The organism is Streptomyces sp. NBC_01016 (assembly GCF_026341035.1).
GTDB lineage: Bacteria > Actinomycetota > Actinomycetes > Streptomycetales > Streptomycetaceae > Streptomyces.
The window spans coordinates 2453752-2569094 of the sequence record NZ_JAPEOQ010000002.1; the positions used below are offsets into that span (position 1 = coordinate 2453752).

The following is a 115343-nucleotide window of genomic DNA, read 5'->3' on the forward strand; positions in this document are numbered from 1 at the left end:
GGACAGCCGGGGCTCGCGTTCGGCGTCGTCGTCTTCATCGTCTCCTGGCAGTTCGTGCCGTTCCACTCGCTGATCTACCAGGGCGGGGTGCAGCAGATCCCCAAGTCCCTCTACGAGGCAGCCCAGTTGGACGGCGCGGGGCGCATCCGGCAGTTCTTCAGCATCACGCTGCCCCAGCTGAAATACACCATCATCACCTCGTCGACACTGATGGTGGTCGGCTCGCTGACCTTCTTCGACCTGATCTACGTCCTGACCGAGGGCGGGCCCGGGGATGCCACTCGCGTCCTCGCGCTCGACATGTACAAGCGGGGATTCCAGGCCAACCTGATGGGCCCGGCCAGCGCCATCGCAGTCATCCTCGTCCTGCTCGGCCTCGTCCTCGCCCTGCTGCTGCGCCGGCTCGGCGGCCGGGACGCCAGTGAGAGCCAGCTTGAGGGGGCCTGACATGACCGCCACACTGACCAAGGCACAACCGCGGAAGGACGACCACCGCGAACGCCGACGCGGCCGCCCCCGGGCGACCGCCCAGCGGCGCAACTGGGCGGGCGGCCTGGCCGGATGGTGCTGGCTCGTCGTCGTCATCATCCCTCTGTACTGGACCCTGATCACCAGCCTCAAGGACCAGAGCACCTACTACAGCGGCAACGCGCTGCTGCCGTCGGGCGACTCCACCTTCGACAACTACCGGTTGGTCATCGAATCCGACTTCCTCCACTACTTCCTCAACAGCGTCGTGGTCGCCGTCGGAGCGGTGGTTCCGGCGATCACGTTCTCCTTCATGGCCGCCTACGCGATCGTGCGCGGCTGGCGGATGCGGTTCCTGCGGATGGTGAACGGCCTCTTCCTCATGGGCCTCGCCATCCCACTGCAGGCCACGATCATCCCGATCTACCTGATCATCATCAAGCTGCACCTCTACGACAGCCTTTTGGCACTCATTCTCCCCTCCATCGCCTTCGCCATCCCGCTCTCCGTGCTGGTGCTGTCCAACTTCATCCGCGACGTGCCCGAGGAGCTCTTCGACTCGATGCGGGTTGACGGAGCCACCGAGTGGTCCACGCTGTGGCGCCTCGCGGCGCCGCTCACCCGCCCCGCCCTCATCACCGTGACCATCTACAACGCCCTGACGATCTGGAACGGATTCCTGCTGCCGCTGATCCTCACCCAGAGCCCGTCCCAGCGGACCCTGCCGCTCGCCGTGTGGACCCTGCAGGGCCAGTTCCAGGTCAACGTCCCCGCGATCCTCGCCGCGGTCATCCTCACGACCCTGCCGATCCTGATCCTGTACGCGTTCGGCCGCCGGCAACTGCTCAGCGGGCTGACGGCCGGGATCGGCAAGTGACGTGATCCACCTGTTGTCCACCGTGACGTCCGCGGGCGGGGGCGGCCGGGACGGTCGAGGGGTATCCAGTGTCCCGATCTCGTGGTCGCGACCTCGCTCATCGGGAGCAGCCGCATGACGGCGAACTTGCTGGACACGGCGAGGCGGGTCGGTCGCAGAAATACGATTCGGCGCCCGCCCCGCCGTGTCCCGGTTACGGTGGGCGGGTGAACGGACCGGATCCCGCGCCCGATCGTGACGTACCCGCTCAGCCCGGGGTCCTGTTGCCTCTGTTGAGCGCCGACAGCGAGGCCGTCGCCTTCTTCGCGGGAGTCGCGGATCTCGACGCGACGGACCCGACGGCTCATGAGCTCGAGGAAGGTGTCCGGCTCGCGTCCGGGGCGCGGCTGGAGCAGTTTGCGCGGGCCGGCTCGGGTGACGCGTTCTGTTTCGTCGGCGAGGGTGGGGAGGAACGACCCGTCGTGTACATCAGCCTCGACGGGGAGGCGGAACTCATCGCTCTCGGGCTGCCGGAGCTGGTGAGGCTGTGCCTTGTGGTCCCGTGGTGGCGGGACGCTCCTGGACGCAGCACCGAAGAGCTGTGGGCGCTCATCGGTGAGTACCTGGACGACATGCCCGACCTCGATAGGCGACGGGACCGCGCGGCCCGGGCGCTCGGCCTCGACCCGGTCGCGCTCCCCAACCAGGCGGAAGTTCTGAACCGGCTTCTCTTGGACCTCCCCCGGGAACCGATCGCGGACAGCTGCCTCGTTGTTGATGACCAGGGCGTTCCGCTCGACCCCCTGTTCTGCCACGCTCGGGACCGCACCTGACGCCTGCACGCCGCGCGCCGGTAGCGCGCGGCACCAGTCGTCACACCGGCTCTCTCCTCAGCCATGAGCCCCCCAGGGGCGGAGGTTGCGTGCAGAAGGAAGGAAAGAATGCCACAGAGGCCGATGTGAACTACATCAATTCGCGTGAATCTTTGGGGAGTTGAGCCGGAATAGCCTCTTCCTGCCGCCGAGATCCTGTCTTCAGCCCCGACGTTCGCGCGAAGTGAGGGCGGACCAGGGGCCTCCGGACGGATCGCGGGAGAGGTCGCTGTGGGCGAGCGGCGTGCAGTGTCGCAGGCCGTGTGGTGGCCCGGTCGGACGGGCACTAAAGCCAATGCCGTGACTCTGTTGGTGATCTTGCCGGGGTCAGCTGGGGGCGGTGCAGAGGGCGCGGAAGTGGCTGGGTGCCCGCCGGGGACGGGTCGGTTCGGTGATCCAGTCGGCGATGCGGGTGACGTTGCAGGCCAGTGCAGTCAGGACGTGCCCGATGTGCGTTTTCGGCAGGCCTCGGTAGCGGGTTCGGCGCAGGCCGTAGGCGCGGACGTTCTGGGAGAGGGTGGCTTCGATGCCGGCGCGGATCGCGTACTGGCGCTGCCAGTCCTCGGTGCGCTGGTCGAGACGGTTGTGCTGCTGGATCTCATGCAGTTCGCGGGTGGGTAGCAGCGCGAGTGAACGCGGGCCACTGACTGCGGCGGTGCACTGTGGGCGCACGGGGCAGGCCACACAAGTGGCCTTGTCGAACTTGACCTGGATGTAGCCGTGTCCGCTGATGCGCAGGGGCCGCCACTCGCGGCTGAGGTTGCCCTGGGGGCAGGTGGCCCGGCGATCCTCCCAGTCGATCGTGAAGGCGGCTTTGTCGAACCCGGTCCCGCTTTTGGCCTGGTGACTGTGGTCGGGTGCGACCGGGCCGAGCAGGGTGATGCCGTGCACCCGCCGGGCGCGTTCGATCTGCACGGGGCTGACATAGGCGGCGTCGACCGCGTGCTCGGTGGGAGTCAGGTCGATCGCGGCGAGGTCGTCGTGGATCTGGGCGGTGAGCTCGCCGTCCTGGACCGGGGCGATCGTGGTGGCCACGTGCACGACCACCTCCGGCAGGTCTGACGTGCATGTTTCGGTGAAATGGGTGCGGTAGCCGGACCAGGCAGTGTCCCGTTTGACGCAGTAGTGCGCATCGGTGTCGTAGGGGGAATCGAACCGCAGCAACGCGGGTGGCAGCGCGTGGCCGTCGCGCCAGCGCAGATGCCCGCGGGCATCCCAGTAATAGTGGTGCACCCAGACCCGACGCAGGATCTCCACCTGAGTCAGCGTCCGGAGCCCGGGCGGGGAGCCAGCCGCCCACGCGGCGGCCAGAATCTTCTGCCCGTCCCGGCCGAAGGTCTCGGCCAGAGCGGTGACTCCGGCCTTCCCGCCGGGGACCCTGCCGATCTCCACCTTGCGCCCGTAGCGCTTGTCCCACTCCGGCTCGACCAGCGGCAGCAGCCAGTCGGGGTCCGCCTGAGCGAGCTGTTCCAGGGCAGCTCGCAGACTCTCGCCGATCAGCTCCAGCCGGCTGAGGGTGCGTACCGCCGCGAGCACATGGGTCGCGTCGGTGCGCTGCCGTCCGCGGGATTTGAGCAGTCCGGCCTCGGTCAGCCGGTGCAGCATCACCTGCAGCAGCCGGTCCGCGGCGTCGGCCTCGGCCAGCCGGGCCCGGAACTCGCACAGCACTGAATGGTCGAAGCCGGGATCGTCCAGTTCCAGGCCCAACGCGTATTTCCAGTCGATCCTGGTGCGGACGGCGTTCGCGGCCGCACGGTCGGACAGGTTCTCCGTGAACTGCAGCACCGACACCAGCGCCAACTGCCCCGGCGACAAGCCCGGACGGCCGTCCTTGGGGAACAGGTCCGCGAACTCCTCGTCCTCGAACACCACATCCAGCCGATCCCGAATCAGCATCGCCGGCGTGCCCTTCGGGCACGCCGCCCACGCCGTCAACACCGTTCGCGTTGGGATCTGTTGGTAACTCCTGGCCCGCAAGGACATCTCCGGCCCTCTCCCCGGAACCACCCCGCCTCATCCCAGCAAACCGCCGAACAGATGGCCTGTCAGCACCCCCGGCAAGATCACCAACAGAGTCATGCCGTTGCTTTACTGGCCCAGCGCGGCGCGAAGGTGGTCCTCTCCAGCAAGACACCCGACGGTGTCCTTCAGCAGATCTGGGCCCATCTGCTGGTCCACCACGCACTGCGGGAACTGATGCTGGAGACCGCGGCGTTCAGAGCGTCTTGACGGTGCCACCGTCGATGACGTAATCGGCGCCGGTGATGTTGCCTGCGATGTCGGAGAGAAGGAACGTGATCAGGGCCGCCACTTCTTCGGGTTCGGTGATGCGACCGGTGGTGATGTTGAAGGCTTCCGGGATCTGCTGAAGGAATGCGGCGTGCTCCGCCCCGGCTCCGGCCGCTACCTTGCCGCCGAATCCTTCCGGGTCCTCCCATATGGCGGTGCGAACCACGCCGGGAGAGACGGTATTCACACGCACCCCCTGGGGCCCGAACTCCTCGGACAGGGACTTCCCGAGCGCGGCGAGGCCCGCCTTGGCAGCGCTGTAGGCGACCGGGCCGGCGGCAGGCAGACGGGAGTTGATGGACGCGACATTGACGATCGCCCCACGGCGCTCGATCAGGCTCGGCAGAGCCGCGCGGGCGGCGCGGACGGCACTGAGCAGATTGAGGTCGATAACGCGGGTCCACTGGGAGTCGTCGGTGTCGAGGAAGCCGACGGGCTCCACGTCGTCTCCGGCTCCGACGTTGTTCACCAGCAGGTCGATGCCTCCCAGTTCAGTGAGGGCGCTGTCGATGAGGCTAGTGACGCCTTCGGCGGTACTCAGGTCGGCCGACACCGTGTAGGCGCCGGTTTCCTTCAACTCGGGGCGGTGTTGGGTGTCGCCCGCATGAGCTGAAGACAGGGGAGACGTAGCTTCGAGCGGTCGCCGTCGGGTGTGAGGCCAGTGACAGAGTCGTGACACAAGTCAGGGCAACGGGTAAGTAATGCCACTGGTCGTACAGGGCAGTCAGACCAATCGGAACCAGCATGTATGACGACATGCGCGAGATATGGAGAATGCGCCGATGACGAACACTGGAACCCGTAGAGGCCTGATGGCACTGATCGTCGTGGCGGCCGCCACGACGGGCATCGCCGTGACGGCGATGGGGACCGCCTCCGCGTCCGGCACGCCGAGGTTCCTGTCCCCGTCCCAACTGCCGCCGCACCCCTCGTCGCCCTGGTACGCGAGTCCGGTCACGGCCGGGCAGCCGGATCCGCTGCCGATGTGCGTGGGCGAGGCGCTTCCGTCGATCTCCGTGCACCGCGCGTACCACACGGACCTCGATGCCACCGCACTACAGGTGACCGTGGTGGAGCGCAACGCGCAGCGCGCCAAGGACTTCGCGGCGTTGCTGCGCGAGGACCTGGCCGGGTGCGCCGGTTCGTTGATGAAGCAGGACCCCGAGGTGAGCGCGACGCAGAAGTACTACGGCCGGCTCCCCGTCGAGGAAGGCGCCTTCGTGTACGGCGTGCACACCACGACCACGTGGGGCGCCTCAGACATCAACCTGTTCTCGGTGGGCCGGGACGGCAACATCGTGACGGTGGTCCGCTGGGGCCAGATGGGCTCCTACCGCGACGCCAAGGTGGCCGACTTCAAGAAGACGACGGTGACGGCGGTGAACAAGCTGCGCTGAACCCTGTATTGCCGCGACGGGTGATTACTGATCTCTTCGGGGCGTTGTCGGAGGGGGCGACGGGTTGTGATCCGTGCGGTAGGCCGGTGGTATGCGGTACGCGCAGGGCGGTGGGTTGACCGCCGAGCGGCGACAAGCTCGCGAGCGCATCCGTTTCGAGTCTGGTGAGCGGTTCGTGCAGGGCGAGAAGAACGCGTGATTGCGAAGGATCTGCGGGTCAGTGGGCGGTCGGTGGAGCGCTGGCGGCGTGTCTGGCGGGTGGGCGGTATGGAGGCGCTGGCGTCATCGGGGCCGGCGAAGGTGCCGAAGCTGTCCGATGAACGGTTCGCGGATCGCGTGCCGCAGCACCAGCAACTCAGCATCCACCTGTCGAATACGAAGCCGTCAGGACCGCACCAGCTCTCTCGGCCGCCGTCCGTTGTGGATGGCTTCTTACTGCAACCGCTTCGACAACGTGACGGGATGGACGCCGAGCTCGACCGCGGTCTGCGTGGCCTGCTTGCTGGCGCGACCAACGCGATGGCATGCACCCGGAACTCCGGAGGACAGGGACGAGGCATGACTGCCAGCCTTCCGTGAAGGGCCGTCAGTTAGCCACCAGAACTGGAACCCAGGACGTGGGGCAGGTCAACCCGTCACCCAAGCCTGCATCGGCCCCCGACCTGAAGTTCACGCCCTGTCTGGGCACTTACCTACGGCCACAAAAAGATCCACATGCTCCGGATTATGGAAGGTATGCTCCGCAGCTGGGAGCTGCTTGCATACCTGCCCTTTTACCTTCTGGAGCTGTGAACGATCCGTCTCCGCGCTTCCCCCGTAGTAGACACGAATGTCCTGGGCGGGATAGCCCATGGCCAGGACGGCCTTGTAGGCCTTGGCGAAGTCGTCCCCCACCAGGGAGGGCGTGTGCGGGGCCGGTGCCCGCTCTCCCCACTTCTTCGGACAGGGTTCGCCGGTGAGGACCACTCCGAAGTCCACGGAGCTGGGGGCCTTTCCGGGCCTTTTGAAGCAGACCTTCCATAGTCGGGGTTCGGTTTGGTCGGTCGCGCGGTCGAGGTTGGTCGCGTCCTCGACGCTGTAGCCCTTGTCGTCCGCGACTGCGACGCGTATCTGCGAGACCAGGCTGTTCTTGCTGCCTCCGTGGAGCTCGGAGCGGGGCGCGCCGACTTCGAACTGTCCTTGGGGGCTCCGGTTGTGCAACCGGTGACCGCCAGAGCGAGAGCTGCGACTCCGACGAGCGACCTGACCAGAGGCCTTTTCATGAATACGTCTCCCTGGGCGGAAGCGGGGCCAGGGCCGGCCCCGCCTTCGCGATGGTAGGGGCCACGCGTACGCGCCCTGCCAGTAGCCGTAGTCCCAGACGTGGTAGCTCGCCGCACAGCATGTGCAGCAGATAACCCTCGATGGTGCCTTCGTAGAGGTCGTCTTCCTGGCCACGGCTGATCACGGTCAGGACGGACCAGTGCTACGGATCGGCCTGGGGGACGAGGAAGCCAGGGATCAAGAATGCCCAGACCGAAGGGTCTTCGGCCTGGGCATTCCGCGTTTACTGGAGGGTAGGTGACCCTCCCGAGAGCTACTTCACGTCGACGTAGTCTGCCGCGGAGGCGATCGGCGTCACGAGGCCGTAGTAGTCGCTGTTCGGGAGAGGCGTGCGCCACATGATCGGGAAGGTGTTTCCGGTCTCGAACTTCCCGAGGCGGAGCTGACAATGGCCCCCCGGTACGCGGGCCACACGGACATGACCGTCAGGTCACGGGAATGGTTGCCTTTCGATCACGCGGCGGCCAGGACGAGCGCGGGGCCCACGCCTTCTCCCGGCCCCAAAGCGTTCCAGCTTCCTGGCCCTTGCGGCGCGAGAACGGGGCACGCAAGCATGTCGTCATGACACCGGCTGATGCCTGGGCAGATATCGAAGCCTGGCTGCGGCCCAACGCGCCGGCCACCTTCGCTTCACTTCCCGAAGCCGCAAGCGAGCACGCACTGCAGGACCTGGAAGCGCACATCGGCGGCGCGCTTCCGGCCGAACTCGAAGGCGCGCTGCTGCGCCGTGACGGCGCTGGTGAATTCGTGCTCCCGGGCTTCCATCGGTTCAGCAGTGTCGACGTCATCCGCCGCGAATATGTGGCGTGGCGGGTGGCAGACGAACGCCGCATTCAACAGTTGAGGGACAAGCACCCGCAAAACCCGGGCCAGTACCCGCGCCCACTGCCTGGCGACCACCCCCTGTGGCATCCGTGCTGGATTTCTGTCTGCCACGACGAGAGCGGAAACCTCCTCTTCGTCACCCACGCAGAAGGCGAAGAGGCGGGCAGGGTGGGCGTGTTCGAGCACGGCGACGGTGCCTCTTTCCCGAGAGGCCCGGCCTTCGACAGCCTCACCCGCCTCCTGGAGGCCACCGCACAGGCCCTGCGCTCTTCCAGCTTTCCGATCTGGGGCGAGTGGAAGCCCTACGTGGACGACCAGGGCTTCCTGGAATGGCAGGAAGCCTGAGCCAGCAGATCGGGCAGAGGGTCACACGTGTGTGGGCCCCATGGCACGTCCGGTTTCGGGTACGTCGGTGGGTACGGGGGCATGACAGAGACGGCGGATGTCAGCGGCGGTCCCTCCGTCCCGCCGCTGAAGACGCCATGGCTCTCGTTCGTGACCTGCGGCGGCTGCCCGTTGCCCTTGCGGTATGCAGGGCGGTGTCGGCCAGCACCGTACTGCCGCTGCCTGCCGACGATCTGCCCGCCCTTCAGTGCCTCAGAGTGACTTGAGTACCTTCTCGACGATCCGGTCCGCGGCCAGGCCGTACCGGTCGTGCAAGGTCGGGAGCGCGCCCGCGTCGATGAACTCGTCCGGGAGGGCGATCGGCAGGACGGGCTTGCCGAGGCCGGTGCGGACGGCGGCGGAGGCGACGGTCTCGAAGAGGCCGCCGACGACCGTGTGGTTCTCCAGCGTCACCGCGAGTCGGTCACCGGCTAGTTCGCGCAGCACGGTCTCCTCGTCGAACGGCTTGAGCGTCGGGCTGTGCACGACGGCCACGTCGACGTTGTGCGCGGCGAGCTTCTCGGCCGCCTGGAGCGCGCGCATGGTCATCAGGCCGCTGGAGACGAAGACGACGTCGCGGCCGTCGCGGACCACCTTGGCCTTGCCGAGTTCGAAGCTGTAGTCGTACTCGTCCAGGACGAGGGGCACCTTGCCGCGCAGGAGGCGCAGGTAGGTGGGGCCGTCGTGGGCGGCGAGCTGCGGGACGGCCTGCTCGAGGTCGAGGGCGTCGCAGGGGTCGACGATGGTGAGGTTCGGCATGCCGCGGAAGATCGCGACGTCCTCGGTGGCCTGGTGGCTGGGGCCGTAGCCGGTGGTCAGGCCGGGCAGGCCGCCGACGATGTTGACGTTGAGGTTCGGCTCGGCGATGTCGAGGCAGATGAAGTCGTACGCGCGGCGGGCCGCGAACACCGAGTACGTCGACGCGAACGGGACGAGGCCCGTCTCCGCCATGCCGGCCGCCGCGCCGAATAGCAACTGCTCGGCCATGCCCATCTGGAAGAACCGGTCGGGGTGAGCCTGCGCGAAGACATGCATGTCGGTGTACTTGCCGAGGTCGGCGGTGAGACCGACGATCCGCCGGTCCTGCTCGGCCGCGGCGGCCAGGGCCTTGCCGAAGGGGGCCGGGGAGGTGCGCTGGCCGGGGTCGGCGAAGGAGGCGATCATCGCCGAGGTGGTGAGGCGCTTGGGCTGGGCTGCGGTGGTGGTCGTCATGGTCAGGCTTCCGTTCCGTTGGTGGCCGCGGCGTCGTGACCGGCCGTCAGCTGCTGTCGGCAGATCTCCCATTCGTGCTCCTCGATCCGCATGAAGTGGGCCTTCTCGCGGTTCTCCAGGAGCGGGACCCCGCGGCCGATGCGGGTGTCGCACAGGATCACGGAGGGCCGGCCTTCGGCGGCGGCCTGTTCGGCGGCCGCGTCCAGGGCGCGCAGCAGGGCCTCGACGTCGTTGCCGTCGACGCGCTGGGTGAACCAGCCGCAGGCCTGCCACTTCTGTTCGGCCGGCTCGATGGAGAGCACGGTGTTGGTGGCGCCGTCGGCCTGCAGGGCGTTCATGTCGACCAGGGCGGTGAGGTGGCCGAGCTTGTGGTGGTGGGCGCCCATGGCCGCCTCCCACGTGGAGCCCTCGTCGAGTTCGTCGTCGGAGAGGAAGTTGAACACCCGGGCGGGGTTGCTCTGGTGGCGCAGGCCGAGGGCGATACCGACGGCGACGGTCAGGCCGTGTCCGAGCGAGCCGCCGGAGATCTCCATGCCGGGCGTGTACGAGGCCATGCCGGACATCGGCAGGCGGGAGTCGTCGGTGCCGTACATGGCGAGTTCGTCGATGGGGATGGTGCCGACCTCGGCGAGCGCGGCGTAGAGGCCGATCGCGTAATGACCGGTGGAGAGCAGGAAGCGGTCGCGGCCGGACCACTCGGGGTCCTCGGGGTGCAGCCGCAGCTGGTCGGTGTAGACGGCGGCGAGCGTGTCGGCGGCGCCGAGAGCCTGGCCGACGTACCCCTGGCCCTGTCCTTCGCCCATGGTCAGGACGTGGTGGCGCATGCGGTACGCGGCCTCGCCGACATGGGCGACGCGCTCGGTGAGGGTACGGGCCGTGTCGCGGGCCCCGGTCACGGTTGTGGCAGTCATCGGACCTTCTCGGGGATGGGGGTGGCGGATGAATCGGCAGAAGTGGCAGGGGAGCTGTCGTCGAGGCCGGTCCTGGCCGGGGCGGTTTCCGGGGCGCCGATCGCGGCGGCCGTGGAGGCGACGCCGAGGAGGCAGAACAGGGCGGCGGGGCCCTCCCAGCCGACCCAGCCGTACAGGGCGGTGGCGGCGAAGGGCAGCAGGCCGGCGACGAGCGAGGCCAGGTTGTAGCCGAGCGAGATGCCGGAGGAGCGGACCTCGCGGGGGAACTGCTCGGAGAACCAGGAGGATTCGACGGCGAAGATCGGGTCGTGGCTGAGTACCAGGGCAAGCACGACGGCGGTCACGATCAGTGCGGTGACACCGGTGTTGACCAGGAGGAACAGCGGGAAACCGAACGCGATGGTGAAGACGGCGCCGATGAGGAAGACCGGCTTGCGGCCGATGCGGTCGGACAGGGCGCCGAAGAAGAGGTGGCTGCCGAGGCCGACGGCGGAGCCGATGACCGTTCCGAGAAGTACGTCGTTGCTGGTGCCGAGCTCGGCGAGACCGACGTAGGAGAGGACGAAGCTGGTGGCGACGTAGTAGCCGCCGGTCTCGGCGAGCCGCAGCGCGGTGATGCGCAGGATGAGCCGCCAGTCGCGGCGCAGCACGTCGAGCGCGGGCGTCTTGCGGATCTCACCGCGCTGCTTCATCTCGGTGAACTCCGGGGGCTCCTCGATCCGCAGCCGGATGAAGAGCCCGACGGCCACCATCACGATGGACAGCAGGAACGGCGCGCGCCACACCCAGTTCCCGGTGAACAGCTGCTCGCTGACCAGGAAGGTGCCGTTGGCCAGGAGGAGCCCCGCGGGGATGCCGATCTGCGGGACGGCCCCGAACCAGCCGCGGCGGCGCGGCGGCGCGTGTTCGACGGCCATCAGGACGGCGCCGCCCCACTCGGCCCCGAAGCCGATGCCCTGGAGGATGCGCAGCAGGATCAGCAACAGCGGGGCGGCGACGCCGACTTGCGCGTAGGTGGGCAGCGCGCCGACGAGGACGGTGGCCACTCCCATCAGGAGCAGCGAGGCGTTGAGGACGGTCTTGCGCCCGATGCGGTCGCCGAAGTGGCCGGCGAGATAGCCGCCGAGGGGCCGGAAGAAGAAGCCGACGGCGAGGGTGGCGAAGGAGGCGAGGACACCGACGAGCTTGTTGTCGGTGTGGAAGAAGGCGGTGCCGAAGTAGGCGGCGGAGGCTGTTCCGTAGATGAAGAAGTCGTAGCTCTCCACCGCCGATCCGACCATGGAGGCGAGGGAGACTTTGGCGGGGTTGTCGCGGTGGGACGCGTCGGCGGCATTGCTGACGGCACTCATCGGCGGCTCCTTGTTCTGCCCGGAGTACGGTCCGGGGTTCGGCCCGAAGGGAGAGGCGGAGGGCTCTCCGGCCCGGCGCTCAGGGGTGGCGCCGGTGCCCTGACGGGCGATCAGGGGGTCTGCTGGTACGTCTCGATGACGCGGGAGTCGTCGCGGGCGGCGAGTCCGCGCTCGGCGGCGGCCAGGTACCGGTCGCGGGAGAGGTCGAGGAGTGGGGTGTCGGCGCCGGCGGAGCGGGCCGCCTCGGCCACCAGGCCGCTGTCCTTCACGAAGATCGAGACGGTGCTCGTGACTTCGGTGTCGGTGCCCTCGAGCATCCGTGGCCCGCGGTCGGAGAGCATGAACGATCCGGCGGCACCGGTCTCGATCAGGCCGAGGACCTTGCCCCGGTCGAGGCCGAGGGTGCCGGCGAGGTTGAGCGCCTCGGCGGCGGCGACGATGTGGACCGAGCACAGGTGCTGGTTGACCACCTTGATGGCCTGACCCTCACCGAGCCGGTCACCGACCGGGCGCACGGTGCCGCAGACGTCCAGCACCGGGGTCACGGTGACCACGTCCGCGGTGTCACCGGCGGCGAAGATGGTCAACTCGCCGGTACGGGCACGGGCGACGCCGCCGGTCACGGGGGCGTCGACGACCTGTGCGCCGGCCTTGGCGAGCCGACCGCCCTCGGAGCGCACCGCGTCCGGTCCGACCGTACTCATGATCACCCAGTGGCGTCCGGCCTGGTCGGGGCGGGCGTCGAGTGTGGTGTCCACGAGGGCGGCCAGCTGGTCGGGCGTGGCGACCATGACGATGGTGACGGGAGTTTCCGGAGCCTGGTCGACCGAGGTGACGGCTCCGGCGAGCCCGGCGGCGCGAGCGCGTTCGCCCGCGTTCGGCGCGGGGTCGACACCGGTGACGTGGTGTCCGGCGGCGGCGATGCGCGCGGCCATGGGCAGACCGATGGCGCCGATACCGACGAAGGTGACGGCTGAGGGGGTTATGGGGCTCATGGGGGTCTCCAGCGGCCGTGGCCGTTTCACTGATCCGAAGCGGTGCAGGGGCGGACGGCCTCGTGGGCCGAGGCGTCGGTGAACGAGGACCAGACCTCGAAGTGGCGGCGCATGGCGGCGCGCGCGCCCTCGGCGTCGCGCCCGTCTATGGCCTCGACGATTCCGTAGTGCACGGTGTCGATGACCAGGCTGCGGCCGGGCGGCAGCGGGACCTGCCCGGCGCGCTCGCGCCGCTCGACGAGTTCACTGCGGAGCGCGTGGCTGAGGGCGTCGTGCAGCATGCTGAACACCGGGTTGCCGACGATGTCGCACAGGCGGCGGTGGAAGTCGAGGTCGGCCTCGAGCGCGGCGCCGTGTTCCCCGGTGGTGGTGGCCCGAACCATCTCGTCCACGAGTGCGCGCAGGGCGTCGACGTCGTCCGCGGTGGCGCGACGGGCCGCAGCCTCGGCCAGCGCGGTCTCCAGGATCTCGCGCGCGTCGCGGAACTGCGGCTGGCTGAGGTGCCCGAGCTGGCCCGCCAGGTCGAAGTAGAGCTGGAGGAATCCGGTGCCGGGCGCCGTGAGGTAGGAGCCGCGGCCCTGGGTGCGGTCCAGGAAGCCGAGGTGCTCCAGGATCGACAGCTGCTCGCGCAGCGCCCCACGGCTGATCTCCAGGCTGTCCACGAGCGCGCGCTCGGTGGGCAGTCGCAGCCGTCCTCCGTCGCCGTCCGGGGTGCTCTGCTCCGAGAGCGCACCCACCAACTGGGCCAGGTCCATGGCCATCGAAGCCTCCTCACACCGGCGGCCCTCAGGGTCACCGAACAGATTGGTTTAACCAATGCGGCGAGGCTATGACCTGGCAAACCGCGAGGTCAACACTTTGGTTAAACCAATTTCGCGATCTGTTGGCGCACCCGCCGACCGCACGTCACCCGCGGACTCAGTGGATGTGCGCGCCGCCGTTGACGTCGTAGGTCACGCCCGTCAGGTAGCCCGACTCGGGCTGGGCCAGGAACGTGATCACGTCGGCCACGTCCTCGACCTCCCCGATCCGGCGCACCGGGACATCGGCGATCATGGCGGCCTTGCGCTCGTCGTCGAGCTTGCCCTGGGTGATGTCGGTGTCGATGAGGCCGGGCGCGACGCAGTTCGCCGTGACGCCGGCGGGGCCCAGTTCACGGGCGAGGGCGCGGGCGAAGCCGAGGAGGCCGGCCTTCGCCGCGGAGTAGGCCACGCCGCCGAACACGCCACCTCCGCGCTCCGCAGAGACGGACGACAGGAAGACGATGCGTCCGAAGCCGCGCTCCGCCATCCCGGCCGCCACTCGCCGTGTGACCAGGAAGCTGCCGCGCACGTTCACGTCGAAGATCCGGTCCCATTCGGCGGGGGTGACGTCCAGGAAGCGGACCGGCGAGGTGATCCCCGTGGAATTGTGGGACGCGTTCCCCGAGGGGCGCCTCGTGGACCTGCGCACGGGATCGCCCGAGGAGGATGGAGGCGACGACGGCGCGCGGTGGGGACCCGGGCGGACGGTTCGGGCCGCCGTGATCGCGGTGCTCCTCCTGGGCGCGAACACCACGCAGCCGGGGGCAGTGGCGTGACTGAGGCTCACCGGGGCGCGGATCTCCGGGCACCTCAATCTAGCCGGAGCGCAGATCGCTCACGCCCTGTGGCTCGAGGAGTGCTGGTTCGACGAACTGGTGGACCTTCTGGGGGCGTCGACACAGACACTCGTCATCACCAGGAGCCGGATACCCGGCATCGAAGCCGAGTCGGCCCGCGTCGCGGCCAACCTCGACCCGCCCAGCAAACGTACTTCCCCCTGTGGGACAAGCCCCTTGTACAGAACATGCCTCCTTCCAGGCCCAGACCGCCGGCGGCCACCGCCTGTCCTCCGGGCGCAATGACCCGAGCTCCACTGAGGAGCACGCCGCCGGTCAGCCGTGCATCGCTCAGCGACAGAGCAGTGCTCAGATGGCTGAAGTGCGAGGGACCAAAACTCTCCAACACGGAGTGCCGCAGTCCGACTGGGGCACTGGCTCTCGCCATCGTGGGGAGTCCGCCCGTCGCCAGCGGCGACGAGTCTTCGTCCGGGGTGCGGGCTGTGGAGAGTCACTGGCCGAGCTCCTCGCACCCACTCGCGGGAACGCCCATGTTCGCGAAAATGCCCCGTGCCTGCTGTCTCATCAGTTCTGCGGCAGTGTGGTCGGTTTTCCGGTGAGCGCGGGCGAGTGACAAGAGCGTGCGGGCTTCGCCTGGGCGGTGGCCGGTCTCGCGATGGATGGTCAGGGCCTCCCGGCCCAACTCGGCCGCTGTGGCGTGGGCTTGCTCGGATACTGTTACGTCGCACAGGGCGGAGAGAGCAGCGCGTCGGGGTCGCGCAGCGTCCGCCCGCCGTCCTGTGTCAGGAGGACATGTGCAACGTGGCGAAGTCTGGTGGGTGGAGTTCGACGAGCGGCGGCCGGTCGTGCTGCTGTCGGGAGACGACGTGTCCGGGATCCGGGTGATGCAGGTCGTCGCTCGGGCGGGTGTCGACATCACCGGTCTGGGCGTCGAAGTGGCAGTAGGCGCCGTGGAAGGACTGCCCTTTGAAGGCGTGCTTCGGTTCGCGTTCCCGCGTCCGGGCTTTACCCCATGCACGTGGCTGACCACTGTGTCCCGGGACGACCTGATCGAGCGGGCAGGCGCCCTGTCTTCCGCGAAAATCAGCGAGATTGAGAACGCCCTCCGTCTCGGTGAGCGGGCGAAGGAGTGGGCCCCGGCGACGGCCGCAAAGCTCAGCGAGATGAGGAACGCCCTCCGTCTCGGTGGACTCGGGTAGGCAGAGAAGGAAACGGACGCCCGCGACGGCGTGGTCGGTCTCGTCCAGATGATCGACGCTGCCAGCTGCCTCCTCGGCGCCCTTCACGATCGAGATCACGAACCACCGCTGGAGTACTAGAGACCTTCCGCAACGACTCGCAGGTCGTCGATCAGTTCGCCGCAGTCGCTCCCGGCGGACAACGCAGCATCCCCTGGAGCCAGTTGTGCCAGGGCCGCACCGGCGTGCACGAGTTCGCCCAGGACCGAAGGGCTGACAGCCCGCCAGGAAATGCCTTATCGGGTGTTACGGGACCCTTTCGAACGGGAAGATGTCCGATGATCAACTGACCGGGTGACTCCAGCGCGCGCCGACCAGGACCATCGGCGGTACGAGTGCGCGGAGCAGGTGGTCACCGCACCACCCTTCTCCTCCGCTCCCGAAAGGGCCCCATGAACCGTCACCTCGGCACCGCCGCCCGCGCCGCGACCGCCCTCCTCCTGACGTCCGCCTTCGCCATGCTGGCCGCGCCCGCCGCCCACGCCGATCCGACGCTTATGACCTGCACGGGCACCGGGCAGCAGACGTACAACCCCGGCATCACCCTCACCACCCGGGAAACCGTGGTCACCAACACCTCCGACCTCACCAGCTGCACAGGCGGCCCGGTCAGCTCCGGGCACCACCGGTTCGGGCCCTTCACGACCACGGCGAGCTGCCTCTACACCCCGCCCGCCGGCCCCGACGCCTTCGACCTCACCTGGAACGACCAGACGACCAGCCACTACGAGGGCACCTACACGGTGCTCACCACCGGCGGCCAGCTCATCGTCACCAGCACCGGCACCATCACCTCCGGCCGTTTCGCGGGGAAGGCCCTCCAGGAAGTCGTGACGTACACCGCGCCCAACCTCCTCCAGTGCGCCACCCCCGAAGGCGTCACCAAGGTCTCTGGGCCCATCACCATCGTCATCGCGGGATGAACTCGTGATGACGGCCCGTTGCGCAGGAGGGTCCGATGACCACTTGCCCTCGCCTTTGACCGGCGTGCTGCAGCGCAGGGTCGGTCCGCAGCAGTAGCAGCGCGGATCGGTGGTGTTCAGGGCGGGGAACGCCGTGGTGAACACGTCCTGGGTGGCGCGTTCGTGGACGATCCACGCGGTGTGCCAGTCGTGCAGGGCCTGGATGACGTGCGGTTGCACGTAGTGGCTCCCTTCCGCCCGCGGCCGCGGGGCCGCTTCGGTCGGCGGCCGTGAAGAGGGGGCGGACCTACACAGCGCGGTCCACCGCTGCTTTCAATATCAGGACCGCCGCACTTGGTGCGAGACGCAAACCGAGCTGCGGCCGATGCTGCGATCCGTGACTGGCTCGTGTTCATGCGGTGGGATCCGGTACGTAGCTGGGATTTTCGCCGGGCGAAGTGTCGGGGAAGACGTTGCTGAGCAGTTCGCCGCGTACGGTTCGACGCGCTCGCGTAGCCCACGTGAAGGAGGTCGTCGAAGCCCGCGCCGGTGTGGACATCGAAGAACGCCTTGGCAATCGCAGCGCGGCGAACGCATGGGTTCGGCCGGGTAGACGAGACGAAACAGCACGAGCGGCCATCCTGCCGCAGCACCGCCGAGGCCCCTGAGCTGCACGGATGTGACCGCAGTGCGGAGGGGGAAGCTGGTGGGGCTGGTGTCCGGACCTGGATCTTTTCCGGGCGCGGCGATGATCTCCGTTTCGTGAGGCGAGAAGAAGTACGGGTGCTCATGTGCCGCACATTTGATGACGTTCCTGAGCTGTGCGGACGAGAGTCTCGGTAGGCGTAGAGCCGACTGCTTACCCGGCCACGTGCCCGGCGAGTGGGCAAAGGGAGGCCGGGGAAACCACCGCAACGGCCGCCCTTCCCGGATGGCCCGTTCGGCCCAATCGGGCAGAGCGCGGGCCTCTGGGGCAGCTGACAAGGGGCTCAGGCCATCCGTCCGCCCTTGATCAGCACCGCCTCCTGGCCATAGGCGTGCTCGCCGGGAGTAATGGTGGCGTCGATATCCAGACTTGCGGTCTTCGCTGGTGCGGCCGCACTCCTGTTCACGGGGCTCACGGCCCCCATGGCTGTCGCGCACGACGCGCCGTTCGCGCCGAACCACCTGCCCGACGGATACGTGCGCCCGCCGTCCGGCATGGTCGTGAAGCGCACAGTTCCGGCAGTGCCGGTTCGTACCGGCGCTCCCGCGTCAGCGGACGGGGGTGCCCTCAGGAACATCGACGGCCCCAACGAGGTGTGCGGCACGAGCAAGCTGCAGAAGACGAGCGGAATGGGCAAGACCACGCTCGTGATGACCGTGTCGAAGGCGGTCTCGGCGGAGTTGAGCAGTGAGGTCAAGGTTGACGCGGAGGTGGTCTCGGCAAGTCTCGGCTTCAAGGTCACCGAGACCACGACCGTGGAAGACCAGACCCGCTTCGAGGTCCCCGCAGAAAAATTCGGGGTCATCGAGGCGTACCCGCTGTATGACCAGTACACCTTCAACGTCTACGACGGAGGTCGCAACCGCGGCAGCGGCTGGGCGATGAAGCCGACAGGTGTCTGTTTCAACCAGTACACCGAGTAGAGGCCTTCTGCCGCAGGCCCTGGGAGGGATTCGTGCTCAACCGTCGTTGGCAGACTGCCATCGCCGCCTTTCTCGGCCTGCTGTGCACGGCCTGCACCACAGCGGAACACGGCCAGAACCGCAGCGGCACAGCGAGCGCCACAGCGTCGGCGACACCGCTGACTCAGCTGCCCGAACTGGCCGTGTCCGACGACGCGTTCGCTGGTGTGGATGTCGAGCCTTCGCCGCCCGAACGCCGAGTCTTGGGCGAGGTGCGGATGAAAGACGGCGCCCACATGCTCCTCTACACGCAGGGCAACCGGTGCGGGGTCGTCACCTATGCCGAATCCGATTCCCGTACGCCTGAGGCGCAGCTTCTGGCGGCACCTCCCCGGTCGGCGGATCACGGCACGACGCGCCTCCCGTACGGCCCCTACCTCCTGGCCGCGGGCACCGGCTCCGGCACACCCCGGGCTCAGCTCTCCCTCGCCTGCGGGCACCGTGCCATGGTCGTCGAGTACACCTCGTCCGCCCTGGACGACGCACCCACCCCGCGCGGTGAGTCCGCGGCCCGGGTCACCGACGACACCCTGGCCGTCGTCACAGCGGACAAGTCGATTCGGGGAAGAATCCTGTCGAAGACTCCCGTGCCGCTGTAGCGGCCCAACTGCCGTGTTCCGCAACGTCATCCTGCATTGACACAGAGGTCGAGGTGCTGGGAGCAGCGCCGCCGCCCACTTCGACACAGCCCGCACGAGCTGCTAAAGCGTGTTGCACAAGGCCGAATCTTGTAGTCCTGCATCCGGCCGATCACGTGCTCCACCTCCGGCACGCTCCGTGCGGTTGCACAGCGGCCCCGCCTGCGCTTTCGGATCCGACCGACTCGCAACACAGGCAGGCCGAGCCATGCCGAAAACCTGATATCTCCCCGTGCGCGACCACTCCCACGGGAGGCTCTCCTCCTCGCGCCAGCAGCAGGGGGACCCATGACAGGCCAGCCGCCCCACCCAGACGAGGACGACCTCGTCCGCTTCCACAACGGCGACACTCTCAGCAACATCCCGATCGTCCAGTTGCCGCAGAGCGACGAACCGCCGAGTTGGCGTCGCGTGCCTCTTATCGCCGTCGCGGTACTCGGCGCTGCCGTGATCGGCGGCCTCGCCGCGGTCGGTGTCCTCACCCTGGTCGACGGAGGGCCCGCCGACTCCGGCAGACGAACCGGAGGCTGCCGCGTTGGAGTGCCGGTCGACCGGACGGGCCAGAGGGCGCCGTTGGCGACGGAGGCTCCGGTTTGTGAACCCCCGTCGAGGGCCGCGGTGTTGAGCTTCGCTGAGACGGGTGGGTGGGAGGACGAGGTGATGTACACGTGTCTCACTGAGCATCGCGGTGCGTAGTGGTGGTGAGGTCGTCGAGGGGGTTCCGGTCGGTCATCCGGTGCTGCCCCTGCTCGTGTGGGTGGGGCACTGGGGGGTGTGCAGGCTGCCGCTGGTGATGAGCCACATTGAGCAGCACGCCCCGTCGAGGGCGGGGCCGGGCGGGCGCAGGCAGTCGGTGCCGTGGGTGTAGCCGGCGGAGCGCTCGGCGAGTCGGCAGCACGGCACAGCGGCGGGGTCCTTGCGGTGAGCAGCGCGGCGGGCCTGCTCTTGCTCGGCGAGGCGCCGGCGGTGATGCGCTCGCTCGCAGGCCGCGCACCACAGGAGGACCGCGGCGACGTACAGGCAGGCGAGGGTCAGCCACCAGTGGACGGTGATGCCGAGGTAGATGCCGCCGGCGGTGAGGGTGGTGGCGGTGGTGGTGAGGTAGCGGGCGGTGCGTTGTTCGGGGGTCATGGGTAGCTCCCGGCGAGGGGGAGGTCGTGGATGTCGTCGGGGTGGGTGCCGGCTGGGATGTGCTGGTGGCAGAAGTCGGGGGTGGTTCGGGTTCGTCTTCGTTCTCCTCATCGTCCCAGTCGGGTTCGCAGTTGGGGGCGAGTTGAGCGGTCACGGGGTCTCCTGGCGCGAGTGGTTGAGGAGGGTGCACGCTGCTCGGTGGCGGGCGAGCACGGAGGCGAACGGCCAGACGAGAACGAAGCGTCTTGGCCCACTGCTGTCCAGGGGAGGGGCACAGGGGTGGGTGCTGTGGATGGGAGCGGAACTGCTCAGGTCGCCGATGAGTTGCGGGCGACTTTGCGCGTGGCGGCAGGGCCGCATGCGAGGGGGACCTGAATTGGGGCCCGGACACCCAGTCCGGGCGACCGGGCCGAGTGCTTTTTCGCGACTACGGAGTCCTTGCCGATCGCTCCAGACCTTCAGCTGTGCCGGTCGTCTCTTCGAGACTGAGTTCCGGTGTGGGGCGACGGAACCCGCGTGTGAGCCAGGTCAGATAGGCGCATCCGGCTGTGAGCCATACCAGTCCTATGGTGAGCGCGTCTGCACTGAGTTGGGTGATCAGGTAGGTGGTGACGCAGGCTCCGAGTGTCGGCACGACGACATGTCCGAGGAGCCCATGGCTCGAGTTGCGGTGGCGGACGTAGAAGACCACGACGCTTGCGTTGACCGCGGTGAATGCTGTGAAAGCGCCGAAGTTGATGAACGACGTGGCGGTCTGCAGATCGATGTTCAGGCCGGTTAGGCACATGGCCCCGGTGAGGAGGAGGCTGAGTACGGGGGTCTGCGTCCGGGGGTGCAACTTGCCGAAGATCCGCCGGGGCAGGACGCCGTCGCGGCCCATGCTGTACAGCAGGCGACTGGAACTGAGCTGCACTGCTAGGCCAGAGGCGAAGCCACCGATGATGGTTGCCATGTTCGTCCAGTCGGCGAAGGCCTGTCCGCCTACTTCGATGGACATGGTGTATCCGGCGACGTCTGGGTTCGTGAACTGTGCGCCGGGGTGCACGAGTTGCATGATGTAGGCGACGGCGGCAAACAGCAGGCCTCCGATCGCGACCACGAGGACTACGGCGCGCGGGATGGTGCGGTGAGCGTCACGCGTCTCCTCGGAGAGCGTCGTGACGGCGTCGAAGCCGAGGTAGGAATAGGCGGCGACGGCAGCGGCGGCCGACACTCCTGCCAGTCCGCTGTCCGAGTTCCACAGCGGGGCCGTGTACGAATGCGGTTCATGGCCTGCCAGGTGGATCAGGCAGTAGGCGACGAACAGCAGCACCAAGAACACCGCGAGTGCTGTCAGGAGTTTGTTGACACGGTCGGCGAGTGACACACCGATGATGTTGACCAGCGTGGTCAGTCCGGCGTTCAGAAGCATCCATGCCCAGACCGGGATGCTGGGGATCTGGACGTTGAGATATACGGATTGGACGAGCCAGGCGACCATCGGCAGGAACAGGTAGTCCAGCAGGACGAGCCAGCCGACGAGGAACCCGGCTCGGCCTCCCAAGACCTTGCGCACGTATCCGTACGCGGAGCCGGAGACGGGGAAGTGCCGGGCCATCTTGGCGTAGCTGAGAGCGGTGAGACACATAGCTGCTGTGGCAACAAGGAATGCGGTGGGGGCGGTGCCCCCGCTCGTGGAGGCGACGACGCCGAACAGCACCATCACCAGGCTGGGCGCCATGTAAGCGAGGCCGAAAGTCACCACGGAGGCCAACGACAATTTGCGGGAGAGCCCTGCGTGGTCACTACTCATGGCTGCCGCCGTCCTTTGCTCCGGTTTCGGCGACGCCGCTGCCGGCGGTCGGACGCGGCACGGTGGAGGTCAGGGGCGGGGTCGTCGGGCGCCAGGTGGATGGATCGATGTAGCCGTTGTACAGGGGGAGTTCGAGGAGGCTGTCTCCCTCTCGGAAGTGGTCCCACGGCCAGGAGTCTCCGCTCGTGCCGTAGGTTCGGGCTGCTCCGACCCGGTCGAAGTCGACGATGCCGACGAGAGTGGCGTCCTCCATACCGGCGGCCGGGATCTGGAAGTGTCCTTCCGGATCGACGAGCAGGCTCCCGCCATGGGCGGTCGGGGAGGCGCCGTTGACGCTGGCGACCCAGACCTGGTTGACGATGGCATTTGCTTGGTTGAGCGGGATCTCTTGTGTCCGGCCGGTGGTCGGGGTCTGGACCAGGTTGATCACCAACTCCGCGCCCATCCAGGCCAGATGCCGGGTGACTTCTGGATACCAGCTGTCGTAGCAGATCGACAGGCCGACCCGTCCGTGTCCAGGCATGTCGAACACGACGAACTCGCGTCCCGGGCAGAACGGCTCGTAGGGACGCCACGTGAAGACTTTCCGGTATTGGGCCGCCCGCTCCCCGTCCGGGTTGTAGACCACGGCGGTGTTGTAGACGGACCCGTCCTCCGCGCGTTCCAGGACTGTCCCGGGCACAAGCCATATGCCCAGCTCGCGAGCGAGCGATCGTAGAACGCGGTCGCGCGGGCCGTCGAGCGGCTCCGCGTACGCATCGACGGCTTCCTGCTCGGACATCGACTCCACGCCCAGCGAGCACAGGTGCAGCTCTGGATAGATGACGAGCTGGGCGGCGTTGGGGGACTTCATGCGTTTGCGCAGTCCATCGGAAAAGTCCCGGAGGGACTGCGCGGGCGTCTGGACCAGGGCGACGCGTAGGTGGCGGCTCATGAGAACTCCTGAGGTGACGGACGGGCCCTGTCGGAAGCAATAACGCCAGGGGGAGGACGCCAGCGGCCGTCTGCCGGACGGGCCGCAGCGTGACCTGCGCTACAGAACCCGATTCAACTTCACGTTGTCAACGGTGTTGGCAACAGTGGTTGTGCATCGTTGGTAGGGTCGTTCCTCGACCGAGAGGACCGAACTCCATGGCGAAGCACACCGCACCACCCACCGTGGGCACTGCCGGCAATACCGGCTCGCGTCAGCGCAGGAGCGTGCGCCGGGAAGCCGCCGTGAACGCCGCGTTCCGGCTCGCAGAACGGGAAGGAGTCGCCGGCTTGACCATGCGCCGGCTGGCGCACGAGCTCGAAGTGGATGTGTCCATCCTCTACCGGCTCTTCCGCGACAAGGACGCCCTTGTTCTCGCGCTGTGCGAGCGGACGATCGAGATCGAGCTCGATGAGATCGGTGACGTCCCCACCTCAGAAACCTGGCAGGACACTCTGCGGCGCATCGCCGACATCACCTGGGCCTACCAGAACCGGTTCCCGGCCATCACTCTGCTCAGCTTCGCCCGCACAACCGGCGGACCTGCCGAGTACCGCATGGTGGAGCTCCTGCTCTCCACATTTGAACGCGCCGGCCTCCCTGCAGCCCAGGCGGTCCTCTTCTACCGCACGTTCATTGACACGGCCCTCGGCCTCTGCGCCCACTCCGCCTCGCTCAGCACGCTTGCCCCCGAGGACCGCGAAAAGGACGACTCCGCCTGGGCCCGCGTCTATTCGCACCTGCCCGAGCGCCAGTTCCCGGTGACCGCACGGCACATCAATGACCTCACCAGTGTGAGCCAGAAGCAGATCTATACCGCTGCTGTTGAAGCCGTCCTCGCTGCTGCTGAGCGCGCTGCAAGCGAGCACGCAAGGGCCGCTCACTGAGCAGTCAGCAGTCGGAACCGACGGATGTCAGCTGCCCTTGGCGGGTCGCCTGCTTTCGCCCGTGTGGTTACCGAGGCGATGGGAGTCGGCGCCAAACCGTGACCTGACCTGGTAGTTCCCAGACTGGAAGACCGGCCCGCACGGCATCTGCGGCGATCCTTCGATGCCGCTGTCCACCGTCACCGCGCTCTCGCGGTTGGTCTCGCGCGAGCGCTGGGGCCAGGCCTTCGCGGTCACCCCCACCACACTGCTGGCCTGGCACCGCCAACTCACCGCCCGGAAGTGGACGTTCACCCCGGCAACTTCGCCCCGGGGGAACAGCGGCTGGGGCCACCGCCGGATACAGGGCGAACTCGCCCGTCTCGGCTACCCGATCGCTCCGTCCACGGTGTGGAAGATCCGCCACTCCGCCGGCATCGACCCCGCCCGGACGAGCCGGTCGAGACCGCGGCGCACCACCGCCGGATCCTCACTGCGAAGCACTGAACCTGGCGGTCGAGGTGGGCAGTACGAGGCTGATGGGGCCGCTGCACTCATGGCTCGGCAAGTACGGGCGGCCGATCGAGGAGGTCGGCTTCGCCGCGCCCGTGCGCGAAGCGGGCGAGCGGCTCGGCTACGTCCACATCGGAGAGAGCCATCGGGGCCTTCCCGGCGCCGGGACGATCGACTTCCCCGCGTTCTTCGGTGCCCTCGCCGGTATCGGCTACACCGGGCCGCTGACGTTCGAGAGCTTCGCGCCGGAGGTGGTCGGGGCGCAGCGGTAGGCGCCGAGGGGTCGCGAAGCCTCGACGGGCAAAGAGATCGCATGGTCTAGTCCAAAGCATTCTCTGGTCCAGTCCAATTCGTTGACGGGCTGCCCTGATCCTCACGAAGCTGTCCGCACTCGACTCCCCATCGAGCGCCTCGATCCCCCCGTGCAGGAGGAACAGAGTGAGACGACTTCGCGCATGTCTGGGCGCTGCCACCGCCGTCACCACCGTCGCGTTGGCCGCGAGCGCGCTGGTGGCGACCAACGCCGAGGGTGCGTCCGCCGCCCTCAGTAACCGCTGGTACGCCGCCGCTCCCTATCTGATGCCGCTCGACAACGACCCGCCGGACGCGGGCGCCATCATGGACGCCAGTGGGCTCAAAGCCTTCCAACTGGCGTTCATCCTGGCGCCCAGCGGCGGTGGCTGCTCGCCGACGTGGGACGGCACCGCGCCGGTGTCCTCCGACACGGCCGTCAAGGCGAAGATCGACGCGATCCGCGCCAAGGGCGGCGACGTGTCGGTCTCGATCGGCGGGTACGGCGGCACCAAGCTCGGCCAGGCCTGCTCCGACCCGGCGTCCACCGCGGCCGCGTACCAGCAGGTCATCACCAAGTACGGGCTGAAGGCCATCGACTTCGACCTGGAGGAGCCGGAGTACGAGAACACGGCGGCCGTCAAGAACGAGATCGGCGCCGCGAAGATCCTCCAGCAGAACAACCCCGGCCTCTACGTCTCCGTGACCACCGCCGGCACGGCCGACGGCACCGGCTGGTTCGGCAAGCAGATGCTGCTGGAGGCGAAGTCGCAGGGCTTCACGCCGAACAACTTCTCCATCATGCCGTTCGACGGCGGGTTCAACGGCGCGGCCTCGCAGACCTCCGCGCTGACCAACTTCAACTCGATCCTGCAGTCCACGTTCGGCTGGGACCAGGCCACCGCCTACGCCCACGAGGGCTTCTCCGGCATGAACGGCCGCAGCGACACAGGGGAGATCTTCACCCAGGCCGACTTCCAGACGGTCCTCGACTACGCGACCAGTCACGGCATGGACCGCTTCACCTTCTGGTCCCTCAACCGCGACCGCCAGTGCACACCGGCCGACAACGGCGGGCGCACCTCGGGCACGTGCTCCAGCGTCGCGCAGAACTCCTGGGACTTCGCGAAGTACTCGGTGAAGTTCGCGGGGGCCACACCGCCCACCACGACCCCGCCCACGTCCGGCGGCACCACGACCCCGCCGGCCACCGGCTGCAAGACGGCGTGGAGCACGTCGTCCGTATACACCGCGGGCAACGAGGTGAGCTACAACAGCCACAACTGGAAGGCCAAGTGGTGGACGCAGAACGAGAAGCCCGCCGCCACCGACGGGAACCCGTGGCAGGACGAGGGAGCCTGCTGACCCGGATCTGAAACCTGGCGACGTCCCACGGGGGGACGCCGCCAGGTTCTCGGCGACGTAACCGGGGAAGTAGGCCGGGTCGTCGGAGTTGACCGTCACCTTCACGTCCTGGTCGAGCAGGGCGCGGATCTCCTTGGCCTTCATGCCGTCCGTGGCATACGCGTTCGAGATCGGGCACACCGTCAGGCCGGGCCCGCGCTCCCGGATCGCGGCGATCAGCGCCGCGTCCTCAAGCGCGTTGACACCGTGGTCGATGCGGTCGACGCCGATCTCTTCGATGACCTGCCGGATGTGCTCGGTGGAGTTCTTCTGGTCGATGTCGCAGCGCATGGTCAGCCGGAAGCCCTCGGCACGGGCCCGCGCGAAGACGTCACGTAGTGGTCGTCGCTCTGATCTCCGTCATCGTCGGGCTCACCTCCGGGATCGGCCTTGCCGCTCTCGGACAGTCCCCGCTCGCCGCTGTCGCTTCAGGTGGGGCGGTCGTGCCGGTCGTCTTCTCCGCCGGCATGACCGCAGTCACGTAAGTGAAGCGGCAGGCTTGGCAGGCGACTTCGTGGGGTGGCTCCTTCAGGCCATCCCGGTGGTCCGGAGCGTGACCAAGCCGGGACTCCGGGGTTGAGCAGGCGATGTCCCTCATCGTCGAAACAGGGAGAACTCCCAGATGCACATCCGCTCCGCCACCGGCGCCCTCCTCCTGGCCCTGGCCGCCTCCGTCGCCTGCTCCACCCCGGCTCTGGCCGCCGACCCCGAGCCGGGCACCGGCACGGTCGTCCTGTCCGACGAGGCGTACGACAGCCTTGTCCGCGCCGATGAGGACGAGCAGGAGCTGATCCTGACGAACCCGTCCTACCGCGAGGCATGGCTCTTCTGCCTCGGCTCCACGGAACCCAGCCACGTGGAACGGAACGCATGGGGCCAGGGGTACGTGTGCATTCCGGACGGCGCGGTGCAGTAACCGCGCCGTCCGGCTGACGGACACCGTGGGGGTTCCACCTCCGGCCGACCGATGTCCACCCGGAGGTCCACCCATGGGTCCAGGTGGTCGAGGCCCCGCCGCAGCAGTCTTATGGGCATGACTACGACCGAGTGGATCACCGACATCGCTCTTCTCCTTGTCGTCTTCCGGCAGCTGCGGGAGGGCCGACTGGACTGGCGGACCTTCCTCATCCCGCTGGGGATCGTGGCCTTCGTGGCCCACCAGTACCTCGAATCCGTACCGACCGGAGGCAACGACCTGGTGCTGATCGGCACCCTGGTGGCCACGGGCGCCGCACTCGGCATCGCCGGCGGCGTCTACACCAGGGTCCGGGTCTCCGGGGAGCACGTCCTGATCAAGGCCGGCGCGGTCTCGGCGGCGCTCTGGGTGATCGGGATGGGCGCGCGCATGGGATTCCAGCTGTGGACCGAGCACGGCGGCGGCGACGACGTCGCCCGCTTCAGCATCACCCACCAGATCACCAGCGACCAGGCGTGGGTCGCCGCGTTCGTCCTCATGGCCCTCACCGAGGTCGTCACCCGGCTGGCCACCATCTTCGTACGTGGCCGCATGGTGGCCGGGCGGCCGACGCCGGAGACGCGTCCTGCCCTGAGCGCCGATCGCAGCGCCTGATCGTGGGTTATCGTCGCGCCGTGCCAGTACCTGAGAGCCGTCCGGACTCCGCGCCCGTCCCGGAGTCCGAGCACCCGGCGGTTCCCCGCAGAGATCCCAGGATGCACTGGGCCGTCACGCTCGTGGTCATCGCCAGCGGCTTCCTGACGGTCCGTCCCCTCGGCCTCAGCGGCCGGGGCCTCGCGGTCGCCGCGCTCCTCGTGCTGTGCTCGGTGGCGCTGCTGGTCCGTCATCTGCCCGAAGCCAGGTTCTCCCCGCGCGTCGTCCTCGTAGGGATGTCGCTGGGTGTCGTCGCGTCCGCCGCGTTGATCGGGGTCAGTCGCACCGGCTCCAGCTATCTGTTCGCCTACTTCCTCGTCGGCCACATCGGCTACCGCTTCCCGCTCAAGTGGTCCCTCCCGCTGGCCGCGTCCAGCAGTCTCCTGTGCGCCGCGGTGCTCTACTTCCACATCGGCCCGGGGCACCACCAGTTGGCGTGGGGCCTGGGACTCACCACGGGCCTTCCGGTGGTGGCGGGCATCCTCAGCCGGAGCAAGCAGCGCGCGCTGGAGGCGGTGATCGTCGCGGCCGAGTCCTCCGAGCGTGCCGCACAAGCCGAGGCCCGGACCGCCGTGCTGACCGAGCGCAGCCGGATCGCCCGAGACGTGCACGACGTGCTGGCGCACTCGCTGGCGGGGATCAACATGCAACTGGAGCTCGCCGACGCGCTGTTGGACACCGGCGACCTGGACAAGGTCCGCGAGGCGAACCACAAGGCGCACAGCATGGTCAAGGAGAGCCTCAAGCAGGCGCAGTGGACGGTGCACGCGCTGCGCGAGGACGCACTGCCGCTGGTCGAGACCCTGGCCGCGATGCTGGAGTCGTCCGGCCACCGGGACGCGCTCACGGTCATCGGCACTGTCCGGCCGCTCTCGGCGCGCGGCACCCAGAATCTGCTGCGGATCGCGCAGGAGGCCCTGACCAACGCCGGGCGGCACGCCCCCGGCGGAACCGTCGCGGTGCGGCTGACGTTTGCGCAGGCGTCGACGACGCTGACGGTCCGCAACGGGGCGGCCACCCGTGAAGTGACCGCGGGACTCGGCAGCGGGATGGGACTGATCGGGATGCGCGAACGGGTCGCCCTGCTGGATGGCACCCTTACAGCGGGACCGGTGCCGGAAGGACCGGACGCAGGCGGCTGGCAGGTGGAGGCAGTGATCCCGGATGAGAGTGATCCCCGATGAGTGAACAGGCCGATCAGCAGAGCCGGTTGAGAGTGATCGTCGCCGACGACCAGGCCGCCGTCCGTGAGCCTCTGGCCGCGGTCCTCGCCCTGTCCGAGGACATCGACGTGATCTTGGCCGCGGCCAACGGCACCGAGGTGCTGGCCGCGGTGGCGGCCGGGCCGGTCGACGTGGTGCTGATGGATCTGCGGATGCCTCGGATGGACGGCATCGAGGCCACCCGCAGGCTGAGCGAGGAACACCCCGGTGTGGCGGTGGTCGTGCTGACCACCTTCGCCGACGACGACTCCATCCTGGCCGCCCTGAGCGCCGGAGCCCGCGGGTACCTGACCAAGAACGCCGGGCGACAGGACATCCTCCGGGCGATCCGCGCGGCCGCCGCCGGCCAGTCCGTCCTCGACCGCGAGGTCCAGGACCGGCTCCTGGCCACGGTACGCACCACCGCACCGGCCGCCACCCAGTCGCTGCCCGCGGACCTCACCCCGCGCGAGCGCGAGGTCCTGACGCTCATCGGCCAGGGCCTGCCCAATCGCGCCATCGCCGAGAAGCTGTTCATCAGCGAGGCCACGGTCAAGACCCACATCAACAACCTGTTCGCCAAGGCCGACATCCGCGACCGCGCCGACGCCGTCCGCCGCGCCATCGCCGCGGGCCTGGCCTGAGCCTGACACGCCCGCCTCGGCGCGGCCGTCGCCGCCCAGCGCGCGTGCCAGCAGGTGCCCTCGTGTGTGTCCGGCGGCTGCCCCCTCCCAATCCGGCGGCTGACCATTGAGCGATGAATCATCAAATATCTTGCTTTCCGGCCAAATTGACGACGCCCTCTCGTCGCCCATTGCCTTCCGTCACGGCGGGACTACTTTCACCCGTGGAAGCACCATCCACGGTGAACGGAAGGGGTTCCACATGTCCGGATTCGCAGTCCACCCCCTCGGTGCGACGCAAGCCCCCACGGAACCACGCGGCGGAATCCGCGTACCCGAGGCGACGTGGCAGCTCGACGGAGGCTGGGGCTGGGTGTACTTCGCCCAGGGACACGACGCCATCCAGCAGCCGATCATCCTCTCGGACGGCTTCCACCCGGGTGAGTCCGACCGCAACGCGCTCTACCTGGGGTTCAACGACCCGAACGGCTACCCGCTGATCAACGAGCTGAACCAGCGGGGCTACGACGTCGTCATCCTCGGCTACCAGGACTGCACCGCCTCGATCTACGACAACGCCAGGACGGCGACCACCGCGATCATGCGGGCGAACGCCGAGAACCTCACCGACACGCCGCTGGTCGTCGGGGGCTTCAGCATGGGCGGGTTGATCCTTCGCTACGCGCTGCTGCGCCTCGAATTGATGAGGATGGACCACCGGGTCTCGGTCTACTTCTCCTTCGACACCCCGCACTCGGGCGCCTGGATCCCGGTCAGCCTGCAGTCCTTCGCGTACTACATCCAGCGCCTGTACTCCGGGCTGGTCGACATGGTCGACAGCCCCGCCGCCCGGCAGATGCTGTGGCGGCACAAGACGAACCTGGCCGCGGAACCCGTCGAGCACCCGGACCGCACGGAGTTCGTGGCGCAGTTGAAGCGGATGGGCGACTGGCCGATGCGCCCGATGAAGATCGGCCTGGCGAACGGCCGCGGCGACGGCCGGGGCAACGGCAACCCGGCCGGCAGCGCCGCGTTCAAAGTCACCGGCGGGCTGTACATCGGCACCGAGCTGTATCTGCAGCCCAGCGGAAATGCGGAAACCGTCGCCAAGCTCTGCACGCTCGGCGCCCCGGTCTACAAGCGCACTTCCGGCTACCCCGAGCTCGACAGCGCCGCGGGCGGCACCCTCGACTCGTTCGGTATCGCCGCCGAGACACTGAATGCCCTCGCCGGGCAGGCCGCCGAAGCGCCGTATCCGACCATCACCTTCGTGCCCAGTATCAGCGCCCTCGCCGTCGACGGCGCCGACATCGGCCAGCAGCAGGACCTCGATCTGAACATCGGCCAGCTCGACGCGGGCCGCTTCCCCTTCGACGTCTGCAAGACGTCGCCCGACAACACCGGCCACACCGAGATCACCCGCGATCTGTGCGCGTGGCTCGTCGACCAGCTCCCGGTCAAGTAGCCACCGCACCGTCTCCTCCCTGGTGCGGGCCCGTCTGCAGCTCGGTGCCGCGCCCCTTCGCCGTCAGCTGAAGGCGGGCCCAACTCATCGCGAAGCCGCCCCTTCGGAAGGGCACTTGACTGCGCTGCGGCGGCCTCGCAGCGACCGGCCCAGCCGGGTCCGCCCTGGTTCGACCGCTGTGCTGAGGCGACCGCGTCCCCGGACACCTGCCTGGCCGACGCCGAGGAGCGAGTCCCGACGGCGGTGCCCCGATCAGCGGAGGCGGCCTGCGCCGTGGTGGCCACCGGGAGCGCAATTCCTCGCGCCCAGTCAATCCCTGACGGAGCATTGACCATGCCGCGCTGTGCTGACAACGTTGTCCCGCCTGCTCGTCGGAGATCCAGTGCGGAGGTCCCACCGTGTCACTGCCCCACCCCGGTCGGCGCAAGATGCTCGGCCTGCTCGCCGCCTCCGGTGCGGGTGCCGCCCTCGCCGGGGCGATGCCCGGCACCGCGTTGGCCGCAGCTCAGCCGACGGGCGGCCTGTGGTGGCCGCGCGAGCGGATACTGCCCGGCTTCGCCGAACCCCGCGCACTGGACGTCGCGGACCTGACGACGGCGGACGCCGATGAACAACTGCTCTTCGCCACGCTGCAGGGCAACGTGAATCGCAGTCGGCCGCGGATCGCTCTGCTGCGCGAGTCCGACGAGGGGGCGACCACCTGGCTGAAGACCGCTGGCCTGTCCTTCCGCACGGCCGGCGATCCGTGGTCGCTGCTGTCGAAGTACCACTCGGAGATCAGCGGCGTCATCGTCACCGACCCGGCCCAGCCCGCGACCGTCAACCTCGCCACCACGCTGGCCGGCCTGCGCAACGCCGTGGCCGCCTCCCCCGACCAGTTGCCCAAGCTGACCGCCGCGCCGTACAACCTGAAGGTCCTGGACGACCTGCGCGACCGGTTCACCGACGAACTGTCCGCCTACCGCTGGGCGGTGGACAACCTCTGGCCGCACGCCAGCCACCGCCTGCTGGTCGGGCTCGACCCCAGCGTCGGGGCCTATCTGCGCGACTACGCGGTCGCCACCCGGGCGTTGGTGCTGTGGATCCACGCCGACCAGCCCGACTCCCGTGAGCTGGGCGCCCGGGTGATGTCCCAGATGCGGGCCGGCTCCCCCTACATGGGGTGGTTCCCCTCCGGTGTGGGCGGCGAGAGCGACGGCACCGAACTGACCTCGGAGCACGGCCTGGTGGTGCTGGCCAGCGACTGGTCACAGAACCTGACGGTCTTCGGCGGAGTGCGGGCGCCACTGGCGAGAACTCAGGTGACGCTGCCGACGCCGCGACTGGGCAACCACATCTACGTCACCTTCACCATGACGGAGGGCGACAACCTCCAGTACAACCAGCACCGCATGCGGGTGCTGTGGGACGATCCGGCGCGCGGCGCGGTGCCGATCAACTGGTCCACCACCCCGGTGCTCGCCGACGCCGCGCCCACCTTCCTGTCCTACTACCAGCGCACCGCCACCCGGCATGACTACCTGATGGCCGGGCCTTCCGGCGCGGGCTACGCGTATCCGACACCCTGGCCGGACGACACCTTCCGGGTCTTCACCAAGACCAGCGCCCGCTACATGCGCCGGACCGGGCTGGACAGCGCGGTGATCCTCAACCGCAAGTCCGGCTCGGACGTCCCGCTCACCGGTGCGAAGGCCCGCCAGTACCTCCACGACGTGCGTCCGCTCGGCCTGCTGGAGGAGTGGACCACCCGAACCGGGACCAGCGCCCTGGAGGGCAGCGTGCCGCTGTCCGTCAGCTACTTGACCGACTCCGTGGCGGACGCCCGGGACGCGATCGCGAAGGCATCCGCCGACTGGGACGGGACCAAGCCCCTGTTCCTGTCGATCGGCACCCTCGCCTGGAACCTGACCCCGGCGGACGTGGTCACGATCGCCGGCTCGCTCGACTCCCGCTACCAGGTGGTCCGCGGCGACCAGTACTTCAGGCTCGCCCGCAAGGCGCTGCACCTTCCGCCCGCCTGACCGACGAGGCCGGACAGCCCACCGGAGGCCGGGGCGGGCATCGACCGGGGAGCGGCGCCGCGGCCACCCGCAGCGGCGCCTCCCCGCTGTCGGGGTGCTGCTCGTCGCTCGCGCGGCCGCAGGCCTGGCCGCGTCCGGGTGGTGTCAGCCGGTCGGCGCCACCGCGTGTCCGGTCTGCGGGGAGATCATGCCGGCGCACAGGCCCTTGGCCGCCAAGGTCTGCGCGATGCGCGGGATCGCGGCGCGCGTGTTGGCGGGCCAGTCGTGCATGAGGATGATCTGGCCGTTGGTGAGCCGTGCGGCGGCCTGCACGATCGCGTCGGTGCCGGCGCCGTTCCAGTCCTGCGAGTCGACATCCCAAATGATCTCGGTCAGGCCGTACTTGGCCTCGACGGTCCGCACCGTCGCGTTGGTCTCGCCGTACGGAGGGCGGAACAGCCGCGGTGTGCCACCGCCCGCGTCGGCGATGGCCTGCTGGGTCCGGGAGAGCTCGGAGTCGATCTGCGCCTGGCCCAGCTGGGTCAGGTGGGGGTGGGTGTAGCTGTGGTTGCCGACCCACATGCCGGCGGCGACCTGTGTGCGTACCAGGGACGGATTGGCGGCGGCGTACTGCCCCTCGTTGAACATCGTGGCGCGCAGCCCGTTCTGCCGGAGCGTGTCGAGCAGCGCCGGCGTGCTGCTCGACGGGCCGTCGTCGAAGGTCAGACCGACGTATCCGGTGCAGGTGGCGGCCTGCGCCGAGGCGCCGGTGTCGACGGTGAGGGTGCATGCGCCAAGTGCCGCGACGACGGCCAGTTTCGCCATGAGGGAGGGGGACGACCGGTGGGGTCGCGTGGTTCCTGGTCGGGTTCTCATGCGGGTGCTCCTGCGGCCTGAGAGGGGGACAGGGACGGGGCGTGCCGACGTCGACAGGTTGGTGCCGGGCTCGTGGAGTGTCAACTGTTTCGACGTGAAGGGCGAAACTTTTGATCCACGATGTCTCTCCGCTGTGCATCAACTTCCCTGAATACAGGCTTGTTTGGCGTGCAGGTCAAGGGTAGTGCGGGGGAGTGGTCGGATTGAGACGGCATGGCGATGCGTTGTCCGGTAGGGGCGTCTGAAACTGTTTCGAACGCGGATTTTCCCGAGTCACGCCGACAACTCCCGTGCCCTGTGCATCAGTTGACGACTGTTGTGCGCGTCGTTACTGTCCACCTCCCGTCCTCCGATCCATCGATCACTACGCGGGACATCGCCCATTGGGAGCGCTCCCAGATCCGGCGTCGCGCCCGGCCACGACAACCATCGCCTGAGCATGCCCGCCATCGGCGCGGACCCCTGGCCACCCGGCGTTCCCGCTTCCCCCCTGCCCAACTCCCTCTCCTGATCAGCATCGACAGAGGAGCCGCTCATGCCCACCGTTGCTTCGTTACCCCGCCCCAGACGCCTCGCCGCCACGCTGCTGACGAGTTCCCTCCTCGTCGGCGGCCTCCTCACCACGCCCGCCGCGGCAACCGTCGTCTCCGGTGCGGCGGCGACCACGGCCGTACGCGTCAACCAGGTCGGCTATCTGCCGGACGGCCCCAAGCGCGCCACCGTGGTCACCACGGCGACGCAGCCGCTCACCTGGCAGTTGCGCGATGCGTCAGGGACGGCGGTCGCCTCCGGTGCGACCGTCCCGCGCGGGGCGGACACCCCCTCCGGGCAGTCCGTCCAAGTGGCCGACTTCTCCTCGTTCCAGGGGTCGGGATCGGGTTACGTCCTGACGGTGGACGGCAGCAGCAGCGCGCCCTTCGACCTGCGCGCGAACCTGTACGACGGCCTGCGCTCCGACGCGATGGCGTTCTTCCACCACCAACGCAGCGGCATACCCATCGACGCCTCCCTGGTGGGTTCCGCCTATGCGCGCCCGGCCGGACACCTCGGTGTCGCGCCCAACAAGGGCGACACCTCCGTCCCGTGCCAGGCAGGCGTGTGCGACTACACCCAGGACGTCAGGGGCGGCTGGTACGACGCGGGCGACCACGGCAAGTACGTGGTGAACGGCGGCATTTCGACCTGGCTGATGGTCAACTCCTTCGAGCGGGCCAAGCGCGCGGGCAAGGACGCCGCGCTCGGCGACTCCTCCCTGAAGGTCCCCGAGCGCGGCAACGGCGTACCCGACGTACTGGACGAGGCGCGCTGGGAACTGGACTTCCTGATGCGGATGCAGGTACCCGAGGGCAAGCCGTATGCGGGCATGGCGTTCCACAAGATCCACGACGCGGCCTGGACCGGCATGCCGCTGCGCCCCGACCAGGACCCCCAGCCCCGTGAGCTGCACCGTCCCTCGACGGCGGCGACCCTCAACCTCGCGGCGGCCGCGGCGCAGTGCGCCCGGGTCTACCGGGCCTACGACCCTGCGTTCGCCGACCGTTGTCTGTCAGCAGCGCGGAAGGCCTGGACGGCGGCCCGCGCCAACCCGGCGCTGTACGCGCCGGATTCGGACAGCACCGGCGGCGGCGCCTACGGCGACACCACGGTCAGCGACGAGTTCTACTGGGCGGCGGCCGAGCTGTACGCCACGACCGGCGAGAGCGGCTACCGGGACGCGGCCACCGACTCGTCCTGGCACACTTCCTCAACTGCCTTCTCCGCCTACGGATTCGGCTGGGCGGACACGGCCGCACTCGGTCGGCTCACCCTGGCCACCGTTCCCAATGGCCTGCCCGCAGCCGACCGGGACCGGATCCGGACCTCGGTCACGGCAGCCGCCGACGGTTACCTGTCGCGGATGGCCGCCCAGGGCTACGCGGTGCCCGTACCGGCGGACGGCTACTTCTGGGGCTCCAACGGCGAGGTCGCGAACGACGCGATCGTCCTCGCCGTCGCCGGAGAGTTGACCGGAAAGGAGCGCTACCGCACCGGCGCGCTGGAGACGATGGACTACCTCCTCGGCCGCAACGCCCTCGGCCAGTCCTACGTATCCGGCTACGGCGAGACGTCCTCGCAGAACCAGCATCACCGCTTCTGGGCCCACCAGTTGGACGCCTCGCTGCCCCATCCTCCGGCGGGGTCACTGGCGGGCGGGCCCAACAGCGGCCTCCAGGACCCGGTGGCGGAGGAGAAGCTGGCCGGCTGCGCGCCCGCCGCCTGCTACATCGACGACATCGGCTCGTACTCCACCAACGAGGTGGCGGTCAACTGGAACGCCCCGCTGGCCTGGCTCGCCGCCTACGCCGCCGAGCGGACCTCCACCGGTGAACACCCACCGGTGCCTGCGCGGTGACGTACAAGACCGACAGCGTGTGGAGCACCGGCTTCACCGCGACGGTCACCGCCAAGAACCGGGGCGCGCACGGCCGTGCGGCCTGGCCCGGGGCTTCACATGTTGGCGGAATGCCGACGGCCGAAACGACCGGTCCGTCGATTTTCGCCAGTCCACCCGCAAGTTTCGACACACCTCTTGACAGGTGCACCCCACTACAGCACTTTGGGAGCGCTCCCACGACTTCAAGGCTTGCACCATCTCCCCACTAGAGTCGCGGGGGAGGGAACGGCGCGCCGTGACCGGCGGGACCCCGGTCACAGGGCTTCGGTGACGCCCCGAGCGTCCCCCCTCCCGCATTTCGGAGAGAGGAACCAGCATGACGCTGGCGCCCATACCCCCCGCCCGAAGACGGGCCTCTCGGAGCATCGCCGCCCTGTTCGCCACCCTCGCCCTCGCGGCGGCCACGATCGGGCTCACGCCTTCGACGGCGTCCGCGGCCGAGCCGCCGACGCTGCATCAGCTCGCCGACGCCAAGGGCAGGTACTTCGGCTCGGCGACCGACAACGGGGAGCTGTCCGACGCCCCGTACACCCAGACCCTGGGTTCCCAGTTCGGGCCGATCACCCCCGGCAACTCCATGAAGTGGGACAGCACCGAGCGCGCCCAGGGGCAGTTCAGCTTCACGGGCGGCGACCAGGTCGTGGACTTCGCCCGGGCGCACGGCCAGAGCGTGCGCGGTCACACCCTGGTGTGGCACAGCCAACTACCCGGCTGGGTAGGGCAGTTGCCCGCCGCGCAGGTGCGCCCCGCCATGGAGAACCACATCGCCAACGTCGCCGGCCACTACCGCGGCAAGGTGTTCGCCTGGGACGTCGTCAACGAGCCCTTCAACGAGGACGGCAGCTACCGCAACTCGCCGTTCTACAACGCCATGGGCAAGGACTTCATCGCCCATGCCCTGCGCGCCGCCCGGGCCGCCGACCCCGACGCCAAGCTGTACATCAACGACTACAACGTCGAGGGGCTCGGCGCGAAGAGCGACGCCCTCTACACCCTCGCCCGCGACCTGAAGGCGGCCGGCGTGCCGCTCGACGGCGTCGGGATGCAGGCGCACCTGGCGATCCAGTACGGCTTCCCGAACCAGATGCAGCAGAACATCCAGCGCTTCGCCGACCTCGGCCTCGACGTGGCCGTCACCGAGCTCGACGTGCGGATGCAGCTGCCGAAGGACACGGCGAAGGAGGCCACCCAGGCCGACTACTACCGCCGGGTCACCGAGGCCTGCCTGGCCGTCACCCGGTGTGTCGGGATCACGGTCTGGGACTACACCGACAAGTACTCCTGGATCCCCGGCGTCTTCGACGGCGAGGGCTCGGCCCTCCCGTGGGACGGGAACCTCCAGCCCAAACCCGTCGTCATGGACGCGATCCGCAAGGCCCTCGGCGACACCGGCGCGGTCGACACCCAGGCCCCGAGCGTGCCGTCGGGGCTGCGGGTGACCGGCACCACCTCGGCCTCCGCCTCCCTGGCGTGGAACGCCGCCACCGACGACACGGGCGTCACCGGGTACGACGTCTACCGCGGCGGCACGAAGGTGGGGACGGCCTCCGGTACGTCCTTCACCGACAGCGGGCTCGCCGCCTCCACCGCGTACGCCTACACGGTGCGGGCCCGCGACGCCGCAGGGAACGTCTCGGCGCAGTCCGCCCCGGTGAGCGCCACGACGCAGCCGGCGGGCGCGGGCGGCGGCGCCCTGAAGGTCCAGTACAAGAACAACGACCAGTCCGCCGGCGACAACTCGATCAAGCCCGGGCTGCAGTTGGTCAACACCGGTGACTCGGCCGTCGCTCTCTCCGAGGTGACCGTCCGCTACTACTTCAGTGGCGAGTCCGGTGCCACGACGTACAGCACCTGGTGCGACTGGGCGGCGCCCGGCTGTGGCACGCTCACGCACCGGGTCGTCGCGATGAGCAGCCCGAAGGCCGGCGCCGACCACTACCTGGAGGTGGGCTTCGCCGCCACGGCGGGCAGCCTCGCCCCCGGGGCCTCGAGCGGCGAGGCACAACTGCGGTTCAACAAGAGCGACTGGTCGAACTTCAGCGAGGGCGACGACTACAGCCGCGGTACGAACACCGCCTTCGCGGACGCACCGAAGATCACCGTCCACCTCGACGGTCAGACGGTCTACGGCACCACCCCCTGAACCGCGGTCCGGGCGGTCGGCTCCGCCCGCCCGGACCGTTCCAGCGTGCCGCCGTGCCGGGATGGGGAGCAGCCCCGGCACGGCACCACCACCACTCCCACCCGGACCCCCTCTTGGAGGACCTGTGTCCGCACATCCCGAGGTGCCCGAAAGATTCGAAAGATCCTCGTTACTCTCCCGGCGTTCCTTCGTCGGCGTGGCCGGCGGCGCGCTCGTCGCCCTCGGCGCCGGGCAGGCGTTCGCCCGGGCCGCCGAGTCCCCGGAGGGGTCCGCCGCACAGACGGCCGCCGCCGCCGACGGCCCCTACACGGAGGCCTTCCTCACCCAGTACAACAAGATCAAGAGCCCGGACAGCGGCTACTTCAGCCCGGACGGCATCCCGTACCACTGCGCCGAGACCCTGATCGTCGAGGCCCCCGACCACGGCCACCAGACGACCTCCGAGGCGTTCAGCTTCTGGATCTGGCTGGAGGCGGCGTACGGCCGGGTCACCGGCGACTGGGCCCCGTTCAACAAGTCCTGGGAGGTCGCCGAGGCCTCGATCATCCCGCCGCACATCGACCAGCCCACCAACGACTCGTACACCCCCTCCAAGCCCGCCACCTACGCGCCCGAGCACCCGCAGGTCACCAGCTACCCGTCCGAGCTGACCTCCTCCGTCTCCGTCGGCTCCGACCCCATCGCCACCGAACTCGCCTCCGCGTACGGGACGATGGACATCTACGGCATGCACTGGCTGATGGACCTCGACAACGTCTACGGCTTCGGCAACAAGCCCGGTACGGGTGACGAGTTCGGCCCCGGCAAGATGGCGTCCTTCGTCAACAGCTACCAGCGCGGCGCGCAGGAGTCGGTCTGGGAGACCGTCCCGCAGCCCAGCACCGACCTCTTCAAGTACGGCGGCGCCAACGGCTACCTCGACCTCTTCGTCAAGGACGCCTCGTACGCGAAGCAGTGGAAGTACACCAACGCCCCCGACGCCGACGCGCGCGCCGTGCAGGCCGCGTACTGGGCGCTGACGTGGGCGACGGCGCAGGGCAAGGCGAGTCAGGTCTCCGCCTCCGTGGCCAAGGCCGCGAAGATGGGCGACTACCTGCGCTACTCGATGTTCGACAAGTACTTCAAGAAAATCGGCGACTGCACCAGCCCGACCGGCTGCCAGCCCGCCTCCGGCCGCGATGCCCAGCACTACCTGCTGTCCTGGTACTACGCGTGGGGCGGCTCCGCAGGCACCGGCGGCGGCTGGGCCTGGCGCATCGGCGACGGCATCGCCCACCAGGGCTACCAGAACCCCCTCGCCGCCTGGGCGCTGTCCACCATCCCCGCCCTCACCCCCAAGTCGCCGACGGCGAAGGGCGATTGGCAGAAGTCGCTCACCCGGCAGCTGGAGTTCCTGCGCTGGCTGCAGTCCTCCGAAGGCGGGCTCGCCGGCGGCTGCTCCAACAGCTGGGACGGCCAGTACGGCACCCCGCCGGCCGGCACACCGACCTTCTACGGCATGGCGTACGACTGGCAGCCCGTCTACCACGACCCGCCGAGCAACAACTGGTTCGGCTTCCAGGTGTGGTGCATGGAGCGCGTCGCCCAGTACTACTACGTCACCAACAACGCGACCGCGAAGGCCGTCCTCGACAAGTGGGTGGCGTGGGCCTCGAAGCAGACCACCGTCGGCTCCGACGGCAGCTACCGCTTCCCCTCCACGCTGGGCTGGACCGGCGCCCCCGACACCTGGAACGCCACGAGCCCCGGCGCCAACACCGGCCTGCACGTGTCCGTCGTCGACTACAGCGACGACGTCGGCGTGGGTGCGGCGCTGGCCATGACGCTGATCTACTACGCCGCGAAGTCCGGGGACGCCGACTCCGCCGGACTCGCCAAGTCCCTGCTCGACGCCATGGCCGAGCACGCCGACGCCAAGGGCATCGCCGTCCCCGAGACCCGCCGCGACTACGACCGCTTCGACGATCCGGTGTACTTCCCGGCGGGCTGGTCCGGCACCTCCCCGCAAGGCGTGAAGCTGGGCTCCGGCACGACCTTCATCGGGATGCGGCCGTGGCTCAAACAGGAGCCGGGCTGGTCGAAGGTGCAGACGTACCTGGACGGTGGCGCTCCGCCGGTCTTCACGTACCACCGCTTCTGGGCTCAGGCGGCGCTGGCGCTCTCCTTCGCCTCGTACGCCGAGCTCCTCGGCGACGAGGGCGGCCCCGGCGGCGGCGACACCACCGCGCCGACCGTCCCCACCGGCCTGACGGTGACGGCGACGACCGGCACCAGCGTGGCGCTGAGCTGGACGGCGTCCACCGACGACACGGGCGTCGCGGCGTACGACGTCTACCGCGACGGCACCCCGGTCGGCACCCCGACCGCGACCACCTACACCGACACCGGGCTCTCCGCCGCCACCGCCTACCACTACCGGGTCGCCGCCCGCGACGCCGCGGGCAACGCCTCCGCACTGTCCGCCGAGGTCACCGGCACCACCAAGACGGGCGGCGGTACGGGCGGGGCCAAGGTCCAGTACAAGAGCACCGACTCCAACGCCACCGACAACTCCATCCGCATGTCCCTGAAGGTCGGCAACACCGGCGGCGGCGCGCTCAGCCTCTCCACGGTGACCGTCCGCTACTACTTCACCGGCGACGGTGGCCCGTCCACGTACTCCACCTGGTGCGACTGGGCGGTGCTCGGCGCCGCCAACATCACCCACCGGGTGGTCGCCCTGAGCAGCCCGAAGACCGGCGCGGACCACTACCTGGAGGTCGGCTTCAGTGCCGGCGCGGGCAGTGTCGCCGCGGGCGGCGACTCCGGCGAGATACAACTGCGCGTGCACAAGAGCGACTGGTCGAACTTCAACGAGGCCGACGACTACAGCCGCGGTACGAACGCGGCCTTCGCGGACGCCTCCAAGATCACCGCGTACGTCGGCGGCGAGCTCGTCTGGGGGACGGCGCCGTGACGGGACGACACCCGCGTCGCGCCCTCGCCGCCACCGCCGCGGGCATCCTGCTCGCCGGGCTCGCGCTGTTCACCGGCGCGGTCCCGGCGGCGGCCGCGTCGGTCACCGACTGCACCCAGTGGGGCACCACCGAGACGCAGGGCGGCACGTACACGTACCAGCAGAACGAGTGGAACTCCTCGGCCCGCCAGTGCGCGAGCGTGGACACCGCGACCGGCGCCTGGAAGCTGACCGAGGCGAACTTCTCGCTCACCACGGCGGGGCCGCCCGCCACCTACCCGTCCAGCTACAAGGGCTGCCACTGGGGCGTGTGCACCGCGAAGAGCGGCCTGCCGATCCGGGTCAGTGAACTGGGCAGCGCCCGCTCGACGTTCGACACCACGCAGGTCGCCTCCGGCGCCTGGAACGCCTCGTACGACCTGTGGTTCAACTCCACGCCCACCACCGACGACCAGCCGGACGGCACCGAGGTGATGATCTGGATCAACCACCGCGGCGGCGTCCAGCCCATCGGCTCCCGCACGGCCACGGTCACGGCGGACGGCAGGACCTGGGACGTGTGGACCGGGCCCGGCGCCTCCGGGTGGAAGGTCATCTCGTACGTGTTGCAGGGCGGCGCCACCGCGGTGACCGATCTCAACGTGAAGCGTCTCGTCGACGACGCCACCGCGCGCGGCCAGATCAACCCCGCGCACTACCTGATCGACGCCGAGGCCGGCTTCGAGATCTGGCAGGGCGGCCAGGGTCTTGGCGTGAACTCCTTCTCGTTCGACGCAAGTAAGGGCTCGGGCGGCGGGGACACCACGCCGCCGACCGCGCCCCGCAACTTGCGTTCCACCGGGGCGAGTTCGTCGTCCGCCTCGCTGGCCTGGGACCCCGCCACGGACGACGTCGGCGTCACGTCGTACGACGTCTACCGCGGCGGCACCCGCGTCGGCTCCACCGGCGGCACGACGTACACCGACACCGGGCTGACGGCGTCCACCGCGTACAGCTACACCGTGCGCGCCCTGGACGCGGCCGGGAACGCCTCGCCACCCACCGGTCCGGTGAGCGTCACCACTGAGCCCGGCGGCGGGACCGGCACCGGCAATCTGAAGGTGCAGTACAAGACGAGCGATACGGGCCTGACGGACAACGCCATCGGGATGAACCTGAAGGTGGTCAACACCGGTAGTAGTGCGCAGAGTCTGAAGGACGTCGAGATCCGCTACTGGTTCGACGACTCGGCCTCCTCGTACACGACGTGGTGCGATTGGGCGCAGATCGGCTGCTCGAACCTGACCCACTCGGTGTCGACGAACGGCACGGCGACCGGGGCCAATCGCTACCTGAAGGTCAACGTCACCGGCGGCACACTCGCCGCGGGCGCCTCGACCGGCGACATCCAACTGCGGCTGCACCGCAGCGACTGGTCGAACCTCAACGAGGCCGACGACTACAGCCACGGCACCGCCAGTGCCTACGCGGACGCACCGAAGATCGGCGTCTACTCCGGCGGCCAACTCCTGTGGGGCACCGCGCCCTGATCCACCCCCAGACACCCGGTGGCGGGAATCCTTCCCGCTGCCTCCCGCCACCGGGCCGTACCTCCGCACACCCTTATCCGAGAGGAACACCACACAACGATGAACACCACCACGCACCTCAGACGCAAGAGCCGCTTCAGGAGGCTCGCGGCGCTGCTGCCTGCGCTCGCCATGGGAGCCGCGCTCAGCGTCGCGCTGCCTACCGCACCGGCCTCGGCGGCCGCGGCGGCCCGGGTCGACAACCCGTACGTGGGCGCCAAGCCGTACGTCAACCCGGACTGGTCCGCCAAGGCGAAGGCCGAGCCCGGCGGCTCCGTCATCGCCGACGAGCCCAGCTTCGTCTGGATGGACCGGATCGCCGCGATCACCGGCACCTCCAACGGCCGTGGCCTGCGCGCCCACCTCGACCACGCGCTGACGCAGGGCGCCACGCTCTTCCAGGTCGTCATCTACGACCTGCCGGGCCGCGACTGCTCGGCGCTCGCCTCCAACGGCGAGCTGAAGGCGGAGGAGCTCGACCGGTACAAGTCGGAGTACATCGACCCGATCGCGGCGATCCTCGCCGACCCGAAGTACGCGGCACTGCGGATCTCCGCGCTGATCGAGCCGGACTCGCTGCCCAACATGGTCACCAACGCGGGCAGCGCGGCCGGCGCCACGGACGCCTGCCGGCACGTGAAGGAAGTGGGGTCGTACGAGAAGGGCGTCGGCTACGCGCTGAACAAGCTCGGCGACATCCCCAACGTCTACAACTACATCGACGCGGGCCACCACGGCTGGCTCGGCTGGGACACCAACTTCGACCCGGCAGTCGACGAGTTCAAGAAGGCCGCCACCTCCGAGGGCGCGACGGTCGACGACGTCGCCGGCTTCATCGTCAACACCGCCAACTACGGTGCGCTGCACGAGCCGAACTTCAAGGTCACCGACTCGGTGAACGGCACCACCGTGCGCCAGTCCAAGTGGGTCGACTGGAACTACTACGTCGACGAGCTGGGCTTCGCCCAGGCGCTGCGTGAGCGCCTGGTCAGCCGCGGCGGCTTCAACTCCGGCCTCGGCATGCTCATCGACACCGCCCGCAACGGCTGGGGCGGCACCGCACGGCCCACCGGCCCCGGCCCGCAGACCTCCGCCGACGCCTACGTCGACGGCGGCAGGGTGGACCGCCGCATCCACACCGGCAACTGGTGCAACCAGCAGGGAGCCGGAGTCGGCGAACGCCCGCAGACCGCGCCCGAGCCGGGCATCGACGCGTACGTGTGGGCCAAGCCCCCGGGCGAGTCGGACGGCAACAGCCAGCCCATCGACAACGACGAGGGCAAGGGCTTCGACCGGATGTGCGACCCGACCTACGAGGGCAACGCACGCAACGGCAACAATCCGACCGGCGCCATGGCCGACGCCCCGCTGGCCGGCCGCTGGTTCTCCGCACAGTTCCAGATGCTGCTGACCAACGCCTACCCGCCGCTGAACGGCGGCGGCGACCCGGGCCCCGACACCGAGGCGCCGAGCGTCCCGGCGGGGCTGAAGACGACGGGCGCCACCTCGTCGTCGGTGTCACTGTCCTGGACCGCTTCGACGGACAACGTGGGCGTCGCGTCGTACGACGTGTACCGCAACGGGACCCTCGTCGGCTCCACCGGCGGCACGACGTACACCGACAGCGCTCTGACCGCCTCCACCACCTACCAGTACAAGGTGCGGGCGCGGGACGCCGCCGGGAACGCCTCGGCCCAGTCCGCACAGGTCGCCGGCACGACGACTTCGGGGGGTGGGTCGGGCACCGGCAATCTGAAGGTGCAGTACAAGACGAGCGATACGGGCCTGACGGACAACGCCATCGGGATGAACCTGAAGGTGGTCAACACCGGTAGTAGTGCGCAGAGTCTGAAGGACGTCGAGATCCGCTACTGGTTCGACGACTCGGCCTCCTCGTACACGACGTGGTGCGATTGGGCGCAGATCGGCTGCTCGAACCTGACCCACTCGGTGTCGACGAACGGCACGGCGACCGGGGCCAATCGCTACCTGAAGGTCAACGTCACCGGCGGCACGCTCGCCGCGGGTGCCTCGACCGGCGACATCCAGCTGCGGCTGCACCGGGCCGACTGGTCGAACCTCAACGAGGCCGACGACTACAGCCACGGCACCGCCAGTGCCTACGCGGACGCCCCGAAGATCGGCGTCTACTCCGGCGGCCAACTCCTGTGGGGCACCGCCCCGTAACTGAGTGTTTGACGCTGATTCACGGCGATAGATTGCGGTTTGATGGCCCGGCCAGATCGAGGCTGAGGGGCCGGTGAGGTGAGGGGCTGCGATGTGGCGGGAGAGGGCTGTTCCATTCCAGCACCTCCCGTCTCATCCCACCTCGCCTCGTGTCCCTGGCCTTTACCCCCTGGTCGGGCCGTTCGCCGCGCGGTACAGCGGAAACATGACCCCGCGCGACGGGTATCCCGGCGAACTGTCCGACGAATGCCGGATGTTGATCGAAGTGCTCGAGCAGCTCACCGGTCTGCTGCGGCGCCTGCTCCGCGAGGCCGAGGGCCGCCACACGGAGCCGTCGGCCTGCGTGCTGGACTCCCAGACCATCAAGGCCTCCGCCAACGTGCACCTGGCTGACCAGGGCACCGACGCCGGCAAACGCATCATCGGCCGCAAGCGCCACCTGGGCTGCGACACCTTCCGCCTGCTGTTCATCGGCCTGCCCATCCTCGTCGCGGCGCTCCAGGCCGCGGTGATCGCCACGTACTCGCTGGAAGCGAAACTGCCCGGCGTCAAGGCGGACAACCTCCGCCTCCGCGAGGGGCGTTAGTCGGCGTGTGACATGTCGAACTCGCCGTGCCGCTAACGCAGTTGGTCAACGTAGAGATTGACGGCGTCCACACAGCTGTTCAACACCAACGTGCTCTGGTTGTTCAGTGGTCGGAATAGCTGAAGTCGCCCACGGTCCAGGCTTTGACGTCTTCAATCGCGACGCGGTACATGCCGCCGGTTTCCGGGATCCCCACCGTGCCCTGCAGGATCCGGGCGACGTGGAAGTGCAGATGCGTGGGCGGTCCGTTCTTCTCCGCGGCGGTATCGAAGATGACGGAGAACTCTCCCAGGTCGGTGGAGTCCGTCAGGACCTCCGCGACACGCTGGCGCCACACTTTTTCGGGGGCCAGCCGACCGGTGATGACAGCGCCACCGGTCACGACGGTCAGGGACATCTGATTGCTCTGCCCGGTCTCCACCAGGGCGGCCATGGCAACGAGCAGCTCATCATGCTTCGACATGGGCGAGATTGTATTCGCCGACGCTCGGGCTGCTGCAACGTTGGTGCTACCGGGCGAGACGCGCGCTCACGGTCTTGCCGCCTGAGGCCGGGCGGGTGACCGCGGTGGTGCGGGCGAGGCGGTTGACCACCTTGTGCCCCGGAAGGCGGCCCGAAAACCAGGCGATGAACGCCTCGCTCCCACTCGCCGCCATCGGTCGAGGTCGATTGCCTCACTGGCGAACATCCAGAAATCTATGTCGGCCGGAGTAGACATTGGGTGGTGGTGTGGTTATGGTTTCTCTCGTAGCCGAGATCGAGCAAGCCCGGCAGGGATGAACTGCCGGGGAAGCAGTACCCGTAGTTGCAGTTCGCAGGACGGTGCGGTGGTGGAGTTTCGAAGCCAGGTTTGTTGCAGGACGGCGACGGGACTGACGACCGGACCGGGTGGCCCGCAGTGATCAGGGGCCGCCGTGAGCAGTACCGCAGTAGCAGTACCCGCAAGTGCAGTACCCAGCAGTGCAGTTGAGTGAGCAGCACCTCGGTGAAGGCGTCGGCTGCGGACGCGCGCACCGGGAAGTTCGACAGTGGGGTTCTAAGCCGGAGCAGACGCAGGACGGGCGACGGGGCTGGCTGTCGAAGAGTGGCGCTACCGCAGGCCACTGAGCAGTACGCATCACCAGCAGTAAGCAGGAGAGCAGTACCGGCAGTTGGTAAGTGTTTGATCCCAGAGGGAAGAAACGGAGGAGCCGAGCGCCATCAGGATCGCCCGGGTGGATGTCTTGAGCCCGGGTACCGCAGGACATCGATAGTGAGGTGGTCTCCGGTCAAGCAACCGCGATCCCCGCATCCCCGACATCTTCCAGGTCGGGTCGGCGGACACAGAAGGCCGGTGCAGTATCAGGGCCGGCAGATGGTGTAGTAGTTCCTTCGGGGCCCGGGTGCCGTACGGCACCCGGGCCCCTCGACGCGTTCCACACAGAGAACACAGAGAGGTGCAAGTGACAGCAGACGATTCGTTCGGGCGTCTCGACGACGACGACTACCCCGCCTACACCATGGGCCGGGCCACCGAGATACTCGGCACCACCCAGGGCTTCCTCCGCGCCATCGGCGAAGCCCGCCTCATCACCCCGCTGCGCTCAGAGGGCGGCCACCGCCGCTACTCCCGCTACCAACTGCGCATCGCCGCCCGCGCCCGCGAACTCGTCGACCAGGGCACCCCCATCGAAGCCGCCTGCCGCATCATCATCCTCGAAGACCAACTCGAAGAGGCCCAGCGCATCAACGCCGAATACCGCGCCGCAGGATCAGGCGACCAGATGGCCGGGACTTGAGAGGACCGGAACCTGCAACTCTCTGCGGGAGCTTCGCGGTTACGGCCCCCGCATGTTGCTTGGACGCGCCGCCGGGGTGCGGCGTCCCAGGGACATCGCCTGTAGAGGCTGTCGTCCGCCGGGAGTGTCCGACGCTGTGCCAGTCCAGGCACATGACAGGCTCGCGCCTGCCCCGCCGATCAGGCGGGCGCGGGGGCGCCCAGCATGACGGAAGCCCGCTGGAGCGGACTGATGCCGGGCGCGGGCGCGGCCGCGGGCAGAGTCCGGCAGGTGAAGCCGAGCCGGGCCATGGCGCGGAGGACTTCGCCCGCGCTGAAGTCCCGGCGGTCCTGGCGGGTGATGACCTGGCCGACCTGTTTGGCGGGGTAGTGGCGGCGCCCGATGATCACGGACTCACCGGTGACCGGCTCGGGCTTGATGCCCTTCATCGTTTCCAGCACCCCGCTCCTGGTCAGGTCGAACGGGAAGCGGGCGATGACACAGCGCATGAGACCTCACAAGAAGAAGGGCAATCGTGGGGAGCTGGTTCAGCGGGCTAGAGCGAGGGCGAGGCCGCCGTCGCCGAGGTCGCGCAGGCGGATCCGATCCGTGTACGCGGAGCCGTCACGGACAGCCGTGAGCTTGGCCCGGGTGACCAGACCGGTGCGTCGGCCGTCCTGGTCGCAGACGAGCAGGTGCCCGACACGGGCGCCGACCATCACGGACAGGGCGACCTCGACCGTCATGTCGTCCCAGACCCGCGGCCCGGCTTCCTCAACGGTGTGGGCAACGGTGTCGCCCAAGGTCGCGCGCACGGGGTCGCCGCTCATCGGGCGGGACTGCATCTGTACCAGCGTCAAAAGGTGCCTCCGGCAAAGGTTGGCCAGTGTTCTGATCACGAAGGTCTCTGGGCTCAGGCGGCCGCGTCGGCAGCAGCCCGCTGCGGCGCGGAGGTGCGTCGTGCCGCGGAAGCGGGGCGGCGACGGCCGCGGGAGGCGGTGCCGCGCTTGGGGCGTTCGGTGACCGGCGCGGTGATGGCGACCGGGATGCCCGAGGGGGCCTGGGCTCCGGTGATGCGGTGCAGTTCCTGCTCGCCGGAGCGGACCTGGGTGATCTGGGGGCGGATCCCGGCGTCCGACATGAGGCGGATCATGCCGCGGCGCTGATTGGGGGTGACCAGGGTGACGACGCTGCCGGACTCACCGGCACGGGCGGTGCGGCCGCCGCGGTGCAGGTAGTCCTTGTGGTCGGTCGGCGGGTCGACGTTGACGACGAGGTCGAGGTTGTCGACGTGGATGCCGCGGGCGGCGACGTTGGTGGCCACGAGCACGGTGACGTGCCCGGTCTTGAACTGCGTCAGGGTGCGGGTGCGCTGGGGCTGGGACTTCCCGCCGTGCAGCGCGGCGGCCCGTACACCGCTGTTGAGCAGGTCCTGCGTCAGCCGGTCGACGGCGTGCTTGGTGTCCAGGAACATGATCACGCGGCCGTCGCGGGCGGCGATCTCGGTGGTGGCCGTGTGCTTGTCGGCGCCGTGGACGTGCAGCACGTGGTGCTCCATCGTCGTGACCGCACCGGCCGAGGGGTCCACCGAGTGGACGACCGAGTCCGTCAGATAGCGACGCACCAGTAGATCCACATTGCGGTCCAGCGTCGCGGAGAACAGCATGCGCTGTCCCTCGGGGCGCACCTGGTCCAGGAGTGCGGTGACCTGCGGCATGAATCCCATGTCGGCCATCTGGTCGGCCTCGTCCAACACCGTGATGCCCACCTGGTTCAGGCGGCAGTCGCCACGGTCGATGAGGTCCTTGAGCCGGCCCGGGGTCGCCACGACGACCTCGGCCCCACCGCGCAGCGCGCTGGCCTGCCTGCCGATCGACATGCCGCCGACGACCGTGGTCAGGCGAAGCCTGACAGCGCGGGCGTACGGAGTGAGTGCGTCGGTCACCTGTTGGGCGAGCTCGCGGGTGGGGACCAGGATCAGCCCCAGCGGCTGGCGGGGCTCGGCGCGCTGCCCGGCGGTCCGGGAGAGCAGGGCGAGGCCGAAGGCGAGGGTCTTGCCGGAGCCGGTGCGCCCGCGGCCGAGGACGTCACGGCCCGCGAGGGAGTTCGGCAGCGTCGCGCCCTGGATCGGGAAGGGGGCGGCCACACCCTGCCTGCCGAGTTCGGCCAGCAGCGGCGCGGGCATGCCGAGTTCGGCGAAGCCGTCGACGGCGGGCAGAGCCGGGGTGACCGTCTTGGGGAGCGCGAACTCACCCTGCACGGCGGCGGGCCGACGGCCGTAGCCACCGGACCGGGCCGGCCCACCGGACCTGCTCCGGTTTCCGGCACCGGAATTGGCACCGCCACCGCCATTACGGGTGCGGGCGAATCGGTCGTTTGTACGTGTGCGGTTCATGCGGAACCTTCCTTGATGCGGTGCATATCAAGGAATTCTTCCGGCGATGAACGGCGCGGAGAATCACGAGAAATGGACCGACGGTAAAAGCGAAAGCGGATCTGGCCGGCTGGTAATCCATGCGGGCGCAGGCGCTGAAAACGAGTGACGCGAAGAGGGAATCTCACCCGGAGCGTCGACTGCAGATATGGGCGGATGTTATCCGAATCGCCCGCAGGTCGAATCACTGCGGGAAATGCCTGTAGCTGGGGCCCGCACCCCGAAGGATGCGGGCCCCAGCTACAAAGTACGCGTCAGCGTCAGGCGGGAACGATGTTCTCGGCCGTCGGGCCCTTCTGGCCCTGCGCGATGTCGAAGTTCACCTTCTGGCCTTCGAGCAGCTCGCGGAAGCCCTGGCCGGCGATGTTCGAGTAGTGGGCGAACACGTCAGCGCCGCCACCCTCCTGCTCGATGAAGCCGAAACCCTTTTCCGCGTTGAACCACTTCACGGTGCCAGTAGTCATGTCAATCTCCTTTGGGGCAGTACAACGGATATCCGCACTGTGCGGACACCGTGTCGCCGCGATGATTACCCCGCCCGGAAATGACCGGTAATACAAAAGTGCCCCCACCGCAGTATGCAGCCAGGAGCACTTGAAGTTTTCGGGAACCACAACTGCAACTGAGACGACAGTAGCACGCCATAGCGGCCCGCGGGTACGAACTAATCCCGCTCTGCTCATTGCGCTAAAAACTCTCCCTGCCCGGATCGTTAAACCCTCACTTCGCGAACACAGACATTGGTTTGTCGAGCGCAGCGTTTCGGAAGAGTGCCGGATGCCTGTTGCCGGGTTAACCGGTTTTGCCGCCACGCCAGGGCCAATGGCGTCTGGCGGCTACCGCCTCCACGCGTCGACGCGGTCGTGCGCTCCCGGCGTGAGGACGGTCGGGTGTGCGTACGAGCCGGCCATGGCGCAGATCCGGGCCCCCGGCCGGTCGGCAGGCCGTGGACGGAAGCTCACTAGACGATGCGCGCCATCATGGTCGGGGTGGCGTGCGCCGCATCCGTGCCCGGTTTGTTACCGGCGGCTCCCCGTCCTATGGGGTGGCAAAAGGGGCGCCGACACCGGTCCGTCACGGGTCGACCGGCGGAAGACGGGTAGCAAGCACCACTTGATCTGTGACGGCCGCGGCACCCCGCTCAAAGTCATCAGCACCGCCGCGACCGTCAACGACATCACCCAGACCCTCGCGCTCGTCGACGGCATCCCGCCCGTCGCAGGACGTCCAGGCCGGCCAAGGAGACGCCCGGACGCCCTACTCGGTGACAAGGGCTACGACTCGAACCCGAACCGGGCCGCACTTCGCAAGCGGAAGATCCTGCCGGTCATCTCCCGAAAAGGCTGCCTGCAGTCTCATCTGCCGGCGCCGACTCAAGAGGACCCAACCATGACCGTATTGCGGGCCCGGACTCGACCCGTGGGATCTACGGGTCGGTGGCCTTGGCGAGCACCAGAGTCGGCGGCCCATCCGGATCGGGCTGGATCTCCACCTCCGGCTGGCTTCTCACGTAGAGCTGGAGGTCGCCGATCTTGCCGAGGCCACCGTTCTTGGTTTCCAGGTAGACGAAGTCGCTGGACTCCTCGTTGGCAACGAACTCCCATTCGCCACTGAAGTCGAGGGGGTCGGTACCTCCACTCCCCGTGGCTTCGTTTGCCGAGATGTCCGTGGCGGTGAACGTCTTGTCAGGGTTGAGGAGGACCTTGCCGCCAGTTTTGTCGTTGAGGTACACGCCGGGCAGCTCGTCGGGGTCGACCTGGGCCGCGCACCCTGAGATGAGTACCGCAGAGGCGGTCAACGCGGCGACGAGCCACCGCCCGCCCATCCCCCTGATGATCACGGACTCAGCATAACGGCATCACGAACAGCCGAACCGTCCCACTGGGCACACCGAACCAGGACACCTCAACAAGATCGTGTTCCGAGCTCCATGGGGCCATGCGGAATTTTGACCCCAGTTCCGAATTTGGGTGGGTGGTGTGCGGCCTTTTGGTGGTGGCCGTTGGGGGCTGCGGTGCCCCCGTTACCGAGCGGGGGCACCGGGACCCGGGGCTGACGCTTCGTCAAGCCCGTCGTCCGGTCAACGTTCGTACGGGAGCCCACTCGTGATGCTCGATCGCGCCCAACTCGAGCGCCGGCGCCACTCCGTGCGCACCGCACCGCACCCCACTGACACCCTGCCGTCGGCAACGGTGACATCGCCATGACGGCCGACCTGTCGGGTTTGCAGACCTTCCCCGACCCCCGACCCCGCCCGCCGCTACCCCGGCACGGCGGTCGTCCCGCTCAGTACGGACCGCGGCGAGCCCCACTCCCGCAGTCGCGCCCCGACCCGGTCGTCCCGTTCATCGCGTACCGCCTCCCCGTATGCCTTCGCCAGTACGTCGTCGATCAGGACACGCCGCCCCGCGCGGGCCGACTCGACCGCTGCCTCGACCATCGCGAGGCTGAGGATGTTCTCGTGGACCTCGCCCATCGGCACCGTGCCGGTGCGCAGGGCCGCCGTGAACACCTCGAGGGCGCCCGCGATGCCGTCAGGGGTGCGGACCGGGTCCAGAGGCCGGGCGGCCGTCGGGTCGGTCGTCGGGGGCGTCTCGCCGTCCCATAGGGCTGTTCCCTTTTCGCCGGAGAGCCGCCAGCGGCCGTTCCAGGACGTCTCGTCGCCGCCCTGGCACCAGCTGCCGTGGTACGTGTAGCGCACACCGCCGGCGAATTCGAAGACAGCGCTCGCCGCCGCGTCGCCCGCGTACCAGCTCCAGGGCGGGTTGTACGACTCGCAGTAGACCGCCACCGGTTCCGCGCCGATCAGGAAGCGGGCCGTGTCGAAGGGGTGGATCGCCATGTCCACCAGGAGCGGGTACGGCATGGCGTCGCGGAAACCGCCGAAGCGGGGCGCTCGGTAGAACTCCGTGGTCACGCAGCCGAGTTGGCCGAGGCGTTCCGTCACCTCCGACCGCAGTGCGAACACCTGTGGGTTCCAGCGCCGCGACTGGCTGACCATGAACAGCTCGCCGGTCACCTCCGCGGCCGCCGCGAGGGAGAGCGCGGACGCGACCGTGGGGGCCACCGGCTTCTCGCCGAGGACAGGTAGTCCGGCCGCGAGCGCGGCGGTCGTGACGGGGTGATGGGCCGCGGGGACGGTGACGTTCACGATCGCCTGCGCACCGGTCTGTGCCGCGAGTCGCACCGCGTCCGTGCCGACCGGCAGGTCCCGGCGTCCCGTCTCGCGCGCCGCGTCCCGCGCCGCCTCCAGGTCGAGGTCGACGATGCCGACGAGCGCGGCCGTCGGCGAAGCGGCCAGCGCCCGGAGCCACGCGCGTCCCATCCCGCCGGCGCCGACCAGGAGCACGCGCAGCGGATCCTCGGGGCCGTTCGCGATGATCCGGTGGCTCATGTGGCTCATGTGGCTCATGACAGCGGCCCCTGGTAGGAGCCGCCCTTGAAGAACTCGCCGGTGTCGTAGCGGAGCAGCTCCGGGTACGCCCGCTCCACCGGGCGGTCCGTGCGCGCCCATTGCACGCCGTTCGCGATGACCTTGCGGACGTGCTTGTGGTGGTACGTCGGGAAGTCCTGGTCGCCGGGGCGGAAGTAGAAGATCTTGCCGTGGCCGCGCCGGAAGGTGCAGCCGCTGCGGAAGACCTCGCCACCGCTGAACGACGACACGAAGACCAGCTCGTCGGGGGCCGGGATGTCGAAGTACTCGCCGTACATCTCGTCCTCGGGAATCTCGATGGGGTGCGGCACCCCTTGCGCGATCGGGTGCGTCGGGTCGACGGTCCAGATCAGCTCGCGGTCGTGCTCGCTGCGCCAGCGCAGGGTGCAGCTGGTGCCCATCAGCTTGGTGAAGATCTTCGACCAGTGCCCGGAATGCAGCACGATCAGCCCCATGCCGGACAGGACGTGCCGGTGCACCCGCTCGACGACCGCGTCGCTGACGTCACCATGTGCGGCGTGCCCCCACCAGGTCAGCACGTCGGTGGCGGCGAGGACCTCCTCGGTCAGGCCGTGCTCGGGCTCGTCCAGGGTGGCGGTGCGCACGGTGCAGCCGTCGCCGAGGTTCTCGCGGATGCCGTCGGCGATGGTGGCGTGCATGCCGTCCGGGTAGATCTTCGCGACGTGCTCCTCGGTCTGCTCGTGGCGGTTCTCGCCCCAGACGGTCACACGGATCGGGGCGTTGTCCTGAGAAGAAGACTGGGATGGAGACATGTGGTGAATCACCTTTCTGGTGGGGGTGGTTGGAGCCCTGGCGCCGGGCTACTTGACCGATCCGCCGGCCACGCCCGCGGCCACGTACCGCTGCGCCGCGACCAGCAGCAGCACCGCAGGAATGCACGCGAGCGTCGCCGTCGCCATGACCGCGCTCCAGTCGTTCACGTGCGCGCCGAGGTACTGATAGAGGCCGAGCGTCACTGGGCGGACCGTCTTGGTGGTCGTCAGCGTGAGCGCGAACAGGAAGTCGCTCCAGGCGAACAGGAACGTGAACAGGCCCGCCGTGATCAGCGCGTTGCGGCTCATCGGGACGACGATCGAGAAGAAGGCACGCGTGTGCCCGGCCCCGTCCACTCGCGCCGCCTCGACGAGCGACGGTGGGATGGCGCGCATGAACGCCAGCATGATCAGGATCGCGAACGGCACGCCGTGCGAGGCGTCCGCGACGATCAGGCCGCCGACCGAGTTGAGAAGGCCGAGCTGGTTGTACGCGCTGTAGAGGGCGTTGGCGATGACGATGCCCGGGATCATCTGGCTGATGAGGATGCCGAGCAGGACAGGGCCCGCCCAGCGCAGCTTGAAGTGCGAGAGCACATACGCGGCCGGCGTCGCGATGAGCAGGCTGACCGCGACGCTGCCCAGGGCCACGGTCAGGCTGGTGACCAGGTTCTGGCCCTGGTCGCGGACGGCGGCCGCGTAGCCGTCGAAGTCGAAGGTGCTGGGGAACCAGTCGGTGGCGGTGGCCGCGCTGCCGGGCTGGAAGGAGACATTCACCATCCAGTACACCGGGAACAGCATGAACACCATGAGCACGAGGCCGATCGCGGTGTTGCCCCAGGCCCGGCCGGCGTCGCCGCGGGCGGGGGAGGGTGTCGATGACGCCATGGCGGACCTCACTCGTCGACGGCACGCCGGTTGGCGCGCAGGTAGAGGACGGCGAAGACGAGGGACATCACGATGAGCACATTGCTCAGCGCGGCGCCCTGCCCGAAGTCGAAGGTCTGGAAGGAGAGTTGGTAGGACTGGGTGGCCAGCGTCTGAGTGGCGTTGGCAGGGCCGCCGCCGGTGAGACCGAGGATGATGTCGAGCACCTTGAGCGTGTAGACGATGCCGAGGACGAGGACGACGCTCACCACCGGGCGAAGCAGGGGCCATGTCACATGGCGGAAGGCGCGCCAACCGGTGGCTCCGTCGAGGGCCGCCGCTTCGTACAGCTCCTCGGGGATGTCCTGGAGCCCGCCGTACAGGATCGTCGCGTTGAAGGGGATGCCGATCCAGATGTTGACGCCGATGACGGCGACCAGGGCGAGGGATGTCGTGGACAGCCAGCCCGGGTGCCCTTCGGTGAGGTGGAGGGCGGCGAGGAATTGGTTGAGCGCGCCGTGGTCCTGGTCGAGGATCCAGCGCCACACCGCGCCGGAGACGATCAGCGGGATCAGCCACGGCAGCAGGAGCAGCGAGCGGAAGAGTCCGCTGAGCGGGAAGCGGCGCCGGAAGAAGACGGCGATGGCGAGACCGATGACGAACTGCCCGAGCAGCGAACCCACCGTGAACAGCAGCGTGTTGAGCATCGCCTGGGTGAACACGGACGAGCCGAGCACGGCCGAGTAGTTGTCCAGGCCCACCCAGGGTGCCTCGCCGGTGTAGTACGTCTTCGTCGTGTAGTGCTGGAACCCCATGACGAGGTTGCGCACCACCGGATAGCCGAAGAACGCGAGCAGGTAGACGACGGCGGGGCCGAGGGCGAGGACCTGGAAGAGGCGGCTGCGGCCCGCCGACGTCTGCCACCAGCGGGGGCGCGGCGGGGCGCTGCCGGACCGCGCCGTGGATGCCGCGGGCCCTTCGGCGGTCAGCGTCGCGTCAGTCATTCTGGGCCTGCCTCACTGCCTGCGTCGGCGTGGCGCCGCCGGTGAGCGCGGTCTGCAGGGCGGTGTAGATACGGGTGGCGGCCTTCGGCCAGGCGGGGCCGAGCAGCGCGGTGCGGGCACGGGCGGCGCGCACCTGTTCCACGAAGGCACGGAGTCGGGGGTCGTCGGCGGCGAGTCGCTCGGCGAGGTCGGTGCGCGCGGGTACGAGATCGCGCAAGCGGCCCAGCTTCAGCTGCACACGCTCGGAGTTCATGCAGGCCACGAACCGGGCCGCCTTCTTCTGCGTGCGCCGGTCGCCGGTCTGCGGCAGCGTGAACGTCTCGCCGCCCAGCGGCGCCACGGACGTCTTCTTCCCCTCGGGCACGGGGATCTTGGCCACGCCGAATTCGAGGCCCTTCTTCTTGTGCGCCTCGTCGAGCAACGGTAGCTGCCACGGGCCGTTGACCATCATCGCGAGGTTGCCGTTCTTGAACTGGTCGTTCACGTCTGCCTGCGACCAGTTCACGACCGATTTGGGCGCCGATCCGTCGGCGACGAGGTCGCGCCACAGACCCACGGCCTGCGCGGTGGCCGGGGTGGCGAGGTTGCGTTCGGTGCCGCCGTTGGACCACATGAACGGCAGGAACTGCCAGGCGCCCTCATAGGTGGCGACGGCGGAGAAGCCCACCCCGTACGTGTCCGATCCGGTCAACTCCTTTGCGGTGTGCTTGAGTTCGCTCCACGTTCCGGGCGGCTCGACTCCGGCCTCCTTCAGCAGCTTCTTGTTGTAGAAGAGCGCGAGGGTATTGGCCGCCGGCTGCAGCCCGTAGACCTTTCCGCGGTACGTCGACGACGCGACGACACCGCGCGCGTACCCCTTCGTACTCAGGCCGAAGTCGGCGATGGGCGCCAGCGCGCCGACGGAGGCGATCTGCTGCAGATCCGGGTTGTCGAGCATCAGGACGTCGGGCAGCGTGCGGGACGCGGCCTGCTGCAGTACACGCGGCATATAGCCCGCGCCGGCCACCGATTCGCGGTCGATACGGATCCCGAGGCGCCGGCCGCAGGCGGCGTACAGCCGCTGGTAGATCTTGGTGTCGGGTTGGTTGGTGTAGTAGTCGAGCACCCGCAGGCTGACGACGCGCCCCGAGGAGTCCACCCCGGGCTCGACGCCGTTGCCGCAGGCGGTGAGGGCGAGGGCGGCGGGCAGCAGGGTGCAGCCGATCAGCCGCCTTCGCCGCCTGCGTATCGTGCGCGCGGATATATCTCGCCATTGAGACATGCGCTTCCTCCCGGTCGATGGTCCGGTCGATACGTATCGATGACGCGCTGCTTGGTGCGGGTACCGGCCACGGGACAGGCGTGGATCAGGGGGACGAGGACGTGACCGTGTGGCCTGGGGTGGGCGACGTGCCAGGGGTGTTGGTGTCGGGGACGGCCGACGTGACCGTGGTGTTGGCGTGCGGGACGGCCGTCGTGGCGGTGGTGTCCGGGGCGGTCGACGTGACCGTCGTGACGGTGGTGTTGATGTCCGGGACGGTCGTCGTGGCCCGCCTGGTCAGCCGCGGTGCCACCAGCTCGACCGTGGACGAGGCCCCCGCACCCTCCTGGTCCAGGAGGCGGAACAGCAGGTCCATGGCACGGCGGGAGACCTCACGCGGCTCCGTGGAGACATTGCTCGGTTCCGAGGGCTCGGCGACGGCCCGCTCGTCGGTGCACAGCGCCACGACGGCGGCGTCCTCTCCGGGCACCCTGCCGAGCGCGCGCAGCGCCGCGAGCACGTGCGGCAGCGCGCGGTGCCCGGCGACGACGAACCCCACCGGCCCCTCCGCGTCCGCGAGTTGGCGTCGCACCTCCTCCGTCACCGGACCGTGCTCGGGCTCCAGCGGGCTGACCGAGCGGAAGTCGAGGCCCGCCACCGCGGCGGCCCGCTCGGCCCCGCGCGCGAACCGCGCCACATAGTTGAGGCCGCGTGCCACCTCCGACTCGGCGTGCCCGAGCAGGACGACCCTGCGCAGCCCGCAGGCGGCCAGCTCCTCCACGGCGAGCCGCCCCGCCATGCTGAAGTCCAGGTCCACGTAGTGCAGTTCGGACGGCACGTCGGGCACACCGATCGTCACCACGGGCACCGGGAGCGCGGCGGCGACCGGGATCCGCTCGTCGTCCGCCTCGATCCCCATCAGGACGACGGCGTCGCACAGCGCGCGCCCGGCGAGCCGGCGCAGCCCCTCGGCCCCCTCGTCGGCGGTGACCAGGAGCACATCGTGGTCCCGCTCACGGGCGCAGGTGGTGATCGTGTCGAGGAACGGGATCAGCCCCGCAGGATCGCCCGCGGTCCCGAAGGGCACCACCAGACCGATCACCCGCGTCCGCCTGCTCACCAGCGCCCGCGCCCCGGCATGCGGCTGGAAGCCCAGCTCCCGGATGGCGTCCTCGACCCGCCGCCGGGTGTCGGCGGAGACCGGGCGCCGGCTGTTGAGTACGTACGAGACGGTGCTCTGCGCGACTCCGGCGAGCCGCGCGACGTCCTTGCTGGTGGCCGACATCGTCCTGCCTCACCTGCCTCATCCGCGTCGCGGGCCGGAGGTACGCACGCCTCTCCTGCACGGTGCGCACGTCGCTACTCATCAATACGTACGTCGACACACGCGATGCATGCCGCGACACGTCGATGCGTATCGATGGCGTGTGTCCGGGACGCTAAAGGGGGCTTGCGACGGGCGTCAATCCCCTTGCAGCAAGCGGTGGTTGATGCCGACAGGGGCAGCACGGCGCTGCTGTTGCCGATAACCCCGTCCGCGCAGGTCATGTGGGACGGTGGTATTCGTGAGGGTGCGTCCAGAAGCTCGCGCCGGCAGGTCTGCATCGTCTCGAAGAAGTCGCAGGCCAGCAGGCCATTGGTCTGACTGCGCAGAAAGTCGGCCCAGGTGCTGGAGCAGCCCGGCGAACAGTAGTCGGTCGCCCGGCGTGAATGCCGGCGTGTCGACCTGGCGTTGCAAGACCGCGAGTTGGTGCCGCAGCACCAGGACCTCGATGTCCTTGTCGCGGTCGCCGTCCACCGCGTCCTGGAACAGCGCAGTCGTCGGCGACGTGACCGCCCATGGCTGTGATCGACGGTCAGGGTCTTCACCTGCGCGGATGATGTGTCGGGCACCCGCAGAGTTGGTGCGGTACTTCCATGCGATGGCATCGAGCGTGCCGCGGTGATCGGCCCAGCGCCGTCGCCGGACCGGATAGGCCGGCATGAGCGGCTCGTTCCGGTGATTTTCCCCATTTTTCAGGCGTAAGCGGTGGTGTTCGGGAATCCTGCCGAGGTACCTCTGAAAACCACCGTAAGGAGCCCCTCAGCGCGCCGCCCACCCCGGAAAGCCTTCGCTGCCCTCATCGCCGCAGCCGCCCTCGCCCTCCCCCTCCTCACCCCCGCACCCGCCTCGGCTGCCACCGCCACCAGCCGCTTCGCGAACTACCGCTACGGTGACTGCCTGCGCGAGACCGACGAAACCGGCCTCAAGGGCGACCGCTGCACCACCGGACGCGGCAGCCTCCTGTGGCAGTGGAACGGCCGCCTCAACACCAGCACGACTCTTAAGAACAACTACTGGGGCCGCTGCCTCGACAGCAATGACCGCGGTGACGTCTACCCCCTGCGCTGTAACGGCGGCTCGTACCAGAAGTGGCGCACCGTCCAGCCCGCCGCCCGCAGCGCCATCATGCTCCAAAGCGTCGGCACGGGCCGCTGCCTCTACCAGCAGGACAACGGCCTCTACCGCACTGCCCGCTGCGACCGGGGCGCCCAGAACCAGCGCTTCACCATCGGCTGAACGGATCTCTCGACCGCTTCAAGATGCCGCTGTGCGAGCGGGTGATGTCGGCGTGCCGGACCTGGACGGCGCGGGGTCGGGCGTGCACCGTGTGCGGCAAACCGACCACCGTGGGGAGACCCGTGAGCCGTGCCACCTCTGAAGGCGCGGACACGTTCGACTGGGCTGCGCTGCGCGGCCGCCGGGTCGTCCTCGACGACGGCTGGATGAGCGAGGAGGACCGGCCCGGCCGCACTACTCGTCACCAGGGAGCAGTCAGCGACATCAAGACCAGTGACGCCGGCGCCGTGCTGTCCTCCGCAGCGTTCTCTTCCGGATGCCGGCCGGTTGGTAACCTGGCCGTCCCTGACCTTCACGTTCACGCAGTCGACGAAGACCATCGGGTAGACCGCGTCCAGGTCGACTTGGACACCTCGGTGCCGTACGCCTCGGCCAGATGCGCGGAGATCTCGCCATGGCTGAGGCCCTTCGCGGACAGCGACAGCACCGTCTCGTCGACTCCATCGAACCGCTTCTGCCGCTTCTTGCCCACGGCCTCGGAAGCATCCGTGGCTGCCTTGCCGGCCTCGGTACCACTCCTCACATCAGTCATCAACTGTCGCTCTCTGCACGCGAGTTACACCACTCGCCGTACAGACCCTCCTCGCCGGCGTCGTCCCCACCACGCTGCCGATCCTGATGCTGTACGCGTTCGGCAAGTAACCGGCCGGCGGTGGCCGGGAATTCCTATTCCTCGACCTGCTCCGGATCGATCGGAATCTCGCGTGCCGTATTCTCGGCGCGCTCCTCGGCGCTCAACTCCCGCGCCACGGTCCCGCAGCAGCGGTTGAACTGGTTCTGCCAGTCCGTCTTGAACATGTCGTAGCTGGACTGGCCGACCAGCTTCAGGTCCGACTCGTCGTTGTGCCAGACGCCGTTGCTCGTCCAGTTCGAGGAGCCGACGAACACGAGTCTCGAGTTGGTCGCACCCGCGTAACCGCCGCTGACCATCATGTACTTGTCGTGCGTGTAGTGCAGAGCGTTGCCGTTCGCGTCGGTGCCGCGGCTGGTGTCGTGCACGGTGATATTGGGCCGGTCCTTCAGGTAGTTCTGCACGCTGCCGTCAACCTGGCCGGCGGTGAAGAGTATCTGTATCTTCACGCCGGTCTTTGCCAGGCTCACCAACTTCTTCGGCAGCTCCAGATAGTTCCGGTCGCCCGGCTGCCCGTGAGAGGTCCACTCGAACATGGCGATGTTGATTGTGGCCGGCGCCTTGATGTTGTTCAGGAAGTCGACCCAGGTGTCGCTTTTGGAGCGCGCCTTGGGCCACTGGTAGGAGGGCGGGGACAGTGTCGTCCTGGCGGCCTCACCGCTGGTGGAGTTGTAGTAGTCGGGCACCAACGGGCCCGGGCCGCCCAGCGCCCCCTTGGCCATGGCTGTGAAGTAGCGGACGTAGGAGTTGTACAGGTCGACGTTGCCCTTGACGGTGGCGCCACTGTTCCACGCGGTTCTGGCCTGGGCGGAGGTGGGGTTGGCGCTGCTGACGGTCACAGTCCTGTTCGCGTCGCTCCCGCCGCTGAGCATGTAGTACTTCGCGTGCAGGGCGGAGCCGGAGTAGTGGGTCAGGCAGCCGCCAGGGCACAGCGCGGCGAAGCTGGAGGCTTGCGGGTCGTTGCCCAGCTCGGTGACCATCGACTGCCAGATCGCATTGTCGCTGTGAGAGTCCATCAGCGCCTTGACGATGACGCCACGTTGGTGTGCGGCGATCAGGGCGTTGGCGAAGTCCGGGCCCGGCTGGGTGCTGCCGATCGAGTACATGGCGACGCGTATGGTCTGCCCGCAACTGGCGCTGTTGATCGATTCGATGATCGGGCCCATGACGTTCATCTGGGCGTCGGCGTCCTCCGGGTCGCTGAAGCTCGGGCCCGGTCTTGAGGTGAACGTCCGGGAGTCGCAACTGAGCGGCGGCTTGGCCTTCTTGACCGCCGCGTGCGCCGTTGTGGGCGTCAGCGCGGTGACGGCCAGCGCGGTGATCAACGTGAGCGTGCGCTTCATGGACGGGCCTTTCACTGGGGTTGTTGACGATGACGAGACGGGTGTTGCTGTGCTGATCGCCCCATGAGTGGTCGCCGAGGTGGGCCTGGTGGACGACGTCGCAGTACGGGCCTGTCCGGCAGTTCGGTGTGACGGGATCACCCGTCATCCGTCGGATGAACTACTCATGGCTTCGGATCAGTTGGCGGCGTTCGCCCCGAACATCGGGTAGCCGTGGCAGGTGATGTCGCTCGCGGCGAGGGCGGCGCCCCAGCGGTCGTGAGAGGAGGCCGCGGAGTCGGCGATGGCGGTGCCACCGGGCAGGCGGCAGGCCGAGCCCTGAAGGATCGCGACGGTGCCGCCGTCGAGGTCGGTACCGACCTTCTCGGTGTTCTGGCTGATGGAGGTGCGCTTGGCCGACGTGATGCGGTTCGCCGATTCGTACAGGGCGACGAAGTCCCCGGCGTTCTTCGGCCTGGACGCAGTGGTGTTGCCGGCGGAGAACGCGACGTCGCCGGTCAGGGGCGCCGCCGAGGCGTTCGCCGTGGCGACGCGGATGCGCGTCGGAGGCGGGGTGGTAGGGCGTATGTGCGTGGCCATGCGTTGAGCTCCTGCAGGGGACAGCGGCGTCCGGCGGACATCCCGCTTCGATGAGGTGTTGGACCGTTGGCGTTTGCCCGAATTTGTTCCAGGCGTGACCCACAGTTCGGCACACAGGAGACTCACGAAGGCGTCCGAGGGTTGCACGAGAAAGCAGAGAAGCGGCCGCGACGCTGCGCAAGTTGAGCCAGAGGGCGAGCCAGTGGGCCGCGGCGTTCGGTGGGCTGCTGGTGCGCGAACCAGTCGCGGGTGTCGGGTTGAGTGTCGTACTCGGACAGGTGGAGAGCTTGCCCGCGGAGGAGGAACTGCGATTCGTGGCGGGGCGCGGTTGGTAGAGGGCGTTGTCGCGGAGCATCGCGAAGAGCACGTCGACGCGGCGGCGGGTGAGGCACTGGCCACCACCAAGGTTCCTTCGCCGGGCTTCCACCTGTAGCGATGCCTCAACGCGCTTTACAGCATTGCCGTTGGAGTCCTCCATGCCTTACCTTCCTCTCAGATATAAGACATCAGAGAAGTTGGGGGAGTCGTGGAACGCATCGTCATGCGGAAGGTGATGTGGAGGATCGTGCCCCTCCTCGCCGTCTGCTACCTGGTCTCGTTCGTCGACAAGACCAACATCGGCGTCGCCCAGCTGGGCATGCAGGAGGGTCTCGGACTGTCGGACGCGGCGTTCGGGTTCGGCGCGGGCATCTTCTTCATCGGTTACTTCCTCTGTGAGGTACCCAGCAACCTGGCTCTCGTCCGCTTCGGTGCGCGGCGCTGGATCGCCCGCATCATGCTCACCTGGGGCGTCATCGTCGTGCTGACGGCGCTGGTGCAGGACGTGATGTCCTTCAACGCGATGCGCTTCCTGCTCGGTGCCGCGGAGGCGGGGTTCTACCCGGGAGCGTTGTTCTATCTTTCGCAGTGGGTCCCGGCCGCACACCGCGGGAAGGTCATCGGCTTGTTCCTGCTGGCCAACCCGGTCTCGACCGTGGTCGGTGCGCCACTGATGGGCATCCTGCTGGACATGCACGGCTTCCTCGGTGTCGAGGGCTGGCAGTGGGTGTTCGTCATCACCGGACTGCCCGCCCTGGTGCTGGCCGTCGTGGTCTTCTTCGCACTGCCGGACTCTCCGCAGTCGGCGAAGTGGCTCACCGCGCAGGAACGCGCCTGGCTCGTGGGGACGTTGAACGCCGAGCGGGCGGCCGCGCCGGCCTCGCACGGCAGTGGCTGGCGGGCGCTGCTCGACCGGCGCGTGCTGTTCCTGTGCCTGTGGTTCGCGGCGTTCCCCACGGCGGCGTACGGACTCCGGCTCTGGCTGCCGACGCTGATCGCCGAGCTCGACGTCTCGGCCACCGTCAACGGACTCCTCAACGCCGTACCGTTCCTCTTCGCCGCGATCGCGCTGTACTTCTGGCCGCGCATTGCCGCTCGTACGGGGCGCAGCTATCGGCAGATCGCCGGCTGCACACTCGTGGGCGCCGCCGGCCTCGCCGGTGCCGCGCTGAGCGAAAACGCCGTGGTGGAACTCGCGTTCATCAGTCTGGCGGCGGTCGGTATGTTCGCCGGGCAGCCGATCTTCTGGAGCCTTCCCTCCCGTCTGCTGGTGGGCGCGCAGGCCGCGGCAGGTCTCGCGCTGATCAACTCGGTCGGAAATCTCGGTGGTTTCGTCGGGCCCTACGCCGTCGGTGCCATCAAGGGCGCAACCGGTTCGCTCTCCGCGTCGATGCTCTTCCTGGCGGGGGTCATGGTGTTCGCCGCCGTCATGGCGGGCATCGCCCGCACCGTCTTCGGGTCCCCGCCGACCGTCCCGGCGCCCGCCCCCGACGTCTCCGCAACCCCCGCACGTAACGCCCAGGAGTCCTGAATGCCTGCCCGTCCCAACGTTCTGCTCATCACCGTCGACCACTGGTTCGGCCGGCTCCTGGGATGTGCCGGTCACCCCGTGATCCAGACGCCCACCCTCGACTCACTAGCCGCGGCCGGGACCCGCTACACCCGCGCCTATAGTGAATCCCCGGTGTGCGTGCCGGCCCGGCGCTCCATCATGACCGGAACCACGCCCCGCACCCACGGCGACCGGATCTTCCAGCAGGACCTTCCGATGCCCGAACTGCCCACGCTGGCGCAGACGTTCCGGGACAACGGCTATCAGGCGTACGCGGTGGGCAAGCTGCACGTCTTCCCGCAGCGCAGCCGCATCGGCTTCGACGATGTCTGGCTGAGCGAGGAGGGCCGCTCGCAGTGGGGTGTGGCCGACGACTACGAACGGTTCCTCGCCGCCAACGGACACGCCGGGCTGAGCTACGCCCACGGCATGAGCAATAACCAGTACACGTACCGTCCTTGGCACCTGCCCGAGACGATGCACGTCACCCACTGGGCCGCTCGGACGATGGCCGAGACCATCGTGCGCCGCGATCCCACCAAGCCGGCCTTCTGGTACCTGTCGTTCACCGCGCCGCACCCGCCGCTGACACCACCGGCGGCCTACCTGGACATGTACGCCGGACAGGAGATGGACGAACCGATCGTCGGTGACTGGGTCGTCCAGGGTGAGACGGCGCCGCCGCAGCTCCAGCGGCGTCGGCACGCCGACAGCCCGGTCGGAATGCGGGAGGCCGAGGAGCTGGCGGCCAAGCGTGCCTTCTACGCCCAGTGCACCTATGTCGACCACCAACTGCGGTTCGTCATCGGTACGTTGCGTGAGCAGGGGCTGCTCGACGACACCGTCATCATGTTCACCTCGGACCACGGCGACATGCTCGGCGATCACGATCTGTGGGCCAAGCGCGTCTTCTACGAGAAGTCCGCGAACGTCCCCATGCTCCTCGTCGGCGACACCACCTCCGGGCGCGTTCCGGCGGGTGAGGTCGACGACCGGCTCGTGGGGCTCCAGGACGTCATGCCGACGCTGCTCGGCCTTGCCGGGATCGAGGTGCCGGACGAGGTCGAGGGCGTGTCGATGGTCGAGGACACCCGCACGTTCCTGCACGGCGAGTACGGGGAGGGGGCGGAGGCCACACGCATGGCCCACGACGGCCGTCACAAGCTCGTCTACTACCCCATGGGCAACGTCGTGCAGCTCTTCGACGTCCCTGCGGACCCCTGGGACGAGCACGACCTGGCGGGCGTACCGGAGTTGGCGCCGGTTCGCGAACGGCTGCTCCGGAAGATCGCGGACGAGGCATACGGCACGGACCTGGAATGGATCACCGACGGGCTTCCGACAGGGCTCCAGGCCCAGGCGCAGCGCCTCCCGGTCGACCGCGGGCTGTCCCAGCAGCGCGGACTACACTGACCGCCATGGGGACCTCAATCACGATCGGCGCGCTGCCCGGCGAGAAGTCCGGCACGCTCACGAACCGTGTCGAGGAAATGCTGCTGTCCGCCGTCGTCTCCGGTCGCTTCGAGGCCGACGCCCGGCTGCCCCAGGAGGGCGAGCTCGCCGAGGAGCTGGGTGTCAGCCGCCTGACCCTGCGCGAGGCGTTGCGGTCGCTGCAGCGGATGGGTGTGCTGCGTGTCGAGCGGGGGCGTGGGACGTTCGTCAACGCCCGCGCCCGCTGGTCCCATCTGGACCCGACCGTGCTCGCGGCGATGATCGACGCGGGGCAGGGTACTGAGCTGTATCGCAGCCTCACCGAACTGCGCCGGATGGTCGAGACGGGCCTCGTCGGCCTGGCTGCCGAGCGCCGTGACGATGAGCACCTCGTCGGCCTCGAAGCGGCCGTGGAGCGCATGCAGCAAGCCTGTGACACGCACGACGTGCAGGAGTTTGCCGCCGCCGACATGGACTTCCACGGCATACTGCTGGACGCCGCGGACAACCCTTTGGTCCTGGGTATCTACGAGTTGATGAACGGCGCGCTGCGACGGGTCAGGGAGCAGACGACCCGCCGTACCATCGGCGACGCGTCCGCGGTCGTCATGCACCGAGGCATCTTCGACGCCGTCGCGGCCGGTGACGCCGCCGACGCCGTGGCGGCGATGAACCGTCACTTCGACAACACCGACCGGTACGTGTCGGAGGTCATCGAGCTGATGACCTCCGGGGCGCGGAAGGACGAGGGCGCCACGTCGGCGTGACGGCGCGGGAGCCGGTCAGCTGATCGAAGCCGCGCGGCGGACACCGAGGTTGCCGGCCGAACTGTCCGGGGTGTTCGAGGTGCGAGCGGCGACCCGGTACCGGTTGCAGTACGAGTAGTGGCACAGGTAGGAGCCGCCGCACCGGTCCTCCGTGGTCGGCCGCCCGGCCAAGCTGCCTCACGCGCCCGCCGCCAAAGCGGTCGTTGCCGCCGACCTCTCCGAGGAGGCGATCGGCGGCAGGGCCGACGTGCTCATCGACACCGTCGGCGGCACGGTGCTGCGCGACGCGCTGGCCCTGGTGCGCCCGCAGGACCGGGCCGCGCTCGTCGGCTACATCGCAGGCCGCGAACTCGCCGTGGATCTCGCCGACTTCTTCCTCGCCGACGTGTCGCTGCTGCCGGTCAACATGATCAGCCGCGGTAAGAAGGCCGCCCCGGAGGTCCTGCGACTTCTCCCGGCCCTGTCGTACGGCGAGCTGTCGCTGTCCGGTTCCACCCCTCGTCATCGAGTGTCGTGGCTCGGCGACAGGATGTCGTGGGCCCGGTGTCCCAGTACGAAGTCGTCGTCGCGGTCGATCCATTGGCGGCGCAGGACGGACAGGGCGATCAAGGTGTTGAGGCCGTTGAGGCCGGGGAGCGCGCCGAGGTCGTCCGTGACGAACCTCGACAAGTGGTCCTCGTCGGCGAAGACCCCGTGGTGGAGGATCGAGGCCGGTCCGGCGGTCATGACCGTGAACCGCCCGCAGGAGTGCTCGCCGAGTGTGGTCAGCACGGTGGGGACGTGCCGCGGCTGGACGTCCAGGGTGAACAGCGCGGTGATCGGGAACCCGAGGACGGCCGGTTCGATCTCCACCCGAGGGCGGACGGCCCCCGATTCCAGGAGTGACTGGATCGTCCGGTAGGCGGTGGACCGGCTGACGTCGAGTTCGCGGGCGACCTGTGCCGCGGAGATCCGGCTGTCCTCGACCAACAGCTGGAGCGTGCGGAACTCGACCTCGTTGAGAGGTCCGACGCTGGTGGGGGCCGCATCGGGAAGGGCGTCGGCCTGTCCGCGCACTTCCTCGGTCTGCCGGTCGGTGAGCCGGTCGAGCCGCCAGGTGAACGCCTCGCGGGCGGAGCGCAGTACCAGGTGCGACTGGATGGACGCGATGCCGGGGATCTCGGGCAGCGTCCGGGTCAGCAGGCGCCGCTGGTCCGTGCCCGGCAGCGGATAGAGGGTGCAGTAGATGTCCGAGTCGCCGGTGGTGGTGATGAGCGACTGGGCCTGCGGCACCTTCTGGATGGCGGCCGCGACGTCGCCCGTGGCGCCGGGCCGGCACTTGATCCACACCACATAGGGATTGCCGGTGGTGAGGAGCGACCAGTGCACGGTGCTGATGAAACGCAGGAGCCCCAGCTGCTGCAGCCGCTGGATGCGCCGCCCCGCCGTGCTGGCCGAGGTGCCCAGGATCTCGGCGACGGTGTTCAGCGGCGCCCGGGGCGCGATCTGCAGCGCTGCCACCAGATCAAGGTCGGCGTCGTCGAGGCCGTGCTCCATCTCTTGCATGCGAGAAGCGTACAGGGAGCGATTCTGTCATTCACGGGACAGTGATTGACACAAACACGCATCACGCTGTCTTATGGCGAGCCATAACGCCACGGAACAGCAGCGGGAGGGCCTCATGGCCGAAGTGAAGGAACAACGGCAGCCGCCGACCTCGGTGGTCCTGCGTGTGCTGGACTTCGTGGACCGGGCAGGGAACAAACTGCCCCACCCGTTCTGGCTCTTCCTGATCCTGAGCGGTCTGATCGTCCTGGCGAGCTGGCTGCTCGCCGCGCTCGGCGTCTCGGTGGTCTCGCCCGCCGACGGCTCGGTCATCGCCGTCAAGAGCATCGTGTCCGACGCGGGCGTGAAGATGGTCCTCGGCGATGCGATCACGAACTTCGTCGACTTCCCGCCGCTGGGTCTGATCGTGGTGGTCATGCTCGGTGTCGCGATCGCGGACGGCACCGGCCTGCTCCCCGCACTGATGCGTGCCGCGCTCGCCCGGGTCCCGGCCAAGATGGTGACCTTCGCCGTGGCCTACACCAGCATGTTCTCCCACGTGGCCGGAGACGCCGCGTTCGTGGTGATGATCCCGCTCGGCATGATCGCGTTCCGCGCGGTGGGCCGCAGCCCGATCATCGGTGCCGTCGTCTCCTACGTCGCGGTGGGCGGCGCGAGCAGCGTCAGCCCGGTCATCGAGGGCTCGGACGCGATCTTCGCGGGTCTGACCACCTCGGCGGCGCACACCATCGACCCGTCCTACGCGGTCACTCCGGTCTCGAACTGGTTCTTCTCCGTGGCGTCCACGCTGCTGCTCGCGATCACCATCACGATCGTCACCGAAGCCGTCGTCGTGCGCCGGGTCGCCGCGATGAACGCCGTCGAGCTGGAGCTGACCGACGTCGAAGAGCTGCCCGACATGACCCTGTCCGCCGAGGAGCGCAAGGGCGTGCGCCGGGCGATCACCGCCGGAGCGCTGTACGTGGCCGCGGTGGTCCTCGCGATGCTGCCCACGGGTTCCCCGCTGCGCGGGGAGGGCGGTTCCGTCGTGGCATCGCCGCTGTTCGACAACATAGCCGTGATCCTGATGGTGTTCTTCATGCTCATCGGCATCGTGTACGGACTGACCGTGCGCACCATCACCGCCGCGCAGGACATCCCGGAGCTGATGGGCCGAGGGTTGCGCGAACTGGTCCCGGTCCTGGTGCTCTTCTTCGTGGTCGCGCAGTTCCTCGGCTACTTCAAGTGGAGCAACATCGGCCAGGTCATCGCGATCTCCGGGGCCGATGTGCTCGACTCGCTCGGCGCGCAGCCCGTGGTGATCTTCATCGGCGCGGTGCTCCTGATCAGCCTGCTCAACCTGTTCCTCACCAGCGGTTCGGCGATGTGGTCGCTGGTCGCCCCGATCCTGGTGCCGATGCTGATGCTGCTGCACATCCGGCCGGAGACCAGCCAGGCGCTGTTCCGGATCGCGGACGCGCCCACCAACAGCCTCAGTCCGATGAGCCCGTACTTCGTCATCGCGCTCGGATTCATCCGCCGCTACCGGCCCTCCGCGGGCATCGGCACGCTGATGTCCCTGGTGCTGCCCCTAGCGGTGGTCAACCTCGTCGTATGGGTGGTGCTGTTCCTCGCCTGGTACACCCTGGGCATCCCGCTCGGCCCGGGCGTCCCCGTCCGATAACCCACTCAACTCCCTTACCCCACCCACAGATTGGCGCACCCTCATGTCCGCGAAGCCGCTCTCCACCTGGTTCCGCACCCACCTCGACGACCTGCTCGCCGACCTGTCGATGCTCGTCGGCCTCGAGTCGCCCAGCACCGACAAGGCGCTCCTCGACACCACCGCCGACGCGCTCACCGCCTGGCTGCACGACCGGCTCGGCCCGCCGGCCGAATGGGTCCGCCGCGAGCAGCCGGAGCGCGGTGACATCCTGGAGGCGACCTACCCCGGCACCTCGGGGGAGCGGGTGCTCCTGGTCTGCCACTACGACACGGTGTGGCCGGCGGGCACTCTCGCCGAATGGCCCTTCAGCGTGGAGAACGGCGTCGCCAGGGGCCCGGGCATCTACGACATGAAGGCAGGGATCGTCACGGGCGTCTGGGCGCTGCGTGCCCTGCGGGCCCTGGACCTGCCCCACCCGACGGTGACCTTCCAGCTCACCGGCGACGAGGAGACGGGCAGCGTGGCCTCGCGCGAGCACATCGAGAACGCGGCCCGCGCGAGCGCGGCGGCCCTCGTCCTCGAGCCCGGTATCGGCTGGGACGTCAAGGCCGGACGCAAGGGCTGCGGCATCTTCGACGTCACCACCACCGGCATAGAGTCGCATGCGGGCAACGACCCGGCCGGCGGTGCCAGCGCGATCCACGCCATGGCGGAGCTGGTCACCCAGCTCGCCGCGGCGCAGAACCCCGAGGCAGGCACCACGATCAACGTCGGCGCCATCCAGGGTGGCACCGTCCGCAACGTCGTCGCGGGCCGTGCGCACTGCCTCGTCGACGTCCGTATCACGCAGCAGGACGAGGCCGACCGCGTCGACGCGGTGTTCGCCGCGCTCCGCGCCACCGACCCGCGCGTCGACGTGAAGGTCGGCGGAGGGTGGAGCCGCCCGCCGATGCGTCCGACGCCGGCGAGCAAGGAGCTGTTCGACCTGGCCGACGAGGTCGCCGGTGAGCTGCGCGGTCCCCTGGATCCGATCAGCGTCGGTGGCGGCAGCGACGCCAACTTCATCTCCGCGCTCGGCATCCCGGTCCTCGACGGGCTCGGCTGCAGCGGCGCCGGCCCGCACGCCCGGCACGAGCACGTGATCGTCGACGACATCCCCGACCGGGTCGCGCTCGTCGCCGGTCTCCTGCACCGGATGGCCACCAAGGCTGCCTGAACGCCCCCTGGTTCAGGCGCCGGTCAGGTCCAGGAGGACCTTGGGGGCGACGGGCCGGTCGTGGGCGAGGTCGAGGGCGGCCCGCGCCTCGGCGAGCGGGAAGGTGTGCGTCACGACGGCGACGTCGAACGGCCGTGTCCAGGCGACGTTTCCCGGGTCGTCCGCCCGTACGGTGGCGGTGGCCCCGGAGGCGGCGGCGATGCGCAGGGGCGGGTCGAGTAGGTGGCTGACGACGATCTCCGCCGCACCCTCGTGTGTGCAGTACGGCGGTGACCGGGCAGCCGATGGGGCCCGCTCCGGTGACCAGGACCCGCTTGCCCCTGACGTCGCCCGCGCGGTGCACGGCGTGCAGGGCGACTGACAGTGGCTCACCCAACACCTCACTTGTCAGGGCGAGTTGGGGCGACAGGGGGCGGATCTGCGACGCTGGCACAGTGACGATCTGAGCGAAGCCGCCCTGGACGTGCGGGGTGTGGGCGGCGCTGGCGAGGTAGCGGGCGTGGGCGCAGATGCTGCGGCGCCCCGCCACGCAGCACGGGCACCGGTCGCAGGGGGCATGCACATGGCCGACGATCTCGTGCCCGAGCGCCATCGGTTCCTGGAGGGCGACCGCGACGGTGACGTCGCCGGGCGCGGGTCCGGGGGCCCGGGGAGTGATCCTCAACCCGGAGACCTCCGGTCGCGTGGACGACGCAGGCTTGCATGGTGGTGGAGGTTCCTTCCAGTGAATGGCCCGGCCCGCACAGGGTATTGAGGTTCGAAATGCTGGGCCCGGTGCGGGTGTTGGGTGCGGACGGGCAGGAGGTGCCGCTCGGCCCACCGCAGCAGCGGGCCGTCCTGGCCGTCCTGCTCCTGCAAGAAGGGTGCTCGATCTCGTACGACGCTCTGGTCGACGCCGTCTGGGACAGTCAACCGCCGCGCTACGTACGGAACGTGGTGCAGAAGCGCGTCTCCGGGCTGCGTCGCTTCCTCGGCGACGCGGTCGACCTGACCCGTGCGGGCGGCGGATTGCGACTGACCGCGTGATCCCCCTTGTCCGCGCGGCCGGTTACCGGCCCCGCCCAGCTCAACAAAGGGTGAATGATGTGCGGATTCAAGGGGTTGTGGATGTTGCTGTGCGCCCGCAGTCAGCCGATCGCGTTCTTCAGTATCTGTAGCCCTGTATCAATGAGGGTCATGACAGCGGTGATATCCGCACAGCGCCTGGCGATACGACGCAGGGACGTGCGGGCCTCCTCGCGCCCCTCTTCGTCGGAGACATCCGTGGCAGCAGCCTCGTCCAGTTCGTGCACGGCCGCGTCGTACTCGGGGATGCTGTCGCGATGTTCGGCCAGCCCAGCCCGGATTCCCGCTATCACGGCGCCCCACTGCTCCTGCGTCGGAGAACCGGCGGAACCGATGTTGGTGTTGGCCGGAGGGCGGGAGCCGGCATGGTCTGCGACGTCTTCATCCGCACCCTGGAGGTGTCCGGTCGATGCCTGGCCTCGCGCAGGCGCTCGCGACGGTCGTTGCCGACTTGTGCAGCAGACTCCTCATCTGGGGCGAGCGCCATCCTCGCATTGCGCTCCGCCAGTCGGAGCTCCACTACGGCACCTGCTGTCGCCGCCAAGCGCTGCTACAAGCGGCACCCCAGCGCGGCGACCCCGAACCGCTTACCTGCACACAGGTCACCCCGCTGAGAACATGGAGGAAAGACCGCCTCGGCGGAGTCCCCGTGCATACGTGCCGTCTGAACTGTGCGGATGGGGTCTTCGGCAGGCACGGGGGCGATGTGGGAGTGCTCTGTCAATGAGCGCGGTCGTCTGTGGCCCGGGTCGATCGGCGTGCGGTTTGCTGGTGTCGCGTACCACCAGCCTCGGGCGGACGACCTCCTGCTGAGGGAGCAGGGGAGTCTTCGGTCCCTGCCTCATTCGCGTTGTCTGGGGGAGTGTTCGCCGATTCTGCCTTGGGGGCGAGACGCCTGTGCGGTTGCGTGCGTGGGGCGGTCGTTCGTGAGGGGCGTGTGCGATGTCGTCGAAGTTGGATCTTGACGTGGCTCATCGGGTGTGCGAAGTGGCGGCCTGCGGGTTCGTCGGTGGTTGAGGTCCGGGCACGGGGTGTGCGGGTGGTGCTGTCGGTCCGGTTGAACACGGCGGAAGTGGCGCGTCGTGAACGCGACGGTGTAGCGCCGGTATCGGACGGCGCGGCCCTGGACGGGCTGATGCAGCTGCCGGCGGCATGTGTGGCAGGTGGGCGGTATGGATGCGCTGGCGTCTTCGGCGCCCCGATCGTCTTGATCTGGCACTCATCGGGCCGCCGGAATGCGTCAGTACGCCGCGGACCATGACTGGCTCACCATCGTGCAACTGCCCTCCTACGCACCAGAACCGAAACCGTTGGAAGGTGTGTGGTCGCTGCTGCGGCGCGGACCGTTGGCCAATACCGCCTTCATCAACCATGAGCACTTCGAACGCGTCCTGCGCAGCGGACTGCGTCGCATCCAACGTCGTCCTGAACTTATCGATGGTGGGTGTAGCTCCTTTCAAGGGACAGGCTGAGCTGGACATTTGCCTGACCGGCCGGGCTGAGCACCGCATAGATCGTTTCGAAACCGGCAAGTCACGCTCGGGGCCGGGCCAAGATCGACTGCCTGGAAGCCAAGGATCGCGGCGATGCCCTCCTGGGGACCCGGCTCGATCACTCGGTCACGCGCCGAGCCGCAGTTCACGCAGGTAGGGCCGCCCCAGGAAGGAGCTGCACCCAACAGGGTTCGCGTTCACGGCGCGCGGGTTCGGCGGCGCCTCCACCGTCCTTACGCCGTGTCCTTGAAGTAATGGCCGTCCTCGATGTCCGCGATCAGCCCGGGGTGCGCGGGAACCCAGCCGAAGCGTTCTCGGGTCAGCGCGCTGGACGTCGGGTTGTCGAGCGACACCAGTGGGGCGAGAAGGCCGAAGTGGCCGCTCGCTTCCTCGGCCGTCAGACTCACCGCCGGAAGCTTCAACCGGCGGCCGATGGACTCGGCGATGTCCCGGAACCGCACACCCTCCTCCGCGACCGCGTGCACCGGAGTGCCGGGCGGGGCGGATTCCACGGCCAGCCGGAACAGGACCGCGGCATCCCGCCGGTGCACCGACGACCAGCGGTTCGCGCCCTCGCCGACAAAGGCCGAGACACCCTTCGCGCGAGCGATACCGATCAGCATCGAGACGAACCCGCGCGCGTCCCCCCGACCGTGCACGGTCGGCGCCAGCCGTACCGACGACGAGCGCACCCCGCGCCCGCCCAGGGCCAGAACGTACGTCTCAACCGGGAGCCGCAGGCCGGTGACGGCATTGGGAACAGCCGGGGTCTCCTCGGTCAGCACCTGTCCCGGCGTGCGGCCGATGACCCCCGAGGTGACCACGAAGGGCTTGCCGGTCTGCTCCAACTCCGAACCGATCGCCTCCACAGCATTCAACTCGACCCGCGCACGAGCGGCAGAGTCGGTGGTCTCGGAGATGTGCTGGTTGGCGGCGAAGACCACACCGTCCGCCTTCGCCGCGCCGGCGCGCAAGCTGTCCAGGTCACCGAGGTCACCACGGTGCACCGCAATGCCTGCCCTGGCCAGAGTCGCGGCTGAGGCATCGGAACGGGCGAGACCCACGACCTCGTGGCCGGCTTGCAGCAACTCACTCACGATGGCCGATCCGACGTACCCGGTTGCCCCTGCGACGAAAATACGCACGATGAGAATCCCCCGATGATTTCAAGTGGCCCGCCGCACGGCGCCGGGTTCGTACCTTGACGGTAGAAGCGGCAGGAGCACGGCGTCCAAGACCTGTTCCGCACCACGCGATACGGATCAGGTATCACGATTACGATGCAGGAGTGCCCACAGCCCACGTACCCCCGGTCGACTTCGACCTTCGCCTGGTGCGGTACTTCACAGTCGTGGCCGAGCACGGCAACTTCCGCCGCGCAGCGGCCGAACTGCGGCTGGCGCAACCGTCGTTGAGTCGCCAGATCCAGAGCCTCGAAAAGCGGTTGGGCGTCCGCCTGCTCGACCGCACCACCAGGGGCTGCCGCCTCACCGCGGCCGGACAGGAGTTCCTGCCCCAGGCGGAAGCACTTCTGCGCTCCGCGGAACTGGCCGCGACGACGACCCGCGCCGCAGCGGCATCCGGCGCCGTCACCATCGGGTACGTGGGCGGACTCATCATCACCCCCGCAGTACGCGAACTGCGCAGCCGCCACCCTCACGCCCAAGTCACCACGCTGCACCTGGACTGGAGCGATGTCCACACGGCCCTGCTCGACCACCGCGTGGACGCGGTCATCGCCCGAGAGCCGTTCCCGACCGACCGGCTGCGGGTGACGCCCCTGTACCAGGAGCCCCGGGTGCTCCTGATGCCGACAACGCACCGCCTCGCGGGCAGGGAGTCGGTCACCCTCGACGACTTCGCCGACGAACCCCTCATCCGCTACCCGGACCCCGCCTACGACGCCTTCTGGCGCATCGACCCCCGACCGGACGGACGCCCGGCACCCGACGGCCCGCTGGTCGCGGCGCACGCGGACAAACTCGAATCCATCGCCGGCGGCCAGGCCATCGCCCTGGCACCGGCCGCCGACGGGAACAGCACGCCCAGGAACGATCTGACGACCGTTCCCGTCCAAGGAATCGAACCGTGCGACGTGGTGATCGCCACCCGCACCCGCGAGCGCAACCGCCTGGTGCCGGCCTTCCTCGAAACAGCCCGATCGCATCTCACCGGTCGCGACATACCCCGAAGGGCGTAGCTCCTTTCAAGGGGCGGCCCTACCTGCGTGAACTGCGGCTTGGCGCGTGACCGGGTGATCGAGCCGGGTCCCCAGGAGGGCATCGCCGCGATCCTTGGCTTCCAGGCAGTCGATCTTGGCCCGGCCCCCAGCGTGACTTGCCGGTTTCGAAACGATCTATGCGGTGCTCGGCCCGGCCGGTCAGGCAAATGCCCAGCTCAGCCTGTCCCTTGAAGGAGCTGCACCCATCGATGGTTGTCTCGCCGGCACCGGATTCAGCCTTACCCACCACCCGACAACACCCCGAAAAGGTCAATAACCGCGGGCCTCACGGCCCGAGCGGCAACAGGGACAGGGGATGACAAGGGACAGGGGATGACAGTGGTCCGGGGAGAGGACCGAGCCAGGCAGCAGGGTGGGTGAGGGTGTGTCAGTCGTGCTTCCGGTCATCGACTTGCTTGAAACGGCACCCGATGCTGTTGTCCGGGTCGTCTCCTGGGGTCTGCAGGAGGATCAACCGGTCATCCCCCTGCAACAGGGTCAACGATTCCCGGGCTTTGTCCGTCTCCACCTCGACATACTGCTTGCCGTCCACTGTCTCCAGCGTCCAGCTCCCCTGGCCGTCCTCTCTGCCGGTGATGCGGGATTCACTCACGCTGTAGCCCGTCGCCCAGTGTTTCCACCGGGCCGAACCGCTCTTCTCCAACACGAGAGAGGAATCGCACGACCCGTCGGCATGCCAATGGCCCACGAGGTCGGAGCGGTTGACGTCTTCTGCTTCGGGCTCCGGGGAGCATCCGGCGACAAGGCCAGCGGCGAGGCAGAGGAGGATCGTGGCTGCCAAACGATGTTGCATTCATGCCCCCCGGCTTCATGTCTGCGGCAGACGATATACCTCGGCCAGAGGCGCCCTGACCTGCCCCATGTCCTGGGTTCCAGTTCTGGTGGCCAACTGACGGCCCTTCACGGAAGGCCGACAGTCATGCCTCGTCCCTGTCCTCCGGAGTTCCGGGCACGTGCCATCTCGCACTGGTCCGCGCTGGCAAGCAGGCCAAGCTGGCCGACTTCCTGGTCGCCGAGGGGATGGTCGACGACATCAGCCACGAGGGCCTGCGGGTCCTGCTCCGAAGGAGGGCGTCTCCTTTCAACGCGTGAAGACCTGGAAGGCCTCCCGAGACCCTGAGTACGCGGCGAAGAAGGCCCGGGTCGAGCACATCTATGTGATCGTCGACGGCGAGGTCATACCCGAGCCAGATGAGGCCGGGGTCGCCTTCTGCCTGGACGAGTTCGGCCCGATCAACCTCCAGCCCGACCCAGTCCGGCGAGCCGCCGTAATTCACACGCCCCGTCCTGGCCCCCACTCCCCAGGTCACCGCGGTCACGGCCGTCGAAGATCTGGACGAGCTGATGGACAGTGCCAAGTGCTCGTGCAACGCGGGGGACGACAACCCGCACTGACCTGGTCAGCGCGTGAACCGGTCGTGAGCGAACAGGCCCTGACGGGAAGCCTGTTAGGGCCTGCGACACGTGTGCCCGCTGAGTAGCGTGCAGGCATGCATTTCGACTGGGGCCGGATTGACTCCGTGATGCCTGTCCCGTATGTGCCGACACTGGGCCCCGTACGACCGCAGGACCCGATCCCCGACCTCTTCGAGGCCGTCGTCGAGGCCGCCGGGACCGGCCGGTTCCTCCCCTATGACAAGGACCGCCGCTGGTCCGAGACCAAGGCCGAACGCCTCCTGGTCGACGACATCGAGCACACCGCGCACCACACCCTGATCCCCACGCTCCTGGAGCGCGGCACAGGCACGGTGAAGGTTCACGTCTACGGGACCGGGGACAGCAGCCTGTCCGCCGGCGCCGACCTCGCGGGCAGGCTCGCCCCCGTCCACGGTGCGGGCAAGGCCCGCGTGGTCTGGTTCCGCGGCCCCGACGAGCCCGAGAACCGCGCCCACAGTGGCGCCACTCGGGTGCAGCTCAAGGACTTCACCGGTGGCCCCGGTGCGGCACCCCAAGTGCCTGTGCGGGACTCCAAGGAGTTGATCGACGAGGCCGGATTCGACGTGTTCGCCGAGGAAATGGCGGCGGACGGCTTCGCGTTCCTCTACGAGCAGATGCGGGCCGGCGCGGTCGGCCCGGTCCTCACCGTGCTGCACGACGGCCGCGTGGCCGGGGCCATCGGTCCGATGGAGACCATGACCGACGCGACGGGCGCGCTGCGGCTACTGCCGCAGTACTTCGGTGTCCTGCCGCAGTACCGTGGCCATGGCTACGGCCGGGCTTTGTGGCGGGCCGCGATGCTGTGGGGGCATCAACAGGGCGCCGAGTACCAGCTGTTGCAGACCGAGGTGGGCGGTGCGTCCGACCGGCTGTGCATCAGCGAGGGCCTGCAGCCCCTCGGCTTCGTCAACCAGACGTCCGTGTGAGCTGTGCTGGTCCGGCACCGGACCAGCACACCGGACCTCGTGAGCAACGGCCGGTGCCGCCGAACGAACCGTGGGATCCCTGGTCGCTGCCCAACAACCCCGTTCTCAAAGCTCTTGTACGAGGGCGGTTCCGCTCTTGTCCGGCACGACGGTGTGGTGGTCGCGTTCCATTCGCGATCAGCCAGGGGGCCCGCTCATGGCGCCACTTGCACTCAGCACACTCATGCTCTGTACCGCGTTCGCCGGGGCCGGACCGTATGCCCTGGCCGATGTGCGGCTGTGCTTCACGGCGGGCAGCGGCCGCCATCGCAGGGGCGGCGCCCGCCATGCCGCGCGGGGAGTCCGGCGATGAACGGCAAGCCGCCGCTGCCGCGCCGGGTCGGGCGCCGACCGGTGACCGTGTGTCGGTGGACCGACGGCACCGCCGACGCCGCCGCGCTTGCCCGGAGCGCGTTGCGGCAGATGCTGGTGCCGCTGAGGTTCGGTGAGGAGCAGGTCGACGATGTCGTGCTCGCCGTCTCCGAACTCGTCGCCAACGCCACCGAACACGCGCCGGGCCCTTACGTGTTGCGGCTACGCCGCACCGGAACCGAGTACGTCTGCGAGGTCGAGGACACCGACCCGCACGCCCCGAAGGTGCCGGGCTTTCCCGCTGCCGTGCCTTTCGAGCCCGGGGCCGACGCGCGGGGCGGTGGTCTTGATGCGCTGTTGGCGGTGCTCGGCGAACGCGGGCGAGGACTGCACATCGTCGATGAACTGACCTGCGGGGCCTGGGGCTTCACCGTGCGGGAAGGGGTGAAGGTGGCGTGGGTGGCTTTCCCCTGCCCGGCGCCGCGCATCCGGTGGGGATGTCCGCGGGGCCGGGTGCGTGACGGGGGTTCGTTGCGGGGTGACGATCCGGCGTGACACTGGGGAAGGGCCAGGGGTGGGCTTCCGGTTATCGGCGGGACGTGTTGTCCCGCCTTCAATGATCTGGTCTCCGTCTCAGATGAGTTGGTCTGATTCGCCTGCGGGCGCAGGTGATCCGGTCGCTGATGGCAGCCGCTCGAAGCGCCGGAAAACCGGTGGAGGCGTCGGAGTATGAGTCCGTACCGTCCGTGGGATGACCTATCTGAGCCCCCTGGGATATCTGCTGGGCGTCGAGGGTGCTGCTCTGCTGCGTGGGATCAGGGAGGGGAGGGCAGACCGGGCGTTCGTCGAGGCCCGGATCGCCGAGATCCGCACGCTGCTGGAGGTGCCCGCCCTTGCGCAGGCCGAGGGAGTCACGGCGAGTGAGGGAACGATCAGCGCAGCCGACGTCTACCAGGAGTGGGCGCCGCACTATGACGCTCCCGGCAACCAGATGATCGACGTCGAGCAGCCCGTTGTCCGGCGCATCCTGGACGGCCTGCCCGTCGGCACGGCGTTGGACGCGGCCTGCGGGACCGGCCGCCACACCGTCTACCTGCATGAACTCGGCCACGACGTGATCGGTGTCGACGCCTCACCCGAAATGCTCGCCCAGGCCCGCAACAGCCTGCCAGATGTGGACTTTCACGAGGCCGAGCTGCACCAGCTGCCGCTTCCCGACAACGCGGTCGACACGGTCGTCTGCGCGCTCGCCCTGACTCACGTCCCCGATCTGGCCGCCGTGCTGGCCGAGTTCGCGCGCGTTCTGCGCCCTGGCGGGAACCTTGTGATCTCGGATGCCCACCTGCTGGTGTCCTACCTCCGGCCGACACGGGCCCGTCGCCCCGGCCCGGACGGCCGCCCGTCCCTCCTCACCGAGTACCACCGCCCGCTCAGCGCCTACCTCGCCGCAGCCCTTCCGCTGGGCTTCCAGGTCCGGCATTGCGAGGAACCCCGCCGCCCGCGCCACTCCCTGGACTCCGCCACCGCCCCGGACCCACTCCCGACCTACATGTCCTGGGACCTGTTGCACTGGTGCTCGGACGCGTCGGCCGCGGCCTTGGACGATTCCCCGATCGTGGTCATCTGGCACTTCCAACTCGACAGCAACGGGAAGAGCTGAGCTCGTTCGAAACAGCAGAGTCGGACCAGCGAAACAGCAGAGCCGGACCAGATCAGCCGAGACAGCGTCCGCCACCATCCAGCCGGCACCAACATCATCCGAGATTGCTGGCATCCCCCTGAAAGCGCGGGTGTTGGGCAAAGTCCGCAGGTGCATCCCCGACTACCTGCTGCTGACGGGGGAGGGCCCGCTGCTTGTCGATGTGAAGCCGAGGCGTCGGACGGGGCCCGGCTTTCGGGCACGCCGTTGTACGTGGGATCAGCTGAGCGGCTTCTCCAGTACTGCCTTGCGGTGGCTGAACGTCTCGATCGAGTAGCGGCCGTGGTAACTGCCCATGCCGCTCTCGCCGACCCCGCCGAACGGGAGGTCGGAGACGGTCAGATGGGCGAGCGGCAGACCGAAGCCCAGGCCGCCGGACGAGGTCTCGGCTGCGAGCCGCTGCCGAGTGGTGTCCGAGTCGGTGAAGACGTACAGGGCGAGCGGCTTGTCGCGGTCGTTGATGAAATCGATGGCCGCGCCGAGGTCCGTCGTCGTGACGATCGGGAGGATCGGGCCGAAGATCTCCTCCGCCATGACGGGCGACTTGGGGTCGACGTCGGTCAGGACGGTCGGCGCGATGTACTTGACGGTGCGGTCGCTGTCGCCGCCGGTGACCGTACGGCCCGAGTCGAGCAGCGCGCTGAGCCGGTCGAAGTGCCGCTCGTTGATGATCCGTCCGAACTCGGTGGACGTCTTCGGATCGGCGCCGAAGACCGCCTCGACGGCCCGGGTGAGCGCGGGCTCCAGCGCGCGGGCGGTCTCGGGGTCGGTCAGGACGTAGTCGGGTGCGACGCAAGTCTGCCCGGCGTTGAGGAACTTGCCGCGGACCAGACGGTCGGCGACGACGCCCAGGTCGGTGCCGCGGTCGACGAACGCCGGGGACTTGCCGCCCAGTTCGAGGGCTACGGGGGTGAGGTGTTCCGCGGCGGCACGCATCACAATGCGGCCCACCGCGCCGTTGCCGGTGTAGAAGATGTGGTCGAAGCGCTCGGCCAGCAGGGCGGTGGTCTCGGGGATGGCGCCTTCGACGACGGCGACCGCGTCGGTGTCGAGGTACTGCGGCAGCAGCCTGGCAAGAACGGTGGACGTGGCGGGGGCCAGTTCGCTGGGCTTGGCGACCACCGCATTGCCTGCGGCGAGTGCGCCGAGGAGCGGGGTGAGCAGGAGCTGCACCGGATAGTTCCAGGGGGCGATGACCAGGACGACGCCGAGGGGGTCGTACTGCGTCCAGGCCGTCGCGTCGTCGCCGAGGTGCTGCGGGACCGGGGCGGGTTCGGGGCGCAGCCAGGCGTCGAGGTGGTCGAGCGTGTGGTCGATCTCGCGCACGGTGAAGTCGATCTCCGTGCGGAAGGCCTCGGTGGAGCTTTTGCCGAGGTCCGCGTGGAGGGCGGCGGCGATGTCCTGGCCGTGCGTGGTGAGCAGCTCGCGCAGTCGGTGCAGCTGGGTCGTACGCCAGGCGACGGGCTTGGTGCGACCCGAGTGGAAGGTCGCTCGCAGCCGGGAGACGACGTCTGCGGGCTGTTCGGGGGTGGAGTGGTTCACGGTGCCTCGCTGGTCGGGCGCGGACGGGTGGGGCGGCCGCGCGACGTACTCGATAGCTGGACGTACAGCCGCATGTGCGGCTGGATGTATATGCCAACCTTTCAAGTGTCTCAATAAATTCCGGAAATTCCGGGCGAACAGAGGCACTCTCCGTGAGGTTGGGAGTGGGGTCCAAGCGCCACGCGAAGGTCTACGAAGCCGAAGCCGAGTGATCCCTCTGAACCAAACTGTGCGGCAGGCGGATCTGGAGCGCACTCGCGCGGGCTCGACGACTCGGTTCAACGGTTCCGTGCGGACGTTGATGCGAGAGCCGGCGAGCCCGGGAATGCCGAGCCCTGCTGACCGATGCCGCCGGTCCACGATCCGGTCCAGAGCGGCCGTCGGTGCTCAGCTGTGGCGGGGGAGCCAGACAGGAGCGCTGCTGCCGCGCGGAAGCAGGACGTCACGGAAGCGGCCGGGAGTCCTGGACATGACGACCTGGTCGGTGACGCCCTGGTAGTGGCCGCAGGGGGTCTGGGCGGTGAAGGTGTCCGGGTCGAGGTAGGCGTGCGGCGATTCGGGGTCGGGGCTGAGGGCGACCTCGTGGGCGTAGTCGCGGTCGAAGACGCCGAGGCTGAGGATCCAGCTGGCGATGCGGGTGAGGTTGAGGGTGACGCGGTAGCTGCCGCCTTCGGTGGCACGGCGCATCAGTGCGGCGAGCGCGCCGGTGGTGGCCAGCCAGGAGAGCACGTAGTCGTTGACGACGTTGATGTACGGCAGCGCCGGAGTGCTGGTCGGCCCGGCCGCGATGCCGTCCGCGCCCTCCATCAGCATGATGCCGCTGAGCGCGCCGGCGGTCTGGTCGAAGCCCACGCGGTGGGCCCATGGGCCGGTCTCGCCGGCGAGCGAGATGCTCACGTGGATGATGCCGGGCCGGACGGCCGCGGCTTCCTCGGCGCTCAGGCCGATCTGCTCCAGGTAGCCGGGGCGGCGGTTGGCGTAGAAGACGTCGGCGTCGCGCAGCAGTTCGCGGATCTTCGCCCGTCCCTCAGGACCGTAGGGGTCGAGAGTGGTGGAGCGGACGCCGACGTTGGCGGTGTTGTACGTGGAGTCGTGCTCCAGCTCGTTGGGGCGCCAGATATTCAGCACGTCGGCGCCGTGCTGGGCCAGGTCCCTGCCCACCCCCGCGCCCGCGATGACGTGGCCCATGCCCAGGGCGCGTACACCCGAGAGCGGCTGGTCGGCGGCGCTGGACAGGGGTTCGGGCGCGCTGTCGCCGATCTTCTCGATCTTGATGAGCGGATCCTGGGCGATGTGCTCGTACGCCGGTTCCTTGAGGAACTCCTCGGTGGTGAGCAGCATCGGCATGACCACGCCGGCCTCCTGGCCTGCCTGCGCCAGATCGGCGGCGTTCCACTGGGAGACGGCGTCCGCGACGGCCTCCTTCTCGGGCCAGGTGCGCAGCAGCTTGTAGACCGCGTTCTTGATCTTCGGGTAGGGGTTGAGCGGCATGACCCAGCGGCTGTCGCGTGCCTGGTAGAAGCCGAAGCCGAGAGGGTTGACCGGGTCCGACGGCGCGCCGCCGGGGTAGCCGTTGAGCAGCTCCCACTTCTTGTCGTAGAAGGGGCACAGTCGGTGCGGGGCCTTGCGCAGGTCCATCGTGATGTCCTGGCCCTCGCCGCCACGCTGGCGCCAGAGCGCCGCCAGGGCAACGGACTTGGCGGTCATGCCCAGGGCGGGGACGGCTCCCAGGCGCATGATGCTCGGGACGATCGGGTCGCTGCCGATGAAGGTGATCTCTCCGCCGCTGTCCTCGGGGCGGAGGCCGGCCGGGGAGAGGACCTCGCGCAGGGCCTGGTGGATGTCGAAGTCGTCCTCGTGGGCGATCGGGTTGGCGATGGCCTTCTTGATGCGGCCGGTGAGTTCTTCAGCGCTCATGAGCGGGACAGCCTTTGCGGTGGGGCGGGGGTGTCTGCGGTGGGGTGGGAGGAGGGTGGGCCGGATCAGTCGTCGAAGCTGTCGCCGGGGGCGCGCATGAGGGCGATCTGCTTGAGCTTCGCTCGCCCGGTACGACCTCCACCAGCGGCACCAGGTGCGGCGGGTCGAAGGGGTGGCCGACGACGAGCCGCAGCGGCTCCGGCACGACCCGCTCCAGGACCTCGGGATCCGTCCGGTACGTGATGTTCAGGTACTCGCGGTCCGTGAACCGGTACGCACCCGCCGGGAAGGCCGGGGCATCCAGTGGTGTCGTCGGTGCACGGACGACGTCCTCGGCTCGCACAGCTCTCGCCTGCCTTTCCTGCCACGTCGGGGTAGAGAGGTGTTCACTCACAAAATGCCGCACACGTCTGGGCCGGTCATCCCGAGCGGGCGATCGAGGCGGGGCAACCCTCTTCAGTTGTAAAATGCAACAGAAATACTGTAAGTACTGGCATCTTGTGTTGCAAATTGCAACCCTGCGGCGCTCCGTAGGCCGCATCGCGCGCACGAAGCCGTCGGCCACGGACCGGCCGGACGGCACCGCCAGGACGGTGGCGATGCCGGGGGATCTTGCCAAGAGCCTCGGGGCCGAAATGGTCGCTTCGCTGGAGGACGAGGGAACCTTCGACGTGCTCATGGAATGCACAGGTGTACAGCAGGTCCGCCACGACGGATGCCTGTATGTCCGGCCCGGGGGCCGCGCAGTCTTCATCGGTGTCGGACACCAAGACGCCGGCGTGCCCATGCCGGCAGTCATCGAGAGCGAGGTGGAGATCCGCGGCGTCATGCGGTACCGCTTCACCTGGCCCACCGTCATCGCCGGTCTCCGCGACGGCCGCTTCCAGGCGGACGACCTCGTCACTCGCACACTTCCGTTGGAAGAGGCACACCTGGCATGGACGCAGGCCCCTCAGGGGCCGGACGTGAAGACCATCATCCGGGTGGGCACGCAGCCGTAGGCTCCGGCATCTGGTGCGGAGGGCGTCGGTGCCCTGAACGTCCTCAGGTGTGTTGACCGTCCTCCCGTCAGTGACGTGCGGGTTCGGAATGCGCTCGAGATGTTGGGGGCACCATGCGGCGCGGGTACGAGCGTGATCAGGTGGCAGAGTCGCTGAGGTACTCCCACACCGGCCCGTACACCTTGCAGCAGCGGAACACGCGGAAGAAGGGACACTCCCCGGCGCGCGTCCCGTCCGTCCGTACCGAAGCGGTTACCGTACGTGAGTACGAGTTTGGTCCACGCAGTGGGACGGGGCACTGATGTATCTGTACGGGGTGCTGGTCGCGTGCGGCGCGTTCGTGCTCGGCGCGACTGCGGCGTGGCTCTGGACTCGTCATGTCGACCGGCGGTGGCCCATCCAGAGCGGTCCGGTCGTAGCCGCTTCGTGCGGTGCCGTCGCGTCGCTGTATGTCCTCACGATCGCGTTCCTGATCGTCAACACCAGTGCGAGCCTGGGCAATGCCCGCGCGGGTGCTGTCGCCGAGTCCGGCGCGCTGCGTGACGCCTATCTGGTGGCCCAGCGCTACCCGGCTGCCGAGAGGCGCGAACTTCAGGCTTCCTTGCGTACGTACACCGACACGGTGATCGACGTGGAGTGGCCGCGCCTCGCCCGTGGTGAGGACTCGCCGGCCGCATGGAATCAGCTGGACGCTCTCCACAACCGCATCCTGGCGAGTCACGATGCCCCGGCCCTCGCTCAGGCGGATCTGCGCACCGCGCTGCACGAGGTCTACGTACAGCGGCGGCTCAGGGTCGCGGCAGCGGACGACGGCATCCCGCCCGTACTGCTCGGTTTCCTGATCTCCACCGCGGTCCTCGTCCCGCTGTACTTCCTGCTGATGGGGTGGCCCACCGGCGTGCGTGCCAGGGCAGGACTGGGGACGACCGCGGCGCTGTTCGCGGCGGGGATCTGGATCGTGCTGCAGCTCAACCACCCCTTCGCGAGCGGGATACGGGTCACCTCGGACAGTTTCAAGGACGCCTTGGCCCGCATGGAGCAGGTGGACAGCCGTGACGTTCCCGCGGCGTCGTTGCCTCGTTCATGACCCGAGCAGCCGGTCCAGGTAGGGGGTACGGAACACACCGTCCGGGTCGAACGCGTCGCGTACGGCGCGGAAGTCGTCCCAGTGACGGTAACGATCGTGCAGAACCGAGGCGTCGAGGCTGTGCCGCTTCGCCCAGTGCGGGCGGCCCCCGGCCTCGACGAGGATCTCTTCGGCGGTTCGCAGCCAGCGGTCGCGGCCGGGCGTGCGCGGCGCCGCGAGGTTGATCCACGCGGTCGCGCGGCCCTGCGCCGGGCTCAGCCAGGTGGATTCGGCCGGACCCGGCCGAATCTCCAGCGGCAGGACGCTGGTGAAACCGGTACGCCGCAGCGCCACGCGCAGCCGCTCCACCGCTTCGGGCAGCCGCTCCACAGGGATGCCGTACTCCAGGGCGGCGAACCGCAGGCGCTGCGGGAACACGCAGCAGGTGTGGGCCGGGCCCCGGTGCGGTGGGGCCGGAGCCGGGCGGCACAGTTCGGCCAGTCGTTGCGCGGCCGCCCGGGGGAGCGGGCTGCGGGCGACGGCGGCGCGCAGTGCCCAGCCGCGCAGCAGGTCGTCGCGGATCGTCACCACCGGCGAGACGGCGGCGGACGGCCGTGCGTCCGACGCAGGTTGCAGGGTGTGGAGCCGCACCCGGTCCTGCCAGGGGAACCAGAACGCCGACACGTGTTCGGCCGATGCCGCCCACCGCACCGGATCGGCCAGGAGGCCGCCCAACGCGCCGTCCGCCTCGCGGCGTTCCAGCAACTGCCCCGGCACGCAGCGAAGTACCAGCCGGGTCACCACGCCCAGCGCCCCCAGCGATACCCGGAACGCGGGCAACAGGTCACTCTCCAGGTCCACATCGCGCATGTCGCCCGTCCCCGTCACCACCCGGAACCCGACCACCTGCGCCGACAGCGACGCGTGCCGGCCGCCGCCGTGAGTGCCGGTGGCGACGGCGCCGGCGAGCGTGGGCGCGGCCGTCGTGGGCAGACCGTGGACCGTGAGTCCCCGCAGGTGCAGCGCCGCGGCCAACTCGCCCAGCGGCGTACCGGCGCCCACGGTCACCGTGACCGCTCCGGTGACCGCGTCGGCCCTGCCGATCGCCAGCACCCCGCGCAGTCGTCGTACGTCCACGAGCATCCCGGGCGTACAGGCCAGCGGTGCGAACGAGTGGCCCGCGCCGACCGCCCGCACCGGGACCCCGCGCTCCCGGGCGGCCCGGACCAGGGTGGCCACGTCCGCCTCGCTCCGCGCGATTGCGTACGTCTGCGGCGAACAGCGGGCTGTGCCGGCCCAGTTGGACCACGAGCGCGTCATGCTCCGAGCGTCGTGGAGGGCACCGGCGCCGCCGCGTCGACCTGTGCGGCGATCCACGCGTACGTCGGCCGCAGCCCCTCGGCCAGCGGGACGCCCGGGGCCCAGCCGAGAGCGGCACGGATCAGCGTGTTGTCGCTGTTGCGGCCGTGCACACCCTGCGGGGCAGCCGTGTCGTAACGGTGGCGCAGGCGGACCCCTGCGGTCCGCGCGACCAGACGGGCCAGGTCGCCCACGGTGATCAGTTCCGAGGTGCCCAGATTCAACGGCTGTTCGACGTCACTGCGCATGATCCGGCGGATGCCCTCGATGCAGTCGTCGACGTACATGAAGCTTCGGGTACGGGTGCCGTCGCCCCACACCTCGATCTCCTCGCGCCCGTCCCGCACGGCCTCGGCCACCTTGCGGCAGAGCGCCGCCGGGGCCTTCTCGCGGCCGTCGTCCCACGATCCGTACGGGCCGTACACGTTGTGGAACCGGGCGATGCGCACGGTCAGACCGAAGTCCTCGGCGAAATGCCGGCCCATCCGCTCGGCGAACAGCTTCTCCCACCCGTACCCGTCCTCCGGCTCAGCCGGATACGCCATGTCCTCGCACAGCGCCTCGACCCGGGCGCTGCCCTGCCGGTACGCGGGGTACACGCACGCCGACGACGCATAGAAGTAGCGACCCACCCCGCGGTCGCGCGCGGCCAGCAGGAGGTGGGTGTTGATGAGCACGGACAGCATGCAGGCCGCTTTGTTGTTCTCGATGAACCCGATGCCGCCCATGTCGGCGGCGAGGTTGTAGATCTCGTCGACGCCGTCCGCCACCTCCTGGCACGCCTCGCGCAGCGCCAGGTCCGCACTCAAGTTCAGGGCCTTCGGGTGGAGTTGGTACCAGCGGTCGAGCGGTTTGACGTCGACGGCGGTGACCCGTTGCCCCTCGGCGAGCAGCCGGGCGACGAGGTGGCCGCCGATGAAGCCGCCCGCACCGGCGACGAGTGCATGCGGTTGGTCCGTGCCGAGAAGCGACGACATGTGGGTGCTCCGTTACGGTTCAGGCTGCGTGGCGGCGCCCGGAGGCGGGCCTCACAGCACACGGGTGAAGCGGTCGGCAATGTCGGTCAGACGGAAGGTGCGCCGGGCCCAGATGCGCGCCGCGGCACCGTGACGCGCACGGCGCCGCGGGTCGGTGAGCAACCGCACCGCGGCGGCGCAGAAGGCGGTGGCGTCCCGCGGGTCCGTCACCTCACCGCCCCCGGACTCCGTCACCACACGGGCCGTCTCGGTGCCGGGCGGGGCGGCCGTCAGCACGCAGCGGCCCGCGGCCAGGCAGGACAGCAGTTTCGACGGTGCCGAGACATCGGCCGCCTCGTGGGCCAGCGTCACCAGCAGGACGTCGGCGGCCGCCATCATCGCCGGTACTTCGTCGTACGGGCGCAGGTCGAGCAGGGTCAGGCGCGTCAGGCGGCGTTCGGACCGCCACCGTTCGAGCAGTTCGCGTCCGGCGCCCTGGCTGACCACGACCACTTGCCCGAGGCCGGCCCGACCGCAGGCCGCGGCGAGGTGCGCGAGCAACTCGGGGGCGTGCCGCTCGTCCAGCGTGCCCGCGTACAACAGCACGGGATCGCCGGCCCGGCGGAAGGCGGCGACCGGCGGCCATGGTGCGGCGCCGGGCGGCGCGTATTCCGCGGGCAGGGGAGCCCAGTTGGGCTCGACGGTGATCCGCTCGGGCGCCACCCCGAGCGCGCGGGCCGCCCGCGCGAAACCGTCCGTCACGGCGACGACGTGATCGCTGCCGCGCAGCGTGTGCGCCTCCCACGCGGCCTCGCACCGCCCGGACGAGGCGGCCGCGGAGTACACGTCCTGAAGCCAGTACACGTACCGCCATCCCTGCGCCCGGGCGACGCGCAGCAGTTCGCCCTGCACCCGGGGCGGCGCGTTTCCGGTGAGGAGCGTCGCGGGCGCCACGGCACCGGCTGCCCGCGCCTCGTGCACGGCGGCCAGAGCGGCCTGCCGTACCGCACGGGCGTAGCGCACCGTCGTGTTCCCGTCCGGTCGTACGGCCCGACCGTTCCCGTGGCCCGTACTGTCCGCGCCTCCTGCGACAGCGCGCACGACGGCGTCCGCAGCGGTGCGGTGCAGATCGCCCCGGGGCCCGATCAGGTCCGCCCGGTAGAGGTGCGTCACCCGGCGCCCCCGCCGGGCCAGTTCGTTGCTCAGGCCGATCTGGAAGGGGTGTCCGAGGTAGTCGTGGACGATGAGCGTGCCTTCGTCCGCGCCTGTGTCATCGTGTGACTCAAACACATGGTCAGGCTATGTGCGCAGGTCAGGTACAGCGACTTGACCGCGGGCAGCTCGAACCGGCGTCCCCGTGCGGTGCGCTCACCCGCCGGACGCATCCACGAGGCGCAGATAGCCCGCCGCGACCAGCCAGGCCACCGTCAGGCGCTCGGGGGCATCGTTCAGCAGCTCCTGCTTCAGCTTGTACTGGATGCCGTAGCCGGATTGGGCGAACGCGGGGGCCGTCGGGCCGGCCAGTACGGAAAAGTCCCTCAACACCTCGTAGCGGTGGTAGTTCCAGGGGCGCTCGCCCTCGGCGTGGCGCAGAGTCTCCGGGGGGATCGCCCTGGCGGCGACAGGCGTGCCCACGGGGGCAAGGTAGGTGCCGTGCTCGCGGCCGTAGCGGTCGACCGTTTCGCGATGCAGCAGGACGGAGGGGAAGGCCACCGGCGCCCCGTCGGCCGTTCGCGCGAACCCGTCGGCCTCCGGGTACCGCCAGCCGCCGGACGGATTCCAGAAGGTCTGCAGGAACGACTGGACGGTGCCGGTCCCACAGGGCTGATAGCCGCTGAAGTCCGCCGCGGCGGCACCGCCGCTGGGCAGGGGCACCTCCACCAGTTCGGCGGGTCTCCGGGGGTGGGCGGGGACCGCGGGCGCTCCGTGTGCGTCCGCCGCCGTGGCGAGCTCCGTACCCTCGCCCGGTTGTACGCCGGTCTGCCCGGCCGATGAGTGCTCGTACGCTTCGTACTCGGCGAAGGTGATCTGGTTGTCGTCGTCGGTGTCCATGGCGGCCTGCATGGACCGCCACAGTGCGCGGAAACCGGTGCGCACCCGGAAGAGCCCCGCGCTGCCGATGCCCGGATCGGCTTGCGCGAGGGTGAGCAGCCGGTGTTCGAAGTCGTGCCAGGTGACAACCCCGTCGCCGTCCGCGTCCAGCAGCGCGAAACGAAGTGCGGTGTCCCTGTTGTCACGCGCCACGTCGCTGAAGTCCTCTCACCCGCCGATCGCGGCCCGAGGGCCGGGCGACACGTCGGTCACGGACAGTCGTTCACGAAAGCTTGTCCCACAAGGAGCCCGCAGGCGAGCCGCGGCCTCCGCGCCCGGGGCCCGACCCGGACGGCGCCGACCTCTACGACGTACGGGTACGCGACCCCGCCCTGCCCGGCGCCCGGATCCGCTGCCCCCGGCGGCCGGGACCGGGTGCGGCCGCTGACAGGGCTGCACTCGGTGCGGTGCACGGCGACCGGGGTGGCTCGGCCCGGCACCTGGATCGGGAAGGCCGACGCCACCGGCCGGCAGGCGTATTTGCGGGCCACGGCGCGGGCGTCGGCGCGGTCCGGGTACGCCGGGGTGGGCGCCGCGCTGGCGCTCGCCGAGACGGTGCGGGTGGCGGGGCCGGGCCGGGTGCTCGTCCGTTACGCCGTGACCAACACCGGCAACCGGCCCGTCCACGACGTCCGACTCACCGACCCCGCGCTCACCGCGCCCACGGACCGGATCGACTGCGCGGCAGGGCGGCCCGTCGTGGCGCGGCTCGCTCCGCGCGAAAGTGCTTGGACGCGCCAGGTCAGGAAGCGTGCGGGCGGCTCCGCGTCGTCCATTGCCCGTTGGCCGGCCGGGAGCCGACGTCACCGTCCCGCCGGGGCCCGGTCGTGTCGCCCGGCTGCCCCGGTCCGGTGGTGGGACATACCGCGCGCGGTGATGCTCGCGCTATGCCAGTTCGTTCCGGGTCGAGGGGGTCGCTCATGCCGCGGCTGGGCGCTGCCCTGGTGCACCACGCGTGGGCCTTCGCGGAGCGGTACGGGCGGGTGACGGCGCAGCGTCCGGGCCGCCACCGGTTCGCGCGGCTCGGCGACGGTGCATGCCTCGCCTTTCCGCCCGGGGCGGTCTTCGGCGAGCAGGTCATCGCCATCGGGGACGCCACTCTGGTGGGCCCGTGCGTGAGCCTGTCCGCGGGCTACCCGTTCGGTCCCGTGCCGGGCCCGGGGCTCGTGGTGCGGATCGGCGCGCGCTGTCTGGTCGGCCGGGGCAGCCACATCGTCGGCCACCACCGGGTGGAGATCGGCGACGACGTGTACATCGCCCCGTACGCCTACATCACCGACCAGAACCACGGTTACGCCGACCCGGACCTGCCCATCGGCATCCAGCCGCCCGTGAACGCCCCGGTCGTCATCGGCGACGGCTGCTGGCTCGGCGCGGGTGTGACCGTGCTGCCCGGCACCCGTCTCGGCCGGGGCGTCACGGTCGCCGCGGGCGCCGTCGTGCGCGGCACCTTCCCCGACCGGTGCGTGATCGCGGGCGTCCCGGCGCGGATGGTGCGCATGCACGTACCGGGCGAGGGTTGGCAGAAGCCTCACCAGCAGCCATACGAGGAGGAACGCATGAAAAAGCCGCCCGAGGGTGACATCCCCATCATGGTCGTCGGTGATTCGATCAGTCACGGCAGCAGCGGCGACTGGACCTGGCGCTACTTCTTCTGGAAGCACCTGAAGAACGCGGGCCTGAGCATCGACCTGGTCGGCCCGAAGGACACCCTCGACAACATCCGCACGGAGGAGGTCGGCGACGACGACGCGACGTACGCGGACCCCGGCTTCGACCGCGACCACGACGCGCAGTGGGGCCGCCCGTACCTACAAGAGAAGGAGGTCATCGAGGAGAAGGTCGCCGAGCACGAACCGGAGTACCTGCTCGTACTCCTCGGCATCAATGATCTCTTCTGGTACGGGGTGACGCCCTCCCAATTCGCCGCGAATCTACGGGAGTTCCTGACCAATGCCCGGCGCGCGGCCCCTGACGTACGGATTGTGATCGGCACCGTACTGGAGACGCAGAAGGCCCTGGACGACACCGGGTTCGCGGAGCTCGTGGCGGAGACGAACGAGCAACTGCGTTCTGTGGCAGCCGAGATGGACGTGCCGGTCGCCGAGACGGCGGCCGAGTTCCGCGCCCTCGAGCACACCTGGGACGGCACGCATCCCAACCCCAACGGCGAGGTGCGCATCGCGGCCGCGTTCGCCGACCGGCTCGCCGAGTCGTACGGGCTGGGCGCGCCGTACCCGCGTCCCTATCCGGTCCTCGACGTGGTCGACCCGGTGGCGAAGGCCCCGATCGACGGCGCCGACTGAGTCACGGATGAGCCCGACACCTCCCGTTCGCCCTGGGCGGAGCGGGTACGGCGGGCGGTGGCGCCACACCTGACAGTTCTGGCAGGGAAGGTTCACAGAGACGGCCGTGGGGCCGTCCCGAGAAGGGGCCGGCCCCACGGCCGTCGTGCGGGGTCTGATGCTGGATGGACGCCGGAGTCGGTCCAGGCGATGGCGTCGCGGCTGCCGGACGGCAGCGAGCAGAATCTGCAGCAGTCCGTGAACCGGTCCACCGGGCCCCGCTGCCGGTGCGGCGGCGTATCGCTGAGCGGATGACCGTGCGGATCAGCCCTGAGGCGTGGGACGACGGCGCCGAGCGGCATCGGGCACCGTGAGAAATGGCGGGCTCGCCCTGAGCATGTCGGGCGGGGAGTGCGCCCGGCGCGTGGAGCCGGACGTGTTCGGTTTCCCGTGAGGTGGGACGGCGATCCGCGGGGCGGAGGTGCGGCGGATGGGTGCTGGTCCGTATGGATGATCGTCAGGCCTGGTCGCCGGGCTGGTGCGGGCATTCCGGCAACACTCGTGATCATGGAACTCTGGCTGCTCAACCACCTGAACACCTTCGGTCTGGCCCTTCTCCTCGTCGGCGGTCTCGTCGCGTTCGCCCTCCTCGGCGCGGTCCATGTGCGTCGCAGATTCCCTCGGTCGGTGAACGGTGAGCAGAACGAGATGGTCGGTGTGCTGCTCGGGATGTACGGGGCGATCTACGGGATCTTCCTCGCGTTCGTGGTGGTCGCGGAGTGGGAGGGGCTCGGGGTGGCCGAGCAGGTCGTTGCCTCGGAGTCCGCCAACGCCGCCTCGATCGTCCGTGACGTGGCGGTCTTCCCCGAGAAGGACGAGCGGCACGTGGTGGACGCGGTCGGTCTCTACGTGCACGCGGTGGTGGACGACCAGTGGCCGAAGATGCGGCGCGGAGTTCCGGACAGCGCAGCCACCGAGCACGCGATGAGCTCCCTGTTCCACGCCCTGCAGTCGTACGAGCCGAAGACCGAGAGCCAGAAGGCGTACTACGGGACGGCTGCCGGGCATGTGAACGCCATGTCGGCCGACCGGCGCAGTCGACTGGCCATCGCGAGGTCCGGACTGCCGACGCTGCTGAAGATCCTCGTTTACGGAGGGGCGATCGTGATGATCCCGCTGACTCTTCTCCTCGGGATTCGCGATCGTAGGGCCCAACTGATGTTCGTGGGCTGCTCCACGGCGCTGATCGGATTGGCGTTGCTGCTCGCGGTGACCCTGGACCGGCCGTTCGCGGGCGAGCTGTCGGTGTCACCCGACCCGTACCAGGCGGGGGTGCTCGCACAGTTTTGGAAGTAGGGCCGGCGCAGGGCGTGGTGACGCCTGCGCCGGCGTGATCACCGACGTCGATGGGTCGGTGGTCACACGCCCGTCTTGCTTCCCTCCTCGAAGTCCACCGGGATCTCCTTGCCGCGCATGTCGTCCAGGGTCAGCAGCTGGGCGGGCGGGGCGAAGGGCCGTTGCGACGTGGCCTTTCCGTCCTGGATGCACAGCAGTTCGCCCGGTTCCAGCAGGCGCCAGTCGGGGTCGTCGTCGAGGCGCTCGCTGGCGATCACCCAGGCCGGGACGCTTCCCTCGGCCGTCTGCTCGGTGGCGCCCCGGGTTCCGCTGGCGAAGCCGCCTCCCTCCGGGTCGAGCAGCCACAGTTCGCAGCTGTGCGGGTAGCGCAGGGCCCACAGTCGGTCGGCCTCCGCGAGGACGAAGTTCAGTGAGAACACGGGCAGTTCGGCCGCGATCCGGCTGATGGCGGAGATGATGCCCTGTGCGGTGTCACCGGTGCGGCGGATCTCGGCCGAGATGTACGCGAAGACCAGCTCGGAGTCGGTGGTGCCCTCGACGTGGGCCCGGTCGACGTCACTCAGCCACCCGTCCACGACCTCGGCGCCGCGCAGGCAGCCGTTGTGCGCGAACAACCGGTCGTTGATGTCGAAGGGGTGGGTGTTGTGGACGTCGATCTGGCCGGCGGTCGCGTATCTGATGTGACTGACGATGGTGTGCGACACCACGTTGCGGGCCTGTGCGGCGAAGTCGTCGTTCTCGAACGCGGCGACGCCGGAGCGGTCCCGTACCGGCTCGTTGCCGAGCGAGAACCAGCCGAGTCCGGTCCCGTCGGGCTGGCGGGTGCTCTGCTGGGCGAAGTTGGTCAGTGAGTCGAGCAGCCAGTGCGAGGCCTGGACCCGCGGGCCGCAGGTGGTCAGGGCGAACAGTCGGCACATGTCGTCACTCCTCGGTTCAGCGGATTACGGGAATGGGGCGGACGGGCGTTCAGTACGCGTGGCGCACAGCGGCTGCCAGGTCCTGTGGGCTGGTCTCGGCGAACAGTTCGGCCTCGGCCCGGCGCACGGCGGCGACGGCCTCGAAGAGCGGGTCGCCCAGAGCGGTGCGGAGCACGGTGGAGTCCTGGAAGTGCTTGAGGGCCTCGGTCAGCGAGGACGGCAGCCGTTCCGTCCCGTGCTGTCGCGCCGGGTCGCCCGCCACCGGCGCCGGCAGGCTCAGGGCATCGTGCACCCCGGCGAGCCCCGCCGCTATGACGCACCCGGTGACCAGGTAGGGGTTGGCGGCGGCGTCGAAGCACTTCACCTCGCCGTTGGCCGTGCACGGGTCGTCGGACGGGCCGGGGATGAACCGGAGCGCGGCCTCCCGATTCTCCACGCCCCAGCAGTGGTAGGCCCCGGCCCAGTGGCTGGGCTGCAGCCGCAGGTAGCTCGCGGCGCAGGGCGCGCCGATGGCCATCAGGGCGGGCAGCTCGCGCAGCACCCCGGCGAAGAACGCCTCAGCGGTGGGTGTCATCCCGGCCGCGCCGTCTCCGTCCCGGCACAGGTTGCGGCCCTCGTGCCAGAGGCTGGTGTGCAGATGGCGGCCGTTGCCCACCGCGCCGGCCGCGGCGACCGGCGCGAACACCGGGACCAGGCCGTGCCGCAGGGTCACCGCCCGGACGGTCTCGCGGACGAGCACGGCGAGATCCGCCGTGGTCACCGGATCGGCCGGGGCCACCGAGACCTCCAACTGGCCCGCCGCGTACTCGGGATGGAGCTGCATGACGTCCACGCCCTGCGCCTGGAAGGTGCGCAGCAGGTCGGCGAGGTAGCCGGACAGGTCGACCAGGCGCGTCATCCCGTAAGCCGGGCCCGCGGTGGCGTAAGCGGGTTCGGAATCGGCGCCGGCGCTGTGTTCGGTCTGGCGGACGACCACCCATTCCGTCTCGAACCCCATCCGGACGTCGAAGCCGGCCTCGCGGGCCGCCTCGGTCATGCGGCGCGCGAACTGCCGCTGACAGCACGGGTGCGGGTGCCCCTCCTGGTCGTAGCGGTCGGCCGGAGCCCACGCCCACCCGGGCTGAGCGGCCAGCTCCGTGAGGCGGTCGAGGTCGGGGTGGAGCCGCAGATCACCGTCCGGCCCACCCACGTACGTGCTGTCGGTGATGGAGTCGTCCAAGAGGAAGACGTCGAACACCGGCGACATGCCGACCCCGTGCTCCACGGCAGCGGCCAACCGTCCGGCGGGCACCGCCTTCACCCGGGTGATGCCGCTGTTGTCGACCCAGGTCAGCGCCACACCGTCGATCTCGCGCCCGGCCAGCCGGGCTGTCTGCGCGCGGGTGCGCGCGAAGTCCGTGCCGTTCCGATGCTGAGACGTCCCGCCCGCCTTCACCGCGTGTCCGTTCGGCCGGTGAAGTGCGCCACGACCGACGTGGCCACGTGCTCCACCTCGGAGTCCGTGAGCTCGGGGTAGGCGGGCAGGCACAGGCGTCGCGCGCCGCCCGCGGAGCGTGCGGTGACCAGACTGCGGTGCTCGATCTCCTCGAAGGCGGGCTGATCGGGCAGCAGATACGGGTAGACCTGCTCGGCCTCGATCCCGCGCTCGGCCAGGTGGGCGGAGAGCCCCGGGAGGTCGGGGCTGCTGACGGCGTACTTGTAGTACGCGTGCCGGTGGCCGGGCAGCACGGCCGGAGTGGTCACGGGGATGTCGGCGAAGCATGCGCTGTAGTAGTCGGCGATGGCCTGTCGACGCTTCAACCACTCGGCCAGCAGCGACAGTTCGAGGTCGATGAGACCGGCGTCCAGCTCACCGAGCCGTCCCCGCACCCCACGCTCCTGGTGGACGTGGCGCTGCCCGGGCGCTCGCCCCATGTCGGAGAGTCGGCGCACCCGGGTGGCCCGCTCGGGGCTGTCGGTGATCACCGCGCCGCCGTCCGCGAACCCGCCGACGCACTTGCCCACCCAGAACGAGAAGCAGCCGAAGTCCCCCCAGGTGCCGGCCGCGCGTCCGTCCAGCCGGGCGCCGGGTGCCTGCGCGCAGTCCTCGACGACGGTCAGATCGTGCGCCCGGGCGACGGACAGGATGGCCGGCATGTCGGCCATGTGTCCGTGCAGATGGACGGGGATCACGGCCCGGGTGCGCGGGGTGACGGCGTCGGCCAGGGCCTGCGGGCACAGGGTGAGGGTGGGCTCGGCGACGTCGACCACCACGGGCACCGCCCCGGTCTCGGCCACCGCGAAGGCGGTCGCGGCGAAGGTGGCCGCGGGCACGATGACCTCGTCGCCGGGCCCGACACCCTCCGCGCGCAGGGCGAGGGTCAGGGCCTGGGTGCAGGAGGTGGTGGCCACGGGATGCCCGCCCCACAGGGTGCGTAGGCGGTGCTCCAGGGCGGTGGTCCGTGGCCCGAAGTGAAAGCGTCCGTTGTCCGCTATCTCGTCCACCAGGCGATGTATCTGCGGCCGGAGCGTCCGCACCCGTCGGGCATGTCCTTCGGCGGGAATGGTCCGGTCGGCATGCGGGCGAGTGGTGACGAGAGCAGGGGAGACGAGCGCCATGAGGAGACCTCGCAGAGAGAGGAGTGGAACCGAGCGTCGTGGCGCCACGTGATCCGCCGCGGGGTGCGCGGGCTGTCCCGTCACGCACCGTATTCGCTCGGTTGTTCTACGTCCTCCGCCATGGTCAAACGCGGACAAGGCGCTCGCAACCCGACCCCGGGAGGCCTCACCTGCATTCCACAGCTATGCGGCCGAGGTCCATGTGGCGGGCGATGGCACGCAGCGTCATTCCCTCGTGCAACAGGCAGTGCATGGCGGTGTGGTCGCGGCGGATGCGCGCGGCGGTCAGCTCGCCCGGCACCGCCGCCACGGTCGCCTCCGCTCCGGGCTCGGGCAGGCAGCCGCGGTGCGCTGCGACGACCTCGTAGACCCGGCGCCCGAGTCCCTGCCACAGGTGGAAATGGGCGCTGACCCGAACCGCTTGTGGTGCACCCGTGCTGATCGCGGCGCGGAAGGTCTGCGAGCCGTCCCGGCAGACCACCTCGATCCCCGGATGCGCGCGCAGCCAGTCGACCAGCGGCTCGGCTGCCCGTTGATCCCACACGTCAACGGGCAGCCGGCTCGTCGCGTCGACCACCAACGTCCCGCAGCGCAAAATCGTCGACTGCGAGCACGTGCAGCCCGGGCGGCAGTGGCGGGTCAGCCACCGTCATCACGCAGTTGAGCAGCGTGGCCCAGCTCAGAACCTGAAGAAGGTGGTGCAGCAGACGAGAACCCGCCTTGCCCGCCACGGCCACGCCGACCGCGGTCACCACCGCCTGCAGCGCCGGGGTCCTGCGCTGGTAACGCGCGGTCAGCCCGGCCACCTGCTCGGCGAAGTCTGTTTGGGACAGTACGGGTTCTCGCAGTACAGGCGGCGCACCGCCAGGTCGATACGCACCGGCCGACCACCGACCGCCTCGTCTGCGACATGCCCCAGCATCTCGCCGTACGGACGCCCGGTCACGCCCCAACCCCAGCGATCACCAACTACGAAAATCTTGTATGCGCCGCGAGCTACACCCAGCGGAGATGTGCGAGCGGCTCCACGGCGGCGCCAAGGTCTCAGAGGACGTTCCAGTTGAAAACTGGATAGTTCACGGGTTGTGCCAGGTTATGGGCGTTTCGCCGGTTGCTCGTTTCGCGAGGGTCGAGATCATCGCGATGCGGATCATGCTTTCGGAGTGTGCGGGTTTGGTCTCGTAGTCGCGGGCGAGCCGGCGGTGCATCATGATCCATCCGAAACTTCGCTCGACTACCCAGCGCCTGGCGATCACGGAGAAGCCTTTGACCTGCTCATTTCGCGGGACTACGTCGACGTCGATGCCGAGGGCGGCGCCGTGCTCGATGGCCTTGGTCTTGTAGCCGGTGTCGACCCACGCCTTGGTGATCGTGGGGTGGTCGGCGGCGAGTTGAGTGAGGAGCTGCTTGCCGGCCTCGTTGTCCGAGACGCTGGCCGCGGTCACGATGACCAGCAGTAACAGGCCGAGAGTGTCGACCACAATGCTGCGCTTGCGGCCCACGATCTTCTTCCCGGCGTCCGTTCCCTGGGTGTCGGCGGGAACGCTGGTCGCGGTCTTGACGCTCTGCGCATCGATCACGCAAGCGGTGGGTTCGGCGGTGCGTCCTGCCTGCTCACGCACCATCCGGTGCAGATGGAGGCCGAGTTTCTCGATGGTGCCGTCTGCACTCCAGGCGCTGAAGTAGCCGAATACGGTGGTGTGCGGCGGGAAGTCGTGCGGAAGGTAGCGCCAGGGGACGCCGGTCCGGTTAAGGAAGAGGATCGCGTTCATGACTTCTCGCAGGTCAGTGACCTTGCCGCCGAGGTTGAGCGAGGTCTTCTGGCGCTCGGCCCGCCAGGCCGACAAGGCCGGCTCCATCAACGCCCAGCGGGCATCGGAGAGATCACTCAGGTACGGCAGGCGCGGCTGCAAAGCGGTCATGGGGATACCCATGCACGAGGTCCCTACCCGGGCATATCGCTCGATCGAGCGAGGCAAAAGCCGTATTCGGCAGGTTCTTCGAGCCGGACAGGAGGTATCGGCTGCTATCGGGGGGAATCGCAAGGTCACACCCGTCGACGCCGCGGACGCAAATCGCCTGTTCTGCCTGTATGCAGCTAATCCCGGCGCTACAGAACTACCCCAAACCATCACGTAAATGACACGAACGTCCTCTCAGACGTCGTTTCATCCTTTTGTTTCATCCCTGGATGGGGTCTGCTGCACGAGAGGGTGACATCTTGACCTGCCCCACCATTTGGGCCACCGCTTCCGCTCCGTTCGACCTTTCAACCGCAGCCACCAGGGCAGGCGACCGCAGTGATCTGCGAAGCGCGTGTGCGGGCGTGAACAAGGCTCGCGGCGCGGGGAACTCGCAGTCAGGGAAGACGGAAGCCCGGAGGTCCGCGTGCTTGTAGTGCAGGCGATCGGCTCTCATAGGATCGACTCGCACGGGCTGATCAACTGGTCCACCCCGGGTCCACCGTGGTGGACCCGGCGCAGGGCCTGACTCGCGTTGTCACATCAGCGCGCAGAAGACCGCCGGTCCGACGACGATGCGTTCGCGCGAGCCCCCATGTAGATGTTGCCGTGGGCCATCCGGCGGCGCAGGGCCTGCGGAGACATGTCGACGAGCTCGATCTGGTCGGCACGGCGCACGAACTCGTCGGGGATCGTCTCCTTCTGGCGCACCTCCGTGATCGACTCGACAACGTCGCCCAACGACTCAGGTGTTGGATGTTGACGTGGAGGCGACATCGATGCCGACCGCGAGGAGTTCCTCGACGTTCTGCCAGCGTTTGGCGTTGCGGGCGCCGGGGGCGTTCGTGTGCGGCAGCTCGTCGACCATGGCGACGGCCGGGTGGCGGGCGATGACCGCGTCCACGTCCATCTCGGTGAACTGCGTTCCGCGGTACTCCAGTTGCTGCCGCTCGACCTGTTCGAGGCCGTGCAGCGTCACCTCGGTCCGCGGCCGGTCGTGGTGCTCGACGAAGGCCACCACGCAGTCGGTGCCGCGCTCGACGCGGCGGTGTGCCTCGGAGAGCATGGCGTACGTCTTGCCGACGCCCGGTGCGGAACCGAGGTGGATCCTGAGCTTGCCGCGCGCCATCAGCCTGTCAGTTCCCTGGATTCTCGAATCGGTAGCCCATGCCGGGCTCGGTGATCAGATAGCGCGGATGGGAGGGGTCCACTTCGAGCTTGCGCCGCAACTGGGCCATATAGACCCGGAGATAGTTCGTCTTGCTGCTCTGCGAGACTCCCCAGACCTCCTGGAGCAGCTGTTTCTGGGTGACCAGGCGGCCGGGGTTGCAGACGAGGATCTCCAGCAGATGCCATTCGGTGGGCGTCAGGCGTACGTCGTGGCCGTCCCGCTTCGCCTTCTTCGCGACGAGGTCGACCGTGAAGTCGGCCGTCTCCACGACGACGGTGTCGGGGGCTACGGGCGTGGTCTCGGTGCGGCGCACCGCGGCCCGCAGCCGGGCCAGCAACTCGTCCATGCTGAACGGCTTGGTGACGTAGTCGTCGGCGCCCGCGTCGAGTGCGGCGACCTTCTCCTCGGAGGCGCGGCGGGCCGAGAGCACCATGATCGGTACGCGGGTCCAGGCGCGCAGCCCCTTGATGACGTCGACGCCGTCCATGTCGGGCAGTCCAAGATCGAGGACGACCACGTCCGGCCGGCGGGCGGCGGCCAGGCGGAGCGCGGTGGCTCCGTCGGGTGCCGCGTCGACGCCGAACTTGCGCGCCTGCAAATTGATCACGAGGGCCCGCACGAGCTGCGGATCGTCCTCGACCACCAGTATCCGCGTCAACGGCTCGTGCCTTCCTGTGCATGCAACCGTCACGGCGGCGGGAGTCGGCGGTCCGGGGGCGCTGCCCCGTCCGCCGACTCCCGCCGTGTCCGGTTGACCCCATCAGCTCTTCGACGTCAACTGCTTGAGTGCGACGTTGAGTTCGAGGACGTTGACCCGCGGCTCGCCCATGAAGCCGAGGGCCCGGCCGTCCTTGTGCGCGTCGACGAGCTTCTGGACCCGCGCGACGGAGAGGTGGTTTCGCTCCGCGATCCGGTGGACCTGGAGGTCGGCGTACTCGGGGGAGATGGCCGGGTCGAGGCCCGAGCCGGAGGAGGTGACGGCATCGGCCGGGATGTCCGAGGCCTTCACCTTGTACGTGGCCGTGGAGTTGTCCTTGATGACGGCGGCCTTGGCGGACTCGACCTGCTTGATCAGCTCCTTGTTGTCACCGGAGAGGTTGGTGGCGCCGGAGAGGATCAGCTTGTACTGGGTGTTGACGCTGTTCTCACCGAGACCGTTGGAGGGCCGCGGCTGGAACCACGCGAGATCCGGCTTGCCGTCCTTGGTGAGGTAGGTCTGGCCTATGAGGGAGGAGCCGACGACTTTGCCCTCGGAGGTGATCTCGGATCCGTTGGCCTTGCCGTGGAAGGCCACCTGCGCGACGCCGGTGACCGCGAGCGGGTAGAGCACGCCGCACACCACGGTCAGGACGATCAGGGCGCGCAGCCCCGCCCACAGCAACCGGCCCGTGTTTCCTAGGGAGTTGTTCATGACGATCGACACGCTTTCTGAAGGTCACAGCCCGGGGATGAGGGAGATGAGGAGGTCGATGATTTTGATGCCGATGAAGGGGGCGACGAGGCCGCCCAGGCCGTAGATCCCGAGGTTGCGGCGGAGCAGCCTGTCCGCGCTCACCGGCCGGTACTGGACGCCCTTGAGGGCGAGGGGGACCAGCGCGATGATGATGATCGCGTTGAAGATGACCGCGGAGAGGATTGCGGAGTCGGGGCTGGACAGGCCCATGATGTTGAGCTTGTCGAGGCCGGGGTAGACCGCCGCGAACAGCGCCGGGATGATCGCGAAGTACTTCGCGACGTCGTTGGCGATCGAGAAGGTCGTCAACGCGCCCCGGGTGATGAGGAGTTGCTTGCCGATCTCGACGATCTCGATGAGCTTGGTCGGGTTCGAGTCGAGGTCGACCATGTTGCCGGCCTCCTTCGCGGCCGACGTACCGGTGTTCATCGCGACACCCACGTCAGCCTGCGCGAGGGCGGGCGCGTCGTTGGTGCCGTCACCGGTCATCGCGACGAGCTTGCCGCCCGCCTGCTCCCGCTTGATGAGGGCCATCTTGTCCTCGGGCGTGGCTTCCGCGAGGAAGTCGTCGACGCCCGCCTCCTCGGCGATCGCCTTGGCGGTCAGCGGGTTGTCACCCGTGATCATCACGGTCTTGATGCCCATGCGGCGCAGCTCGGTGAACCGCTCGCGCATGCCGTCCTTGACGACGTCCTTGAGGCGGATGACACCGAGGACGCGGGCACCCTCGGTGTCCTCGGCCGCGACGAGCAGCGGCGTGCCGCCCGCCTCGGAGATCCGGTCGGTCAACTCGCGCGCGTCCGGGGCCACTTCACCGCCCTGCTCCTTGACCCAGGTGATGACCGAACCGGCCGCCCCCTTGCGGATCTTGCGCCCGTCGACGTCCACACCCGACATGCGTGTCTGGGCGGTGAACTCGATCCACTCGGCGCCCGTCAGTTCGCCCTGGTGGCGCTCGCGCAGCCCGTACTTCTCCTTGGCGAGGACCACGATCGAGCGGCCCTCGGGGGTCTCGTCGGACAGTGACGAGAGCTGCGCGGCGTCGGCGAGCTCGGCCTCCGTGGTGCCGCGCACCGGCACGAACTCGGCGGCCTGGCGGTTGCCGAGGGTGATGGTGCCGGTCTTGTCGAGCAGCAGCGTGGACACGTCGCCCGCGGCCTCAACTGCTCTGCCGGACATGGCGAGTACGTTGCGCTGCACGAGCCGGTCCATGCCCGCGATGCCGATCGCGGAGAGCAGCGCGCCGATGGTGGTCGGGATCAGACACACCAACAGGGCCACCAGGACGACCATGCTGAGGTGCTTGCCCGCGTAGTTCGCGAACGGCGGCAGTGTGGCCACCGCGAGCAGGAAGACGATCGTCAGCGACGCGAGCAGGATGTTGAGGGCGATCTCGTTGGGCGTCTTCTGCCGGGCGGCGCCCTCGACCAGGTTGATCATGCGGTCGATGAACGTCTCGCCGGGCTTCGTCGTGATCTTTATGACGATGCGGTCGGAGAGCACCTTCGTACCGCCGGTGACCGCGCACCGGTCGCCGCCGGACTCGCGGATGACCGGGGCGGATTCGCCGGTGATGGCGGATTCGTCGACGGAGGCCACGCCCTCGACGACGTCACCGTCGCCGGGGATGATGTCACCGGCCTCGCAGACGACGAGGTCACCGATCGTCAGCTGGGTGCCGGCGACCTGCTCCTCGCGCTCCCCCACCAGACGCCGCGCCACGGTGTCGGTCTTCGCCTTGCGCAGTGTGTCGGCCTGCGCCTTGCCGCGGCCCTCGGCGACGGCCTCCGCCAGGTTCGCGAAGATCACCGTCAGCCACAGCCAGGCACTGATCGCCCAGCCGAACCAGTCCGACGGGTCCTTGAAGGAGAACACCGTCGTCAGGACCGACCCGACCAGCACCACGAACATCACGGGCGACTTGACCATGACGCGCGGGTGGAGCTTGCGGCAGGCGTCGGGCAGCGACTTCAGCAGCTGCTTGGGGTCGAACAGGCCTCCGCCGACCTTGCCGCCGCCGGGCTTGTGCCCGGTGGGCACGTCCTGGTGGGGCGCCCTGGTGGGTGTGGCAGTGGACATCGTGTCCTCAAGATTCTCGGAACGTTCGGTACGTACGGTCGTCATGACGCGAGCCCTTCCGCGAGCGGGCCGAGCGCGAGCGCCGGGAAGTACGTCAGACCGGTGATGATCAGGAGCGTGCCCACCAACAGGCCGGTGAACAAAGGCTTGTTGGTACGCAGGGTGCCCGCGGTGGCCGGGACCGGCCGCTGCTCGGCCAGCGAGCCGGCGAGCGCGAGCACGAACACCATCGGCAGGAAGCGGCCGAGCAGCATCGCCAGACCGATCATGGTGTTGAACCAGTTCGTGTCGGCGGACAGGCCTGCGAAGGCGGAGCCGTTGTTGTTGGCGCCGGATGTGAACGCGTACAGGATCTCGGAGAAGCCGTGCGCGCCGGGATTCAGCATGGAGTTCGGCGGGGTCGGCAGGGCCATCGACATGGACGTGAAGACGAGGACGAGGGCCGGCGTGATGAGGATGTAGCAGGCCGCGAACTTGATCTCACGGGTGCCGATCTTCTTGCCGAGGTACTCGGGCGTGCGGCCCACCATCAGGCCGGCGATGAACACCGCGATGATCGCCATGATCAGCATGCCGTAGAGACCGGATCCGGTGCCGCCGGGCGCGATCTCGCCGAGCTGCATACCCAGCAGGTTGAGGCCGCCGCCGAGACCGGTGTTGGAGGAGTGGAAGGAGTTCACCGCGCCGGTCGAGGTGAGCGTCGTGGCGACCGAAAAGATCGCCGAACCGCCGATGCCGAAGCGGGTCTCCTTGCCCTCCATCGCGCCGCCCGCCAGGTCGAACGCGGGGCCGTGGTGGGCGAACTCGGTCCACATCATCAGCGCGGTGAAGCCGACCCAGATCGTCGCCATCGTGGCGAGAATCGCGTAGCCCTGCTTGACCGAGCCGACCATCTTGCCGAACGTGCGGGTCAGCGCGAACGGGATGACGAGGATCAGGAAGACCTCGAAGAGGTTCGAGAAGCCGTTGGGGTTCTCGAAGGGGTGGGCCGAGTTGGCGTTGAAGTAGCCGCCACCGTTGGTGCCCAGCTCCTTGATGACTTCCTGGGAGGCGACCGCGCCGCCGTTCCACTGCTGCGAGCCGCCCATGAACTGGCCGACGGAGTGGATGCCGGAGAAGTTCTGGATGGCGCCGCAGGCGACGAGCACGAGCGCGCCGACGACGGAGATCGGGATCAGGATGCGGACGGTGCCGCGGACCAGGTCGGACCAGAAGTTGCCCAGCTCACCGGTGTGGGAGCGGGCGAAGCCGCGCACGAGCGCGACCGCCACGGCGATCCCCACGGCCGCCGAGACGAAGTTCTGTACCGCGAGGCCGCCGGTCTGTACGACGTGGCCCATGGCCTGTTCGCCGTAGTACGACTGCCAGTTGGTGTTGGCGACGAAGGACGCGGCCGTGTTGAAGGCCTGGTCCGGGTCGATCGACGTGAAGCCGAGCGAGCCGGGCAGCGAGCCCTGGACCCGCTGCAGCAGGTAGAGGAACAGGACGCTCACCGCCGAGAAGGCGAGGACGCCGCGCAGGTAGGCGGTCCAGCGCATCTCGGCATCCGGGTTGGCGCCGATGCCCTTGTAGATCCACTTCTCCACCCGCAGGTGCTTCTCGGAGGAGTAGACCCGGGCCATGTAGTCGCCGAGGGGACGGTAGGCCAGCGCCAGCGCGACGCAGAGGGCGAGGAACTGAAGCACTCCGGCAAGTACGGGGCTCATATCTGTACTCAGAACCTCTCCGGGTAGATGAGGGCGAGGACGAGATAGCCCAGCAGGGCGACGGCCACGACGAGGCCGACGATGTTCTCGGCGGTCACAGCTTGGTCACCCCCTTGGCGACGAGTGCCACCAGCGCGAAGACCGCGATCGTGATGACGACGAAGGCCACGTCGGCCATCGTGAGCTCCTGGATGAGGTTCGGAAGGGACAGGAAGTGCCGGACGGTGGAACCACTGACCGGACGATTAGAGGAAACCCCTGGCAGTGGCCGGTTTCGAGCCCCGTTGACGGCTCCCATACGCCGCCGTGCACGCCCTTGACGCGTCTCATACGTGGACCGGGGCGCGCCGTGATTTACAAGGGATCTACGAGAGCCGGAACCGCAGCCGGCAGATGACGGCATCGGTGTCACGGCGCACCGCGTGTGCGACGACCGCGCCACGCTGGTTCTGCAGGATCCGCTGCCAGGCACGCCCCGGTTCGGCCTCCGGGACGAGGACGGTGACGCGGGTTCCGGGTTCGGCCGCCTCGCGTACGTAGGCGGCGACAGGCTTGCCGAGGGTGCGTCGCTCGGAGGGGATGTGGATCAGGTCGACGCCCGGGTTCCACAGCGCCCAGTCGCGGGTCAGGGCCTCGGTCTGCGCGCGGTCCTCCGGGTCGGTGTGGCAGACGGTGACGGCGCGGACCTCGTCGCCCAGCGAGTTCGCGGCGGTCAGCGCCTCGCTGGTGAGCCGGGAGATGCCGGAGACCGGCACGATGACGAGCGAGCGTGCGTGCGTGGGGCACTCCGGGATCCGGCCGAGGCCGAGGCGCTCGCCGATGCGGTCGTAGGCGCGGTGCACGGCCTGGAACGCGAGGACGAGCAGGGGCAGCGCGATCACGATGAGCCAGGCGCCGTCGTGGAACTTGGTGGCGGTGACGACGATCGCGGAGACCCCGGTGAGCAGCGCCCCGAGCCCGTTGAGGAGCTTCTTTCCGAGCGACCCGGGCACCCCGTGCCAGTGGATGACCATGCCGACCTGGGCGATGGTGAAGCCGACGAAGACACCGATGGCGAAGAGCGGCACGAGTGTGTTGGTGTCACCACCGGAGAAGACCAGCAGGGCGGCGGAGATCCCGGAGAGGGTGAGGACGCCGTGCCGGTGGACCTGGCGGTCGGCCTTGAGGGCGAACACGTGCGGCAGGTAGTTGTCGCGGGCCAGCAGTTTGAGCAGCACGGGGAGTCCACCGAACGACGTGTTCGCGGAGAGGGCCAGCAGGATCATCGTCGCGAACTGCACGACGTAGAAAGCCCAGTTGTGGCCGAGTGAGGCGTCCGCGAGCTGCGCGAGGACCGTGACGCCCTCGACCGGCTGGAGGTGGAAGCGGGAGATGAGCACGCTCAGCCCGATGAGCATCACACCGAGCACCGCGCCGAGCGCCACCTCGGCGTGCTGCGCCCGGCGGGCGCGCGGTGCACGGAACTGCGGCACCGCGTTCGCGATGGCCTCGACGCCGGTCAGTGCCGAGCAGCCGGACGCGAACGCCTTCACCAGGAGCAGCGCGCCGACGGTGGTGGCGTTGTCGGCGAGGACCGATGCGTGGCCGGTGGCGGCCGCCGTGGAGACGGGTGCGGAACGGAAGAGTCCCACCGCTATCAGGACGAGGATCGACACGACGAACACGGCTGTCGGCACGATGAACGCGCGGGCCGAGTCGACGATGCCGCGCAGGTTCACCGCGGTGATCAGGACGAGCACGGCCAGGCAGATCGCGAGCCGGTCGCCGTACAGCTCCGGGAACGCGGAGGTCAGGGCGGCCACCCCGGCGGTGACCGCGACGGCGACATTCAGCACGTAGTCGAGGACGAGGGATGCGGCGGCCACCAGGCTGGTCCGAGCACCCAGATGCTCCTTCGCCACGGCGTAGGAACCGCCGCCGTCCGGGAACGCGGCGATGACCTGCCGGTAGGAGGCGACCAGTACGGCAAGGAGCGCGGCGATCGCGAGAGTGACCGGCAGGGTGAAGCCGAGGCCGTGGGCACCGGCCGCCGCCAGCACAAGCACGATCGCCTCGGGACCGTAGGCGACGGAGGCCATGGCGTCGAGGGAGAGCGCGGCGAGGCCGGTCACCGCGGTGAGCCGGTGCTTTTCGCCGGCGGCGTCGCGCGCGTCCGGCGGTTCCTCCTCGGACGGGGCCGCGCCGTACTCGGCGATCTGGGAAGCGGACATGAGGGTCTCCTTCGGACTGTGCTCGGCGCGGGCGGGGGCGGGCGGCCGCAGTGGGGCCGCGTGTCGCGCCGCGCCTTTCGAGGCCCGCTCAGGTTCTGTCCGGATCCGGCCGAGACCGACCGCTACTTGCGCGTTCTTCGCGCATCGCAGGGCTTTCCTGACGCGACCTTGATGGGGTTCGTCCCGATGGATGGCTCGGCGTCAAAGGTGTGTCTCGGCGTCAAAGGTGTGTTCTGAGTTCCGTCTGGGGCGCGTCAAGATGCGGGGCACGGCGGGCGAAGGCGACCTACCGTCAGCGGCATGCGACACAGGACCCGGGCCGACCGCGACGACGCAGGTACTCACCCGACGCATTCCGAGCCCGCCTCCCGGGCCGCCGACGTGCACTGGGCGGGCGAGGCCCGCGGTGCGTTCGGATACGCACTCACCCTGTTCGGCCTGCTTCTCCTCATCGACACCTTCTCCGGTCAACTCGACCTGTGGCGCGGTCTGTTGTGGCTGTGCATCGGAACGCTGCTCGGTACCGTGCTGATGCCGCCGCGGGTCAGCGCCACCACCGATCGACTCGTCTCGCGCGGACTGCTGAGGGAGCACTCGGTGCGCACCGACCGCCTGGTGTCGGTGCGCTGCCTGGACGGAGTGGCCAGACGCCTGGTGTTGCGCGACGAGTTCGGTGGCCGTGTCGAGATCGACCCGCAGGTACTGACCGCCAATCCGCCGCTGTGGCGCCTGGTCGACGACGCGGCCCGGGTCTCGGTGGAACAGGGCCTGCTGCTGTGCGGCGAGACAGCGCTGCGCAAGCTGGCCCGGCAGGTGGACGCCGAGCTGGCGCGGACGATATTCCGGGTGTCCGACTTCACGTGAGGCCGCTGTGCAGGACGTGAAGTGAGGCCATCGGCAGGCCTGTTGCTCTCACCCCTGGGCGTCCGCCCCTGCTCTGCCGCTCGGTGGATGTCCGGATGCCGGCGACGTCGACGACGGTGAACTGCAGTGAGCCGTGCTCGGCGTGATGCCGGTCGAGCCGGCACTCGCGGTCACCACCGGCTTCCCACCGGAGAAGACCGTGATGCACGGCAACGCCAAGAGCCCGAGGACCTCGCCATGGCGCTACAGCTCGGGGTCGGCCGCATCGTCGTGGACAGCGCTTCCGAGATCACGCGACTCGCCGCCCTCGTGCCCGAGGGCTCCCGCCAGCAGGTCATGGTGCGGGTGGTGCCGGGCATCGAGGCGGACGGCCCAGGCCTTGGTGGGGGAGAGCCGCCGGCTACTTGCAACGAACTCTGAACTCCGTTGGGATCGCGCCCATTTGATCCGGAGCAGTCAGGCATTCCGGGCTCCTGGGCAGGCCGGCCCGTCATCGGATGAAGTCCGATGACCGAGAAGTGGCAACGCGGCGCCGCAACTGACCTGTCGGCTTCGGCGGCAGATTCTCGGCTCGGGCCCGCTCACGTGCGGGGAGTCGCTCGCCTCCTGGCGTAGTGGGAGCGCGCCGCCATGCCCAGCAGGACCACGCCCGCGAGGCCGACCAGGAGTGTTGTCCACTCGGGCAGATGGGCCGCCCGCAGGAGGGCGGAGACACCAAAGGTCGTGTCCCATCCGGCCTCCGTGATGGCGGAACCGAAGCCCTGGACGACGAGGATGGCACCGAACAGCCACAGCAGGCCCTTGCTTGAGCTGCTGTTCGGCCTCTTGGGCTGCTTTGTCATGACGAGCTCCCCCTTCTGACGTCGACGCATCGATGTGATGCGTTCGCATCACATCGTGCAGTGCGGCCGGATATGATGCAAGTGCATCGCAACGAGGAAGGGGTGGACCGTGCCCAAGCAGGTCGACTACGAGGACCGGCGCCGACGCATCGCCGAGGCGGTCTGCGCCTTGATCGCATCCTCCGGAATGGAGGCCGTCAGCCTCCGCGACGTCGCCGCCCAGGCCCAGGTGTCCATGGGTGCTGTCCAGCGCTGCTTCCGCACCAAGCAGGACATGCTGCTGTTCGCCCTGGAACACATCACCGAACATGTCAGCGCACGCGCCAACCAGCGCATCGGCGCCACCTCCACGCCCGAGGCCGCTTCGACCCTGCTCTCCCACACCGTGGCCGAACTCGCCCTGCTGGATGAGGAATCGACGACCCTCGCGCACGTCTGGCTGGCCTTCGTCGCCCAGGCCCCAGCCAGCGAGAAGCTGAGCACGGTGCTCCACGAGACCTACGCCAAACTCCACGACCTCGTCGTGTGGCTCATCCGCTACGGCCAGGACACCCAGGAAGTCCGTCAGCACCTCGACCCGGACCTTGAGGCGCGAACGCTCCTCGCCCTGGCCGACGGCCTCACGGTCCACGTCGTGGCGGGCCATCACACCTCGGCTGCGGCGCTGGCCATCCTCCAACACCACATCGACGGCTTGCTGGAAGCGCCACCCGCCCGCGGCTGACACCACCACTGGCCAACGGTCCCGTCGGCATCGGACACCAGCTCCAGGGCAAGACGCCATGTGTCCTGATGAACCCAGGCATGACGGCCCTGCTGTTCGAACAGGCCGGCGTGCGCGGCGTCCTGAAGGCCATCCCGCAGCAGCCCCGCCCCTGCCGAATATCTCGTCCGCCCTGGCGGGAGCGGGTGTGCCGGGGTTTGGTGGATGACGGCCGCGGCCACTGGAGTCGGCGCTCTCGCGCGGCTGTCGACCACGCGGCGGGATGATCGACCGTGCTGCTGCGACTGACCTGTCTGGGGGCGAACGCGCTCTACTGCGGGCGAGGTCCGCACCGCACTCGCAGAGCGGTCCGTGATGCCCCCGCTCGACTACCTCACGAGCCTGAGCCTGGCCACGCTCCCGGCCTGGCCGCTACCCGACGACGCAGAGGCTCACATCGTCGTCTACCGCCGTAACGGCACCGGCTTCGGACCCCTCTGGGCCGCGATCGGCAGCGGAGATGGCACCGAGGTCGACAGCGCCATCGCCAAGGTCGTCCGCGGGCCGAGCAGGTTCTGGGCCAGGGGTCTGGGCGACTGGGGCCCTTCTGACGGATCTTGCCGGAGTCGCGGGCCCTGGCACGTGCATCTGCGGCGTTGTCGTCGGTTGCCAACTTCCCCAAGCTCTCGGCTTCGCTCGAGCAGGGGAGGCCCCATTACCCCGCTCGCGGAGCTGAATGGTGCGGCCTCCCGCATCCAGCCTGATCCGTCAGAAGGACCCTGGTGCCCTGTCGAAGTGCTGTCAGATTGCGGGCCGTTGACCCGCTGGGATGTCAGGTTGCTTGAGAGGACGGAGGCCCGGGGTTCTCAAATGACCTGGCTTTCGCGGAAGTCGCGATCTCGATAGAGGCAGAACCTCCGGCAGAAATGATCGGGTGAGGTATGGCGGGACGAGGGAGCAAGGGATGGTGATCAGCGACGGCGTGCTGCCGATCACCACCACGACACTGGCCCACAACGCCGCCAAGGACGACCTGGCGGCCTGGCTCGGTGACATGTTCCTGCCGCTGGAGGTGTGCAACTGGCCGCTGAACGTCGCCGTGGTGCGCAGCGGCGACCGGACCATCCTCGTCGATTCCGGGCTGGGGACGGAGTTCCCGGGTTTCCCGCGAGCCGGACGGCTGGCCATGCGACTGGATGCCGCCGGGATCGATCCCGCGTCCGTGACCGACGTGGTGCTCACCCACCTGCACATGGACCACATCGGCGGGCTGCTCGTCGAGGGGCTGAGGGGCCGACTGCGCCAGGACCTGCAAGTCCACCTGGCGGCGGCTGAGGCCGAGTTCTGGGACGCGCCCGACTTCTCCCACACCGTCATGCCGGCACCGGTGCCGGACGTGCTGCGAAAGACCGCCTCGCAGTTCCTGGACGTGTACCGAAGCCAGTTGCGGCCGTTCGAGACGGAGTACGAGGTGGCGCCAGGAGTGGTGATGCAGCGCACCGGCGGGCACACACCCGGCCACAGCATCATCCGCCTGGAGTCCGGCGGCGATCGGCTGACGTTCGCCGGCGACGCCGTGTTCCAGACCGGGTTCGACAAGCCCGACTGGCACAACGGCTTCGACCACGACCCCGAGGAAGCGGCCCGCGTCCGGGTCCGTCTCCTGACAGAGCTGGCGGCGAACGGCGGGCAACTGCTGGCCGCGCACCTGCCGTTCCCGGCTGCCTGTCACGTGGCGGTCGACGGCAGCGCCTTCCGTTTCGTACCAGCCGTCTGGGACTACTGACCGCAGTTCGGCTGGGGCCGACGTCTGAGCAGCGCCCGAGAGGCCGACCCTGATAAGTAGGCCTGGTTGTCAAGTGAGCAAGGTGGAGCGGTGCCCACGTGACATCACTGTGGGCACCGCCCCGACAACCCGGGACACCGCCTCCAACGAGGACTTCCGCAGCCCGCGGCCCCCATCGTCAGCCCATTCGACATCGACCAGACCCGGATCCGTCGCCACCCCCGGCTTTGCGTACCTGCCGAAAACGGCAGTACAGGTACAGCGACAACCGGACGAGGAAGATGGGCCTAAACCCCACCTACGGGGCATACACCTCTACTCGGCGCGCTATGCAACGAGAATCCGACAGGCTCAGTGCGACAGGACAACTAGCGCTATCGCGGGTCGGGCGGTGTGGCCAACTGAAGTGCTAAGTCACACTCGCCGAGGTGTAGGCCCGGGGGCCTGTCCTGCCTTTCTCGGAGCGGCTGCGTCGCACAGAATGCCGTCATGACAACGATCCCGCCGACTGGCGCCGAGCAGGTTGCCGCTGCAGTCGATGCCCGAAGCCGCGAGGGGTTCGCCTTGGTCGCGCTCGACGGCATGGGCGGATCCGGCAAATCAACCCTGGCGGCGGCCCTTGTCGAGTTGCGTGGCGCCGTGGTCGTGCACGGAGACGATTTCCACCGCCCGATGGACGCGGAGGAGCGTGCTCGGCTGGATCCGGTGCAGGGGTACCACCGTTACTTCGACTGGCAGCGGCTGCGCGAAGAGGTGCTGTCGCCGCTCGCCGGCGGTCGCGATGCCGGCTACCGGCGCTACGACTGGGGGACCGGGGCCCTGGCGCCGGACGAGATCCACGCCGTCTCCCACTCCGGCACAGTCGTCGTTGAGGTTGTGTACACCGCCCGACCCGAACTCGCCCGGTTCTACGACCTGTTGGTATACGTCGATACCCCGCGCGAGGAATCCCTGCGCCGGCTTCGCGAACGCGGCCACGATCACGGCCCGATCGACTGGGAGTCCCGCTGGCGCCTGGCCGAAGAGCACTACCTGGCCGTGGAGCGCCCCCTTCTCCTCGACCGAGTACCAGTGTTCGCGGCCTCCGCCGAGCAGGGTGTCGACCGGCGCTCCCTTGTCGTAGCGGACGGTGCCATCGGGGCCGACGCCTGCGTTGTAGTAGGTGTGGGTGAAAGTGCAGGCGACCAGGGAGCTCCCGGTAGCGAGTTGGAAGACCGGCAGGGCGGTCCCGACCGTGCGGTGGCCCGCCTTTACCTGTGCTGGCCGTCCACCACCGACAGCACGACATCGACGAGCCGCTCGGCGGCATCGGGGCGGCCGTGCGCGCGAGCGCGTGCGGCCATCTCGCTGCGCTGCGTCTCATCGGCCAGCAGCGGGGTCACCGCCTCCTGCAACCGCTGCGGAGTCACGTCGCCCACCAGCGCGACCGCAGCACCAGCGTCCTCCAAGTGCCGGGCGTTGTGGGCCTGTTCGTTCCCGGCCGAGGTGGCGAGTGGCACGAGGACGGCGGCCTTGCCGAGTGCGGTGAGCTCCGCGATCGTTCCGGCTCCGCTGCGGGAGAGGACGACGTCGGCCAGGGCGAGTACATCTGGCAGCTCGGAGCCTACGTAAGCGGTCAGGTGGTGGCGTGCGGCCAGCTGCGCGGGCAGTCCGGTGGCCGCTTCGCGCAGGCCCTCGACATGATCGGGGCCGCACTGGTGGATGACGTTGGCCCGCTCCAACAGCCAGGGGAGCACGGACTTCACCAGCTCGTTGATCTGCTGTGAGCCCTGCGCCCCGCCGGTGACGTAGACGGTGGGCAGGCGGCGGTCGAAGCCGGTCAGGTTCAGTACGTCGATGGCCTTGTCCGGCTGCCCGGACAGGACTTCGGGGCGTACCGGGTTGCCGGTCACCACGGCCCGGTTGCGGACGGCTTCCGGCAGCAGCGGCAGCGTGGACTCCGAGGACACGGCAACCCTGCTTGCGGCGCCGGCCAACGTCTTGTTCGCCAGGCCGAGACGGACCGTCTGCTCGTGGACGACCAGCGGGACGCGGCACAACCGGGTCGCCGCGACACCCACGGGCACGGCCACGTATCCGCCGGTCGCCAGCACCACGTCCGGCCGGAAGGCGTTGATCGCCTTGCGGGCCTGCAGCACGCCGAGCGGAACCCGGCTCATATCGGCGACGTTCGCCGGCGATGCCAATTTGATCGGGTTCTTCGAGCGGCGGATCTTACCCACGGCGACCGACGTGAACGCGATGCCCTCACCGGCCGCCACACGTGCCTCCAGGCTGTCCTCCTTGCCCACCCAGAGGACTTCCAGGCCGCGGCCCGCGGCAGCCAGGCGAGCCTGAAGGGTGCGCACAGCAGTCAGGGCCGGGTACGTATGCCCGCCGGTTCCGCCGCCTGTCACGATCAAGCGGAGTGGGGGGTGAACGCTGCTCACAGGGGTGGCTCCAGTCACTGTCGAACCTTGCTCGGAATCGTGCCGGATCCGCACCCGGCCAGGGCCGAGCCTCCCACAGCCGCATGACCGCCCGACGACCCAGCCGCCCGATCGGTGTGCATGTTCGAAGAATGTGACCGTCGATGCGCAGGCGTAACGTCGGCGGCCGTCCGTACAACGCCTGCCGGGGGATGGTCATTTGAGGCCGGTCGATGAGCGATCGATGAGCGATCGATGAGCGATCGATGAGCGATCGAGGGGCGCGTCCCCACGGACACCGTGGAGGTGTTCGTCCCCGGAGCGTTCGCCGCGGGTGACTGGGCGCAGCCTGACACCTTGCTGTTCGTCCGCCACCTCCATCTACTGGCAGGCTGCGGTCAGTTGGACTGAAGCTCGCGGATGAGCTGCGCGGCTTGCTTCCGCGCCGGCTCCGGCCTCGGGGAACATCGGTACAGCCGTTGGCGCCGAGAACGGTCACGGTCCGATCGGCATGAGCGCGCTGACGCGGTTCTCGTACTCGCGACATCGGGGACATCAGCGACGCCCGCCCCGCGCAGTTCCCCATGCCCATGCACCAGATCGCGCTCGCACGACTCGGCCGCCTTCCACCGGTCGACGCCGCCGATCTCGAGGCTCTCGCCCAGCGCTGCGAGGCGTCGAACGCTGGAGTTTCGTGCTGGTCCTGGCACCGCCGCGCATCACCGGCACCACCGGACTCGTCGTCAATCCGATCGCCGTCTTCTGATCGGGCAGGCGACGTGCTCGGCACATCCGGTGCCGAGCGGTCGGCTGTTGTTCGTCAGGTGTTGGTCCCGGCCACCACAGGCGCCCGGTGGCCGCGGCGGCCGGCCTCGTTCTCTTCTTCGGCGCCGACATCGTGACCCACCTGCGAGCTCGCGACTACTCCTTCGGCCTGCAGTACCCGTTCCTTCTGCTGGCCATACGGTGGAGCGATGCGGGACGACGCCGAGATGCGACAGGTTCTGGCCGGACAGACCGCGCTCGGCCGCGTCGGCGAACCTGAGGAGATCGGCGACGCCGTCGCCACGCTGGCCTCCGAGGGCCTGCGCTGGGTCACCGCCCAGCGGATCGAGGTCTCCGGCGGCGCCCTCCTCTGAGCGACCGGGCGACGGCCTG

At 69.0% G+C, this 115343-nt stretch carries 101 protein-coding genes and 14 pseudogenes (1 of these 115 running past the window's edge); 52 read left to right on the forward strand and 63 right to left on the reverse strand.

The features are described 5' to 3' along the window. From OG746_RS37890 to OG746_RS37900, 3 genes are all read left to right on the forward strand, one after another. Positions 1-447: the 3' portion of a carbohydrate ABC transporter permease gene (locus tag OG746_RS37890; RefSeq protein WP_266723022.1), read on the forward strand. 456 nt of this gene lie to the left of the window's left edge; the window shows 447 of its 903 coding nt (coding positions 457-903); its start codon lies off the left edge, out of view; it ends in the stop codon at positions 445-447. A 1-nt stretch (position 448) separates the two neighbouring features. Next, positions 449-1345 carry a carbohydrate ABC transporter permease gene (locus OG746_RS37895; protein WP_266723024.1) on the forward strand — a complete coding sequence of 299 codons (897 nt, stop codon included), beginning with the start codon at positions 449-451 and terminating at the stop codon, positions 1343-1345. Positions 1346-1551: 206 nt separating this feature from the next. Further along, entirely contained in the window at positions 1552-2157 is a 606-nt protein-coding gene (locus OG746_RS37900; RefSeq protein WP_266723026.1) for a hypothetical protein, read from the forward strand. 366 nt (positions 2158-2523) lie between these two features. Here the strand turns inward: OG746_RS37900 and OG746_RS37905 are convergent, their stop codons facing one another. Both OG746_RS37905 and OG746_RS37910 read right to left on the reverse strand, forming a co-directional pair. Then, positions 2524-4179 (reverse strand): IS1182 family transposase, encoded by a 1656-nt coding sequence (locus tag OG746_RS37905; protein ID WP_266723028.1) that lies wholly within the window; start codon positions 4177-4179, stop codon positions 2524-2526. Between the two features lie 232 nt (positions 4180-4411). Next, positions 4412-5068, reverse strand: a pseudogene (locus OG746_RS37910) (SDR family NAD(P)-dependent oxidoreductase); the annotation flags it as partial. A 199-nt stretch (positions 5069-5267) separates the two neighbouring features. Here OG746_RS37910 and OG746_RS37915 point away from each other — a divergent pair. Beyond that, complete coding sequence (locus OG746_RS37915; protein WP_524540523.1) at positions 5268-5882, forward strand: hypothetical protein; 615 nt, start codon at positions 5268-5270, stop codon at positions 5880-5882. 91 nt (positions 5883-5973) lie between these two features. Further along, positions 5974-6212: pseudogene (locus tag OG746_RS45715) on the forward strand (IS630 family transposase); the annotation flags it as partial. Between the two features lie 339 nt (positions 6213-6551). On the opposite strand, the gene OG746_RS37925 reads toward OG746_RS45715, so the two are convergent. Beyond that, positions 6552-7082: a hypothetical protein gene (locus tag OG746_RS37925; RefSeq protein ID WP_266723032.1), complete on the reverse strand. Its 531-nt coding sequence runs from the start codon at positions 7080-7082 to the stop codon at positions 6552-6554. A 376-nt stretch (positions 7083-7458) separates the two neighbouring features. Continuing rightward, positions 7459-7617, reverse strand: coding sequence for a hypothetical protein (locus tag OG746_RS37930; protein ID WP_266723034.1), 159 nt, complete (start codon positions 7615-7617; stop codon positions 7459-7461). Between the two features lie 149 nt (positions 7618-7766). Between OG746_RS37930 and OG746_RS37935 the strand changes: the two genes are divergently transcribed. Continuing rightward, a complete protein-coding gene (locus tag OG746_RS37935; RefSeq protein ID WP_266723036.1) occupies positions 7767-8375 on the forward strand; it encodes an SMI1/KNR4 family protein in 609 nt (202 codons plus the stop codon). Positions 8376-8627: 252 nt separating this feature from the next. On the opposite strand, the gene OG746_RS37940 is transcribed toward OG746_RS37935, so the two are convergent. From OG746_RS37940 to OG746_RS37965, 6 genes are all read right to left on the reverse strand, one after another. Next, complete coding sequence (locus tag OG746_RS37940; RefSeq protein WP_266723038.1) at positions 8628-9626, reverse strand: transketolase family protein; 999 nt, start codon at positions 9624-9626, stop codon at positions 8628-8630. A gap of 2 nt (positions 9627-9628) precedes the next feature. After that, on the reverse strand, positions 9629-10537 hold the full coding sequence (locus OG746_RS37945; RefSeq protein ID WP_266723039.1) for a transketolase: 909 nt from the start codon (positions 10535-10537) through the stop codon (positions 9629-9631). Further along, positions 10534-11886: an MFS transporter gene (locus tag OG746_RS37950; protein ID WP_266723041.1), complete on the reverse strand. Its 1353-nt coding sequence runs from the start codon at positions 11884-11886 to the stop codon at positions 10534-10536. The genes OG746_RS37945 and OG746_RS37950 overlap by 4 nt, the downstream gene beginning before the upstream one ends. A 110-nt stretch (positions 11887-11996) precedes the next feature. After that, complete coding sequence (locus OG746_RS37955; protein ID WP_266723043.1) at positions 11997-12881, reverse strand: NAD(P)-dependent oxidoreductase; 885 nt, start codon at positions 12879-12881, stop codon at positions 11997-11999. A 26-nt stretch (positions 12882-12907) separates the two neighbouring features. Then, complete coding sequence (locus OG746_RS37960; RefSeq protein ID WP_266723044.1) at positions 12908-13642, reverse strand: FadR/GntR family transcriptional regulator; 735 nt, start codon at positions 13640-13642, stop codon at positions 12908-12910. Between the two features lie 157 nt (positions 13643-13799). Beyond that, a complete protein-coding gene (locus OG746_RS37965; RefSeq protein WP_266723046.1) occupies positions 13800-14333 on the reverse strand; it encodes an SDR family NAD(P)-dependent oxidoreductase in 534 nt (177 codons plus the stop codon). Positions 14334-15275: 942 nt separating this feature from the next. Between OG746_RS37965 and OG746_RS37970 the strand changes: the two genes are divergently transcribed. Next, complete coding sequence (locus tag OG746_RS37970; protein ID WP_266723048.1) at positions 15276-15680, forward strand: type II toxin-antitoxin system PemK/MazF family toxin; 405 nt, start codon at positions 15276-15278, stop codon at positions 15678-15680. A 431-nt stretch (positions 15681-16111) separates the two neighbouring features. Continuing rightward, a complete protein-coding gene (locus OG746_RS37975; protein WP_266723050.1) occupies positions 16112-16642 on the forward strand; it encodes a hypothetical protein in 531 nt (176 codons plus the stop codon). 968 nt (positions 16643-17610) lie between these two features. On the opposite strand, the gene OG746_RS37980 is transcribed toward OG746_RS37975, so the two are convergent. Further along, positions 17611-17838 carry a hypothetical protein gene (locus OG746_RS37980; protein WP_266723052.1) on the reverse strand — a complete coding sequence of 76 codons (228 nt, stop codon included), beginning with the start codon at positions 17836-17838 and terminating at the stop codon, positions 17611-17613. A 10-nt stretch (positions 17839-17848) separates the two neighbouring features. Here OG746_RS37980 and OG746_RS37985 point away from each other — a divergent pair, with 10 nt between their 5' ends. From OG746_RS37985 to OG746_RS37995, 3 genes are all read left to right on the forward strand, one after another. Next, positions 17849-18250: a hypothetical protein gene (locus OG746_RS37985; RefSeq protein WP_266723054.1), complete on the forward strand. Its 402-nt coding sequence runs from the start codon at positions 17849-17851 to the stop codon at positions 18248-18250. A 32-nt stretch (positions 18251-18282) separates the two neighbouring features. Further along, on the forward strand, positions 18283-18888 hold the full coding sequence (locus OG746_RS37990) for a hypothetical protein (RefSeq protein WP_266723056.1): 606 nt from the start codon (positions 18283-18285) through the stop codon (positions 18886-18888). A 327-nt stretch (positions 18889-19215) separates the two neighbouring features. Next, positions 19216-19623: a hypothetical protein gene (locus OG746_RS37995; RefSeq protein ID WP_266723058.1), complete on the forward strand. Its 408-nt coding sequence runs from the start codon at positions 19216-19218 to the stop codon at positions 19621-19623. 33 nt (positions 19624-19656) lie between these two features. On the opposite strand, the gene OG746_RS38000 is transcribed toward OG746_RS37995, so the two are convergent. The 3 genes from OG746_RS38000 to OG746_RS38010 all read right to left on the reverse strand — a co-directional run bounded on the left by OG746_RS38000 (position 19657) and on the right by OG746_RS38010 (position 22784). Beyond that, entirely contained in the window at positions 19657-20058 is a 402-nt protein-coding gene (locus tag OG746_RS38000; protein ID WP_266723060.1) for a hypothetical protein, read from the reverse strand. A 427-nt stretch (positions 20059-20485) separates the two neighbouring features. Further along, the gene (locus OG746_RS38005; protein WP_266723062.1) at positions 20486-21850 is read right to left on the reverse strand and encodes an APC family permease; all 1365 of its coding nucleotides are present in this window, start codon (positions 21848-21850) and stop codon (positions 20486-20488) included. Next, entirely contained in the window at positions 21843-22784 is a 942-nt protein-coding gene (locus OG746_RS38010) for a carbon-nitrogen hydrolase family protein (RefSeq protein ID WP_266723064.1), read from the reverse strand. The genes OG746_RS38005 and OG746_RS38010 overlap by 8 nt, the downstream gene beginning before the upstream one ends. Before the next feature lie 197 nt (positions 22785-22981). On the opposite strand from OG746_RS38010, the gene OG746_RS38015 reads away from it, so the two are divergent. The 3 genes from OG746_RS38015 to OG746_RS38030 all read left to right on the forward strand — a co-directional run bounded on the left by OG746_RS38015 (position 22982) and on the right by OG746_RS38030 (position 25858). Then, positions 22982-23710 carry a TetR/AcrR family transcriptional regulator gene (locus tag OG746_RS38015; RefSeq protein ID WP_266723066.1) on the forward strand — a complete coding sequence of 243 codons (729 nt, stop codon included), beginning with the start codon at positions 22982-22984 and terminating at the stop codon, positions 23708-23710. Positions 23711-24210: 500 nt separating this feature from the next. Further along, positions 24211-24474, forward strand: a complete 264-nt coding sequence (locus tag OG746_RS38025; protein ID WP_266723068.1) for a sugar phosphate isomerase/epimerase family protein — start codon at positions 24211-24213, stop codon at positions 24472-24474. Between the two features lie 166 nt (positions 24475-24640). Continuing rightward, positions 24641-25858, forward strand: a complete 1218-nt coding sequence (locus tag OG746_RS38030; protein ID WP_266723070.1) for a chitinase — start codon at positions 24641-24643, stop codon at positions 25856-25858. A 99-nt stretch (positions 25859-25957) separates the two neighbouring features. Here OG746_RS38030 and OG746_RS38035 read toward each other — a convergent pair. Next, a pseudogene (locus OG746_RS38035) lies at positions 25958-26188 on the reverse strand (adenosine deaminase); the annotation flags it as partial. Positions 26189-26235: 47 nt separating this feature from the next. Between OG746_RS38035 and OG746_RS38040 the strand changes: the two are divergent. The 7 genes from OG746_RS38040 (at position 26236) to OG746_RS38070 (ending at position 32817) form a co-directional block, all read left to right on the forward strand. After that, positions 26236-26382, forward strand: a complete 147-nt coding sequence (locus OG746_RS38040) for a hypothetical protein (protein ID WP_266723072.1) — start codon at positions 26236-26238, stop codon at positions 26380-26382. A 137-nt stretch (positions 26383-26519) separates the two neighbouring features. Further along, positions 26520-26813 carry a hypothetical protein gene (locus OG746_RS38045; RefSeq protein WP_266723074.1) on the forward strand — a complete coding sequence of 98 codons (294 nt, stop codon included), beginning with the start codon at positions 26520-26522 and terminating at the stop codon, positions 26811-26813. A 117-nt stretch (positions 26814-26930) separates the two neighbouring features. Continuing rightward, positions 26931-27467, forward strand: a complete 537-nt coding sequence (locus tag OG746_RS38050) for a hypothetical protein (RefSeq protein ID WP_266723076.1) — start codon at positions 26931-26933, stop codon at positions 27465-27467. 101 nt (positions 27468-27568) lie between these two features. Then, positions 27569-28690, forward strand: a complete 1122-nt coding sequence (locus tag OG746_RS38055) for a sensor histidine kinase (protein ID WP_524540552.1) — start codon at positions 27569-27571, stop codon at positions 28688-28690. Continuing rightward, positions 28687-29352, forward strand: coding sequence for a response regulator transcription factor (locus OG746_RS38060; RefSeq protein ID WP_266723080.1), 666 nt, complete (start codon positions 28687-28689; stop codon positions 29350-29352). Before OG746_RS38055 ends, OG746_RS38060 begins: the two co-directional genes overlap by 4 nt. A 241-nt stretch (positions 29353-29593) precedes the next feature. Then, the gene (locus OG746_RS38065; RefSeq protein ID WP_266723082.1) at positions 29594-30796 is read left to right on the forward strand and encodes an esterase/lipase family protein; all 1203 of its coding nucleotides are present in this window, start codon (positions 29594-29596) and stop codon (positions 30794-30796) included. A 398-nt stretch (positions 30797-31194) separates the two neighbouring features. Then, on the forward strand, positions 31195-32817 hold the full coding sequence (locus OG746_RS38070) for a GxGYxYP domain-containing protein (protein WP_266723084.1): 1623 nt from the start codon (positions 31195-31197) through the stop codon (positions 32815-32817). Between the two features lie 144 nt (positions 32818-32961). Here OG746_RS38070 and OG746_RS38075 read toward each other — a convergent pair whose 3' ends face one another. Further along, positions 32962-33672, reverse strand: a complete 711-nt coding sequence (locus OG746_RS38075; protein WP_266723086.1) for a polysaccharide deacetylase family protein — start codon at positions 33670-33672, stop codon at positions 32962-32964. Positions 33673-34207: 535 nt separating this feature from the next. Here OG746_RS38075 and OG746_RS38080 point away from each other — a divergent pair. The 6 genes and pseudogenes from OG746_RS38080 to OG746_RS45720 all read left to right on the forward strand — a co-directional run. Continuing rightward, positions 34208-36064 carry a glycoside hydrolase family 9 protein gene (locus OG746_RS38080; RefSeq protein ID WP_266723088.1) on the forward strand — a complete coding sequence of 619 codons (1857 nt, stop codon included), beginning with the start codon at positions 34208-34210 and terminating at the stop codon, positions 36062-36064. 358 nt (positions 36065-36422) lie between these two features. After that, positions 36423-38249, forward strand: a complete 1827-nt coding sequence (locus tag OG746_RS38085) for an endo-1,4-beta-xylanase (RefSeq protein ID WP_266723090.1) — start codon at positions 36423-36425, stop codon at positions 38247-38249. A 196-nt stretch (positions 38250-38445) separates the two neighbouring features. Then, on the forward strand, positions 38446-41205 hold the full coding sequence (locus tag OG746_RS38090; protein ID WP_266723092.1) for a glycoside hydrolase family 48 protein: 2760 nt from the start codon (positions 38446-38448) through the stop codon (positions 41203-41205). Further along, positions 41202-42734: a cellulose binding domain-containing protein gene (locus tag OG746_RS38095; protein WP_266723094.1), complete on the forward strand. Its 1533-nt coding sequence runs from the start codon at positions 41202-41204 to the stop codon at positions 42732-42734. Before OG746_RS38090 ends, OG746_RS38095 begins: the two co-directional genes overlap by 4 nt. A gap of 171 nt (positions 42735-42905) precedes the next feature. After that, positions 42906-44960 carry a glycoside hydrolase family 6 protein gene (locus tag OG746_RS38100; RefSeq protein ID WP_266725668.1) on the forward strand — a complete coding sequence of 685 codons (2055 nt, stop codon included), beginning with the start codon at positions 42906-42908 and terminating at the stop codon, positions 44958-44960. 262 nt (positions 44961-45222) lie between these two features. Next, a pseudogene (locus OG746_RS45720) lies at positions 45223-45456 on the forward strand (IS5 family transposase); the annotation flags it as partial. A 193-nt stretch (positions 45457-45649) separates the two neighbouring features. Here OG746_RS45720 and OG746_RS38110 read toward each other — a convergent pair. Next, complete coding sequence (locus OG746_RS38110; RefSeq protein WP_266723095.1) at positions 45650-46009, reverse strand: GvpU-like protein; 360 nt, start codon at positions 46007-46009, stop codon at positions 45650-45652. A gap of 46 nt (positions 46010-46055) precedes the next feature. Further along, on the reverse strand, positions 46056-46202 hold the full coding sequence (locus OG746_RS38115; protein WP_266723097.1) for a hypothetical protein: 147 nt from the start codon (positions 46200-46202) through the stop codon (positions 46056-46058). 786 nt (positions 46203-46988) lie between these two features. Between OG746_RS38115 and OG746_RS38120 the strand changes: the two genes are divergently transcribed. After that, positions 46989-47324 carry a MerR family transcriptional regulator gene (locus OG746_RS38120; protein WP_266723099.1) on the forward strand — a complete coding sequence of 112 codons (336 nt, stop codon included), beginning with the start codon at positions 46989-46991 and terminating at the stop codon, positions 47322-47324. A gap of 179 nt (positions 47325-47503) precedes the next feature. Here OG746_RS38120 and OG746_RS38125 read toward each other — a convergent pair whose 3' ends face one another. The 4 genes and pseudogenes from OG746_RS38125 to OG746_RS38140 form a co-directional block, all read right to left on the reverse strand. Continuing rightward, a complete protein-coding gene (locus OG746_RS38125) occupies positions 47504-47812 on the reverse strand; it encodes an SCO5918 family protein (protein ID WP_266723101.1) in 309 nt (102 codons plus the stop codon). Positions 47813-47875: 63 nt separating this feature from the next. Further along, positions 47876-48163 (reverse strand): annotated as a pseudogene (locus OG746_RS38130) (CBS domain-containing protein); the annotation flags it as partial. Positions 48164-48216: 53 nt separating this feature from the next. Further along, entirely contained in the window at positions 48217-49698 is a 1482-nt protein-coding gene (locus OG746_RS38135; RefSeq protein ID WP_266723105.1) for a DEAD/DEAH box helicase, read from the reverse strand. A gap of 299 nt (positions 49699-49997) precedes the next feature. Beyond that, positions 49998-50201: a cold-shock protein gene (locus OG746_RS38140; RefSeq protein ID WP_266723107.1), complete on the reverse strand. Its 204-nt coding sequence runs from the start codon at positions 50199-50201 to the stop codon at positions 49998-50000. A 445-nt stretch (positions 50202-50646) separates the two neighbouring features. Here OG746_RS38140 and OG746_RS45590 point away from each other — a divergent pair. After that, a pseudogene (locus OG746_RS45590) lies at positions 50647-51063 on the forward strand (transposase); the annotation flags it as partial. Positions 51064-51163: 100 nt separating this feature from the next. On the opposite strand, the gene OG746_RS38145 reads toward OG746_RS45590, so the two are convergent. From OG746_RS38145 to OG746_RS38180, 8 genes are all read right to left on the reverse strand, one after another. Then, positions 51164-51577 (reverse strand): hypothetical protein, encoded by a 414-nt coding sequence (locus tag OG746_RS38145; protein WP_266723109.1) that lies wholly within the window; start codon positions 51575-51577, stop codon positions 51164-51166. Between the two features lie 420 nt (positions 51578-51997). After that, positions 51998-53149 carry a Gfo/Idh/MocA family protein gene (locus OG746_RS38150; protein WP_266723111.1) on the reverse strand — a complete coding sequence of 384 codons (1152 nt, stop codon included), beginning with the start codon at positions 53147-53149 and terminating at the stop codon, positions 51998-52000. Further along, on the reverse strand, positions 53146-53943 hold the full coding sequence (locus OG746_RS38155) for a ThuA domain-containing protein (protein WP_266723113.1): 798 nt from the start codon (positions 53941-53943) through the stop codon (positions 53146-53148). Before OG746_RS38155 ends, OG746_RS38150 begins: the two co-directional genes overlap by 4 nt. Positions 53944-53991: 48 nt before the next feature. Then, a complete protein-coding gene (locus tag OG746_RS38160; RefSeq protein WP_266723115.1) occupies positions 53992-54831 on the reverse strand; it encodes a carbohydrate ABC transporter permease in 840 nt (279 codons plus the stop codon). A gap of 8 nt (positions 54832-54839) precedes the next feature. After that, positions 54840-55814 carry a carbohydrate ABC transporter permease gene (locus OG746_RS38165; protein WP_266723117.1) on the reverse strand — a complete coding sequence of 325 codons (975 nt, stop codon included), beginning with the start codon at positions 55812-55814 and terminating at the stop codon, positions 54840-54842. After that, positions 55807-57075, reverse strand: coding sequence for a sugar ABC transporter substrate-binding protein (locus tag OG746_RS38170; protein ID WP_266723119.1), 1269 nt, complete (start codon positions 57073-57075; stop codon positions 55807-55809). The genes OG746_RS38165 and OG746_RS38170 overlap by 8 nt, the downstream gene beginning before the upstream one ends. An 85-nt stretch (positions 57076-57160) precedes the next feature. Next, entirely contained in the window at positions 57161-58339 is a 1179-nt protein-coding gene (locus tag OG746_RS38175; protein WP_266723121.1) for a LacI family DNA-binding transcriptional regulator, read from the reverse strand. 177 nt (positions 58340-58516) lie between these two features. Next, a complete protein-coding gene (locus OG746_RS38180; RefSeq protein WP_524540524.1) occupies positions 58517-59038 on the reverse strand; it encodes a hypothetical protein in 522 nt (173 codons plus the stop codon). Positions 59039-59083: 45 nt separating this feature from the next. Here OG746_RS38180 and OG746_RS38185 point away from each other — a divergent pair, with 45 nt between their 5' ends. Further along, positions 59084-59614 (forward strand): RICIN domain-containing protein, encoded by a 531-nt coding sequence (locus OG746_RS38185; RefSeq protein ID WP_266723123.1) that lies wholly within the window; start codon positions 59084-59086, stop codon positions 59612-59614. Positions 59615-59934: 320 nt separating this feature from the next. Here the strand turns inward: OG746_RS38185 and OG746_RS38190 are convergent. From OG746_RS38190 to OG746_RS38200, 3 genes and pseudogenes are all read right to left on the reverse strand, one after another. Further along, a pseudogene (locus tag OG746_RS38190) lies at positions 59935-60140 on the reverse strand (transposase); the annotation flags it as partial. A gap of 200 nt (positions 60141-60340) precedes the next feature. Further along, positions 60341-61648, reverse strand: coding sequence for a phospholipase D-like domain-containing protein (locus OG746_RS38195; protein WP_266723125.1), 1308 nt, complete (start codon positions 61646-61648; stop codon positions 60341-60343). 177 nt (positions 61649-61825) lie between these two features. After that, a complete protein-coding gene (locus OG746_RS38200) occupies positions 61826-62227 on the reverse strand; it encodes a hypothetical protein (RefSeq protein WP_266723127.1) in 402 nt (133 codons plus the stop codon). A 526-nt stretch (positions 62228-62753) separates the two neighbouring features. On the opposite strand from OG746_RS38200, the gene OG746_RS38205 reads away from it, so the two are divergent. Genes OG746_RS38205 through OG746_RS38215 form a run of 3 tightly spaced genes read left to right on the forward strand, consistent with a single transcriptional unit; the run spans position 62754 to position 66295 of the window. Further along, positions 62754-64076 carry an MFS transporter gene (locus OG746_RS38205; protein ID WP_266723129.1) on the forward strand — a complete coding sequence of 441 codons (1323 nt, stop codon included), beginning with the start codon at positions 62754-62756 and terminating at the stop codon, positions 64074-64076. Further along, a complete protein-coding gene (locus OG746_RS38210; protein ID WP_266723131.1) occupies positions 64077-65510 on the forward strand; it encodes a sulfatase-like hydrolase/transferase in 1434 nt (477 codons plus the stop codon). Between the two features lie 5 nt (positions 65511-65515). After that, on the forward strand, positions 65516-66295 hold the full coding sequence (locus OG746_RS38215; RefSeq protein WP_266723133.1) for a FadR/GntR family transcriptional regulator: 780 nt from the start codon (positions 65516-65518) through the stop codon (positions 66293-66295). A 15-nt stretch (positions 66296-66310) separates the two neighbouring features. On the opposite strand, the pseudogene OG746_RS38220 reads toward OG746_RS38215, so the two are convergent. Together OG746_RS38220 and OG746_RS38225 are read right to left on the reverse strand one after the other, a co-directional pair. Continuing rightward, positions 66311-66436: pseudogene (locus OG746_RS38220) on the reverse strand (SUMF1/EgtB/PvdO family nonheme iron enzyme); the annotation flags it as partial. A 360-nt stretch (positions 66437-66796) separates the two neighbouring features. After that, positions 66797-67840, reverse strand: coding sequence for an Lrp/AsnC family transcriptional regulator (locus OG746_RS38225; protein ID WP_266723135.1), 1044 nt, complete (start codon positions 67838-67840; stop codon positions 66797-66799). Positions 67841-67955: 115 nt separating this feature from the next. On the opposite strand from OG746_RS38225, the gene OG746_RS38230 reads away from it, so the two are divergent. Further along, positions 67956-69503 (forward strand): AbgT family transporter, encoded by a 1548-nt coding sequence (locus OG746_RS38230; protein ID WP_266723137.1) that lies wholly within the window; start codon positions 67956-67958, stop codon positions 69501-69503. Between the two features lie 43 nt (positions 69504-69546). Further along, on the forward strand, positions 69547-70701 hold the full coding sequence (locus tag OG746_RS38235) for a M20 family metallopeptidase (RefSeq protein ID WP_266723139.1): 1155 nt from the start codon (positions 69547-69549) through the stop codon (positions 70699-70701). Between the two features lie 12 nt (positions 70702-70713). Here the strand turns inward: OG746_RS38235 and OG746_RS38240 are convergent, their stop codons facing one another. After that, positions 70714-71073: an MDR/zinc-dependent alcohol dehydrogenase-like family protein gene (locus OG746_RS38240; protein ID WP_266723141.1), complete on the reverse strand. Its 360-nt coding sequence runs from the start codon at positions 71071-71073 to the stop codon at positions 70714-70716. Between the two features lie 390 nt (positions 71074-71463). On the opposite strand from OG746_RS38240, the gene OG746_RS38250 reads away from it, so the two are divergent. Beyond that, positions 71464-71727 carry an AfsR/SARP family transcriptional regulator gene (locus OG746_RS38250; protein WP_266723143.1) on the forward strand — a complete coding sequence of 88 codons (264 nt, stop codon included), beginning with the start codon at positions 71464-71466 and terminating at the stop codon, positions 71725-71727. A 101-nt stretch (positions 71728-71828) separates the two neighbouring features. On the opposite strand, the gene OG746_RS38255 is transcribed toward OG746_RS38250, so the two are convergent. Further along, the gene (locus OG746_RS38255; RefSeq protein ID WP_266723144.1) at positions 71829-72059 is read right to left on the reverse strand and encodes a hypothetical protein; all 231 of its coding nucleotides are present in this window, start codon (positions 72057-72059) and stop codon (positions 71829-71831) included. Positions 72060-72986: 927 nt separating this feature from the next. On the opposite strand from OG746_RS38255, the pseudogene OG746_RS45725 reads away from it, so the two are divergent. Further along, positions 72987-73238: pseudogene (locus OG746_RS45725) on the forward strand (IS630 family transposase); the annotation flags it as partial. Between the two features lie 254 nt (positions 73239-73492). On the opposite strand, the gene OG746_RS38265 reads toward OG746_RS45725, so the two are convergent. Next, a complete protein-coding gene (locus OG746_RS38265; protein WP_266723146.1) occupies positions 73493-74404 on the reverse strand; it encodes an SDR family oxidoreductase in 912 nt (303 codons plus the stop codon). Between the two features lie 143 nt (positions 74405-74547). On the opposite strand from OG746_RS38265, the gene OG746_RS38270 reads away from it, so the two are divergent. After that, positions 74548-75459, forward strand: coding sequence for a LysR family transcriptional regulator (locus OG746_RS38270; protein WP_266723148.1), 912 nt, complete (start codon positions 74548-74550; stop codon positions 75457-75459). Positions 75460-75868: 409 nt separating this feature from the next. Here OG746_RS38270 and OG746_RS38275 read toward each other — a convergent pair whose 3' ends face one another. After that, complete coding sequence (locus OG746_RS38275; RefSeq protein ID WP_266723150.1) at positions 75869-76282, reverse strand: hypothetical protein; 414 nt, start codon at positions 76280-76282, stop codon at positions 75869-75871. A gap of 206 nt (positions 76283-76488) precedes the next feature. Here OG746_RS38275 and OG746_RS38280 point away from each other — a divergent pair. From OG746_RS38280 to OG746_RS38295, 4 genes and pseudogenes are all read left to right on the forward strand, one after another. Further along, a pseudogene (locus tag OG746_RS38280) lies at positions 76489-76832 on the forward strand (IS630 family transposase); the annotation flags it as partial. A gap of 159 nt (positions 76833-76991) precedes the next feature. Further along, positions 76992-77864 (forward strand): GNAT family N-acetyltransferase, encoded by an 873-nt coding sequence (locus OG746_RS38285; protein ID WP_266723152.1) that lies wholly within the window; start codon positions 76992-76994, stop codon positions 77862-77864. 348 nt (positions 77865-78212) lie between these two features. Then, on the forward strand, positions 78213-78770 hold the full coding sequence (locus tag OG746_RS38290; protein WP_266723154.1) for an ATP-binding protein: 558 nt from the start codon (positions 78213-78215) through the stop codon (positions 78768-78770). A 196-nt stretch (positions 78771-78966) separates the two neighbouring features. Continuing rightward, entirely contained in the window at positions 78967-79875 is a 909-nt protein-coding gene (locus OG746_RS38295) for a class I SAM-dependent methyltransferase (RefSeq protein WP_266723156.1), read from the forward strand. 258 nt (positions 79876-80133) lie between these two features. Here OG746_RS38295 and OG746_RS38300 read toward each other — a convergent pair whose 3' ends face one another. From OG746_RS38300 to OG746_RS38310, 3 genes and pseudogenes are all read right to left on the reverse strand, one after another. Then, positions 80134-81510 carry an aldehyde dehydrogenase family protein gene (locus tag OG746_RS38300; protein WP_266725672.1) on the reverse strand — a complete coding sequence of 459 codons (1377 nt, stop codon included), beginning with the start codon at positions 81508-81510 and terminating at the stop codon, positions 80134-80136. 333 nt (positions 81511-81843) lie between these two features. Beyond that, on the reverse strand, positions 81844-83373 hold the full coding sequence (locus tag OG746_RS38305) for a CoA transferase (protein ID WP_266723158.1): 1530 nt from the start codon (positions 83371-83373) through the stop codon (positions 81844-81846). 115 nt (positions 83374-83488) lie between these two features. After that, positions 83489-83716, reverse strand: a pseudogene (locus OG746_RS38310) (acetoacetate decarboxylase family protein); the annotation flags it as partial. Between the two features lie 124 nt (positions 83717-83840). On the opposite strand from OG746_RS38310, the gene OG746_RS38315 reads away from it, so the two are divergent. Next, the gene (locus OG746_RS38315; protein ID WP_266723160.1) at positions 83841-84374 is read left to right on the forward strand and encodes a zinc-binding dehydrogenase; all 534 of its coding nucleotides are present in this window, start codon (positions 83841-83843) and stop codon (positions 84372-84374) included. A gap of 301 nt (positions 84375-84675) precedes the next feature. Then, complete coding sequence (locus tag OG746_RS38320) at positions 84676-85461, forward strand: bestrophin-like domain (protein WP_266723161.1); 786 nt, start codon at positions 84676-84678, stop codon at positions 85459-85461. Here the strand turns inward: OG746_RS38320 and OG746_RS38325 are convergent. From OG746_RS38325 to OG746_RS38340, 4 genes are all read right to left on the reverse strand, one after another. Further along, on the reverse strand, positions 85456-86760 hold the full coding sequence (locus OG746_RS38325; protein WP_266723162.1) for a D-arabinono-1,4-lactone oxidase: 1305 nt from the start codon (positions 86758-86760) through the stop codon (positions 85456-85458). The two genes, OG746_RS38320 and OG746_RS38325, sit on opposite strands and share 6 nt — an antisense overlap. Further along, on the reverse strand, positions 86757-87776 hold the full coding sequence (locus OG746_RS38330) for an NAD-dependent epimerase/dehydratase family protein (protein WP_266723164.1): 1020 nt from the start codon (positions 87774-87776) through the stop codon (positions 86757-86759). Before OG746_RS38330 ends, OG746_RS38325 begins: the two co-directional genes overlap by 4 nt. Positions 87777-87827: 51 nt before the next feature. Beyond that, positions 87828-89045, reverse strand: a complete 1218-nt coding sequence (locus OG746_RS38335; protein ID WP_266723166.1) for a glycosyltransferase — start codon at positions 89043-89045, stop codon at positions 87828-87830. Between the two features lie 78 nt (positions 89046-89123). Further along, positions 89124-89999 (reverse strand): glycohydrolase toxin TNT-related protein, encoded by an 876-nt coding sequence (locus OG746_RS38340; RefSeq protein ID WP_266723168.1) that lies wholly within the window; start codon positions 89997-89999, stop codon positions 89124-89126. Positions 90000-90766: 767 nt separating this feature from the next. Here OG746_RS38340 and OG746_RS38345 point away from each other — a divergent pair. The 3 genes and pseudogenes from OG746_RS38345 (at position 90767) to OG746_RS38355 (ending at position 93487) form a co-directional block, all read left to right on the forward strand. Continuing rightward, the gene (locus OG746_RS38345) at positions 90767-92152 is read left to right on the forward strand and encodes a GDSL-type esterase/lipase family protein (protein WP_266723170.1); all 1386 of its coding nucleotides are present in this window, start codon (positions 90767-90769) and stop codon (positions 92150-92152) included. 145 nt (positions 92153-92297) lie between these two features. Then, a pseudogene (locus tag OG746_RS38350) lies at positions 92298-92472 on the forward strand (transposase); the annotation flags it as partial. A gap of 226 nt (positions 92473-92698) precedes the next feature. Then, positions 92699-93487 carry a bestrophin-like domain gene (locus OG746_RS38355; protein WP_266723172.1) on the forward strand — a complete coding sequence of 263 codons (789 nt, stop codon included), beginning with the start codon at positions 92699-92701 and terminating at the stop codon, positions 93485-93487. Between the two features lie 62 nt (positions 93488-93549). On the opposite strand, the gene OG746_RS38360 is transcribed toward OG746_RS38355, so the two are convergent. The 14 genes and pseudogenes from OG746_RS38360 to OG746_RS38425 all read right to left on the reverse strand — a co-directional run bounded on the left by OG746_RS38360 (position 93550) and on the right by OG746_RS38425 (position 107582). After that, on the reverse strand, positions 93550-94404 hold the full coding sequence (locus OG746_RS38360; protein ID WP_266723174.1) for a class II glutamine amidotransferase: 855 nt from the start codon (positions 94402-94404) through the stop codon (positions 93550-93552). 49 nt (positions 94405-94453) lie between these two features. After that, positions 94454-95839, reverse strand: coding sequence for a type I glutamate--ammonia ligase (locus OG746_RS38365; RefSeq protein ID WP_266723176.1), 1386 nt, complete (start codon positions 95837-95839; stop codon positions 94454-94456). Continuing rightward, on the reverse strand, positions 95836-96888 hold the full coding sequence (locus OG746_RS38370; RefSeq protein WP_524540525.1) for a DegT/DnrJ/EryC1/StrS family aminotransferase: 1053 nt from the start codon (positions 96886-96888) through the stop codon (positions 95836-95838). The genes OG746_RS38365 and OG746_RS38370 overlap by 4 nt, the downstream gene beginning before the upstream one ends. A gap of 280 nt (positions 96889-97168) precedes the next feature. After that, entirely contained in the window at positions 97169-97579 is a 411-nt protein-coding gene (locus OG746_RS38375; RefSeq protein WP_266723180.1) for a transposase, read from the reverse strand. Next, positions 97548-97808, reverse strand: coding sequence for a hypothetical protein (locus tag OG746_RS38380; protein ID WP_266723182.1), 261 nt, complete (start codon positions 97806-97808; stop codon positions 97548-97550). Before OG746_RS38380 ends, OG746_RS38375 begins: the two co-directional genes overlap by 32 nt. Positions 97809-98078: 270 nt before the next feature. Beyond that, positions 98079-98915: an IS5 family transposase gene (locus OG746_RS38385; RefSeq protein WP_266725662.1), complete on the reverse strand. Its 837-nt coding sequence runs from the start codon at positions 98913-98915 to the stop codon at positions 98079-98081. Positions 98916-99527: 612 nt separating this feature from the next. Continuing rightward, positions 99528-100092 (reverse strand): annotated as a pseudogene (locus OG746_RS38390) (histidine kinase); the annotation flags it as partial. 7 nt (positions 100093-100099) lie between these two features. Beyond that, positions 100100-100792, reverse strand: coding sequence for a response regulator (locus tag OG746_RS38395; RefSeq protein ID WP_266723184.1), 693 nt, complete (start codon positions 100790-100792; stop codon positions 100100-100102). Positions 100793-100894: 102 nt separating this feature from the next. Then, a complete protein-coding gene (locus OG746_RS38400; protein ID WP_266725674.1) occupies positions 100895-101545 on the reverse strand; it encodes a potassium-transporting ATPase subunit C in 651 nt (216 codons plus the stop codon). 24 nt (positions 101546-101569) lie between these two features. Next, on the reverse strand, positions 101570-103666 hold the full coding sequence (gene kdpB, locus OG746_RS38405; RefSeq protein ID WP_266725676.1) for a potassium-transporting ATPase subunit KdpB: 2097 nt from the start codon (positions 103664-103666) through the stop codon (positions 101570-101572). Between the two features lie 41 nt (positions 103667-103707). After that, on the reverse strand, positions 103708-105372 hold the full coding sequence (gene kdpA / locus OG746_RS38410) for a potassium-transporting ATPase subunit KdpA (protein WP_266723186.1): 1665 nt from the start codon (positions 105370-105372) through the stop codon (positions 103708-103710). 8 nt (positions 105373-105380) lie between these two features. After that, entirely contained in the window at positions 105381-105470 is a 90-nt protein-coding gene (gene kdpF, locus OG746_RS38415) for a K(+)-transporting ATPase subunit F (protein ID WP_018533641.1), read from the reverse strand. Further along, positions 105467-105670, reverse strand: a complete 204-nt coding sequence (locus OG746_RS38420; protein WP_266723188.1) for a hypothetical protein — start codon at positions 105668-105670, stop codon at positions 105467-105469. Before OG746_RS38420 ends, kdpF begins: the two co-directional genes overlap by 4 nt. Positions 105671-105737: 67 nt before the next feature. Beyond that, positions 105738-107582, reverse strand: coding sequence for an APC family permease (locus OG746_RS38425; protein WP_266723190.1), 1845 nt, complete (start codon positions 107580-107582; stop codon positions 105738-105740). A 300-nt stretch (positions 107583-107882) separates the two neighbouring features. On the opposite strand from OG746_RS38425, the gene OG746_RS38430 reads away from it, so the two are divergent. Together OG746_RS38430 and OG746_RS38435 are read left to right on the forward strand one after the other, a co-directional pair. Next, the gene (locus OG746_RS38430; protein WP_266723192.1) at positions 107883-108446 is read left to right on the forward strand and encodes a hypothetical protein; all 564 of its coding nucleotides are present in this window, start codon (positions 107883-107885) and stop codon (positions 108444-108446) included. Between the two features lie 154 nt (positions 108447-108600). Further along, positions 108601-108818: pseudogene (locus tag OG746_RS38435) on the forward strand (diaminopimelate decarboxylase); the annotation flags it as partial. 209 nt (positions 108819-109027) lie between these two features. Here the strand turns inward: OG746_RS38435 and OG746_RS38440 are convergent. Continuing rightward, positions 109028-109288, reverse strand: coding sequence for a hypothetical protein (locus OG746_RS38440; protein WP_266723193.1), 261 nt, complete (start codon positions 109286-109288; stop codon positions 109028-109030). A 109-nt stretch (positions 109289-109397) separates the two neighbouring features. On the opposite strand from OG746_RS38440, the gene OG746_RS38445 reads away from it, so the two are divergent. Further along, entirely contained in the window at positions 109398-110012 is a 615-nt protein-coding gene (locus OG746_RS38445) for a TetR/AcrR family transcriptional regulator (protein ID WP_266723194.1), read from the forward strand. Between the two features lie 943 nt (positions 110013-110955). Continuing rightward, the gene (locus tag OG746_RS38450; RefSeq protein ID WP_266723195.1) at positions 110956-111777 is read left to right on the forward strand and encodes an MBL fold metallo-hydrolase; all 822 of its coding nucleotides are present in this window, start codon (positions 110956-110958) and stop codon (positions 111775-111777) included. A gap of 600 nt (positions 111778-112377) precedes the next feature. Here OG746_RS38450 and OG746_RS38455 read toward each other — a convergent pair. Further along, positions 112378-112761, reverse strand: coding sequence for a hypothetical protein (locus tag OG746_RS38455; protein WP_266723196.1), 384 nt, complete (start codon positions 112759-112761; stop codon positions 112378-112380). 266 nt (positions 112762-113027) lie between these two features. Then, positions 113028-114206 (reverse strand): UDP-N-acetylglucosamine--N-acetylmuramyl-(pentapeptide) pyrophosphoryl-undecaprenol N-acetylglucosamine transferase, encoded by a 1179-nt coding sequence (locus tag OG746_RS38460; RefSeq protein WP_266723197.1) that lies wholly within the window; start codon positions 114204-114206, stop codon positions 113028-113030. Positions 114207-115159: 953 nt separating this feature from the next. Between OG746_RS38460 and OG746_RS38465 the strand changes: the two genes are divergently transcribed. Further along, positions 115160-115324 carry an SDR family oxidoreductase gene (locus OG746_RS38465; RefSeq protein ID WP_266723199.1) on the forward strand — a complete coding sequence of 55 codons (165 nt, stop codon included), beginning with the start codon at positions 115160-115162 and terminating at the stop codon, positions 115322-115324. The last annotated feature ends 19 nt before the right edge of the window (positions 115325-115343 follow it).

Coding starts and splice junctions, on each gene's coding strand:
- OG746_RS37895 (WP_266723024.1), top strand. CDS start 449: ATGACCGCCACACTGACCAAGGCACAACCGCGGAAGGACGACCACCGC.
- OG746_RS37905 (WP_266723028.1), bottom strand. CDS start 4,179: ATGTCCTTGCGGGCCAGGAGTTACCAACAGATCCCAACGCGAACGGTG.
- OG746_RS37915 (WP_524540523.1), top strand. CDS start 5,268: ATGACGAACACTGGAACCCGTAGAGGCCTGATGGCACTGATCGTCGTG.
- OG746_RS37935 (WP_266723036.1), top strand. CDS start 7,767: ATGACACCGGCTGATGCCTGGGCAGATATCGAAGCCTGGCTGCGGCCC.
- OG746_RS37940 (WP_266723038.1), bottom strand. CDS start 9,626: ATGACGACCACCACCGCAGCCCAGCCCAAGCGCCTCACCACCTCGGCG.
- OG746_RS37945 (WP_266723039.1), bottom strand. CDS start 10,537: ATGACTGCCACAACCGTGACCGGGGCCCGCGACACGGCCCGTACCCTC.
- OG746_RS37950 (WP_266723041.1), bottom strand. CDS start 11,886: ATGAGTGCCGTCAGCAATGCCGCCGACGCGTCCCACCGCGACAACCCC.
- OG746_RS37955 (WP_266723043.1), bottom strand. CDS start 12,881: ATGAGCCCCATAACCCCCTCAGCCGTCACCTTCGTCGGTATCGGCGCC.
- OG746_RS37960 (WP_266723044.1), bottom strand. CDS start 13,642: ATGGCCATGGACCTGGCCCAGTTGGTGGGTGCGCTCTCGGAGCAGAGC.
- OG746_RS37975 (WP_266723050.1), top strand. CDS start 16,112: ATGAACCGTCACCTCGGCACCGCCGCCCGCGCCGCGACCGCCCTCCTC.
- OG746_RS37995 (WP_266723058.1), top strand. CDS start 19,216: ATGACAGGCCAGCCGCCCCACCCAGACGAGGACGACCTCGTCCGCTTC.
- OG746_RS38000 (WP_266723060.1), bottom strand. CDS start 20,058: ATGACCCCCGAACAACGCACCGCCCGCTACCTCACCACCACCGCCACC.
- OG746_RS38005 (WP_266723062.1), bottom strand. CDS start 21,850: ATGAGTAGTGACCACGCAGGGCTCTCCCGCAAATTGTCGTTGGCCTCC.
- OG746_RS38010 (WP_266723064.1), bottom strand. CDS start 22,784: ATGAGCCGCCACCTACGCGTCGCCCTGGTCCAGACGCCCGCGCAGTCC.
- OG746_RS38015 (WP_266723066.1), top strand. CDS start 22,982: ATGGCGAAGCACACCGCACCACCCACCGTGGGCACTGCCGGCAATACC.
- OG746_RS38045 (WP_266723074.1), top strand. CDS start 26,520: ATGCACATCCGCTCCGCCACCGGCGCCCTCCTCCTGGCCCTGGCCGCC.
- OG746_RS38050 (WP_266723076.1), top strand. CDS start 26,931: ATGACTACGACCGAGTGGATCACCGACATCGCTCTTCTCCTTGTCGTC.
- OG746_RS38055 (WP_524540552.1), top strand. CDS start 27,569: ATGCACTGGGCCGTCACGCTCGTGGTCATCGCCAGCGGCTTCCTGACG.
- OG746_RS38060 (WP_266723080.1), top strand. CDS start 28,687: ATGAGTGAACAGGCCGATCAGCAGAGCCGGTTGAGAGTGATCGTCGCC.
- OG746_RS38065 (WP_266723082.1), top strand. CDS start 29,594: ATGTCCGGATTCGCAGTCCACCCCCTCGGTGCGACGCAAGCCCCCACG.
- OG746_RS38075 (WP_266723086.1), bottom strand. CDS start 33,672: ATGAGAACCCGACCAGGAACCACGCGACCCCACCGGTCGTCCCCCTCC.
- OG746_RS38080 (WP_266723088.1), top strand. CDS start 34,208: ATGCCCACCGTTGCTTCGTTACCCCGCCCCAGACGCCTCGCCGCCACG.
- OG746_RS38085 (WP_266723090.1), top strand. CDS start 36,423: ATGACGCTGGCGCCCATACCCCCCGCCCGAAGACGGGCCTCTCGGAGC.
- OG746_RS38100 (WP_266725668.1), top strand. CDS start 42,906: ATGGGAGCCGCGCTCAGCGTCGCGCTGCCTACCGCACCGGCCTCGGCG.
- OG746_RS38110 (WP_266723095.1), bottom strand. CDS start 46,009: ATGTCGAAGCATGATGAGCTGCTCGTTGCCATGGCCGCCCTGGTGGAG.
- OG746_RS38115 (WP_266723097.1), bottom strand. CDS start 46,202: ATGGCGGCGAGTGGGAGCGAGGCGTTCATCGCCTGGTTTTCGGGCCGC.
- OG746_RS38125 (WP_266723101.1), bottom strand. CDS start 47,812: ATGCGCTGTGTCATCGCCCGCTTCCCGTTCGACCTGACCAGGAGCGGG.
- OG746_RS38135 (WP_266723105.1), bottom strand. CDS start 49,698: ATGAACCGCACACGTACAAACGACCGATTCGCCCGCACCCGTAATGGC.
- OG746_RS38140 (WP_266723107.1), bottom strand. CDS start 50,201: ATGACTACTGGCACCGTGAAGTGGTTCAACGCGGAAAAGGGTTTCGGC.
- OG746_RS38150 (WP_266723111.1), bottom strand. CDS start 53,149: ATGAGCCACATGAGCCACATGAGCCACCGGATCATCGCGAACGGCCCC.
- OG746_RS38155 (WP_266723113.1), bottom strand. CDS start 53,943: ATGTCTCCATCCCAGTCTTCTTCTCAGGACAACGCCCCGATCCGTGTG.
- OG746_RS38160 (WP_266723115.1), bottom strand. CDS start 54,831: ATGGCGTCATCGACACCCTCCCCCGCCCGCGGCGACGCCGGCCGGGCC.
- OG746_RS38165 (WP_266723117.1), bottom strand. CDS start 55,814: ATGACTGACGCGACGCTGACCGCCGAAGGGCCCGCGGCATCCACGGCG.
- OG746_RS38170 (WP_266723119.1), bottom strand. CDS start 57,075: ATGTCTCAATGGCGAGATATATCCGCGCGCACGATACGCAGGCGGCGA.
- OG746_RS38175 (WP_266723121.1), bottom strand. CDS start 58,339: ATGTCGGCCACCAGCAAGGACGTCGCGCGGCTCGCCGGAGTCGCGCAG.
- OG746_RS38180 (WP_524540524.1), bottom strand. CDS start 59,038: ATGCCGGCCTATCCGGTCCGGCGACGGCGCTGGGCCGATCACCGCGGC.
- OG746_RS38195 (WP_266723125.1), bottom strand. CDS start 61,648: ATGAAGCGCACGCTCACGTTGATCACCGCGCTGGCCGTCACCGCGCTG.
- OG746_RS38200 (WP_266723127.1), bottom strand. CDS start 62,227: ATGGCCACGCACATACGCCCTACCACCCCGCCTCCGACGCGCATCCGC.
- OG746_RS38210 (WP_266723131.1), top strand. CDS start 64,077: ATGCCTGCCCGTCCCAACGTTCTGCTCATCACCGTCGACCACTGGTTC.
- OG746_RS38215 (WP_266723133.1), top strand. CDS start 65,516: ATGGGGACCTCAATCACGATCGGCGCGCTGCCCGGCGAGAAGTCCGGC.
- OG746_RS38225 (WP_266723135.1), bottom strand. CDS start 67,840: ATGCAAGAGATGGAGCACGGCCTCGACGACGCCGACCTTGATCTGGTG.
- OG746_RS38230 (WP_266723137.1), top strand. CDS start 67,956: ATGGCCGAAGTGAAGGAACAACGGCAGCCGCCGACCTCGGTGGTCCTG.
- OG746_RS38235 (WP_266723139.1), top strand. CDS start 69,547: ATGTCCGCGAAGCCGCTCTCCACCTGGTTCCGCACCCACCTCGACGAC.
- OG746_RS38250 (WP_266723143.1), top strand. CDS start 71,464: ATGCTGGGCCCGGTGCGGGTGTTGGGTGCGGACGGGCAGGAGGTGCCG.
- OG746_RS38285 (WP_266723152.1), top strand. CDS start 76,992: ATGCATTTCGACTGGGGCCGGATTGACTCCGTGATGCCTGTCCCGTAT.
- OG746_RS38290 (WP_266723154.1), top strand. CDS start 78,213: ATGAACGGCAAGCCGCCGCTGCCGCGCCGGGTCGGGCGCCGACCGGTG.
- OG746_RS38295 (WP_266723156.1), top strand. CDS start 78,967: ATGACCTATCTGAGCCCCCTGGGATATCTGCTGGGCGTCGAGGGTGCT.
- OG746_RS38305 (WP_266723158.1), bottom strand. CDS start 83,373: ATGAGCGCTGAAGAACTCACCGGCCGCATCAAGAAGGCCATCGCCAAC.
- OG746_RS38315 (WP_266723160.1), top strand. CDS start 83,841: ATGCAACAGAAATACTGTAAGTACTGGCATCTTGTGTTGCAAATTGCA.
- OG746_RS38320 (WP_266723161.1), top strand. CDS start 84,676: ATGTATCTGTACGGGGTGCTGGTCGCGTGCGGCGCGTTCGTGCTCGGC.
- OG746_RS38325 (WP_266723162.1), bottom strand. CDS start 86,760: ATGACGCGCTCGTGGTCCAACTGGGCCGGCACAGCCCGCTGTTCGCCG.
- OG746_RS38330 (WP_266723164.1), bottom strand. CDS start 87,776: ATGTCGTCGCTTCTCGGCACGGACCAACCGCATGCACTCGTCGCCGGT.
- OG746_RS38345 (WP_266723170.1), top strand. CDS start 90,767: ATGCCGCGGCTGGGCGCTGCCCTGGTGCACCACGCGTGGGCCTTCGCG.
- OG746_RS38355 (WP_266723172.1), top strand. CDS start 92,699: ATGGAACTCTGGCTGCTCAACCACCTGAACACCTTCGGTCTGGCCCTT.
- OG746_RS38360 (WP_266723174.1), bottom strand. CDS start 94,404: ATGTGCCGACTGTTCGCCCTGACCACCTGCGGCCCGCGGGTCCAGGCC.
- OG746_RS38400 (WP_266725674.1), bottom strand. CDS start 101,545: ATGAACAACTCCCTAGGAAACACGGGCCGGTTGCTGTGGGCGGGGCTG.
- kdpB (WP_266725676.1), bottom strand. CDS start 103,666: ATGTCCACTGCCACACCCACCAGGGCGCCCCACCAGGACGTGCCCACC.
- kdpA (WP_266723186.1), bottom strand. CDS start 105,372: ATGAGCCCCGTACTTGCCGGAGTGCTTCAGTTCCTCGCCCTCTGCGTC.
- OG746_RS38420 (WP_266723188.1), bottom strand. CDS start 105,670: ATGGGAGCCGTCAACGGGGCTCGAAACCGGCCACTGCCAGGGGTTTCC.
- OG746_RS38425 (WP_266723190.1), bottom strand. CDS start 107,582: ATGTCCGCTTCCCAGATCGCCGAGTACGGCGCGGCCCCGTCCGAGGAG.
- OG746_RS38430 (WP_266723192.1), top strand. CDS start 107,883: ATGCGACACAGGACCCGGGCCGACCGCGACGACGCAGGTACTCACCCG.
- OG746_RS38440 (WP_266723193.1), bottom strand. CDS start 109,288: ATGACAAAGCAGCCCAAGAGGCCGAACAGCAGCTCAAGCAAGGGCCTG.
- OG746_RS38450 (WP_266723195.1), top strand. CDS start 110,956: ATGGTGATCAGCGACGGCGTGCTGCCGATCACCACCACGACACTGGCC.
- OG746_RS38465 (WP_266723199.1), top strand. CDS start 115,160: ATGCGGGACGACGCCGAGATGCGACAGGTTCTGGCCGGACAGACCGCG.